The following is a 113965-nucleotide window of genomic DNA, read 5'->3' on the forward strand; positions in this document are numbered from 1 at the left end:
TGTGACGACCATCGCGCAGGTCCACGACCGGCTGTGGCGTGCCGACGAGGTGCACCGCGTCCAACTGGCCGCGTTCATGAGCGAGCTGTGCGATAAGATCAGCATGTCCGCCCCATCCAGTCAAACGCTTACCTGTGCGTTTGCGTCTGTATCGATCGCTACTGATCAGGCCGTGCCGCTGGCCCTGCTGGTGAACGAGCTGGTGACAAACGCCTTTAAATACGCCTACCCGGCAGGTGTCGGTGATGTGCAGGTCACCTTAGAGTTGGCGGGCCCCGGGCAGATGCGGCTGACGGTCTCCGACCAGGGGCAGGGCCTACCGGCGGACTTCGACGCTGAAGCGTCCGACAGCCTGGGAATGACACTGATCACCGGCCTGAGTTCTCAACTTAACGGGCAGTTACAATGGCATAACAACCACCCGGGCACGGGTTTCGTCCTAGACTTCGCGATGCCGGAACAAACCGAAGAGAAAATTTGAAGTGTGGCCCCGGGATGGCATAAAAGCTATGGAATCTCTGGTGCCATACTCTCGGGATTGTGCGGACGCGGAAAAGCGGAGATTTCGCGATGCAAACTGTGTGTAAAGCCGCCTTGATGTTTACAGAACGGCCCGTGCGATGCGGATCATCTGGAGAAGCTCGTAGTTCGGGTCATTCAGTCGAACGAGTTGGCCGTTTACGACAGCATAGTTTTCATTGTCGCCGAGCTCCGGCAGACGGTACAGATTGATCAACTCATCCTGCGTCAGGGCGGCAGTCGGGGCGATCGGCGCCCCAGCCACGAACTCTGGCACGTCTGCTATTTGATTAACCAGAAGCAAGGACGTGTAATCCTTCTGGTCAAGCAGGACAGGCAGCCCGTCGATCAGAGCATACCGCTGGCCCTCGGGTGCAGGGTCGAGATCAAAGAGTGTGGTAATCTGGTCCGACTGCAACAGCAACAGCTCAGGGTCCGGATCAACCTCGGCCTGGGAGCTGAGCCACTCGTCGCGACGCTCAATCCAAATCGCGTCGTACCTATCCTGATCGTAGGATGCCCATTCGCTGTAGGTTACGCCTTGCTGCGCCAGACCTGGCGGCACGCAGGGGGGATCCTTCTTGGCAAGGCCGGGCGGGCAATTGCGAAAGGTGATGATCTCATCGTCGGGAATATCGGCGACGAGCAGTTGGGGGGTCAGCAAGGCAAGGGCCGTCGCGCCCAACACGCGCTTCATGTCGCGACCTGTTGGGGCCGCCGTGGAAACGAAGCGAGTTAATACCTCCTCGCGCTCTAACGAAGTAAATCGTGGGCGCCCTGCAGCGCCATTGCCTTTCTGTCCACCTGCACGCCCGGCGTTCCTATTCTCTTTGGCAACGTGATTATTTCCGTTGCCCCTGTGGGCGTTTTCGTTGCCGGAGTTATCATTGCCAGCATTGCCCCGACCCCTTTTCGGCGCTTTGTCCTTGCCGTGCCCCTTGCCGCTGTTGCCTTGGGCCAGCCAAATCTGTTCGCCATGCACGCTTTCAAAGACTGCAATATCGCCCTCTGTATGGAATGGGCTCGCAGACAAAGAAGTCGATGTCAGAGCGAGCGCAACGGCGCCACTCATAAGGAACTTTGGCATGTCAGACACCTCATGTGTGAAAGCGATCGAACCATCCAGCCACGCAATCCCTCAGCTCTGGTTTGCAGCTGAGATGGATTACGCGGGCACACGGTGCTGCATGACGTTAGCTCGAACAACTTCAAGTTGCAATTATAGTAAAGCGGAAGTGCACCGGGCAGCGAATTCTCGATTGATCTTGTGCTGTCATGAGGTCATCTCGACAAAATGCGTGGCCAGAGACAGATCGATGTGGTGTCGATGACGCCGAGGAAACTTTCAGAGGTCCTTTTGTAAGGGTGACGGCGCCCCTTGGGTGGCTAGAATGTAACACATGTGAGAACCCAACTTCTCGTCCGATATCAGATCTGCGCCAAGGTGTCTCCATCGCAGCCATTGGTTGGAAATACGATTACCTTCGTATCCATCCGGTGAAGGCCGCTGTGACGTCAGATCTGATGGTCGCGTTCCATGGCGATCATCTCGAGCAGGTTTTCGACACCGAACGGAGTGAAGGCGAGCACCTCGACCTCGGTAGTGCCGTAGACCCAGATTATGCCATCTTCGGGCTCCATGCCGATGGCGAGATCATGAAGCCTTTCTACGGCTTCGCCCAGCTCGGCGGCGACCCGGTCGATGGTCTTGATGGAATGCACCTTGTTCAACTGCATTACTATGCCGCTGCGGCCATGTGCCGGATCTTCCAGTTCCAAGGGAGCAGTTCCGGCAGGCGCGAGAGAGGCATGTCAGGCAACCGACCGAGGACGTCGGCAAGCCATGCCTGAGGGTCGACGTCATTCATCTTGGCGGTGACGATCAGAGAATACATGAAAGCGGCGCGGTCGCCACCGCGGGGCGATCCGGCGAAGAGCCAGGCCTTGCGGCCGAGGGCAATGCCGCGCAGCGCGCGTTCGGCCGCATTGTTTGAGAGGCAGATGCGGCCGTCGTCAAGGAAGCGGGTGAAGGTTTCCCAACGACCGTCTTCCTCGAACATGTAGTTGATCGCCTTGGCGACGGGGTTGTGCTTCGACATCCGGGCGCGCTCGGATCGCAGCCAGTCGTGCAGATCCTCGATCATCGGGCGCACCAGCTTTTGGCGGGCGTCATGGCGGACCTCGGCGGTCAGGCCGTTGATCTCGCGCTCGATATCGAAGATGGCATCGAAGCGTTTGACGGCTTCCAGCGCAATGGGCGAGATCTCCTCGGCAACCTTTTTGCCCTTGCGGGCCGTTGCTTTGATATCCGCCAGTTCGAAGAACTTGCGCCGGGCATGCGACCAGCACAGCGCGCTCAGCACCGGGGCGGGCTTGTGATCATGGCGATAGAGATCGTTGTAACCGCCATAGGCGTCAGCTTGCAGGATGCCGGTCCAGCCCGTCAAATGCCGGGTAGGATGTTCCTTCCTGCGGTCTGTCGAGAAGTGATAGAGCGCTGCCGGGGGTGCGCCGCCCGCGAAAGGCCGGTCATCACGCAGATAGGTCCAGAGCCGGGCGGTTTGCGTGCCGCCTTTGGCCAGGAGTGGCACAGTCGTGTCGTCGGCATGCAATCGTTCGGCGCCGAGGACATGGGTGCGGATCAGATCGTGGATGGGCTGCAGCGCCACGGCACAGGCCCCGACCTGATCGGCCAGGGTCGAAAGGCTGATCTCGACACCCTCTTTGGCATAACGCTCGGCCTGCCTGTTCAGCGGTTGGTGCTGGCCGAACTTCTCGAACAGCACCATCGCCAGAAAATTGGGACCAGCCCAGCCCCGAGGCGTGGGATGGAAGGGTGCTGGCGGCTGGCTGATCCGCTCGCAATTCCGGCAGGTGAACTTCTCGCGGACGGTCTGCACGACCTTCCACTGCCGGGGAATGACCTCCAGCGTCTCGGTGATGTCTTCGCCCATCTTCACGATGCGCGCCGAACCACAGCAGGTGCAAGATGTCGGCGCCTCAACCACGACGCGCTCGCGTGGCAGATGCTCGGGGAACGGCTTGCGGGCGGGGCGGCGACGTTCGAAGGCCGCGACCATCGCCCCCGGGGCCGTTGCCTCCGCTTTGGCCCGGTCATCGGCAATGTCGGTCTCGATGTCCTCGAGCTGCATCTCCAGTTGCTCGATCAGCCGGGCATGACGTTCGGCGCCATAGCCATATTGCTCGCGGCGGAGTTTGGCGATCTGCAGTCGAAGGTGCCGGATCATGTCTTCGGAGGCTGAGACGATCGCCTGAACTTGGGTCAGTTCGTCCTTAGCGGCTACCAATGCGCCCTCTGCGGCAAACGCGCGGGCTTCCGCCGCAGCAAGGGCAGCGCGCAAAACAGCAATCTCCGGGGCGGTCTCCGACATGCCGAAGATCTACCACATAACACCGGAATAGTCCAATAAAACAAGGGAATTGAGGCTATCAACCCGCTGATGCTGGCCTCTGTGTCCAGCGCGGATTGCGCCAGTCAATTCCTTCCAGAAGATAGCCGAGCTGCGCCGCCGAGACCGGAACGGCCGAGCCATTCTGGCTCACCGGCCAGATGAACTTCCCCGCCTCCAGCCGCTTCAGATACAGCGACATGCCGACGCCGTCGTGCCAGAGGATCTTGATCAGGTCGCCCTTGCGCCCCCGGAAGCAGAAAATCTCACCACCATGCGGATCGCGGCCGAGCCCCTGCTGGACCTTCAGTGCCAGGCTGTTCATCCCGCACCGCATGTCCGTCACCCCGCCCGCGATCCACACGCGCGCCCCCGCCGGAAAAGCGATCATCGCGGGTCCAGCACGGCCAGCAGCGCCGCCAGATGCGAAGCGGCCAGTGAAACAGGGATCGTCATGCGACGTCCGTTCGTCAGCGTGATGTCGATCCGGGCATCATCGACTTCCCGCGAAGGCCGCTCCGCTGGCGCAGGCGGGGCGCCCGCCATCACCAATGGCACGAAACCCCCGCCAGCCTCCGGCGCGCCAAGCGTCCCGCTGCGATACTCACGCCGCCAGATCGAAAGCAGCGACCGCGAAATCCCATACCGGCGTGCCGTCGCCGAACCTTGCCGGAAACCGCGCAGGCTCTCCTCGACGATCCGGATCTTATCCTCGTCAGTCCAGTGCCGACGACGGCCAACCTCATCGGCGGCGAAGATCTCGATTGGTGAAACAACTGAAGCGTATGACATAAGGCAATGCCTTAAGACTATTTGCTCAATCAGAGCAGACGGCCCTCACCGCAGGCTTACTTACCTTCGATCTGAAACTTTTTTGTCAGTAGGGTCGACATATTCTTCCGCTTTACAAAATTACCCGTATAAGTTGAATTCGGTAGAATTTTGCAGAGGCCGGCGTGCTTTGTTGTTTCAGACACGCAATAGGAGACGCACAATGTTAAAGAGTCCGTTCAAGGCCCTATTGGTGGGCGGCCAGATCGTCGCCTCCAGCCTGATGGCCACCACAGCCATTGCCCAAACTACGCAGATCAAGACCCTACAGGGTTCGACGGTGATTGTTCCCGACAGCGCGCTAGAGGAATCTCCTTCGGGGGGGTTCGTCGCCGAGGGTGATTACCCGCCCCTTGAAAGCATCGAGAACTATGAGGCGATCGCGGAAACCCTGTCCGATCAGGGATATTCTGATATTTTCATCCAACGCGAAGGACCAATTCTGACCGTCACCGCACAGCGTGCAGGTATACCAACCGAGCTGGTCTATAGTACAGCCAACGGCCGCCTTGTTTCGGTTGATGGGGTGGAGACCCGTGCGGAACCCGAAGGATCGTCGGCAGGTGACGATGGTAGCCAGGCAGCGGCCGGCACTTCGGATGAAGGTGACGATAACGATGCCTCCGATACCCCAGGAGGCGATGACGGCGCGGGTGATGATGGTAATGCCGGCGCCGATGGTGGTTCGGATGCGGGCGATGGTACCGATGGCGGGGCCAACGGTGGCTCGGATGGGTCCAGCGGGAGCGAGGCGGATGGTGGCTCGGATGGCAGCAATTCAGACGGCGGTTCCGGTAGCGGCTCGGACGGTGGTTCCGACAGTGGTGATTCGGATGGCGGATCGGACAGCAACGGCTGATATCCGTCAGGCAAAGGTTCAATCATAAGAAAACCCCCGCGTCCCGGCGCTGCGGGGGTTTTCACATGACGCAAGTCAGATATGGCTGGAACAGGAAGTGGTTCCCATGCACGTAAAAAGGGGCAGCGCAATTCATGCGCTGCCCCGTGGGTCTGGCTGTCTTTCACCGATAGATATACATAACAGTCCGGTTTTCGGGATTGATGAGCACCGTCTGACCGTTGATCTGGGCGTAGCGGTAGGCGGGCTGCTCGGGGACCTCGTACAGGGTCACCTCGTCCGGAACGCCCGCACCAATCACCACCTCCCCGTCGAGATAGACAGGCTCTACCGTGTTGGACGTGACATAGGTCGTCACTTCCGTGGTCGGCTCCGCGTTTGCTTCGGCACCGGCGACGGATCCGATCGCCGCGCCGGCCAAGGCGCCGACGGGTCCTGCGATCAATGCGCCCATGGCCGCACCACTCAATCCGCCAACAGCCGCATCCTGCCCGGTAGTTGGATCCTCCGCCGGCGCTTCGATGATCGTCACGCCGACAGTCTGGCGGTTAGGATACAGCGATACCACCTCATCGCCTGCGGTCACATTCAGGTAGTCCCCGTAAGCCCAACCTTCCACAGCGCCAGAGGCGACCTGGCACCAGTTAGCGCTATCGATGCAGCCAAGAACGCTCACGTCCTCGCCCACCATGATGGCGCCGATGACCGGATGCTGAACACCCGGACCCGACCGGACATTCAGATCGGTCGACACCGTCGCGGATGTCTGGGCCATAGCTGCAGGTACCAGGGACATGCTGATCAGCACCGTGGCGACAAAGCGTTTTTGCATCTCTTGATCCTCCAAAGCGCCCGACATTCCGGTCGCTTACTGCACAACCTTTGGTTGCTGCATCGGTTCCCTTGCTGGGTCATAGGTCCCAGCTAGTGGTCCGAGTCTGACACTTGCTACCGATTTCCCCTGATATCATCGAGGGCATCGAGCGCGCGGCGTTCGCGGGTGATGATGTCTTCGGCGGTCTTGCTCCAGACGAAGGGCTTCGGCTTGGCGTTGTGCTGCAGCAGGTAGTCGTAGATCGTGTCCTCGAGATCGACGACGCTGGAGTAGCTGCCCCGCCGGATGCGCTTTGCGGTGATCTCGGCGAAGAAGCGCTGGACCAGGTTCAGCCACGACGCGCTGGTGGGCGTGAAATGCAGCTTGAAGCGCGGGTGCTTCTCCAGCCAGGCCAGCACCTCGGGCGTCTTGTGGGTGGCGTAGTTGTCGAGCACGAGATGGATGTCGCGGGGTTTCTTCACCGCCCGGTCGATCCTGCGCAGGAAGGTCAGGAATTCCTTTGCGCGGTGGCGCGGCATGCAGTCGCCGATGACCACGCCCGACTTGACGTCCAGCGCGGCGAAGAGCGTGGTGGTGCCATGGCGCTTGTAGTCGTGGGTCATGGTCGCTGCGCGTCACTTCTTCAGCGGCAGGCCGGGCTGGGTCCGGTCCAGCGCCTGGATCTGGGATTTTTCATCGACGCACAGCACGACGGCCCTTTCCGGCGGGTCGAGATAGAGCCCGACGATCTCGGTCACCTTCGCCTCGAACATCGGGTCGTTCGAGACCTTGAACCCCTTGACGATATGCGGCTTCAGCCCCGCATCCGCCCATATGCGCCCCACGCTCGAGGGCGATATGCCCACCGCCTCGGCCATCGTAGCTCGGCTCCAGTGCGTGGCATTGGGCGGCGTTTCCTGCACCGTCTTGGCGATCACCTTCAGCCGAACCTCCCTGGGCAGGGGCGGCACCCGCGACGGCCGCGTCTTGTCCCGCTTGAGCCCCGGCACGCCTTCATCAAGATACCGCGCCTGCCAGCGCCAGACCGTCGGCTTCGACATGGCCGTCCGCCGCATGATCTCGACGGTTCCCTGACCATCCGCTGTCGCCAGCACGATCTCGGCCCGCCAGGCAAGCTTGCGCGGCGTGGTGCGGTTGCTCACTAAAGCTCGAAGCTCAGCGCGGTCGGTGGGGCCAAGGTAAAGGCAGATGTCGGAGCTTCTCATCCACCGACCATGCCACAGCGGACCGCGGCCGGGAATCCTATGTCAGGTGCAGAACACTAGGGCCCACCCTTATAAGTTTCATATCCCGGAAATGATGATGGTGGCGAGGATGATTGCGTTGAGGAAGAAGTCACCGCATCGCTCATGCGTGTCGCGATCTATAGGGCAAAGAATTATGACTCGATCTCGTGCTATTCGCAAATCTTGCAAGAGTAGCTGTCACATCCCGCGTGATTGTAGGGCCGCTTCCTGAACAGGTCCGGCCGTTGTTTCTGCCAGTCCTTGAGCGCATCGATGGGCGTTCGGCCCTTCAGCACCGATTGCGGAAGCTGACCGTTGTAGAGCCGGACGTAGCGCAGGATGGTCTGTTCGAGATCCTCGCCGCTGCGGAAGCGGTGGCTCTGCAGGACGTCCTCGATCCGGCCGTTGAAGCGTTCGACCATGCCGTTGGTCTGCGGGTGCAGGGGCGGGGCCAGGCGGTGCTCGATGCCGAGGTCGGCGCAGAGGCGGTCGAAATCGTGGTTGCCGGTAGGGCCCCGGCGGCGAAGTCCGAACAGGCGATCGGTGAACTCCTTGCCGTTGTCGGTCAGCACGCGGGTGATCGTCATCGGCGCAGCGCGTTCCAGATCGCGCGAGACAACCGGCGGGCGTTGGCAGCGGTTTTCGCCGGGTAGATGCGCACAAAGACCCACCGCGTGGCGCGGTCGATGGCGACGAACAGATACCGGCGGCGGCTCTCGTCGGCCATCTGCGGCAGATATTTCACGTCGACATGCACGTAGCCCGGCTCGTAAGCCTTGAAGGCCCCGTACGCAGGTCGTGGCAAGGCAGGCTTCAAAGCGCGCAGATTGCCCACGCCATGCCAGCGCAGGCAGCGGTCCAGCCCAGAGCGCGAGACGTGCGGGTTCAGGAACTCCCGCACCACCGACAGCAGGTCATCCAGCGGCAGCAGCAGCGACTTGCGCAGTGCCACAGCTTCCTGTGCCGGCGTGAGCCTCGACTATAGCCTGTGGGGGGTGTGGGATCGGTCATGGACATTGTCCCGGCTCCGCCACTTCCAGACGGTCTGCAGGGAGATGCCGTAGCGCTCCGCCACCCTCCAGGCCGGCTCAGTGCTCGCTTGGATCGCGGCTCGCATCTTCGGTGTCGTCGCTGCCTGCTTGTGAAGAGAGATCAGCATCCTCGCCTCCCGTCCCGAAACTCGCCCAGGATCGATCTTGCCACGAAGAACGCGGTCCGGCGAGGGTCTATGTGATCATCCGGGATAGAACAAGTAGCTCTCGTTGTGATCCAAAGGTAACCACACGAGCTACCGCCGGTACTGTCGACCTAAACGCCTCCCGTTTTGCATCCCGCCATTAAAATGCCTGCTACCGTCTTCCAAGTGATACCGACGCGCCCTCTGTTTAAGCTGGTCCGATCGGATCGTTGTCATTTGCCGCACCGGCAATCGAAATCGGCAGGATAGGCCTGTCGGATCCGTCCCTTTCCGCGAACCCGAAGGCTGACCAATTCGTGACGCTGCTTTAGCGAATAATTCGCGCCTTTGCGGCGTTACAACGTAAGAGTGTTTTCAGGAACTGGCGTGACGGATCAGAGAGATGGGGCGGTTTCGCCCCACATGCGTAAACGGAGAACCGACGAATGAAACGACTTTGTTTGCCGTTGATGATCGCGAGTGCGATCGTATTTACCAGCCATATGGCTCGGGCCGACCCTGACCTTGGAGAAATGGTCGGTACCATCGCGAGAACCCTCCTTGAGCAACAACAGGTCGCGCAGGAGGGCGCGCTGTGGAAAGGGGTGGTGGAAAACGGATCCGCGGCAGCCTACCGGCAGTACCTGAACACCTATCCCGATGGGGCGCACGCGAGAGACGCACGACAACGGCTGTCCAATCTGGAAGCCGGCACGTCGACAGGTAGCAACGCGGCGCGAGCCGAAGCCCAGTTGGGTCTGACGCAGGCGAACCGGATGATCATCCAGCGACGACTGGCAGCACTCGGTCATTACAGATCGGGCATCGATGGCGATTTCGGCGCAGGCACACGCCAAGCGATAGCGGGATGGCAGAAATCCCGCCGGCTTTCGGTCACCGGCTATCTGAATGCCAATCAATCTCGCGTCCTGCTTGAGGGTGGTAGAACCCCCGAGGCACCGACGGCTGGCCTCAACAACTCGGCCTCGTCGGCCGCACAGGTGGAACTGGAGCTTGGGCTGACGCGGAACCAACGTGTGCAGATCCAACGCGATTTGATGACCCTGGGCTATGATCCGAAGGGCGTGGACGGCTTGTTCGGCGCCGGGACGCGGGAAGCAATTCAGTTATGGCAGCGCAGTGGAGGCGAGAGTGTAACAGGCTACGTCACTGCCTCTCAAATCAGATCGCTGCAGACCGCTGCCGCGGCACGTGACACAGGCGCGACGTCAAGCCGAGCCGCGGCGATCGATGAGCAACTGCTTGGGCTAACCCCGACCGAGCGCGTGGAAATTCAGCAACAACTTGTGAGGCTGGGCTATCTAACGGGGCGCTTAGACGGTGTCTTCGGGTCGGCGAGCCGGAAGGCCATTGGCCGGTGGCAGGGTGACAACGGCATGGCGGAAAGCGGCTATCTGACGGCTGAACAGGTGAGAACGCTGCAACGGCAAGGACGCGTCTAGCAGGGCGATATGCAAGCTGTACGGGCATCCACCGGGTAGCATCTGCGCATTCCGGCGTGATCCGGTCGGGGATTCCGATTTAATTCGGTCACGCACTCCAATCAGACCCGGTCAGCCATTCCGGGGCATCCGGTCACCCTGTCGGGGGAGGTTCTGACGCTGCTGGGCAGTCCTGCGGCGGGCTACGCTTGCTCTGTTAAAGAGAGCGGGCAGCCCCATGACGAGACTGACGATGAGGAAAATCAGACTAGCACTGCGGCTGCATGCCAGCGGATTGTCGACGCGGAAGATTGCTGAAAGCCTCGGCGTCGAGCAGAGCACGACGTGCGATTATCTCAAGCAGATCGAGCGCGCCGGTCTGATGTGGCCCCTTGCGGCGGAGATGACGGACGCGGCGTTGGAGGCGCTGCTGTTTCATCCGACCGGCCAAGATGGTTGTCGCTGAACACGGCGGCCCCAACCGTCTCGTCGCGGCTCGGCCGGACTGGCCGGAGATCCACCGCAATCCTCGGCCAGCTGCTTGACCATACCCACGTCCTTAACATACAGGGCCGCAGCTACCAGCTCCGCGATCTCGAAGACGCCCTGAAGGGCTGATCCACGCCATCAACACGCAATGACCGCCGGCCCGCGGCGCGCGCTCTGACCCGTGGCGATCAGCGCGCCCCCGAGCCCGCTGCGTCGCACAACAGCTCGTAACCCTGCATGTCGCCTTAGCTCGTAACACTGGGTGTCGCTGGACAACTGTCCGGGAAGGCAACTGCCGCAGCAATCCGACCGTCGCCCACCATAGCACAGGCCGGGGATTGGACTGGGCCTTCACGCCGCCTGGTCCTCCCAGGCCACGATCCGAACACCGAGGGAGATAAGATAGCGCGCTACAGGGCTATGGAAATCCCCGGAAGTGACAGAGGCATCCATTACGGCATAGATTGACTTCGCCGTCTCATACTCGGCCGCCGAGGTGATGTCCGCGGCTCCGCCGTCGGCATGGAAATGATCGAGGACCGCGTCGACCTGATCCTCCGGCATGCCCGCTGCCAAAAACATCTTCCGATAGTCACGATGCTTCATGTTAGCTCCGCATGCCTGAGTAAAGTGATGGCTATTTCCATGCCTGGTTAGGCCTGGGCGCAGATGGACGATCTACCGTGGCAAGCCTATTGCAACCCAAAGATGAACTTGGTGGTTATGACAGCTGCTTCGACGAGGTCTCGAGCAGTAACGCAAACCGCGAGTCGGTGTAGGCGTCCGGACTTATCTGGAACCTTTTCGTGGCCATCTTGTTCTGTTCTCGCACTACCTTAAGTTGTAACGAAGGAACAGATATGCGCAGGATCTTCCAGAACACGACTGCCATCGCAGCCTGCCTCTCCTTGCTGGCCCCACACATGGCAGCAGCTCAGACGGCAGCTGATGGCGATGCACAGGTGGTGCAGCCCTCCGCAGCAGACGCACCGCAAACCACTGCGACTGAGGCAACCAAATCGGATGCCGCGCCTGTTGACGGCGAGACCGCTGCCGAGACAAGCTCTGATGACGCTGTCGATGCAGGGCCTGCAGCCGCGACGACAGCCGCCGAGGCCCAAACGACTGCAGCAGATGTGGAGGCCACTTCCGAGACAGCTGCTGAAGCGACTTCCGAAGCCGACCCCGCAGGAAATGAAGCGGCGCTGGACGAGGCCATGGCTGCGGAGCAAGACGGTACCGAGGGTGCTACAACTGAAACGACCGGAGCTTTGTCGGAAGCGGAAATGACCGCCACGGATACCGATAGCGCGATCGACGCCACCACGTCGACCACCGCTGAAGCGACTTCGGCTGAGACGACTGCAACAGGCGCGCAAGCCACTTCCGATGCGGCGGGGGCGGAAGCTACCGCCGACGCCGACGCCGCCGGCAACGAGGCGGCGCTGGACGAGGCAATGGCTGCGGAGCAAGTCGGCGTCGAGGGGACCACTCCCGAGGCGAGCGGGGCGGCGTCAGAAGCGGAAATGTCCGCTCCGGAGCCTGATAGCTCAGTCGAAGCCACGACATCGACCAGCGCTGAGGCTGCTTTAACGGAAACGACAACGACCTCTCCTGTCGGAGCTGAAGCCGAAGCCGACATGTCCGGTGCTGATACGGCGACGACAACTGCTACCGGGGCCGACGCGACTGAAACTGCGACCCAAGGCGAAGCCGCGGTCGGGTCGGATGCAACCGATACAGATGTGGCACCGGAGGCCACTACCGAGGTCAGCGACGCACCCACCGCGGCCGCGTTGGACGATTCGGCCAGCGCCGAGATTGTCGAGGAAGAGGTAACCGAAGAAAACAGTCGCTCGTCCAACGAGGATTTCGCCACCACTCTGCAACAGGCCACCTCGATCGACGGCAGTCAGGAGCGTTCCAGCGACAATGACGACAGCAATGATTTGACCAAGGCTATTCTGCTGGGCCTGGGCGGTGTGGCTGTGGGTGCAATGCTGAGCAACAACCGCCAGGTCGCGCTGTCGACCTCTGACCGTATCGTCGTGACACGTCCCGATGGCACCCAGCAACTGATCAAGGATGACGTCGCTTTGCTGCGCCAGCCGGGCTCAACCGTTGCAACCGAGAACTTCGATGACGGATCTTCGCGCACCGTCGTTATGCGCTCGGATGGCAGCCGCGTCGTAACGATCCGAGATGCCGATCTGCGCGTCCTGCGCCGCACGCGGATCTCGGCTGACGGCACGCAAACTATCCTCTTGGACGAGACCTCGGTTGTGGAGCCTGTTGATGTCGCAAGCCTGCCAAGCCCAGCCCAAAGCTTTGGTGGCGCCACTACCGATCTGGACGAAGCACAACTGCGCGATGCCCTTATGGGAGAATTGGCCGTCGACCGACGTTTCAGCCTAACGCAAATCCGCGACATCGCGGAGGTTCGTTCGTTGGTCGCTTCCGTAGACGTTAATGCCGTCACGTTCGAGACAGACTCAGCAGCCATTGACGCTGACCAAGCCAAGATGCTGACAGCCCTGGGGAACGTCATCCGCGACGCGATCGATAGTAATCCGAACGAGATTTTTTTGGTCGAGGGGCATACGGACACCGTAGGTGACCCCGCGGCCAACCTCGCCTTGTCAGACCGTCGCGCCGAGTCCGTTGCGCTGGCCTTGAGTGAGTACTTCCAGGTTCCGCCGGAGAACATGGTCGTTCAGGGTTATGGCGAGCAGTTCCCGAGGATCCTGCAGGAAGGCGACGTTCGCGAAAACCGACGAGCATCGGTCCGTCGCATTACCGATCTCTTGCAGACTGCTTCCAACTAATCGGTCTGATAACCAAGGCTTGCTGGCGGTCCCTTGACGGGACCGCCATTTTCAACACCGCAGTCCAAGACGATCGGGCTATCCGGGTGGTAGGCCAACCGAGCCCTGCCAAGGATGATCCTCGGCCGAAAAAGCTGAGCTCCCAACTTAGTCCTGCAGATCCATGTTTAGACAGCTTATGCGATATCATTCCAATATCAATTCATCTAATGATTGCAGAAGTGGAGCCGCACCCTCTATCTGAACATCGACGCTTGGGAGAAGGCAGATATGGTTAAGTATATGTTAGCAGTGTCTGTCACCATGATTATTGCGGCCTCTGCGCAAGCTGGCTGCGTCGGAACTGTTGTGGCGGGGCAATGTGCCGAGGCACTCGCAGATAGCCCCTATCTGGCAATGTCCCGCCATGAAATTTCCGGCTACCAAGGTAGTTCAGGCTTTGTCTATCGAGATGACCTGAATAGTCCGAGTGAACTGAACGGTAACCGTATAGACCTGGCAGCCAAAAGGCGCGACGCTCAAGGCTTGGACATTGGTGGTACGCAAGACCAGGATCTGGATCAGTACAGTGACACCATTTTTGGCAACCAAGGAACGCCTCTCAGCACGGCGTCCTGCTCTAGCTCCACGGAAATGGAAAGGAGAAGGGAGACCCAAGCGAGCTTCTGGGCCTTGGCATCTTTCCATAAGTGTTGGCCCCGGCCCGAACAGTGAGCAACCATAAGGCCAGTGGCGTGGCGTAAGTCCGACGAACGAAACGCCCCGAAGCTGGTCGGCACAAAACGTCGCGCTTGCGGCGCAAATCGACCACGGTGTCGACGAACAGTTGATGAAAGACCAGCCACTGCGATCGCCGCAGGCGTCGGCGCCGAGCCAAACCGAGCATGGCAAGGAGGGCGATTGCCTACTTTCCACATGACAGCACTCCACGCACCCTGCGAAGCGAATAACTTGCATGCTCTGCGCACAAACTTACAAAAATCAGCTGCAGGTTATTCTTGGCAACCCTAGGGAGATCCGCGCGTTCTCTTGGATATGTGAGTGCGGCATATGGCGCCGCCCAAGGCCAAATTTCCCAGTCAGGGCATAACACGCAGCCAGCCAGCAGCCGCGACCGTCAATAGCTTGCAGCAAGGAAGTTCAATATGCTTACCTCCCCCAATACCCCGACAGTCTCGGGCCCATACCGTGCCATCCTGAAGACCGGGGCGATCATCTCTGCCCTCTTCCTTGCTGCTTGCGATACGACTGCGGCCACCGACCGCGCCTCCGGCCCCGAGATTGGCCAGCTGATCAACCCTGCCGAGCCGCTGCGGGTCGCGCTGCTGGTGCCGGGGGGGAACGGCTCCCCAGATTTAGAGTGGCTGGCTCGAAGCTTGAAGAATGCCGCCCGCATGGCGGCGGGCGATGCTGAGGACGTCAGTGTCGACCTTCGGATCTACGACACGGCGGCATCGGCTGAAACCGCCGTGGCTCAGGCAAATGCAGCTGTCGACGCCGGCGCACAGATCATCCTTGGCCCGTTGTTCGCCGAAAGCGCGAATGCCGTCGGCAACGCGATGATGCCGCGCAACATCAATGTATTGACCTTTTCCAACAACACACAAATTTCTGGCGGCAATGTTTTTATCTTGGGCAACAGCTTTGACAATATTGCGGATCGGCTGGTGGGCTATGGCACGCGGCAGGACAAGCGCAACATCCTGATTGTCGCCGAGGATGACGTGGCAGGCCAGCTTGGCGGTCGGGCAATCGAGAACGCCATCAAGCGCAAAGGGGCTCACTTGGCCGGCCGCGTGAACCACCCTGTTTCCATCCGCGGGATCAATGCCGTGGCACCCCGGATCGCGCAAGCCGCTGGTTTGGACCAGGTTGACGCCGTCTTCATGACTGCGAACACCCATGCCGTACTGCCTTATCTAACTGAGACCCTTGCAGCGGCGGGCGTCCGCTCGCCGGGCATGCAGATGATGGGCCTGACCCGGTGGGACCAGCCGAACGACCGGTTGAGCATGCCGCAGTTGGCCGAGGGCTGGTTCGCCATTCCCGACCAGAGCCTGCAGCGCCAGTTCGAGGCGCGCTATATCCAAGCTCATGGCGAGGCGCCCCATCAGCTTGCATCGCTGGCCCATGACGGGGTGGCGGCCATCGCCTCTCTGGCCCGCGATGGTCGGCGTAACGCATTGACGACTAGTGGGCTGACACAGCGGGCGGGCTTTTCCGGCATTGGCGGGGTTTTTCGGCTGCAGCGGGACGGCACCATTCAGCGCAGCTTGGCCGTGGCAACTATTCGCAACGGCCAGCTGGTGATCCTCGATGCTGCTCCCCGCAACACGCGGGGCTTCGGATCGTGACGGCGGAAAGGTGCAGCAGAATGCCCACCCACGTCTCGGATCATCTTGCACCTTCTGACCAGCCGTCAGACGAGTGATATGAATTCGCCGTCGCTCGTGAACGAGGTTGGCGCTACTGCCGGTCAGGAGCTGCGCCTGGTGAGGCTTGGTGCGGACAAAGCAAGTCTTCACGCAGATGACGAGCGCCCCCGTTTGACGGATTTGGTTGATCCATGCCGCATAGGTCTCGTTAACAACAAGCTCCTTGGGGGCATCGTTCATTCGGATGTGAGCAAGTTCAGTATTGCCCCGAGCCGGTCGGACTGTGATCGATCTTATGAGGGAGGCGTTGAGCGTGATCTTCCTATCATAGCCGTACTCGGCGATCTCGATGAACATGCGCTTTTTTCAAGGCAGGTCAGCGTTCAGGGTAGGCATACAGCCTGAACTTGCTGAAGGCCAATCCATCAAAGGCAGTCTTCAGCCGCGCCAACCTCAGAGGTTATCGCATAGGTTGGGCTCCTTCTCCCCGCGCGGGGGAGACGTCCGTAGCATCGGCGCCGTCGGCGCCCAACTCCTGGGCATCAGTCCTACCGTCATCCCCCAAGGTCGGGGGAGCATCCCCCGCGAGGAAATTGGCGAACTTCTCCCCTCCCGGGACATGATCTGCCAGGACGCGCATCACGACCAGTACAGGTACCGCGATGACCATACCAATCACCGACCATAGCCATGCCCAGAGCGCGACTGCCAGAAACACCACCACCGTGTTCATCTTCAGTCTACGAGAGACGAAGTATGGAGTGATGAGTTGCCCTTCCAAGGCTGTAAGTCCCAGATAGGTCAGAGCCACCATGGCCGGCCAGAACAACCCCGGCATGACGACGATCGCGACAAGTCCAGCAGTGGCAACGCCGGTGATGGCGCCCAGGTAGGGGATGTAGTTCAACAGGAAGGCCCCAAGGCCGAAGAGAAGCGCGCCGGGCATCCCCCACGCCCACATGGCCAGTCCAACGGCAATACCCAGGCCAATATTGATGATGGTGATCGCACCCAAGTAGTTGCCAAGCGAGTCCTCAATCTCCCGCAGAGCCAAATAGGCCCCGCGCTTGTCGCGGAGCCGGTCGAAGCTCTGCAGGATCTTGAGATAAAGAAGATCGCCCGACGCGATCATGAAGAACAGCAGGATCATGGTAAACACCACCTGCCCCAGCAGCAAAGGCGCGGTCTTCATGACCATCCCGAGGGTCGTCTCCCGCTCTTGTTCCACCAGAATGGCTGCAGGCTGATCGGGACCCGCTTCAGGAGCCTGAGCGGTATCGATGGTGCGGGCAGCCTCCCGTAGCCCGGACAGACTTTCACCGATGCTGTCGAATTTCTGATCAAGCTGATAGGAGATGATCGGCAGTCGGCTCATCGCCTGGCCAAGCGGTCCGCTGGCTGCATAGCCAATTACTGCCATGCTCGCCAGTATCGAGAGCGTGATGCCGGTAGCGGTGAGCACATCAGGCACTCCACGTCGCTGCGCTAAGCGGCGCAAAGGCGTGAAGACAAAAAACAACAAAGCTGCCAATGTCACAGGCATCAAGAAATCCCGACCTTCAGCAATTGCTGCAAACGCTAATATGACAAAAATGCCGATGACAGCCCAATTAGCCAATCGAGGGACAGAGCTTTCCTCAGCAACTCTCTGACCTGAATATGCCACTTTTCCTCGATCTGACATTAATTACCCACCAAACGTCTATTTATTTACTTCTGAATTGCGTCAGCTTCAGTAGGCAAGAGGTCAGTTTGAGATCATCTGTGATCGCAAAACAGCTGTTGGATAATGTAGAGTACAATAGGAAATTACTATTGTTGAACCATTCAATCTAGACAATTTTATGCAATGATAATCGGGCAAATAAGATTCGTGCTTACTATTTTTTGCCTTGAGTGATGTATTATTATGAATTTAGGACGGTCGGCAAGCAGTGACGGCCAAACGCAAAACTGCAGTTTAAATTTTTTTACGGTACTTGGTAATATGCGGGGTATTAGTGCTCTAAGTTATCAAACAGTTTTCAACCATCACGCCGAAAGCAGCGCAATCCTTGCGCTGCTCTCAGTTTAAATGTGCGAAATCAGCGGTAAATATAGATAATGTTGCGATCCGTAGGGTTTACGAGAACGGTCTGACCGTTGATTTGAGCATACCTGTAATCAGGCTGTTCGGGCACGTCGTAGAGGGTCACTGTCTCAGGAACGCCAGCCCCTAAGACGACCTCACCATCAAGGTAAACCGGCTCAACCGTATTTGACGTGACATAGGTCGTGACCTCTGAAGTCGGCTCCACGTTAGCCTCCGCACCAGCGACGCTTCCGATCGCCGCACCCGCCAGAGCACCGACAGGTCCGCCGATAAGTGCGCCCATGGCCGCTCCGCCCAAACCGCCGACGGCCGAGTCTTGTTCGGTCGTCGGATCCTCGGCAGGTGCTTCAATGATCGCGACGCCGACCGTCTCCCGGTTCGGATAAAGCGATACGACTTCCTCGCCCGCAGTCACGTTCAGGTAGTCGCCATAGGACCAGCCCTCGACGCTGCCCGACGCAACTTCGCACCAATTCGCGCTGTCGATGCACCCGCGAACAGTCACGTCCTCCCCTACCATGATCGCGCCGATGACCGGATGCTAAACACCCGGGCCGGAGCGGACGTTCAAATCCGTCGACACAGTCGCAGAGGTTTGGGCCATGGCTGCAGTCGACAAGGTCAAACCGGCCACGACAGTGGCAATAAAACGTACACGCATTCCATTCTCCTCGTAGCGACAGATTGTCGCGCTACGAGTATACAACCACAGATTGCTTTGCTAGTTCCACAGATTCCTTGGCTCTCTTGTACTATTGCGCCCCCTGTGGCGGATATCGTCACGCTCGTGTGGAGAAGCTGGCTTTACGCAACAGACTTGGAAACGGATCAAAATATCCATGCCGGCAGAAACAGTGATCAAAAGTCCAAACATGGGTGGGGCAGACTGGACACTCATTTTTGCCTGATAGGCACATTATGAGGTTGGTTGGGGGAGTGCAGAAGGTGATCCACCTTTCAGCGTTTGTGCAAATCTGCAGCAATCCATTACCTGAAGCCAAATGACTTAAGGCTGAATCGCCACCACCAGTTTTGGCGCGACGTCAAGGTCGATGCTTTTGGAGTTTGATCCCCCAATGTCTTTTGGTCTTCAAGATCTCGAAGGGCGTCAGAGCCTGCAATGAGGTGCTCGCGCCACTTCTCCACCTGCCTGACCGAGATTGTCATTCTTTGTTCTCCATCCATCGCGACCCTTCTATTCTTGTCCAGATCAGATAGGATTTTCGCAACGGCAAGGGACTGTAGTCTATGGTTCATTTCTCTCTCCAAATATAGCGTGTCCCCGTTCCTTCTGGCAGCGCATGGCCTTGGCCTTGGGAAAATACACCGTTAGCTTCCAGATAGCCGCCGAAGCAAAATACTACGAATCCCTGCGGACATTCAGCGTCAAGCGGTTGACCTTGCAGTTTGCCCAATATGTCATTGCAATTTCCATCTTGGGCCGAAGCTCGGGAAGACGCGCTCCGCGCCGTAGATAAAACTCCAGCAAGTTCTTTCCGATATGAAAATGAATAGCCAGTCGCTCGATGGTGGAAATAGGGCCGTGGGACCCGCACAAGCTATCGAAAAGCGTCCGGTCAATTCCACTTTTGCGATCTGGCGCCGGTGTCATGTCACTTTGCAGCCATACCAGCATGCGCGCGAGGTCGTGAGCTACCGGTATGGGGTCTGCGATCTCCATATCAATCCCGGTCAGGATCAGCCTTTCGCCTTCTTCTGCGATGAAGATATTCTCGGAATGAAAATCGCCATGAGATATGCCGAACTCGACCTGTTGATGATGCAGTTGTCGTGTCGTCCGCTCCATCAGGGTAAGGTGATTGCGCAGCAGCTGGGTATTAATCGACGGGTCCGATGCATACCTTGAGGCGAATTTGGACAGACTGAAATACCATTTCCATGCCTGAACGGCCCTCTTCTCGCGGCCGGTGATCAAACACCCAAGCCACTCACCAGCACGCTGCACGATGGCTCGGCGCTGTTCCGCATCGGCTGTCAGGAAGATATCCCGCATCGGCCTGCCCGGGGCTTGGCTCATGATCAGAACATTGCACTCCGCAAGCTCGACCAGTGCGCGGACAACCTGGTTCTCTCCGTCCATGACTTTGCCGGCTTGCCGAAGCCGCATGCTGGCTGCTTCTCGTCTTTGGGCGGCATTGGTGCCTAGGAAGCACTTCAGGAAGGCAGTGTCATTTTTATGTTGCACTTGCAGCACCTGCTGCCGAGTACCGTTGCGAAGTACACTTTCTACGACCATGCCTTGCAAGGAGGGATGAAGATGCAACGTGGCGGGGACGACGGATGAAATATTGATGGCTAAACTCCCTCTCGGGCAAAAGCACATTGTCATCTAATTATTACGTCAATGACACATTCCGGCAAACCTAGCTTTTTCACCATGGTAGGTGTCGGCCAGTGCGTCGTCGCGGACGGCTAGCTACTTGCCGGTGGATCGTGCTTCAGTAGTCTATGAAGAGGCGGTGAAGGATTATACGGGGCCAGAACGGTGTTCCATCCCTATGCAATTCAAACAGAGATGGTCCGGGGTTTTCGACCAGTTTTCCCCTCGGCCCCCTGGAGGCGAGCGACGTCGCCCGAAAAATTACGAACAGCGAGACCGTCACCGTGAGGGGGTACTGCATCGGTGGAACCCTCATGGCGATGACGCTAGCGGTCCTCGCGGCGAAGGGGGACAAGCGGTTCCTCTCCGCCAGCTTCATGGTGTCGCTGCAGGACTTTGAGCGGGTTGGGATAGGGAACTACAGCCCAGCCATTGTACGCGGCATATATTGCGCGTTACCAAACTCATCCTTGACGAATAACGAGAACAGCATAGCCGCTGTCCTCGTTCGTGCCTTGCTTGGGGCGCGCTAGATCAGGCCAGAGACAGGTTCACCGCGCTCTCGCGATTATCTCGCCCGGACTCGATGTCAAAGCTGACTTTCTGTCCATCAGCCAGCGTACGAAGGCCCGCACGCTCAACGGCGGAGATGTGGACAAAGATGTCCTTGTTGCCGTTGTCGCTTGCGATAAAGCCGAAGCCTTTCGTTTCGTTGAACCATGTAACTGTACCGGTTGCCATCATGCCATCCTTGATAAGGTTGCGCAGCAAATCTGCTCCCTTCAAGAAAGACCCTGTGTTGCCTGTTGTCGAGGCTTTACGACGGTCCAAAGAAAGTTAGCGGCCAAGTCGCAGTTTGCGGCCGTCAATAAACAATGGGCGGCCAGGCCGCCCCTTCTTGGTCGTGGTTCCAGGGATCACTCCGACTTGTCGCTCGTTGCCTTTCCGGCCATGTTCTGAGCATCAGAGCCAATGTCCTTGCCGGCGGTCAAGAGCAAGTCGACCGTGTCCATCTGGACCTTCTTGGCCACTTCCGCATACGCAGCCATTTGTTCGGCAGCGGTTTCCGCGGTGGCAGACGCGAAGTCGCTCATGGCCTTGGCATATGCGGAAGGCTCGTTCTTCACCGCGGCCAGCTCGCCAATGCGGGTGATCGCGTCCTTGGACCACCGGGCCGAAATCTCAGTCGAGCGCTCGGCCGCGGTCAGCGCCATGCGTGCCAACTTTTCACCAAGCAAGCTCTGCGACTTCATGGCGTCCTGCATCGACGAGGTGCTGATAGGAAAGTTAGCCATCATGTCCTGCATCATTTTCATATGGTCGGGGGTCTTTGCCATATCGCTCACTCCTGGTGCTGCAGCGATCGAGAGACCGAGGAACGTATCGCTGCTTCCATCCCGTGCAACCGAGTAGATGCTGCAGTGCAGCATTGCAAGCATCTGGTGTTGCGTGGCAGCATTATCCCCCTGCCCCCGTCCCGCCTTCGGCTGTGCTACCGCAGCCGTTCAGCGTTGGCTGTGGCCTGCTGATGCACAGGGGCCAGCACCAGGCCACCGGCATCCATGCTGCGGGTGATTATCCGGGTTCCATGCGCCATCCAGCGGTCGGCAAGACCTGCCAGGTCACCCGTGCTCAAGGGTCGTCCGCCAACCATCACGCGGCTAAGATGCTGCGCCTGCTCGGAGGCATCCACCAGCAACGCCGACCAATGGGCCACAATGACCTGGTTGACCTTCGAGATGGCCACCACCTTTTCAACCACCATATCGGTGATCTCTGCATAGTCGCCTTCGGCAGGGCGACAGGCGGCATTGCCCATGATGCTCACGCGCGCGCTTATCACACTGCCCGAGGCCGCCATCGTCTCGCTTGCCCGCAAGCCTGTCGTCATCATGCCAAGGCCGGCGCATGCCAGCTCTGTCCATGCATTCATGCCAGTCATCATCTGCCTGTCCTTGTTCGGGTCGGACGAGGCAAGGGCACAGCGACAGGCACTGCTACCCTTGTCTCGATGCCGTGGAGATGCGGCGGTGCTGCTTGCAACGATGTTCCCTCCCACGGAGAATGGATTGGCTTCTACGCGGTGTCGCTGCGATGAGCCTGGAGCGGGCTGGGCCCCTGCTCCGAGCCGCGCTGCGCAATCCGGAGCACCGCAGCCCGGCGATCCATCCAGTTCTGCATGGTGCTGGTGGCAAATTCCTTTTGAACCTCTGCGATATCCTTTAGCGACCGGGACCGCATCAGCTGCCGAGAAGCTTGGGCATTGGCGCGAGCGGCCCTGCCAAACCAGTCCATCCAGGCAAAGGAAATCTCCGACACGACCTGCGTCGAGACGGCCGGCGAACTCTTGGCGGCCTGCAGGTCGCCGAATATTTCCCGTGCTGTGTCGCCATAGACCGACATTGCCTCGCGGGTGTCTGACGCGATCTTTTGCGTCCGCCCGGCAAGGGTCCCGGCGATGTCATGGGTGCGGGCCTCGGCGGTGGTCGAGCCCTCATCCATCACATGGGCAACCGTCTCAGTGACTTCGCGGGCGGCGCGTTCCGCCGCCTTTCGGGTACGGACGGCAGCACGCTTGGCTGCGGCGGCTTGCTTTTCCTGTTCAGCCTCTCGCTTGGCCAGTGCCAGTTCTTCAAGCTTCTCGTCACGCTTCTCCTTGCGGATCTTTGCGGCCCGTGCGCGTGCCTTTGCTGCGGCCTGCTCTTTTTCCTCGGCCTCGCGCTTGGCCTGGGCGGCCTCCTCGCGCTTTTCGTCACGATCGGCTTTCCTGGCCTCTTCCACAGAATCCTCAATACCAGTGGCCATGTCGGCTGCCTCCTCGTCGGTCAGCACCTTAAGAACAGCCGGGAGAAGCTCTTTGCGTTCATTGCGAACGTACTGCTGGAAACCCTTCTTCAGATCGGCGAGGGCCTTGAGGAAGGCATCATCGTCCTTCGGCTGACCAGACAGCTTTTCCAGCGCGGCGCGCAGGTCCTTGTTGCCCTTCAAGGCATCGGCCGCCAGGTCCTTGGTCTCGGCATGCTTGCGAAGCAATGGCAGAAGATGCTGTTCCTCGATCTCGACATAGTGAGAGAGTTCGTTGCTCAGGTCGGTAAACAGGTTCTCGCGCGTCTTGATCGCCTGGTTCGAGGTCGCGGAGAGCTTGGTGATCAGGTCGGCAGCTTTTTCGGAAGCGGCTTGGATTGTCTGGCGGAGGGTCATGGGAATATCTTTCTCGGATGCTGCCTTGAACTGGAAGCACCAATCAATGCCTCCGCCGAATTGCAGGGGCATCATGTGCTATTACGTCAGGACAGCTCGGGTAGACTCATCCAACGGGGAGGCGCTGAATGTCATGCTGCAGTGCGGCATAACACCTCTTGGTGACCTTAGGTTGCAATAAGCGGCCGTTTTGTGGAATAGGCGCTTCCGCATGCGCTTGTCACGAAACCCTGATGGGTTTTTGACGGTCGGCGGCGCAGACCTCCTGCAGTATGGTGAGAACGATCCCGAGGCATTAAAGAGGGCCAAGCCTGAAGCTTTTCAATTCTGCCCCAACCAACCTAATCACTGGAAAGAGATCTTCATGCACGAAGGCGAACACCTCCTCCTCAACGGCGAACAGCCTCCTTTTGCGGACCTGATTGGCTTTCGCACAGTTTCGGCTTCGCGTGATGAGGTGGTGGCTGAGCTGCTCGCAACCGAGGCGCTGACAAACCGCAACGGCGTCCTGCATGGCGGAGCCATCATGGCCTTCGCTGATCACCTTGGAGGATTGGGCGCTATTGCAAATCTCCATACGGGCCAGGCAACCACAACCATCGAAAGCAAGACAAATTTCCTGCGCCCTGTCTCCGTGGGAGATGTGCTGCGCGGAGTTTGCGTTCCCCTTCACAAGGGTCGGACGACGCAGGTTTGGCAGACGACGGTCACGCGCCGTGACGGGAAAGTTGTCGCCATCGTCACACAGACGCAAATGGTGCTGGATCAGTTTCAAAGAGCCTGATCGCAGGCAGGGGCCATCGGAAGGGTCCATTCACCCGTCGGCCAGACTGCCCGAGATGTGGGACTGCTTTCTGCGGTGCCATGGAATTGGTGCCCATCTGCCGGGAAGGCAATTGACGTGAAGTTTCGCGTGCTCCCTTCGTCAGATTTTTGCAGGCGGCGGGACCGTCAAGTTGATCTGTCAGTTCCGCCGAGTGCGAGTTCCGGAGGATTAGGTGGAGCAAATTGTCATCGCGATCGGATGACCGACGGGTGCGATCAGTGCTTTGAAGAAAGTCTTCGTCCGGCTTTCGCTCCACCAGGGCCCCATAAGCCGACCATCCCGGGCGAACTGCACAGGACACTATCCCTATAGCTGCCGCCGCGGGACGGTCCGCATCCGGCACCAGCGGCGACATTTGCGTGTGCTCTATGCCATGACACTGGCCGCGGCGCAGGATCTCGGTGGACAACGAGAAGTCCGACACGATATTTTCTGGCCAGAGATAAGGCCCCGCGCCGGACATGAACCGGTCTCACCCCGCGTCAGCCCTGCGCCCTCATAGATCTCCACGAAATAGGCGCGGTTAACGTCAAGCCACTCGCCCAGCAGAGTAAGCGGTCGCTGGCCCCCACTGTCGACTTAGCTTGACGGCTTGAAGTTCCACGGTAGCAGGTCATCGAGGCGGCTTTGTGGATGGCCGGTGGCGATCGCCGTGAGGGTGGCCTTCAGATAGGCAAAGGGCTCAATGCCGTTGATCTTGCAGGTCTCGATCAACGAGGCGATGCGGCCCCAAGCAACGCCGCCTTCGTCGTGACCTGCGAAGAGCGCATTCTTGCGATTGAGGGTGATGGGGCGGATCAGATTTTCGACCCTGTTGGAGTCGATCTCGATGCGCCCGTCGGTCAGGAAAGCTTGCAGCCCTTCCCAGTGGTTATGGATATAGGTGAGTTTTTCGCCCAACCGGGATTTGGTGGAGATCTTTCGGCGTTGCGCCTGCAGCCAGCCGCCGAAGGCGGCCACCAGCGGTGCGGTGCGGGCTTGGCGGGCCGAGAGGCGCTGGCCGGGCGAGACACCGCGGATGTCGGCCTCGACGGCGTAGAGCTCGGCGATGCGGCGCAGCCCCTCAGCAGCGATCTCGGAGCCATCGCGGTCGAAGACTTCCTTCAGTTTGCGCCTTGCATGCGCCCAGCAATGCGCGATCCGAATGGGGGCACCGCCCTTGCGGATCGGTTTGGTCAGCCGGTTATAGCCTGTGTAACCATCGATTTGCAGAATGCCATCGAAGCCGGTCAGGAAGGTCTCGGCATTCTCGCCTGCGCGGCCGGGGGCATAAAAGTAGACCACGCCGGGCGGGTCCTCGCCGCCCCACGGCCGGTCATCGCGCGCCAGTGCCCAGAGATATCCGGTCTTTGTGGTCCCACGCCCCGGGTCCAGCACCGGGGCCGTTGTTTCGTCCATGAACAGCTTGCCCGACCGTTTGAGATGCTCGGCCAGCCGGTCCACCACCGGCGTCAGATGGAACGCGGCCTTGCCCACCCAATCGGCCAGAACGGCGCGGTGCAGATCAAGGCCCGCCCGCGCCAGGATCTGGCTCTGTCTATACAACGGCAGATGGTCCGCATACTTGCTGACCAGCACATGGGCGAGCGTCGCCTCGGTTGGCAGCCCGCCCGTGATCAGGCGGGAAGGTGCTGGTGCCTGAGTGACGCCGTCGGTGCAGGACCGGCAGGCATATTTCGGGCGGACGGTGACGATGACGCGCAGCTGGGCAGGCACGATGTCCAGCCGCTCGCTGCGGTCTTCACCGATCTTGTGCATGATGCCGCAGCCGCAGGGGCAGATCAGGCTGGCGGGCTCGATGACCTCTTCGATACGCGGCAGTGCAGCCGGTAGGTTGCCGATATTGCGCTTCGGCGCGGGCCTGGTCGCCCCCTTGTCCGTCCTGGTGGCCTGCGTTTCCCTCGAAGCCTCGACCTCGGCCAACGCAATGGACAGGTCCTCGAAAGCCAGCTGCCGCTCATCCTCGGTCAGCTTTTCCGACCGCTTGCCATGCAGGGCATGGTTCAGCTCGGCGATCAGATGCTCCTGGCGTCTGGTGATGTCCTTGAGAGCCGCCACCTCTTCCAGCAACGCCTGAACCGCCGCGCGCTGCGCGTTGGGAATGGCGGAAAGATCGAGAACAGAGGCTGCGAACATGCTCTGATTTTATCAAGGATCTCCGGCAAAAACATGGAAAATCAGGCAACTGATTCATTCTGCCGCAGCAGGGGGGCGGGTTTCCAGAGCTTTGACCTTGCGCCAGTCGAGCCCGGCAAACAGCGCCTCAAACTGGGCATGGTTTAGCGCCATGATCCCGTCCTTGATGGCCGGCCAGGTAAAGGTTGTATCCTCCAGCCGCTTGTAAGCCATTACCAGACCGGTGCCGTCCCAATACAAAAGCTTCAGCCTGTCCGCCCGGCGCGAGCGGAACACGAACACCGTGCCGGTGAACGGATCCTTGCGCAGCACCGACGACACCAGTGCAGCCAGGCCATCATGCCCCTTGCGGAAATCGACGGGTTTGGTCGCAACCATGATCCTCACGCGGTTGGAGGGGAAGATCATGGGGTAGCCGCCAGGGCGCGCACGACCATGGCAATCCGCTCCGCCGAGGCCCCGACTTCCAGACGGATCACCACCGCGCCCGCGACGATCTCCGGCCGGGCCACGGCACCGACATCGGCCCGCGGCGCATCTTCAGCGGGGCCGAGCAACAGCGCCGCAAACTCCACCGGATCTTCAGGAGCAGGCAGCACCAGTCGCCCTTTCCGCGCCAGCGTCCGCCAAGAAGAGACATGGTTCGCCGGCACCCCGTGCCGCCGCGCAACGGTATTCACGGTCACGCCCGGCATCAGCGTCTCCGCCACAATCCGCGCCTTTACCTCATCCGGCCACTTCCGGTTCCGACGGCCTCGGCCGCCAGCCGGGAGAAGCTCCAATGCAGACTCCATGGAGAAACTCCGTCCCAACAATCATCACGATCCAATGAACCGATCAGAATGCCGCGCGGAAGGTGGGGGGCAGAGAACGCTTACCCAGCAGATGGCACGCATTGTTCTCGATTTCGGTGGTTCGGGAGAACGGGCGTAATGCTGCCGAAAGCAGCAGCAGATTCACAAGCGCGAGGGGAGTGTGTGAACCCGGAGTTGTAAAAAGCGGAAACCTGACCTTCCGGCCCGAGATCGTTCGCTGTTCTGCCTGCACAGGTGGTAGATTGGCTTATGGAGACTCATGCGTTCCGAGACATGTTTCTGGAGGCGGGCCTTCCAGAGGATCAGATCGGCGAGGTGCTCGGTCATTTCTACACCTTCAACGCTGCACCCGAAATCCTCACACTGACCGATTACGCGACCGCCAAAGCAATCTATGTTGTGATGGATGGCCGAATAGCTTCCCAGGACACTCTCAGCCCTGTTGCACGCTATGTCATCTCCCTCGGCAACCGATTGACCGAATGGGAGACCAAAGGGGGCCAGCTCAACTCCTAACTGTCGCTTCTCGACATCAGATTTACCTGCGCGGCTAAACTAGGAGTAATGATAAGCCGCTGGCTGTGAGGGTGGGGTTGTCTTAGAATGGCGAGGCGCCCAACATCATACGAACCAGCTTATCTTAAAATTCGTCGTCGTCAGCGCCACCTTCTTGAGCGCCCGGTGGACATCTTAAACAGGAACGTTATTGAACGGATCTTCTTCATCTAAATCTAAAAGACTGTCTTCACCTGAAAAATTATCCTCCCGCAGGGTTGGTAACTTAATTGCCGTGACAGCAGTTCGCAACTGCTCTGCTACGAGATATCTGTCCCTTGGGCTGGACGCATAAATTCTATTGAGCAGCGCGGCGATCTCATCTTCAAAGTTCGTCTTGGACATGACAACCTCGATCAATATTGGAGTTGATGTAGACGTCCCTTTAGCAAGTGGATGCTTCAAGCCAAAAGGACGACGCTGAATCTACGTCGCGTTCTTTCAAGATTAGAAATCTTGATGCGGCCGATCACCTGCCGATATACTGATCTTCAGCAATCGTTAAAAAAATCAACTCGTTTTGGAATATGTCTTCTTACAGAATTTTGCGCTCTGATACATATCCCCTTGATTTAAAAGATCACGTCCTGTTCTGGATGTTTTCCGGGGAAAACGCATACTGATCTATCAGCTTGAGATGGAGGGCCCGATACTGGGCATTATGCTGATAGGCCGCAACGGCAGCGATAACCAAATCCCACTCTTTCCGCGTCAGATATTTTGGCGACAATCTGGAAGACGAGCTTGTTTTCCAAGGTTCTGGCATCTCTCGAAAGAGCCCTTCTTTGGCCGCCTTACTTTGCATCAAAAGTACACGGACTGTGATTCTATACAACAAAAGTATTGGGTGAATAAGATATAATTATTCTCTTTATGGTTGTTACCCAAGCTTTAGAATTGAGCCACGGGGCTTTTCTCTGCAATTTTTCCTGCTTCATTTGATGGCGAGGCCCCTCCGCTGCACCTATTCCACGTAACAGCATTGGGCTTGACCTGGACGTTGAATAAATTTCAGTTCGGTTGTTTAGAAATGAAAAAACCTCCGGGCGACTTCTCGCGCAGAGGCAAAGCTCGCGCGAGCCAACCCGCGTCTTTCGCCTCTGGTGGTAGAGGCTGCCATGACATCGATCTTGAACCCGATCACCAACAATCTGGCACATGGCAAGAGGGTCGAGTCCAGGGGGTTCGGTAGCTTTACCAGCAAGATTCGAAATCCAAGAATTGGCCGGGACCCGAGAAGTGGCGGCGCTGTGCAGGTCGAGACCAAGCAGGTCCCGACCTTCAGGGCCTGGAAACAGCTTCTGATGCGGCTGAACCCCGAAAGCTGGCCACCCCTACTTTATCATATCCTTTCCATGCTTGTTCTCCTCCAGTCTGTTCGGGCTGGAGTGACAGGCCGTTGCTTTGTGCGCATGCGCATGCTTCCTACGCCCCCCAGGCTGACCGGAGGTCTGATCTCAAATCGGCGTTGGCAAATATCGGGTAGCCCCGACCGCCGCGGGTCAGATGCGTCTCGCCAGTCTTCAGGCGGGCAGGGTGTAGGGAGAAATAGACGTAATGAATTTCGGTGATGTGCTACTACTGTCCAGCTCTGGTCTCGTGGCGGGGGCGATCAACGCACTGGCCGGTGGCGGAACGATTTTCACTTTCTCAGCGCTGGTTGCCGTCGGTCTTCCCGCGGTGACCGCCAACGCAACGAGTGCAGTCTCTGTTCTGCCAGGCCAGATTGCATCGACCTTTGCGTATCGCTGCAAGATTGCGCGCGCGTTCCGTCGGCTTCTGCCATTTTCCATTGTTTCGGCGATCGGCGGTATTCTGGGTGGCTTGCTGCTGCTCAACACCGAGGAGGGGGCGTTCCGCGCACTCGTCCCTTTTCTGATCCTGTTTGCCGCCGTCCTGTTCATGATCGCACCCCATATCGCGACCTTGGGAGAGCGCCTGGCGTCTCGCCGAAAAAAGGATCCGCCGGGACCGCTCGCGACGGGTCTGCAGGGGTTGGTGGCGATCTATGGGGGCTATTTCGGTGCGGGGATGAGGATCATGATGCTTGCCTCTCTTTTCCCTTACCGAAGGACGTGACTTCCACGCCCTTAACGCTGCCAAGAATTGGCTCGCCTGTATTATGCAAGGCTTGGCCGTGGTTGTGTTCATTGTTTCCGGGGCCATCGACTACGGAGCGGTTGCGATCGTCGCTGTTGCAAGCATTCTTGGAGGATGGGGCAGTGTGACGGTCGGCCGGCTTGTGCCGCAACACATTATCCGACGGTTCGTCATCGTGACCGGACTGGCACTCAGCACATGGTATTTTTTTGCTTAGGCCAGAAGTAGAGCCTCATGCAGAAAGGCGCTTGACCGGTGCCTATGTTCTTTGCGTCGATGTGGTTTTACAGCGGTAAGGCTGCTTCTCTCAAAGTTGCCGTGATCCTAGAATCCGCAACGGCCGAACACAAAGACAGCCGACAAATGTTAAAATAAAGCATCATCGGCGTTGTTGCAAAACTCGACGTGCGGCGGGATTCACGCGGCCGGGCTGGTAGAGTAAGCGTCTCGGAATGAGCAAGCCCGAAGCTGTCCGCTACCGCACGGCGAACTGGAACTCCTACAACAAGGCCCTGAAGCAGCGCGGATCACTGCTGATCTGGCTGGACAAGGACATGGTCTGGCTAGCTTCCAAGGCGGGACGTCCTGGCCGCCCGCCGATGTTCTCTGATGCAGCGATCCAGTTCTGCCTGATGGTGAAGGTGCTGTTCAGCCTGCCGCTTCGGCAAACAACCGGGATGGTGGCCAGCATTCTGAAGATGGCAGGGCTCGATTGGCCGGTGCCGGACTTCTCCACGCTGAGCCGCAGACAGAAGACCCTGGCCGTTCAGATCCCCCACCGCCGTGCGCCGGGACCGGTGAACCTGCTGGTCGACAGCACCGGGATCAAGTTCCTGGGGTGATGAGGGACCGTGGCCCAGTGGGGCCGCGTAAGCCCGATGAACGTGAATGGCTGGCGCGCAAGCACGGCACACACTGCAGGCGACAATACCGCAAGGTCCATCTGGCCATGGACACGGCCACCGGCGACATCCGGGCGGTGGAATTCACCTCAAGCCGCGAAGGCGACAGCCCGGTTCTTCCTGACCTTCTGGATCAGATCCCGGCCGATGAACAGGTCGGCACCGTGACTGGCGACGGCGCCTTTGACACCCGCCGGTGCCACACCGCAATCGTCGATCGCGGCGGCACGGCCATCATCCCTATCCGCAAGAACGGACGCCTCTGGAAGGAGAACTGTCCTGCCGCCCGTGCCCGCAACGACATCCTTCGGGCGAGCAAGCGCTTTGGGCGAGCCAACTGGAAGCACTGGTCCGGCTATCACGCCCGAAGTCGGATCGAAGCGAAAATGCACTGCCTGAAGTCCTTCGGCGAACGGATCGCCTCGCGAGACCCGGACAGGCAAACGGCCAAAATCCACATCCGTGTGGCGCTCATTAACCGCTTCAACGCGCTCGGCACAGCCGAGACCGAACGCGTGGCCTGAGGCTGGCGGGGTAAGGGGAAATCCCGCTTCAATGCCGAGTTCTGCAACAATGCCCGTCTAGGACAGTACCTTGGTTGCGCGTAGGCGTGTCGGGCTCTGCCATGGTGCTGACCTTCCTTGTTTGGGGAGGATAACCGCCAACTCGTATAGAGCTAGAGGGTAGCTTCGGCCCGTCCCTGGCGACGAGGTCGTTTAACAGAGATCAAAATCGGCCGCTGATTGCGGTCTGCATACAGCCATCGCTTTGGTAAGCGACGAGCAGACCAGCCTGTCCGAGATTGACATGCATTCAACCCGCAGGATTGGAGCATAACACCCATATCGGCCGACCATGAAACCCCTGCGCGGCTCTCGCGCGGGGGCTGTTAGTACGATGATACTATCTAATGAAGAAAAACACTTTAAGTTGTGTTGTAGTCAAAAAGTTCCCTCATGGTTTTCATCAGCGTGGATGACACTGGCGCCCGCCATGTCCGTCGCGACGGGATCACCCCCCAGATTGGTGGTGCCCGCTTTACCGTGTTTCGGACAAGCCGCTCGAACTCACGATTGAACTTTCTTTCTTTCCTACAGGCCGGTGGCGAGGATTGCAGACGCCGTGATCCACTCCCCCGTGGAGATCATCGCGGCATGGCCCACGAGGGTGACCAGATCCCGATGCCCCCGCGCCTTAACCCGCAGGACGCAAAAGCCAGTCTCGGCGTTTTGGATGTTTGTTCAGGCTCTCAAGCAAAAGCACGGGCGCAAATATGGGTTCTGGGGCATCAGCAGCCGGAGTGCCCTGGGGTGTTAGTGCAGTGGGCCGGCAGGTCTCCACAAGCGCGCGGGGACGGTCACCTTACGCTAATGCGGCGAAGGAAGCCTTCGAGTTGATCGAAGATTTTCCTAGATAAAAATTTTTCATCAATCGACTGCCCGACAGCCGCAGCTTCCTCTGCCCAACCATCTTGCCTTGGATCACCCGCGGCCGGTCCGGCTTTCCATGCATCTCCAGAATGTTTAACTTGTATTTATTTCAACTTTAGGTTGTATAAGCGAATTTGCCTCGCTGCCGAACCGAGCGGTTCCCTGATAGCGCTCGGCCTGCAGGCACATCATCGTGACAGGGAGACCGCCATGGCCGACACGACCGAGCTGAACATCATCAATCTGCAGGTCGAGGCGCGCGATCAGATCGCCGCCGACAAGGCGAACGGCAGCTATGGGGCGAACCTCCGGGCCGACAGCAAATACTACCTCTGGCAGAGTGAGTTCCAGACGGTCCCGGTCGGCATGCATGAGAGCCCCGAACTGTATGCGGCCGGATTGCGGGACTCGCTGCCTCTCGTCACGACCCTGCGCATTCCCTTCAACCTTCACAGCTTCGACACCCGGGGCAATCTGGACCCTGATTTCGAGCGCTTCCTGAGCGCGGCGGCTAAGGAAGGCTTCACCTTCATCTTCGGTCAGTTCGAGGGCGACGCCCAAAGCCTCGACGTCGAGGGCCCCAACCAGATCGCACAGGCCCGCGACGCGCTGACGGGTCCGGTGTATGACAAGATGGAGGCCGCTTGGACCGACATGTTGAACTGGCTGGACCAGAACCCCGATGTCGACCGGGCGGTTTATGGGCTGGAGGTCATCAACGAGCCCGCCGCCTACAATCAGGCCACCTTCCTGGCAGAGGCCCGCTGGCCCGCCTTGCAGGAGTTTGTGAAGCTTTACGCCGAGCACATGGTCGATCTGGGCCAGATGATCGCCGGACGGTCGGATGCAAAGGTCTTGGTGGGCGGCTGGAACTATTCCGGCCAGTTCGAGGAACTTGAGCGGGTCCAGATGGGCGATGTGACGGCACTCGATTACATCCGCAACGGGCTGGGGGACGATCTGGTCTGGTCGGCGCATTGGTATCCGGGCTGGAACGAGACCCGCGGCATGTCGGACCCCGATCAGCTCCGCGCGGTGCTGGAGAAGGTCTTCAAGCCGATCCTGGGCGATGCGATCATCCTGACCGAGACGAACGCCCCGGGCGACTCCGCCTACAACCTGCGCCACGAGAATGCCGAGGTGCGCGGCCTGACCGCCACCTACGAATGGTTCGCCGACAATGGCATCTCGACGGCCTGGTTCACCGGCAGCCAGTATGGCGCCTCGGTCCTGTCGCGCATGGATGCCGACGGGACCCTGCGCTTCGTGCAGCAAGCCAGCTACGCCGCCGCCCATGACGCGATGACCTTGGGTCATCAGGACCCCGCCCATGCGGCAGGCGAGCAGGTCCACCCCACCCTGATCGAGGGCTGGCTGCGCAACCAGACCAGCGACCCGGACTATGACGCCCGCAATCCCTTCGACGCGGCGCGCTATCTGGGCCTGGCCGCCGGGCATGGGGGCAATGACACGATGATGGGCCATGCCCAGGCCAACAACTTCCTTTATGGCGGCACCGGCAACGACATGGTGATCGGCAATGCGCTGGACGATTTCCTCTATGGCCAGGACGGCAATGACGTGGTCCATGGTGGCGGCAGCGGCCATGACCACCTGTTCGGCGGGCGCGGCAACGACACGCTGATCGCGGGCAACGGCGTCACCCAGATGCATGGCGGAGCGGGGGCCGACACCTTCGTGCTGAATCCGCGCGGCAAGACGATCATCGTCGACTTCAACCCCTCTGCCGGCGACAGCTTCAGCATCGACGGGCTGTCCCTGACCCGGAGCCAGTTCATCGGCAATGCCCGCAGCGTGAACTGGGACAATCACGGGGCGCGCGACATGATCGTGACCCTGCCCGACGGCGGCTCGATCACCTTCGTGGGGATGGGAGAGCGCATCCAGGAGGTGGCAGGCGCCCTGCGCGTGCCCCAGGCAATGCCCGACCTGCCCCAGCCTCAGCCCGCCCCGGAACCTCAACCCGAGCCTCAGCCGGTGCCACAGCAACCTGCGCCGCTGCCCCAGACCCCCACCCTGCCCGAACAGAACGGCGGCGACGGCGACAACCGTGCCAACCTGATCCGGGGCGACTGGCGGGACGACGTGCTGCGCGGCAATGGCGGCAATGACGTGATCTACGGGAATGGTGGCAACGACCGGCTGTCGGGGGATAGCGGAAACGACACGCTGTACGGCGGTCAGGGCAACGATCTGCTGTCCGGAGGCTTGGGCGACGACCTTCTGAACGGCGACGGCGGCAACGACACGCTGGACGGCAACGACGGGACCGACAGGCTGCACGGTGGCCAGGGCAACGATCTGCTGCGCGGCGGAACCGGCAACGACCTGCTGTTCGGCGAGGCAGGGAACGACACGCTGTCCGGCGGCAACGGCAGCGATACCCTGTCGGGCGGAGGCGAGAACGACCTGCTGCGCGGCGATGCCGGCAACGATGTCCTGCGCGGCGAGACCGGAAACGACACGCTGGAGGGCGGCGCCGTGGCCGACACGCTTTATGGCGGCCAAGGCAACGACTTGCTCCTCGGCGGCAGCGGCAACGATCTTCTGCACGGCGATGGCGACGACGATCGCCTGCATGGCGGCACGGGCTGGGATCTGGCCTATGGCGGCGCCGGAGCCGACACCTTTGTCTTAACCAGCAGCGGTTCCGGGAACATGCTGACCGTGGCGGATTTCCGGACCGGCCAGGGCGACATGCTGGAGATTGAGGGCAGCCTTCTGGGCACCACCATCTCGATCGCCGCCCTCGCGCAGCGGACCACTATCAACCGCGACGGCACGCTGATTGAGTTCGACCAGGGCAGCAGCATCCTGCTCCAGGATCACTACCAGCAGCTGACCGCCGACAACGTGGACTTCATCTAAAAGTCGTGGCACGGCGCAGGCTGCGGATCATCGGATGCGCGCATTCGATCATCCTCACCTCACGTCCCGCTGCAAGATGCGAGATTTTCTTGTTCATAGATCAGGCCATCGCCTTCCCGGGCTTGGCGCCGAAGGGCTCAACCTCGTCTTCGTCGATCACCCGGGGTTTACAGCCACGCATGAAAAACCCTCGAAGACCCACACAGCGTGATGCAAACACCCGTATTCGTTCAGGCCCTGCGCTATCGACCGTGCACGATCTAACTTTCATACGGTTTCTTAAGACCCTGCCTGCGTCGATCTGACTGCCGCCGCTGCCTACCATAGGTGCTTTGAGGGGCAGTGGCTTCCGATTATGGGACGGCAGAGGCCTGAGGACAGGCGGCCAACCCAACACGTCTTAAGAATGATTTATAAAGTTTAAAACAACCTTGAGTTGTTAACGCTATTAGGACATGGTCCGCATATGTCCGGGTAAGGTTCTCACCAGTTGCTTCGTGTCATTCGTTCCGCTTCCCGTTCGTGGACTGTCGATGGCGACAACGGTTTTGGATTCCTGCGGTCGCGACATGCGATCCGAGGAGCAGACGGAGAACAAAGTGACCCTTTCGGCCTCATCAAACATCTTCACCATCGGCCACAGCCTCGTGGGCCTGGAAATGCCCCACATGATGAACAGCATGGGGCGCGGGGGGGTCACCGATTATCAGGTGATCATCGGTGCCCCGCTGCGGGTCAGCTGGGAGAGTTCCGGCGCCAGCTTTGCGCAGGGCAAGGACTCGCGCAAGGCGCTGGCGACCGGGGACTATGATGCCGTGATCATGACGGAAGCGATTCCGCTGGACAGTCATCTGAAATGGTCCGGGACGGTCCAGAATGCCCTGCGGTTCGCCAATCTGGCCTATTCGGCCAATCCCGACGTGCAGACCTATATCTACGAGACCTGGCACGGCTTCGACTTTCACAAGGGCAACCTGAGGGACTGGCGCGCGGGGTTGGACAGCTTCGGGCCGAAATGGGAAAGCATCCTCGACGGCGTGAACGAGGCCCTGCCGGCAGATGCCAAGCCGATGCTGATGATCCCCGCCGGCCAGGCCATGGCCAACCTCTATGACGCGATCGCGGCGGGCCAGGTTCCCGGCGTGACGTCGATCCGGCAGTTCTTCGTCGATGACATCCACCTGAACATCAACGGCAATTACTTCGTCACGATGGTTCATCAGGCCACCTTGTATGGCGAGAACCCCGATGGCCTGCCGGAACGGACCTTCAGCCCCTGGGGATCCTACCCGGCGGTGAACCCCGCGCTGGCGGATGCCCTTCAGAAGGTCGCATGGGAGACGGTGAACGAATACGACCGCGATGGCGTCAACGACAATGGTGCGGGACCCGCGCCCGTCGACCCTGAACCCGTCGATCCCTCCCCGGCAGAGCCCGAACCTGTGGATCCGAAGCCTGTAGACCCGGCCCCCGTCCAGCCGACGCCCACGGGCGCCATTCGGGGAAATGATCAGAACAACATTCTTGAAGGGGGCGGTGGGAACGACCGGATCTTCGGCTTCGGCGGCAATGACACGATCTATGGCAAGGGCGGCGCCGACGAGATGCATGGCGGCCTGGGCAACGACCTCTACTTCGTGAACGAGCGCGGCGACCGGACGATCGAAAGGACAAACGAGGGGTACGACGAGGTCAGGTCGGCCATCGACTGGACCTTGGCCGCGAATACGGAGGCGCTATTCCTGCGAGGAACGGCGGATCTCGACGGGATCGGGAACGCCTTGGGCAATCGCCTTGTCGGGAACAACGGAGCGAACACCCTGTCCGGGATGGCCGGAAGCGACGTCCTGAGAGGAGGGGGCGGCAACGATCGTCTGATTGGTGGGTACGGAAACGATACGCTTTCGGGCGACAGCGGCCAGGACACCCTGGATGGCGGCGCCGGGAACGATGTCTATACCGGCGGGGCGGGACGTGACGTGTTCATCTTCCTGTCGGGCAGAGATATCGTGAAGGACTTCCAGGTCGGCTTCGACACCGCCGAGCTGATCGGCGACGGAAGGATGACCTGGCAGAACAGCAACCAGGGCCTTGTCATGAGGCACGACCAGGGCACGGTCACCTTCGAGGGCCTGGGCATGGAGGACGTCAGCTTCATCCTCTGACCTCCGGTCTTTGGGTCGTTTCAGAGATTGCCGCGGTCAATAAAAAAGGGGCGGCCAAGCCGCCCCTTCTCGGTCGTGGTTCCAGGGATCACTCCGACTTGTCGCTCGTTGCCTTTCCGGCCGGGTTCTGAGTATCAGAGCCAATGTCCTTGCCGGCGGTCAAGAGGAAGTCGACCGTGTCCATCTGGACCTTCTTGGCCACTTCCGCATACGCAGCCATTTGTTCGGCAGCGGTTTCCGCGGTGGCAGACGCGAAGTCGCTCATGGCCTTGGCATATGCGGAAGGCTCGTTCTTCACCGCGGCCAGCTCGCCAATGCGGGTGATCGCGTCCTTGGACCAGCGGGCCGAAATCTCAGTCGAGCGCTCGGCCGCGGTCAGCGCCATGCGTGCCAACTTTTCACCAAGCAAGCTCTGCGACTTCATGGCGTCCTGCATCGACGAGGTGCTGAAAGGAAAGTTAGCCATCATGTCCTGCATCATTTTCATATGATCGGGGGTTTTTGCCATATCGCCCACTCCTGGTGCTGCACCGATTGAGAGACCGGGGAACGTATCGCTGCTTCCATCCCGTGCTACCGAGTAGATGCTGCAGTGCAGCATTGCAAGCTTCTGGTGTTGCGTGGCAGCATTATCCACCCTGCCCCAGTCCCGCCTTCGGCTGCGCTACCGCAGTCGTCGAGCGTTGTCTGTGGCCTGCTGATGAACAGGGGCCAGCACCAGGCCACCGGCATCCATGCTGCGGGTGATTATCCGGGTTCCATGCGCCATCCAGCGGTCGGCAAGACCTGCCATGTCGCCCGTGTTCAAAGGGCGCCCGCCAACCATCACGCGGCTAAGATGCTGCGCCTGCTTGGAGGCATCCACCAGCAACGCCGACCAATGGGCCACAATGACCTGGTTGACCTTCGAGATGGCCACCACCTTTTCAACCACCATATCGGTGATCTCTGCATAGTCGCCTTCGGCAGGGCGACAGGCGGCATTGCCCATGATACTCACGCGCGCACTTATCACACTGCCCGAGGCCGCCATCGTCTCGCTTGCCCGCAAGCCTGTCGTCATCATGCCAAGGCCGGCGCATGCCAGCTCTGTCCATGCATTCATGCCAGTCATCATCTGCCTGTCCTTGTTCGGGTCGGACGAGGCAAGGGCACAGCGACAGGCACTGCTACCCTTGTCTCGATGCCGTGGAGATGCAGCGGTGCTGCTTGCAACGATGTTCCCCTCCACGGAGAATGGATTGGCTTCTACGCGGTGTCGCTGCGATGAGCCTGGAGCGGACTGAGCCCCTGCTCCGAGCCGCGCTGCGCAAGCCGGAGCACCGCAGCCCGGCGATCCATCCAGTTCTGCATGGTGCTGGTGGCAAATTCCTTTTGAACCTCTGCGATATCCTTTAGCGACCGGGACCGCATCAGCTGCCGAGAGGCTTGGGCATTGGCGCGAGCGGCCCTGCCAAACCAGTCCATCCAGGCAAAGGAAATCTCCGACACGACCTGCGTCGAGACAGCCGGCGAACTCTTGGCGGCCTGCAGGTCGCCGAATATTTTCCGTGCTGTGTCGCCATAGACCGACATTGCCTCGCGGGTGTCTGCCGCGATCTTTTGCGTCCGCCCGGCAAGGGTCCCGGCGATGTCATGGGTGCGGGCCTCGGCGGCGGTCGAGCCCTCATCCATCACCTGGGCAACCGTCTCAGTGACTTCACGGGCGGCGCGTTCCGCCGCCTTTCGGGTACGGACGGCAGCACGCTTGGCTGCGGCGGCTTGCTTTTCCTCTTCAGCCTCTCGCTTGGCCAGTGCCAGTTCTTCAAGCTTCTCGTCACGCTTCTCCTTGCGGATCTTTGCGGCCCGTGCGCGTGCCTTTGCTGCGGCCCGCTCTTTTTCCTCAGCCTCGCGCTTGGCCTGGGCCGCCTCCTCGCGCTTTTCGTCACGATCGGCTTTCCTGGCCTCTTCCACAGCATCTTCGATACCAGTGGCCATGTCGGCTGCCTCCTCGTCGGTCAGCACCTTAAGAATAGCGGGGAGAAGCTCTTTGCGTTCATTGCGAACGTACTGCTGGAAACCTTTCTTCAGATCGGCGAGGGCCTCGAGGAAAGCATCATCGTCCTTCGATTGACCAGACAGCTTTTCCAGCGCGGCGCGCAGGTCCTTGTTGCCCTTCAAGGCATCGGCCGCCAGGTCCTTGGTCTCGGCGTGCTTGCGCAGTAAGGGCAGAAGATGCTGTTCCTCGATCTCGACATAGTGAGAGAGTTCGTTGCTCAGGTCGGCAAACAGGTTCTCGCGCGTCTTGATTGCCTGGTTCGAGGTCGCGGAGAGCTTGGTGATCAGGTCGGCAGCTTTTTCGGAAGCGGCTTGGATTGTCTGGCGAAGGGTCATGGAAATATCTTTCTCGGATGCTGCCTTGAACTGGAAGCACCAATCAATGCCTCCGCCGAATTGCAGGGGCATCATGTGCTATTACGTCAGGACAGCTCGGGTAGACTCATCAAACGGGGAGGCGCTGAATGTTATGCTGCAGTGCAGCATAACACCTCTTGGTGACCTTCGGTTGCATAAAGCGGCCCTCTCTCGGAATAAGCCCATGTGGCCGTCAACCAGGACATGGTGAGCATTCGTCGCTGCGCCGTAGCTTGAGCCGGCGGGATGCCGCAGAACACTTTGGTTGGCTCATCTGCCGTCATCGCAACCTCCATCAGCAGAGTGTTGCGACGACAGGTTGAGACCACCGTTGCCTTTTTCTGAAAACCCCGGCGCGATCCCTCGCCCCAGGGTTTTCAGATTCATCACACCAATATGGAGAGGAAGGCAGGGTCAAGGTTGAACTAGGGGCCACTTTCCGGGGTATGTTGGGGTCTCTAGACTCGACCACAGCAACTCCTCCCTGGCATGATGGCTCCGGATGCGGTCGTGCAGCCAGACTCCAAATTCGGCCATCGTGAAGGTTTTGGAGACCAGGGCTTCCGTTCCAGAAAGGAAAATGAGTTGCTCTACATCGTCCAACTCCCTGACTGCCGCCATGACTAGATCTGCCGCCGTTGACATGCTCATGCCGCACCTCCAATCAGCCTACGGGCATCGGCCCAGAAATCCGGGTTCTTATATGCGTCAGGAAGGGCATGGATTCCGTAGCCGGTCCACACGATGATCTTCGCCACAAAGTCGAGCGGGATCTGGCAAGGCGCCGCCATTATGGTGCTCTCACGCTCATGTAGGCTGGTGTTTAAAGCCTTAGTCTCCTCATCCTCTCCGGTAGGACTAATATTGTAGACGGGACCCTCTTCTTTCCGCAAATTCTCCCACTCGCGGAACAAGTTCATGATGGGTGTTTGGGTCGCAACCGCAGACAAGCCGCTATCAGTCGCGTAAATCGCGTTCATGGGGGTTCCCTTTGGGCATGTTGCGCATCACAATTTGCGCTGATATCCTGATATCTTTAGAGAGGTGAACGCGTCAACAGAAATTCAATCAAAAGTTGAAGATCTAACAGGTTATGTGGATGTCAAATGCCTAAATTGAACGAAGCTGTTCTGGTGCGGATGAATGCTGATCTGGTCGAGATGCTGGACGAGTTCAGACGCAACCAACCAGACCTGCCAAGCCGTCCAGAGGCGGTTCGGCGTATCGTTTCAAAAGTACTTGCAAAAAAGGCCACCAGCGACGGCTTCTGACTGAGGAGCGGCAACTGGTGCAGCGAGGGAGCTGCAATTTGCGCTTCAGTGTTTTTGCGTACAGGTGACAGATGTCGTGTCAGGGTCCGTATCACCGTTCCCTTTTCCAACGACGGCGGTTGATCCCCTTAGACAGCCCCATTTCGTCTTGGCGCATGACGGTGGCGGGGACCAGGCCGGGTCCTGATAAAGAGGACGAAGAGGATGGGCGTCCGAAGGCTTTCAGGTTTTTTCTGCAAGTCACACTCGCCGATGGTGTGAAATCGCTCGCGGATGACCTGCCTTTCGCTCAGAGGGGGTCCCTAACAGGACTGGAAGACGCGTGTTCGCTTCCAGTCTTCATCGGCCCCGCCTTCAGGGCTTCCTTCCTGCTGCCACAGAACATAGGCCCGTTCGCGCAGATGCTGGTCGAAAGCTCGGTGCCAATACTCTTCCGCACGCCCGTCAGGTTGCCCCTCCTGGTCCCACAGGGCATACGCCTGCTCGCGGACGGCCTGTTCCAGACCCGATTTTGTCTCGGATGTAGTGCCGATCTCATCGCCATAGGGCTGCATTCTGCCCCCGCGGCTTTGATGCAGTCGAGCCGTCAAGCTTGACAGTTGTGCAGCGGGGACCAGCTGTCCATAGGCAGCGGCTTCCAATGCCTTGGCCTGATAATCAGCATCGGTGACGGCTCCACTGGCATCATCGAGTGTGACCGGATACGTGTGGAGTACACGTTTGTTGCTGTCGCAGACATCAATAAGACGCTCTGCCATGACCATATTCCTTTGACGGGTACCAAATTCTTTCTTGGCACCTGTCACAGCCTTACGCCTGATGGGCATGCATAGATACGTTAATCTCATAGGTTGTGCAAATTTATATTTTATCATGTTAAGATTGAAATATGGTCAGCCGCACTGTGATCCATGCTGCACTGAGGGACGAGCATCCCGTGGACTGTCGCCGAGTGTTGATTTGCCGGTTGAGGCTCCATCGGGCGGGGTGGCCAATATCCGTGGGGAAGACTTTTGCCGCTTTGGGATGCGCTTGAGGGCCGTGTCCCAGCAGTTGGTATAGGAAACCGCGCGCGGAGCCCCGGCGTAGCGTAGCGCGCGGCCGGTGGTGACGCTGGTGGTCATCGCCGGTCTTCGGAATGGTTTGGGTTGCGCGGCCTTGAACCAGATGGAGATGACGATGACCGACGAGAGAATGGCACTGATTGATCGATCAAGACGCAGGCCAACACGGATCTGATGCGCGAGATGCTGGCCTTTGCGGCCGACTGGATCATGGAGTTGGAGGTGGAGCTGCGCACCGGTGCGGTGAAGGGCAAGCGGTCTTGCCCGGCGCACGCTGATCGAGGGCGCCTGGAGCTGCCGGATGCAGGCCCGTGTCAGCCCGAAGCTCCTTACCCGGCTGGAGGCGTTGCCTTAGATAGCTCGCAACATTGTATGCAAGGGGCAGCTCAGGATGTGCCAGCGCTACGAGGGAATGGCACTCTTGCAGGATGGCGAAACCTTCTACCCCCTGCTTGAAAAGCCTGTGTGACCCTGCGGCAGCGGCACGGAAACGAGTTTCTAGATATTCGAAGGACCGAGACGGCCACGGGCACCTTGGTCTGCGTTCCAGACCTACTGCTTGCCTGTCCAAACAACGCTGTCGCCGGGACTTTTCCCGCGACCATGACGAGACCTCCCTGCCGTCAGACTCGATTTGAAGACATGCCGCCAATCGGAAACATGTCCTCGCCATAGTGGGGCAGCTTGACGTGATGGGAACGGCACAGCCAGCGGACATCGAGAGGCTGATCATAGCGGTCGTGATGGGCGTCGACGACGCTCACCCCGCAGACCTCACAGGGCTGCTTCTGGAGCTGGCCAGACATGAGCGCGCGTTGCACGGCGAGATGTGCACGGTACTTGGAAAGATTGGCTCGGCGCCAGTTGGTCTGACGACTGTCACTTTTCAGAACAGGTGGTTTCTGATCCGGGGGCGTCTTCGCGTCCGGCTTGCGTGTCATCTGGCCCTCCGGTGTTTCGCCATCCCGTGGCGGGATCGGCACCCAGGCTGCAGTGAACGTGCTGCAGCGCAAAGGCATGATACGATCATCTTTCGGTGGTCCACAGCCGGAACCTGCGATTGCCGGTCACTTCGCGGGTCAGACCGAGATCGTTCAGGCGCTTCAGCATGCGCTCGGCCGTAGGGCGGCTGATGCCAGCGCGCGTCTCCATCTCCATGGCCGAGACGAAGGGCCGGGCCGCCAGCACCGCGATGACCCGGGCGGCGTTGTCGCCCTTGATGCCGGCGGTGGCGGCCCGGGCCTGCTCGGACCAGGCACCGATGCGCAGGATCAGGGCCCGCGCCTCCTGCGCGCCGGCGCGCAGCGCGGCAAGATGTGTGGCCAATCGATCGGCGGGCGGACCATAGCCGGTCCAGACCCGCCGCCCATGCCGGCCGAAGGGGACGAAGCGCAGCCCCTCGGCCCCTGCCGCCATGTGGCGCGCCGACCAGACGGCAGGCTCGGCCACCTGCCCCGGCGGCGACAGCTCGGCCATGCGCCACAGGGCGAGAGCCGCAGGGCCGCGTGCCAGCGGGTGCAACGCCGTAAAGGCATCGACGGCCGCTAGGAACTCAACAGCCGCGCCATCGAATTCCCTGCCCTGGAGGCGCAGGTCCATGCTGGTCGCCGATGGCTCGTCGGATGCGGCGCGGCGGTGCAGACCCAGAAAGGCCGGCAGGTCCGCCAAGGCCCCCTGCCCTTCCAGCCGCCGGACCGCCCACCGCGCCAGACGCAACGCCTCCGGGTCGGATGCTGCGCGGGCCTCCATCAACTCGCGGCCGATCTCGTCACAACCCAGCATCAGCCCCTGCGCCAGCAGCATCGCCTCGACCTCGATGTAGACCAGGCGTTCGCGGGCCCCTGCGGCCTCCGCCGCGGGCAGCGCCAGCAAAGTGGCCTCTAGCACTACTTTGGCAGAATTTTGCTGATCCGATAATCTGCGGATTCACGGGAGGCGTTTTGGGTGATTCATAGGGAGCCAGCTTTGAGGGAGGCTGGCGGTTTATGGGGAACTGGCGGAGCGATCTGGAAACCTGGCTGGCGCCGTTTGTTGCGGCGCTTGGGCACAAGACGCGGGGGCGGATGTGTCCGGCCTATGTTGCCGGGCTCATTGGCCCGGGTGATCGCAAGAGCGTGCAGCCGATGGCGGCACGGGACGGGGCGGTCGGCTATGACCAACTGCATCATTTCATCGCCGACGGGGTCTGGGACAGCGCGCCGCTGGAGGCGGTCTTGCTGGCCGAGGCCGACAGGCTGGTTGGTGGCGATGACGCCTTTCTGGTCATCGATGATACCTGTCTGCCGAAGAAGGGTGAACGCTCGGTCGGGGTTTCGCCGCAATATGCCTCATCGCTTGGCAAGACCGCGAATTGCCAGTCGCTGGTCTCGGTAACGCTGGCCTCGCGCGAGGTGCCGGTGGCGGTGGGGTTGCGGCTGTTTCTACCAGAGGTCTGGACCAACGATCCCGACCGCATGGCCCGGGCCCGGGTGCCGGACGATCGTCAAACGGCCCTGAGCAAACCTGAAATTGCCATCGAGGAGATCGACCGGGTGAGGGCTGCGGGTGTCCGCTTCGGCTGCGTGCTGGCCGATGCGGGTTACGGATCGAGCGGGCCTTTTCGCCAGGCCCTGAGCGCGCGCTCTCTCGCTTGGGCGGTCGGCCTGTCACGGCGCCAGAACGTCTATCCGGCAGATGTCGGGCTGGTCTTTCCCGAGGCCGGGCGCGGCCGACGCCGCAAATATCACCTCCCAGACCGCTTTGCCGTTTCCGCCGAACAGATGCTGGAGGACGAGAAATGGCGGAAGGTCAGCTGGAGGCGAGGGACCAAAGGCAGGCTGAATTGCCAGTTCGCCGCAACCCGTGTCCACATCGCCGATGGCCACCGACATCGCATGGCAGATGGCCGTGTGCAAGCCATGCCCGGTGACGAGGAGGTTTGGCTGATTGGCGAACGCCGTGCGACCGGCGAGCGGAAATACTACGCCTCGAACCTGCCAGCCGACACCAACCTCAAGGCGCTTGCCGCCGCCGTCAAGGCCCGATGGATCTGCGAACAGGCGCATCAACAACTCAAGGAGGAGCTTGGTCTCGATCATTTCGAGGGACGGTCCTGGACGGGTATTCACCGACACGCGCTGATGACGATGATCGCCTACGCCTTCCTGCAATCCCGCCGCCTCAAGGCCGCGGGACGGAAAAAAAAGAGTCCCCGGACCGCCCCCGCAACCAACCATGCCAGCCGTCAGGCAAGCCATCCTCGACGCCTTCGCGAGACCACCACCAGGACGCTGCCCTCATTGTGAAAGGCTCATCGCAGAACGCCCAGAAAAAATTCTGCCAAAGTAGTGCTAGGGTCTAGACTCATTGAGTTTCAGAGCCAGAACAGGACGGTTGCAGCCAAAGCGATAGCCGAAAGGTATGTCTCCGGGCACCTGTCGTAACGCGTGGCCACCCGCCTCCAGTCTTTCAGCCGACCGAACATGATCTCGATGCGATTGCGCCTTTTGTAGCGGCGCTTATCGTATTTCACGGTCTTTTTGCGGGACTTCCGGCCGGGGATGCAGGCTTTTATGCCCTTGTCTTCCAACATTTCTCTCAGCCAGTCCGCGTCGTAGCCCCTGTCTGCCAAGAGCCAGTCGGCCTTCGGTAGGCTGCCCAGCAGCGCCGCCGCCCCCGTGTAGTCGCTGACCTGCCCTGCCGTCATGAAGAACCGGATCGGTCGGCCTTTCGCATCAGTGACGGCGTGCAGCTTTGTGTTCATGCCGCCCTTCGTTCGACCGATCTGGCGACCGCGCCCCCCTTTATGGATGGCCCGCCCCTCCCGCCGATCTCCGTGTAGGATGTCGGTGTTCAATGGAGGAAGGAGCGGACCATGAGCATTGTGATCGTTGGCATCGACCTAGGCAAGAACAGCTGCAGCATCGTCGGTCTCGACAGCCTGGGGACAGTGGTGGTGCGACGGCGATTGCGTCGTGACGGCGTCATCGCCTTCGCGTCGAAGCTGCCGGCCTGCATCATGGCCATGGAGGCGTGTTGCGGCGCTCATCACATGGGACGGTCGCTGGCAGCACTGGGGCATGAGGTCCGGCTGATGTCGCCGGAATATGTCCGGCCTTACGTCAAGGCGCAGAAGAATGATGATCGCGACGCTGAGGCCATTGCCGAAGCGGCAACCCGACCCACCATGCGCTTTGTCGAACTCAAGAGCGAGGAGCAACTCGACGTCCAGACGTTGCATCGGGTGCGGGATCGACTGGTCGGAGAACGCACGTCGCTGACCAACCAGATCAGGAGCCTTCTGCTGGAACGGGGACATGTCGTAGCACAGGGCCATGCCCGGTTGCGCCACCTGCTCGCTGACATGCTCGACCCCGGCACGGGCAGCCTCAGTCCCCGCATGGCTTTCCTGCTCGGCGACATGCGCACGCGGTGGGACGAGCTTGACCGCCGCATTGCCGCTTTTGACGCCGAGTTCGCGGCCATGGCTCGGACCGATGAGCGAGCACGGCGGCTGACAAGCATTCCGGGCATCGGTGCGCTGAATGCCACCGCATTGGTCGCCGCTGTCGGCAACGCCGCGACATTCACGAAAGGACGCAATCTGGCCGCCTGGCTGGGTCTGGTGCCCAGGCAGGCGACAACAGGAGGCAAACCGAAACTGCTCGGGATCACGAAGCGCGGCAGTCGATACCTGCGCAAGATGCTGATCCAAGGCGCGCGATCTGCCATGCCAACACTGGCAAAAGCGAATTCTGCCGTAGGCGCCTGGCTGCGTGCACTGCTTGTGCGCACCCATCCCAACGTCGCTGTTGTCGCCCTTGCTGCGAAGATGGCCCGCACTGTCTGGGCGCTTCTGCGGCACGGGCGAAACTATGAAGCCGTGCCGCAGGCGGCCGGTTGAGGAACACGCGCCCGTCTTGAACACAGCCGGGCGCAACGAGCTGCGAGTGGTGAAAGGAAGATGGCCTGACAGTTGATCGGCGTTGCAAAAACCTCCGGCGCAAAATGGCCCACTGAGGCCGGCCCCTTTATGAGGATTGTGACGCGCGGATCTCCATCTTGGCGGCGGCCTTTGTGCCGACATGCCGGATACGTTTGTGCAGACTGATCATGTCATCAAAAATTTCCGCTTGCAGACGGGGCGGGCCATACGTTTTGGCCCGCAGGCTGCAAGCCGTGCGATGCGCTTTCAGATAAGTCGCGTCGATCATGATCGTCTTCGGATCCGTGCCTTCAGCGGCCAGGCCCACCATGATCCGGGCGAAGACCCCGTTGTCGCTCCAACGCTTCCAGCGATTGTAGAGGGTCTTGGCCGGTCCGTATTCCCTCGGTGCATCGCACCATCTCAAGCCATTGCGATTGATGAAAATAATGCCGCTCAGGACACGCAGATCATCGACACGTGGCCGGCCATGGCTCTTGGGAAAGAAAGGGCGAAGCCGCGCCATCTGTGCTTCGGTCAGCCAGAACAAGTTGCTCATTCATCAGGTCTCCTTGCAGAGCCTGAATCATGTCAAACGTCTGAAATCAATGGGTCTAAAACCTACAACCGCGCACGCCGTCAGAGCTGCAATACAACGATCGCTAGCTTCGTTTGCAACGCGGAGCCGGGAGCTTGGGATCACCCCAAGACGGTCGCAAAGTGGCGCAAGCAGGTCATCGACAGCCCTTGTGCGACCCCTCCGGTCACCATGAGCCATCGGGCCGGCGATACATCTTGCTATCTGGACCTGATCCAGCGCCTGATCCGCAAGATGTATGCCGAAAAGCCCGCCTGGTCGAAGACCAACAACCTGGCCGCCTCGACCCAAGACCCCTGACGTCAGACCCGTTCCAGGGCGATCGCGATGCCTTGGCCTGCGCCGATGCACATCATCGACAAAGATCGCCGTCCGCCGATGCGCAGCAGTTCCAGCGCCGCCGCGCCGGTGATGCGCGCACCCGACATGCCCAAGGGGTGGCCAAGCGCGATGGCGCCGCCATTGGGGTTCACGCGCGGGTCGTCGTCGGCGATCCCCAGATCCCGCAACGTCGCCAGACCCTGGCTGGCAAAGGCCTCGTTCAGCTCGATCACGTCGAAATCGGCCTGGCCCATGCCCAGCCTGGCCATCAGCTTTCGCGAGGCGGGCGCCGGGCCAAAGCCCATGATGCGCGGCGCGACACCCGCTACGGCCCCGCCCAGCACCCGGGCGATGGGCGTCAGGCCGTGACGGCGCGCGCCTGCCTCGGAGGCGATGATCAGCGCCGCCGCCCCGTCATTCACACCCGAGGCATTGCCCGCCGTGACCGTCCCGCCCTTGCGGAACGGGGCCTTCAGCGCCGCCAGCGCCTCGAGGGTCGTGGCACGGGGATGTTCGTCCCGATCCACGATGCGCGGATCGCCCTTGCGCTGCGCAACGCTGACCGGGGTGATCTCCTGCGCCAGCCGGCCATCGGCCTGCGCCCGGGCGGCCTTGTCCTGCGAGCGCAGGGCAAAGGCATCCTGATCGCCGCGGCTGATGCTGAAATCCTCGGCGACGTTTTCGGCTGTCTCAGGCATGGACTCGACGCCGTACTGCGCCTCCATTAGCGGATTGACGAACCGCCAGCCGATGGTCGTGTCGTGAATGGCGGTGCTGCGCGAGAACGCGGCCTCGGCCTTGGGCATCACGAAGGGGGCGCGGGACATCGACTCGACCCCGCCGGCGATCATCAGATCGGCCTCGCCAGCGCGGATGGCGCGGGCGGCGGCGATGATCGCATCCATGCCCGATCCGCAAAGCCGGTTGATGGTCGTCCCGCCGATCTCGACCGGCAGGCCGGCCAGCAGCAGCGACATGCGCGCCACGTTGCGGTTGTCCTCGCCCGCCTGATTGGCGCAGCCGAAGATCACGTCATCGACCGCCTGCCAGTCGACGCCCGCATTGCGCGCCATCAGCGCGCGCAGCGGGATGGCCCCCAGATCGTCCGCCCGGACGGAGGACAGCGCGCCTCCGAACCGGCCGATGGGCGTGCGGATGTAGTCACAGATAAAGGCCTCGGTCATTTCACAGCTCCGGAACGGTCAGGTCAGTCACGGCGCCGTCGACATGCAGCGGCGCGCCGGTCAGGGATTGCAGGTCGTCGAACGATAGCGCGGCCAGCTTTTCGCGCAGCACGAAGCGTCCGCCCTCGATGTCCACCACCGCCAGCGAGGTATAGACCCGCGTCACGCAGGCCACCCCGGTCAGGGGCAGCGTGCAGGCCTGGACCAGCTTGGGCCTGCCGTCCTTGGTGACATGGTCGGTGATGACCGCGACGCGCTTGGCGCCATGGACCAGGTCCATCGCCCCGCCCACGGCAGGCACGCCCTTGGGCCCGGTGGACCAGTTCGCCAGATCGCCGCTCTGCGCGACCTGATAGGCGCCCAGGATCGCCACATCCAGATGCCCGCCCCGCACCATCGCGAAGCTGTCGGCGTGATGGAAGAAGGCGGTGCCGGGCCGGATCGTCACTGCCTTCTTGCCCGCGTTGATCAGATCCCAGTCCTCCTCGCCCGCAGCTGGAGCCTCGCCGAAGCCGAGGATGCCATTCTCGGTGTGAAAGATTGCCTGGCGCCCCGCGGGCTGGAAGCGCGCCACCATTTCCGGGAAGCCGATGCCCAGATTGACATAGGCCCCGTCTTGGATGTCCTGCGCGGCCCGCCACGCGATCTGCGCGTTCGTCAGCTTGCCGGTCATGCCGTCACCTCCGGGTATCGCGCCCCTGCGCGGTTCAGATCCTCCTCCTGCGCCGGGTCCGGCACGTGGACGAGGGCATCGACGAAGATCCCCGGCGTGATCACCGCCTCGGGATCGATGCCGCCCGGCGCGACCACATGGCTGACCTGCACGATGGTCCGGGTCGCGGCCATGGCCATCAGCGGCGCGAAATTGCGCGCCGCCATCCGATAGGTCAGGTTGCCCAGATGGTCCCCGGTTTCCGCCTTGATGAGCGCGACATCGGCCTTCAGCCAGCGTTCCTGCACATAGGGGCGGCCGTCGAATTCGGCCACGGGCTTGCCCTCGGCCAGGTCGGTGCCGAAGCCCGTCGGCGTGTAGAAGGCCGGGATGCCCGCCCCGCCCGCACGAATGCGCTCGGCCAGCGTCCCCTGCGGGACCAGCTCCAGCGCGATCCGGCCGGCTTGGTAGCGGTCGGTGAACACTACCGGATCGGCAGAGCGCGGGAACGAGCAGATCATCCGGGCCACCATGCCCTGCTCGATCATCGCCGCGATGCCGACATGACCGTTGCCGGCATTGTTGTTGATGACGGTCAGCCCCGTCGGGCTGCCGGTGGCCAGGAAGCGGTCGATCAGCGCGTGGATCAGCTCGATCGGCGCGCCCGATCCGCCGAAACCGCCGATCATCACCGTGGCGCCGTCGCCGACCTCGGCGGTCGCGTCGGCCAGACTTGCGATGCGTTTGTCCATTAAGGCTCCTCCGTATGGGGACGGATTAGACCGGGCAGACCCCCTGCGCCAAGGGCTATGTTCGCATCTTGAGTTTTGTTCACATGCCAGGTATTCGTGGTCGCATGGCGAACAGGACGGACATCATCGGATCGCTCGGCAAGGGATTGCAGGTGATCGAGGCGTTCGGGGCGGACCAGCCCCGCATGTCGATCTCGGACGTGGCGGCGGCGACCGGCCTGGATCGCGCCACGGCGCGCCGGTGCCTGCTGACGCTGCACGATCTGGGCTATGCCAGCTATGACGGCAAGTTCTTCGCCCTGACCGCGCGGGTTCTGCGCCTCGGCATGGGCGCCCTTGCGGCAATGCCCCTGGCGCATCTCGTGCAGCCCTGGCTGGAGCAGCTGTCCGACCGGATAGGGCAATCGACCTCGGTGTCGATCCTCGACGGGACCGAGATCGTCTATCTCGCCAGGGCGGCGCAGCGGCGGGTGATGTCGATCGGCCTGATGCCTGGATCGCGCTTGCCCGTGCATTGCACGTCGATGGGGCGCGTCCTGCTGGCCGCCCTTCCCCGCGATCAGGCCCTGGCGCTGATCACGTCGTCCGATCTGACGCCGCGCACGCCCCACAGCCTGACCGATCCGACCGAGATCATGACCCGGATCGACGCCGCACGCCGGGACGGATACGCCGTCATCGACCAGGAGGTCGAGCCGGGCCTGCGCTCCATCGCCGTGCCCCTCCATTCGGTGCAAGGCCGCGTCATCGCGGCGATCAACACGGGCGTCGCCGCCGTGCAGGCGGATGCGACGGATCTGGTCGCGCTGTATCTTGAGCCGCTTCTGAAGGTTCAGGAGGGCCTACGGCGAGTGCTGCGATAGCATGGGTTAATCGCAAGCTTTTATGTGTCTTGCCGCAACCGTATCACGCTCGCTAAACTCAACGACCCGGGACCTAGAGTATATCTTAGGCATCAGGATTCAGGCTCCCCAGCCAATATGGGATATGCTTCCCTTGTGCTGAGGCAGAGATAGGGGATCTGATGGGCAAGCCACATCCAATGGAGCTTCGGACCCGGGTCGTGACCTATGTGGACGAGGGGCATGGGCATCGCGAGGCGGCGCGGCACTTTCGGGTCTCGCCGAAATCTGTCAACGATCCGGTGAAGCTGAGACGCGAGACCGGGTTGTTGACGCCGAGACAGCAAGGCAATGGCGGCGGACATGGGAAGCTGGTGGGCGTGGCCGGATGGCTCAAGGCGCGTGTCATGGCCAAAGGCGAGATCACGCTCAATGAATTGGTGGCTGAACTGGCCCAAACCCACAGCATCGCCGTCCACCGTGCCACTGTCTGGCGGATGTTGCGCGGGCTTGGATTGACACACAAAAAAAGCCCTGCAGGCGCTTGAACAGAAGCGCCAGGATGTTGCGGGGCTGCGTCATATCTGGATGGCAAGGCGCCAACCCTTCATGGTCAACCATCTGGAGCGGCTGGCCTTCCTTGATGAGACCGGGCTCAAGACCAACATGACCAAGGCCACCGGCTGGTCGCCTTGCGGGCAACGTTTCGTGGATCATGCGCCGTTTGGATATTGGCGGAGCCAGACCTTCACTGCAGCGCTACGCCATGACCGGCTGGACGCGCCTTGGGTGATCAACGAGGCGATGAACGCCGAGATGTTCGAACTTTATATCAAAACCCAGCTCGTCCCGACGCTCCGGGCCGGCGACGTCGTCATTCTGGACAACCTCTCCAGCCACAAGAGCCCTGCCGCTGCGGCTGCACTGCATGATATCGGCGCGTGGTTCTTGTTCCTGCCGCCATACAGCCCCGATCTCAATCCGATTGAAATGGCATTTGCCAAGCTCAAGGCTCTTGTCAGAAAAGCTGCCGCAAGGACCTACGATCAGCTATGGGCCGCGGTCGGCCAAGTCTGCGACCTGTTCTCCGACGAGGAATGCTACAACTACTTTAAAGCCGCAGGCTATGAGGTCGATTGAGTGCAACCGGCTCTAGCTTCAGCGTGAAGGCGTAGTACCGAGATTGCCCAGTATCTGCCTGATGGCCTTTACCGACGTTGGATAGCCCATTGGACCCAGTCCCGCGATGACCGCCGTCACCGCCCGCGACATCAAGGAATGCTGATAGATCTCTTCCCGCCGGTGGATGTTCGAGATGTGCAGCTCGATAATCGGTCCATCGAACATTTTCAGCGCATCGAGGATCGGGATCGAACGAAAGCTGAGACCGGCGGGATTGATGATGATTGCAGCCCCTTCGTCGATGGCCTCGTGGATCCAGTCGACAAGCTCGGCCTCGGCATTCGATTGGCGAAAGACCACCGGGGCATCACCGGCAGCGGCCCGGCACATCGCCTCTATTTCCACTAAGGTCGTGTGACCATAGATTTCTGGTTCGCGCCGACCAAGGCGGTTCAGGTTGGGTCCATTCAGGATATAAATTGGCTTCATGAGGGTATCCTTGTTCGTCAGCCCGTATAGCCAAAGCGTCGCGGCAGCCACAGGACCAGGTCGGGGAACAGCGTCAGGATCGCCAGCGCGACTAGCAGAGAGACGATGAACGGGATCAGGTCGCGGATCAGCGCACCCAAGGGTGCCTTGGTAATGCTCTGCATGATAAAGATCAGCAGCCCGTAGGGAGGGGTAATCAGGCCGATCATGACGTTGACGACCACGACGACCCCGAAATGCACCAGATCGACGCCAAGCGCGTTGGCCGTGGGGATGAACACCGGCACGATCACCAGGATGATCGCCGTCCCCTCCAGCAGGCATCCCAGCAGCAGAAGAACCGCATTGACCAGCAGCAGGAACTGCAGCGGCGTCAGATCATACCCCGCCAGCGCGATCCGCAGCGTTTCGGGGATGTTCTCGGCGGTGACGACATAGTTGAAGACCAGCGCCCCGGCGATCAGCATGCCGATGGCCACGGACGACCGCGCGCCGCCGACTAGCGAATGATACAGCTGGCGCAGGCTGACGCTGCGATAGAGCAGGGCGGACACCAGCAGCGCATAGGCGGCGGCGACGGCGGCAGCCTCGGTCGGGGTCATCGCGCCGCTGTAGATCCCGCCCAGCAGGACGACGGGCATCATCAGCGCCGGCAGGGCCCGCGCCGTCACGCCCGGCAGCTCACGCAGGGGCACCGGCTCCTCGACCGGGAAGTTGTGCCGCCGGGCGGTGAAGAAGACGACGATCATCAGCATCAGCCCCATCAGCAGCCCCGGCAGGATGCCCGCCAGAAACAGATAGCCGATCGAGGCATTCGAGATCAGCGCATAGAGCACCATCGGGATCGATGGCGGCACGATGGGCCCGATGACGGCAGAACTGGCGGTCAGGGCCCCGGCAAAGCTGCGGGAATACCGGCCATTGCGGGTCATCATGTTCGAGATGACCCGCCCGGACCCTGCCGCATCCGCGAAGGCCGATCCGGACATGCCGGAAAAGATGATCGACTGGACCACATTGACATAGGCCAGCCCACCCTTGAACCGCCCCACCAAGGCATTGCAGAAGCGAAGCAGGCGGTCGGTCATGGACCCGACATTCATCAGCTCTGCTGCCAGGATGAACAGCGGCACGGCCAGAATGACATAACCCGTGAACATGCTGTTGAGCAGCCGTTCGGCCACCAGCCCCATATCCTGACCCCGCATCGCCATATAGACGACGGAACCGGAAATCATCGAAAGGCCGATCGGCAAGCCCAGCAGCGCCAGGCCGCAGATGACCACCAGCGTTATGATGAAGGGATCCATCAGCGGGCCTTTCCTGCCTGTGTGTCGGGAAGCGGGGCGGGGGGATCGACAGGGTCGTAATTGCTCTCGGATTCGCCACCCGGCCTGCCGCCAAGCGGGTCGTGACCCCGCAGGGCCCGTGCCGCCAGCGACAGATAGCGCAGGATGACCGCCACGGCGAAGATCACATAGATCGAATACAGCCAATCATAGCGGATGCGCAGATAGGCCGTCCGCTGCACCTTCATGAAGGTCACGTAATCCCAGACCGCCGGCAGCGAGACCGCGAACAGCCCCACGATGCCGATGGCGGAAAGGACCGTCATCGCCCGGCGCAGACCGGGCCGGACGCTGCCATAAACGATGTCGAACCGGATTTCATCCTCTTCGCGCAGAAGAAAGGCCGCACCGAACAGGACCAGCCAGATCCACAGGACCGTTCCCAGTTCGGCCGCCCAGCCCGAGGGCCAGTTCAGTACATAGCGGTACAGGATGGTCACGATGAAGGACAAGAACATGACGGCCATCAAGGCGGCCGCCACCGCCTCGACGCCATGTCTCAGCCATCCCGCCATCCGGGTCAGTGCCTGTCGCATCCTGTCCGTCCCCTCGCTGCCGCCGCCTGCCGGTCACATGCCGTTGACGCGATCCAGCATCCCGTCCGGCCAGGACGCCGAGAGGGGAGAGTCGAGATAGGCCTGCTGGGCATGGCTGCGAAACGCGTCGATGTCCGGGGTATGGACGTCCAGCCCTTCGTTGCGGAAGAAATCCGCCAGTTCGGCCTCCTGGGTCTGATGCTCGGCCGCGCTCCAGGCCAGCGCCTCATCGGCGGCGGTCTGGAATGCCTCCTGCTGTTCGGGCGTCATGTCCTCCCAGACTGCTGCCGATACGGTCAGCAGATCGAAGGCGACAAGATGCGAGGTGAGGGCGATCTGCTCCATGACCTCGTAGAACCGCATGTTCTGCACGTTGGGCAACGGATTGTCCTGCCCGTCGATCGCGCCGGTTTGCAGGCCGGTATAGGTCTCGGCATAGGCCATCGCGGTCGGATTGGCGCCGATGGCCTGTCCCAGGAACTGCCAGGCCTCGCCGGGCGGCATGCGAAGCCGGACGCCTGCCATGTCTTCGGGGGTCTTGACCTGCTCGCCATCGACCAGCCCCACGTGACGTGTCCCGAAATAGGTCGGACCCAGAATGTGAATGCCCAGCTGCTCTTCGGCCAGGGTCTTCATGTCCTGACCCGCGTCGCTCTCGAAGAAGGCCAGCAGGTGATCCACGTCGCGGAACAGATAGGCCGAGGTTAGGATCGACCATTCGGGGATCTGGTTGGCGATGTCCTGGGGCGCGATGTTGCCCATCTCCAGATTGCCGCGCTGCAGGGCGACAAGCTCGGTCCCCTGACTGAACAGCGTGCCGCCATAATGCATCTCGAAGGTGAAATCCTCGGCGACGGCCTCCTGCAGGCGGGCCATCATCTCGGTCCGGATATCCTGTTCCGAAAACACGGCCGAGAACCGCAGTGTCTGCGCGTCCTGCGCCAGCGACATCGTCGCGGCACAGGTTGAGATCAGCAGCGCCCCCGCTGCCAGCACCTTGCGGCGCACCATGGACTTGGTCATCGGACTCCTCCCAGAGCGTGATTGCCAGCGACGCCCTCCGCGCCGCCTTCGTCTCACCCTACATCAAACATTTCATGTTCCAACCAAAAATATCTTGTTCTTCTGATGAAACTGATTTCATCCGATGTTATGGTGTGGGGTCGTGACAAAAATCGTGGCGGGGGCCATGACGGAGCAAGGAACGGGGCCGTGACGGGGGACGTGCATGAAACACGGGTCGACAATGGGTCAGATGCCCGCACTTGAGACCAGCGGCGATGGCGCCTATCGCGCCCTGCGGTCCGATGTCCTATTCGGTCGGCTGGCACCCGGTGCCCGGCTGCGGCTCGACACGCTCAGCGCCACTTATGGCGCTAGCGTCAGCACCCTGCGCGAGATCCTACACCGGCTGGCCTGCGAGGATCTGGTGACCACCGACCAGCGCGGCTTCGACGTGGCCCCGGTCACGTCCCGCGAATTCCGCGATCTGGGCGAGCTGAGGAACTTGCTGGAATCATATGCTCTGCACGCCTCGATGTCGCGCGGCGATCTTGACTGGGAGGGTCGTGTAGTCGGCGCCCATCACAAGCTGGCCCGGCTGGAGGCCTTAATGCTGGCGGGTGACAACCGCCGCAGCGAGGAATGGAAGCTTTACGACCGAGAGTTCCATCATGTGCTGGTCTCGGCCTGCGGATCGGCCGAACTGCGCGCGGCCTATCATTCGGTATTCGACCGGTATCTGCGCTATCTGAATGTCGCCGTCGTCTTTCGCGGAGAAATCGCAGCGCAGGAGCACCGCGGCCTGCGCGATGCCGCCCTAAACCGCGACGCGCCCTGCGCGACCGCCCTTCTGCACCGCCATATCGACGGCTGCGTGACGCATAGCGTGACCCACGAGCTGCTGTCCGAACGGGGGGCCTTGGCAGACAGGACCGATCCCGGCCGGGTCGGTTCACGGCCGAGGACGCCTGTCACGGTCGGCGAGGCGGGCTGGTTGCGCCTGCGCCGGGATATCCTTGAAGGTCACTTGGCGCCTGGCCAGAAGCTGCGGCTGGACAGAATGCGTGCCGATTACGGTCTCAGCATCAGCACACTGCGCGAAATTCTCAATCGTCTGGCCTCGGAGGGGATCGTGCTGGCCGAAGGGCAGCGGGGTTTCGAGGTGGCCCCCGTGTCCCTCGAAAACCTGACCGAGCTTGTCGATCTCTACCGACTTCTGGCGGATCACGCGATCGGGTGCACGCTGGAGCAGGGCGATCTGGACTGGGAGTCGCGCTTTGTCGCAGCCTGCCATCCGCTGGATGCACATGAAGCCGCACTGATCGCTGGCGACGACGATGCCATGAACCAGTGGCGGCAGGGGCAGAGCTTTCTGTTTCAGGTTCTGATCGATGCCTGCGGGTCGGTCGCGTTGCGGCAGCTGCACGGAACGATCCTCGACAAGCTTCTGCGCTATTGCTGTCTGGCGCGGGCGCGCAGCGCCGCCGCAATCACGGCGATCGACCATCATTCGCTGCGCGATGCTGCTCTGCGCCGGGATGCAGGGCAAGCAAAGCAGCTTCTGGCCGACCATCTGACCCGACTTTTGGCGCAGATCCGGGCCAGCGGCCTACTGGCGACCTAGGTCACGACACGTGACAACCGGTCGGACGTCGCAAGCCTCTGCTTGTCGACAAACGCACGTGCCTCTTGGGGGGCAAGGCCCAAACCCCGGATGCGTATCAGTTCGGCCCAGTCCCGCCCGGGCCATTCCTGTCCGGCCAGATCCAGCAGGTCATGGCCATCCGTCAGCGCCTTCGCACAAAGCTGGCTGACGGTGCTGGCAACCTTGGCCCGGTCCAAGCCCAACTCCTCGATGATGGCGAAAGTCAGCGTTTCCGCGTGGATCGTTCCCGCCCCTGCCCCAAGATCGCGGGCCATGGCCTCTGCGTCCGGGGACAACCGGCCCAGCACATCCTGCGCCAGACGCAGCATGGCCCCAAGGCTGATGCACAACTGTGGCAAGGTCAGCCATTCAGTGAACCAGGCCGCCCCGTCGCGGTTCTGGCGATGCACGCCGGCCGCACCGAAGACCGCGGACAGCCCCGTCACATGTCGCCCCAAGGCGACGAGGGCCGAAGGGCCGACCGGATTCTGCTTCTGCGGCATCGTCGAGGACGCACCACCGCCCTCGATCCGGACCAGTGCCAGACCCGATTGGGTCATCAGCAGTAGGTCCTCGCCCAGCTTGGCAAGCGCGACGGCCACGGCTGCAACCCAGTCCGTCAACCGACCCAGACCCGAGCGGTCCGAATGCCAGCCATGGCCGGGATCGGACAGCCCCAGCTCCGCGGCAAGGCCCGCCCTGACTACCGCAGCCTGCGGCCCCATGGCCGACAATGTTCCCGCAGCACCCGACAGGGAAACACGAAACACCGCGCGGCCCACCTGTTCTGCATCCCGTGCGTGATCCAGCAGCGGCCATCCCCAGCTTGCCACAGTCGCGCCAAAGCTGGTGGGCGTCGCGGTCTGCCCATAAGTCCGCGCCGCCATCGGCAGGGTCGCATGCCTGTCGGCCAGGTCGCCAAGCTGCGTCAGGATCCCATCCAGCCGCGCCTCCCACAGGTCCAGAGCCGCGCGCAGGCGCAGAGCCAGTGCGCTATCCATGATATCCTGGCTGGTGGCGCCCCAATGCAGATATCGGGCCTGGGGATCCTCGCCCATCTGCCGCCGCATCTCCTGCACCAGGACCGGGACCGGGACGCCGTTGCGGGCCGTGGCCTCTGCCAGCGACGCCGGGTCGATACGGAGGCCCGGATGGGCGGCCGCGATGGCCGGACCCGCCTCGGGGGGAATGACCCCAATGCGGGACTGGACCTGGGCGAGCGCGACCTCGACCCGGATCATCGCGTCCAGTTCGGCGGGGGCCGAAAACAGGGCCTCGGTTTCGGGGTCGCCGAAGAGACCGGCATAGATGGCATTGTGAACCGGGCCTGTCATGACGCGACGACAGCCCCGGTCGCGGGTTCACCAAGCCTCTTCATGATCCGGCCTCCGGCAGTCCCAGGATGGTGCGGGCCTGCTGCCATGTCGCCACGGGACGGCGATAGCGGTCGCACAGGTCCACCACTCGCTGCACCAGGGCCGCGTTTGAGGGCGCCAGACGCGTCCGGTCGAGGCGGACATTGTCCTCCAGCCCTGTCCGCGCGTGACCGCCCGCGGCGACCGCCCATTCGTTCAGCACGATCTGGTTCGGTCCGATCCCCGCCGCGCACCAAGGCGCGCCCGAGCCGAACAGCCGCCGGACAGTGGCGATGTAGTAATCGAACACGTTGCGGTCGACCGGCATGGCGTTCCGGACCCCCATCACGAACTGCACATAGGGCCGCGTCGTCAGCCGCCCGTCCTGCCACATCGCATGGGCCTGCAGGATCTGAGACAGATCAAAGGCCTCGATTTCCGGCATCACCCCATGGGCCGCCATTTCCGAGGCCAGCCAGTCGACCAGCTCGGGGCTGTTCTCGTACACCCGGGTCGGGAAGTTGTTCGAGCCGACGGACAGGCTGGCCATGTCGGGCCTGTGGGGCAGCATGCCGCCCCGATCACGGCCCGCCCCCGACCGGCCGCCGGTGGAAAGCTGCACGATCATGCCGGGGCAATGCTGGCGGATGCCGTCGAGCAGGCGGGCAAAGCGGTCGGGGTCGCTGGAGGGGCGCCCCTCGTCATCGCGGACATGGGCATGCACGATGGCGGCACCCGCCTCGAAGGCCTCGTGGGTCGATTCGACCTGTTCAGAAATTGTGATGGGAACGGCGGGGTTGTCGGCCTTGGTGGGCAGGCTGCCGGTGATGGCTACGCAGATGATGCAGGGGTCAGACATCGAGGAACACCGTCTCCTTGTCACCTTGCAGATGAATGTCGAAATGATAGTGCCCATCCGCACCATCCGCGATCAGGGTCAGGCGACGGTGGGGCTGTTCGATCAGGTTCAGGACCGGATCGTCGCCATTGTCCTGGTCAGTGAAATACATGCGCGTCTGCAGGCCCGTGTTGATGCCCCGCGCGACCAGCCACAGCGACAGATGCGGGGCCTGCGGGCGGCCCCCCGGCCCCGGCACCACGCCGGGCCGGATCGTGTCCAGCGTGAACATGCCGGTGTCGAAATCGGGCACCACGCGCGCCCAGCCCCGGAACCCCGGCGCCACGCCCGGCTGGCCGGGATAGAGGCCCGCAGCATCGGCCTGCCAGACCTCGATCAGCACGTCCCTGACGGGCGATCCCATGCCGTCAAAGACGCAGCCGGTGATGCGGATGCGGTCACCCGGCGTATCGTCGGGCACGGGATCAAAGCCCAGCTCGTGATCATAGATGTCAAAGCCCGCCGCCCCCGGGGCCAGCCCGATATGAACATAGGGCCCGGCGGTTTGCGACGGCGTCTCCTTGAGGTAGCTCAGCGGTTGCGCCATGTCAGTTCCCCTCCGGCCGGTTCTCGAAAAAGGTCGAGCGGCGTCCCCGCAGCACGATGTCGAAGCGATAGGCCAGACAATCCAGCGGCACCGCCTGGTTCAGATCCAAGGGCGCGACCAGCGCCTCGATGGCGCGGGGATCGGGGATGGATTTCACGATCGGGCAATGGGCGATCAGGGGGTCGCCCTCGAAATACATCTGGGTGATCAGGCGCTGCGCGAAGGCGGTGCCAAAGACCGACAGATGGATATGCGCGGGCCGCCAGTTGTTCACCCAGTTGCGCCAAGGATAGGCGCCCGGCTTGATGGTGCGGAAGGCGTAATGCCCCTGATCATCGGTCAGCACCCGCCCGCAGCCGCCGAAATTGGGATCGACGGGGGCCAGATAGCTGTCCTTCTTGTGGCGATAGCGTCCCCCGGCATTGGCCTGCCAGATCTCGACCAGGGTCTGGGGCACGGGGCGGCCGTTTTCGTCCAGCACGCGGCCATGGACGATGATGCGTTCGCCCACCGGATCGCCGGTCTTGGCGTAGTTGGCGATCAGATCGCCGTCCAGCGGGGCGATGTCGCCATGCCCGAAGCGGGGTCCGGTCAGCTCCGATACCGTCGCATCCAGCGACAGCATCGCCAGACGCGGAGAGCGCGCGACCGAGGTCTTGTAATCGGGCGCCAGCGCCGGGGGATGCCAGGTGCGGTCGCGTTGAAACAGGCTCATGCTGGGGTTCCTTGGGCGTCGGCCTCGGCAAAAATCTGGCGGGCCAGGGCGATGGCGTGGTTGGCGCGGGGCACGCCCGCATAGATGGCGACATGCAGCAGCGCCTCCAGTACGTCGTCGCGGCTGGCGCCGGTGTTCGGGATGGCGCGCAGGTGCAGGGCCAGTTCGCCGTCATTGCCCAAGCCCGCCAGCAGGGCGATGGTCATCATGGACCGCTCGCGCAGCGGGATCGTGCCGCGCGACCAGACATGGCCCCAGGCCGCATCGGTGATCAGCGCCTGAAACGGCGCGTCGAAGGGCGTCTGCGCGGCCTGCGCGCGGGCGACATGGGCCGCCCCCAGCACCTGGCGGCGGGTGGTCGTGCCGGTCTCGGACAAATCGCTCATCTCGCATGCCTCTCCAGAAAGGGGGTCATCAGTGCCGCATGGGCGGCCGGGGTCTCGACGCAGGGCAGATGGCCCGCGCCGGGGATCAGGTGGAAGGTCGCGCCCGGGATCAGATCGGCGGTCGCGCGGACCAGATCGGGGGGCGAGGCGCCGTCGGCCTCGCCCGCGATCACCATCGCGGGCAGGCGCAGGGCGGCGGTGGCCTGCCGGTGATCGGCCCCGGCCAGCGCGCGGCAGGCGGCGACATAGCCCGCAGCCGTTGTCCGGGCCAGCATGTTGCGCCACAAGGCCAGCGCGGGCGTGGCACGGAAGGGGGCGGCGAACCAGCGCTCCATCACCGCGTCTGCGATGCTGGCCATGCCGTGCTGTTCGACGGCATCAATGCGCGCATGCCAACTGTCGGGCGTGCCAAGCCGGGCGGCGGTATTGGACAGGACCAGCGCGCGCACCAGATCGGGGCGGCCGGCGGCCAGATGCTGCGCGATCAGCCCGCCGATCGACAGGCCGACCATCACCACCGGGCCGGGGGCCACGGCCTCGATCAGGGCCGCGGCATCATCGGCGTGATCGGCGATGCGGTCGGCGCGGCCCAGATCGGACAGACCATGGCCCTGCTTGTCATAGCGCAGATAGCCCAACCCCTGCGGCAGCAGCGGCAGAACCGCATCCCACAGCCGCAGATCGGTCCCAAGAGAATTGGCCATCAGCACCACCGGCGCGCCATCAGGCCCGTCCAGCCGATAGTGCAGCGCCCCAAAAGGGCGTGACAAGATTTGCATGGATACTCCTCCTGTCCATAACGTAACATGGCGCCGAGGCTGCCGATAATGCAAAATCGAGAGGGAAGGATGCCCATATGATTATGCATCCCGCGATCAAGTTGCGGCATCTGCGGGCCTTTCTGGACATCGCGGCGCGTGGCAGCCTGACGGCGGCGGCGCGGGCGCAGGGCATCACCCAGCCCGCGCTGAGCCGCACCCTGGCCGAGCTGGAGGCCCTGCTGCAGGTGGCCCTTTTCCGCCGCGAACGGCGCCGGCTGGTGCTGACGGATGCGGGGGCTCTGCTGCGCACCCATGCGGCGACCGCGCTGCAGATGCTGGAAAGCGGCGTGGCCGCCCTGCACCCGGACGAGGGGACCGGCCGCTTGCGGGTGGGCATCCTGCCCACGGCGGCCACGCGGCTGTTCCCGCGCGTGGCCCTGCGCTTCCGCGAGATCCATCCGCAGGTCACGCTGGCAGTCGAGACGGGGCCGCATTCTCATCTGATCCGCCTGCTGCGCGAGGGCAGGATCGACCTGATGATCGGGCGCATGCCGGCTGCCGCCGACATGGCCGGGCTGCGCTTTGATCACCTCTACGAGGATCAAATCACGCTGGTGTCCCGCGCCGGGCATCCGATGCGGGGCCAGCCCGTCTGCGACGTGCTGGCCACCTGTCCGGTGATCCTGCCCCCGCAGGATGCGCTGATCCGCCGGGCGGTCGAGGATTACCTGCAGGCGCGCAATCTGGCCGGGCTGAGACCCGCCTTCGAGACGGCGGCGCTGGCAGTCGGGCGGGGCATTCTGGCCGCTTCGGACGCGCTGTGGTTCATCTCTCGGGGCGTCGTGGGCGACGAGCTGGACCGCGGCGCACTGATCCAATGGCCGACGGATGCCGGGTTTCTCACCGGCGCGGTGGGCTTGACGCGGCGGCAAGCGGGGCCGGGCCATCCGATGCTGGACCTGCTGACGCGGCTGGCTACCGAGGGCGCAAGGCCTTAGTATCGCGGGGCCTTAACGATGCGGCGCCCTAATGCCGCGGCATCCCCGCCGGACGGGCCGCCCGCTTTTGCGCGGCGATGCGGAAGGGGGCGTTGGGCGCGCCATAGCCTGCATAATTGCCCTGCCGCTGGACGATCTCGAAGAAGAACCCGTCGGCGCGCGGCTCGCTGTACAGCTGGAAGAACTGCCCCCCCGCATCCTCGTCATACATGATCGAGGCCGCCTGCATCCGCGCCACCATCCCAGGGTCCAGCCCGAACCGGGCCTGCACGTCGTCATAGTAATTCGCGCCGATCCTGAGCGTCGCAAAGCCGCGCTCTGCCAAGGCCGTGGCAGTGGCGAAGATGTCGTCGCTGGAGAAAGCCACATGCTGGACCGAGGCGCCGAAACTGTCCTCGATGAACCGCCCGGCCAGGGTATGCCGCGCATCGGCCCCGTTCAGCGTCACTCGCAAGCCACCGGACCGCACCGCCCGGCTGCGCACCAGCCCGTCCGGGTCCACGACATCGACCATCGGCGCCTTTTCGGCATCAAAGATCGAGGTGTAGAAAAGCGACCAGCTGAGCATCTCATCATAGGCCATGGTCTGCCCGATATGGTCGATCCCGGTGATGCCCGCGCCATGCCGGGCGGGATTGGCGCGGAAATCGACCTGCCAGATGCCCGCCAGATCCGAGGTGCCGTCCAGCAGGCGGATGACATTGCCGCTGACGCCCCGGATGGCGGGGATCGCCAGCTGCCCCGGCTGCGTGTCCTGCACAAGGGGCCGCGCCAGCAATGCCGTCGCGCGCTGAAAGGCGGCGCGGGCGTCGGGGACCATCAGCGCGATCTCGGACACCGTCGTCCCGTGGGTCACGTAGGAGCTGTGGGCGAAACCCGACAGGTCGGAATTGACCAGCACGTTCACGCCGCCCTGCCGCCACAGCGTCACCGGCTTGGAGACATGCCGACCTCCCGCCGCAAAGCCAAGGCTTGCCAGCAGTGTCTCCAGCGCCGGCGCCTCGGCCGCGCTGGTGGCGAATTCGATGTATTCGATGCGCTCGACCGGGGCGGGCGGAGGAAACCGCGGCAGGTCGGGGGCGGCCGAGGGTTGGGCCCGGCGCACCTGATCCATCAGGGCGATCAGGCTGCGATGCCCGTCTTGGGCCACCATGCGCGGCAGGCCCGAGCGGAACTGGTCGTTGAAGATCTCGAGGCTCAGCGGTCCCGCATAGCCCGTCGCCGCGACCGCCTGCATGAAGCTTGCGACATCCAGGTCGCCCTCGCCCGGCATGTTGCGGTAATGGCGCGACCAGTACAGCAGGTCCATGTCGATGGCCGGGGCATCGGCCAACTGCACGAAAAAGATCCGGTCGCCCGGGATCGCGCGGATCGAGGACGGGTCGATCCGGCGGGCCAGCGTGTGGAAGCTGTCCAGGATCAGCCCGACATTGGGATGATCGGCGCGGCGCACCACCTCCCATGCGTCGCGGTGATCGTTCACGAAGCGGCCCCAGCACAGCGCCTCGAAGCCCACGCGGATGTTGTGGCGGGCGGCCAGATCGCCCAGATCGCGGAAATCCTGCGCCATGCGGTCGATGCCGCCGATGGCCGCCGGATGGGTCGTGGAACAGACCAGCATCAGATCGGTGCCCAGCTGGGTCATCAGCTCGAACTTGCGCTCGACCCGGGCCAGCGCACGGCTGCGATGGGGTTCGGGCAACCCTTCGAAATCGCGGAAGGGCTGGAACAGTGTGATCTCCAGCCCGTGGTCGCGGACCATGCGGCCGACCTCGGCGGGCGTAAAGTCGGATGCAAGGAAATCCTGCTCGAAGATCTCGATGCCGTCGAACCTGGCCTCGGCGATGGCGGCCAGCTTGGTGGTCAGGCTGCCCGACAGCGAGACGGTGGCGATCGAGGTCTTCATGTCGCGTCCCGCCCTGCGGCCAGATCGTCTCGCAGCCGTGCTTCATCCAGCGGCAGGCCGGTGAACAGGTGCCAGGCATCGACCCCCTGCCCCACGAACAGCTCGTAGCCCGAGATGATGTCCAGACCCGCCGCCGCCGCGTCCTGCAGGAACTGCGTCTGGACCGGGGTATACACGGCGTCGAAGACCCATTCCGCCCCCGCCATCAGGGTGGCGGCAAGCGGCGTGCCCGCATAGCCCACCATGCCGACCGGCGTGCAGTTGATCAGCCCCTGCGCGCCATCGGCCAGCGCCGCCGCATCAGTGCCGGTCCGCACCACGAGGCCCGGAAGGGCCTGCCGCAGCGCTTCGGCCAGTGCTTCGGCCTTGGCCGCGTCCCTATCGGCCAGACGGATCTCGGTGGCGCCAAGCGCGATCAGCCCGAAGGCCACCGCACGCCCCACGCCGCCCGCCCCGATCATCAGCACGGTCCCCGGCGCCCTGTCGCCCCGCACCCGGCGAGAGGCGGCGACAAAGCCGGAATAATCCGTGTTGAACCCGCGCGGCCCGCCCTCGTCGAACAGCACCGTGTTGCAGGCGCCGATGGCCTTGACCAGGGGATCGTTGATGCGCAACCGATCCGCCACGACCTCCTTGTAGGGATAGGTGACGTTGATCCCGCGATAGCCGCCCGAGGCGCAGCGGGCGAAGAGGGCGTCGAACTCCAGCCCCTCAATGGCGGGGATCAGGCTGTCATAGCGGACGCGGCGCCCGTTCTGCACACCCGCCAGCCGGTGCAGGCGCGGCGATTGCGAGGCGGCGATATTGTCGCCGATCAGGCCCAGCAGGATCGTGTCGCTCATGGTCAGGTCCTTCATTCTGCGGCCTTGCGCGCCCGCCACCGGGTCCACCACGGGGAATTGGTGATCAGGATCATCACCACGGCCAGAAACAGGCACAGCGACAGCGGGCTGGTGAAGATGCCCATCATCATCGCGCCGAAATCCTCGCGCTCGCTGATGATCGCCCGGCGCCAGTTGTCGTCCAGAAGCCGCGACAGGATCACCCCCAGGATGATCGGCGCCAGCGGATAGCCGTAGAGCCGCATAAAATAGCCCAGCACGCCAAATCCCAGCATCCAGTAGACATCTGTCAGGCTGTTGTTGACCGCATGGGCGCCCACGATCGACAGCACCATGATGACGGGCAGCAGGACCGTGCGCGGCAGTTCCACGATGCGGACGAAGAGGCGGATGCCGGTCAGGCCAAAGATTAGCATGAAGATGTTCGCCAAGGCCAGTGAGCTGACGATGAACCAGAACATGTCGGGCTGTTCGATCATCAGCATCGGGCCGGGATTCAGGCCATGGATGAACAGCGCGCCAATCATGATGGCCGTGACCGCGTCGCCTGGAATGCCAAGCGTCAGCATCGGGATGAACGCCCCGCCGACAGCGGCATTGTTAGCGGTTTCGGGGGCGACCAGCCCCTCGATGGCGCCCTTGCCGAAGGGCACCTCGGGCTTGCGGGTCACGCGCTTGGCATGGTCATAGGCCATCAGCGCCGCGATATCGCCCCCCGTGCCGGGCAAGGCGCCCACGATCGTGCCGATGGTCGAGGTCTGCAGGCCAAGCGGCAGGTGCTTGCGCACCTTGGACCAGCTGGGAATGATGCCGGTGATCTTCTGACGCACGGCGGGGGTGTGGATGCTGTGCAGCTGGATCAGCGCCTCGGACACGCCGAAAAGGCCGATCATCACCGCCACGAACGAGATGCCGCCGCGCAGCTCGTCGATGCCGAAGACGAAGCGATCCTGGATGGTCAGCGGGTCCATGCCCACCGCCCCTACGCCGATGCCCAGGGCGCCTGCGAAGATGCCCTTGACCAGGCTGTCGCCCGACAGCGATCCGACCAGCAGGATGCCCATCACGGCCAGCAGCATGAAGTCGCGCGGCTGAAAGCCGATGGCGAAATCCGACAGCAGCGGGGCGAAAGCGCCAAGCGCGAAGATGCCGATGAAGCCTCCGATGAAGGACACGACGGTGACGATGCCGATCGCCTCTCCGGCGCGGCCCTGCTGGGCCATGGGAAAGCCGTCCAGCGCGGTGGCGATGGCCGAGGGTGCGCCCGGTATGTTCAGCAGGATCGCCGTGCGCGAGCCGCCATAGACCCCGCCCATGTAGATACCGATCATCAGCGCCAGGGCGGGATAGACCTCCCAGGAAAAGGTGAACGAGATCAGGATCGACACGGCCATCGTCACCGACAGTCCGGGGATCGCGCCGACATAGATGCCCGCGAAGGTCCCCACGGCGATCAGCATCAGCAGGTCCAGATTGACGATCGGAATTAGCAGGTTCGACAGGATGTCCATGATGCGCCCTCAGAACAGCGATGTGATGGCAGAGACGATGCGTCCCTCGGGGATGATGCCCTGGGGCATCAGGACGGCAAAGATCAGACGGAAGATGATCCAGATCAGAAGGACAGTGCCGACCGAGACGGCCAGACAGAAGGCCAGTGACCGCTTGGACAGGAAGCGGACCATGACCAGAAGGAACAGCACCGAGGTCGGCAGGAACCCAAGCGGGCGCAACAGCAGCGCATAGGCCGCGATCATCGCGATGGTGACAATCACGATCAGCGGCAGGATATGGGTGGCCAGGGTCTGGGTGGTATCGCCATCCTTGCGCAGCGTGTCGCGCAGGATCAGCACGGCACAGACCGCCATGATCGCGGTCGTGGCCATCGGCACCGCGCCGGGAGCGGACAGGGCTTCGAACCCCGAAATGCCATAGGCCGAATAGAGCAGGCCGAAGCTGGCCAGCATGATGACGATATTGAAGACCAGCTCGCCAGGGCGACGTTTGGGGGTCGGTTCCATAAGTGGGTCCCTCCGTCGGACCTGGGACATGCGCGGATCGTCAGGACACTGCCCCGGCCGGACCGGGGCAGTGCGCGATCAGGTCAGGGACGGCTGATGCCGAAATCCTCGGGAGAGTTCCGGGCGATCTCGGCGTCGTAGAGGATCCACGCCGTCCGGCTTTGCCAGCCGTCCAGGAACTCCTGCGCCTCGGCACCGGCCAGCGACAGCATGGCGAATCCGCGCCCGTCCATCATCGACAGGAAGTCCGCGTTCTGGGTCGCCTGACCATAGGCGTCGCTCAGCTTGGCCACCACGTCGTCGGGTGTGCCCGACTTGACGAAGATGCCGAAGAACGGACCCCAGGGCAGCAGGTCGGCGAATTCCGGATTGGTGTCCGTGATCGCGGGCACGTCGGGCAGCTGTTCCACCGGCTCGGCGTCGAAGATCGCGATAGCCTTGAGGTTGCCGGCCCGCACGGGCTCTAGTGCCGCTCCCAGCACGGCGGGCATCACGTCGATGGCCCCGCCTTGCAGCGCCGTCAGCGCCGGACCGTCGCCGTCATAGGGCACGGCCGTCACGTCGATGGGCGTCTTGTCATTGATCATCGCCGTGACCACCGAGGGCAAACCGCCCGGTCCGGTCGAGCCGAAGCGAACTTCGCCCGGGTTCTCGTTGATATAGGCGATCATCTCGGGGAAGGTATCGAAGGGCGCGTCGGGCTGCGCGACCAGAATGGGAATGCCGCGCGCGATGATGCTGATCGGGATGAAGTCCGAATAGTCCTTCTCGCCCAGGCCCATGACCTTGTAGAGCAGCGGGTTCTCGGCCCCGAACAGCAGGGTGTATCCATCGGCATCCGCGCGGTCCGCCTGATTGAGCCCGATGGCGCCCACGCCGCCGGTGACGTTCTGCAAGATCACCTTCGCGCCCAGCACCTCCTCGGCATGGGGCGTCACCGACCGGCTGACCGTATCGGTGGAGCCGCCGGCCCCCCACTGAATGATGCCCTGAATGTCGCGCTCGGGGTATTCGGCCATCGCCGGCACCGCCAGACCCAGCACGTAAGCCGCTCCGTAAACAAAATGTCGCATCGTTCCTCCCTCACATCTCCGCCCATCCTCCGGGCTGTCATCCCTCCTTCTCAGATCGAAAGGCTAACCGCAAATACCGATTGAACGCGGAACGTAACCTGACGTTAATCGGTCGGGTGGTCCCACCGCTCCCGTGCACGCGCACGGCCGAGTTCCCGGCGGAACAGGGTGACGGTCTGCTCGGCGAAGCTGGACAGTTGGCGACCGCGCTTCTGAACGGACCATGCCGTGATCGTCGCGGGCTCGATCAGTGGCCGACGGACAAGCCCGGCCATATAGACTTCGGCGACGGAGAACTCGTCGATGACGGCCACGCCCAACCCATGGCGCACCAGGCTGACGATGGTCTGCGCGAACCGGCCCCGCATGGCATGGCGTGGTGTCAGACCGGCATCGTCGAAGGGCCGCGCCAGGGTCTGCCCGTAAGGATCAGAGGGATCGACCCCGATGAACGGATAGCGGACCAGGTCATGGATCGAGACGGCCAGCTTTTCCGCAAGCTCATGTCCCTCGGGCATGATCGCCACGATCCGGCCCTCCCCGATTGGGGTGCACTGAATGCCGGGGTTCTCGAGGTGCGACGACATGATCACCACCTCGCCCTTTTCCAGCAACAGATAGTCCAGCGTCTCCTCGATCTTGAGAATATCCAGGTCGATGTCGAGATCGGGAAACCGGTGCCGTAGCCCACGAATAACCCGCGCGGCGATGAACTGCGCGATCGACGGCGCCGAGGCAAATGACAGCGTGAACTCGTGCCCCTTCTGAAGTGCGCTGACCGCGACGTTCAGGTTGTCCATCTGACGATGGACCTGTTCCAGCATGGCGAAGATCGCATGCGCCTCGGTGGCGGGCACGAAGATCCCGGCCTTGCGTTCGAACAGCCGGATCCCCAGCCCGCCTTCCGTATGCTTGATCAGCCGGCTGATCCCGGGGGCCGAGACGTTCAGCAGATCCGCGGCACCTTGGATCGTGCCGGCGATCATGACGGCGCGAACGACTTCGACCTGGCGCAGGGTAAGCTCTTTCATAGGCACTTTTCAGGCGCCCCGACATGCAATGCAAGGCATATGACGGGACGAACCGCTTTCCCGGAACAGGGCAGTCCAAACGGTGAAAGTCAAAAAGGCGACCTGACAGCGGGACTTGCGCTGTCCCGTGGGACGAAGACCAGCCTCAAGGACCGTTCTTCGTCCCGCCTACATCAGGCCCGGCAGCCACAGCGACAATTGCGGCACCGCGACCAAAAGAAGCAAGGTCAGCAGCATCGCGAACCAAAAGGGCAGCACTCCGCGAAAGATGTCGATCAGGGCCACATGCCGCGCCACGGATTTCACCACGAAGACATTGATGCCCACCGGCGGAGAGATCAGTCCCATCTCGAGCGTCAGAACGACCAGCACGCCGAACCAGATCGGATCGATGCCCAGTTGCAGGATCACCGGCAGAAAGATCGGCAGCGTCAGGACCAGCATGGCCAGGCCCTCGAGGAAGCAGCCCAGCACCAGATAGACGGCAAGGATCACCAGCAGCGTCCCGTACATTCCAAGATCCGCACTGACCAGAAGCCGGCTGACCTCGGACGGCAGATGGCTGAGCGCGATGAACGGGTTGATCAGATGCGCCGCGATCAGGATCAGCATGACCGAGGCTGTCGTCACGGTGCTGCTGCGCGCCGCGCGCCAGAAGCCGCGCCAGTCCAGCGCGCCAGTCAGCAGGCCATAGACGATGACCATGGCCGCCCCGATGCCCGCCGCCTCGGTGGGCGAGAAGAGCCCGGAATAGATGCCGCCGATGGTGGTCAGGATCACCAAGAGGATCGGCACGGCACCCAGGAATGCGCGGATCTTCTGCGCGCGGTCGGTGGCCGGGCCGGGCGGTCCCATCTCGGGGAAGATCGCGCAGAGGATCAGCACCGTGACCAGAAACGCCGTCAGCAGCAGCAGGCCGGGGATGACGCCTGCCATGAACAGCCGCCCGATGCTTTGCTGCGTCAGGATCGCGTAGATCACGAAGCCGGTCGAGGGCGGGATCAGGATGCCGAGCGTGCCCCCCGCCGCCACGACGCCCGTGGACAGGCGCGGGCTATAGCCGAAGCGGTCCATCTCGGACAATGCCGTGCGGCCCATGGTCAGGGCCGAGGCAACGGATGATCCCGACAAGGCCGCGAAGCCGCCGCAGCCGATGACCGTCGCGGCCGCCAGCCCGCCGCGCACCCGGCCGATGGTGGCGTAGGCGGCCTCGTACAGCTTGCGGCTCATGCCGGTGACGCTGGCGACATTGCCCATCAGGATGAACAGCGGCACCACGATCAGTTCGGCGTTCGAGGCCAGCGCAAAGGTCTCGGATGACAGCAGGCCGATGGCGGCCTGCAATCCGTTCAGATGCCAGATGCCCGCAAAGCCTACCGCGAACATCGCGAAGGCCACCGGAATGCGCACCATCAACAGGATCAGCAAAACGCCGATGCCGGACAGGCCGATCAGGACCGGGCTCATTCCTCTGGCCCCGGCCAGGGCGCGGGTGGGGCACCGTGCAGCAGGGTGATGACGCCGCGCAGCGTCAAGGCCAGCGCGCTGACCAGCGACAGGCCCACCAGCGCGTATTGGAACCACGCAATGGGCAGGCGCAGAAGATTGGTGGACAGGTTCAGCATCTGGCTGAGCGCGGCACTGCGCCAGACGGCCAGCGCGATCATCGCAAAGATCGCCGCCCCCAGCAGGGCCGCCACGACATCGATGGCGCGGTTCAGCCCGTCCGAGAACCATGGCTGCAGGATGTCCACGGCGATATGCCCCCCCGTGCGGTCGCAGAGTGCCATGCCGCCGAAGACGATCAGGACCATGGTCATCGTGACCAGATCCTGCGCCCCGTAAAGCGGCAGACCCATGTTTCGCCCCACCACATCCGCCACGATCACCCCGGTGACGAAGATCAACCCCGCCGTCCCGATGAAGGCCGAGAGGGCGATCAGCCCGTCCGTCAGACGCGCGAGCCTGTCCAGGACCATCATTCGCCCCGCATCGCGGCCAGAACCTCGGCCCCGCCGACACGCTCGACATAGGCATTCGTCACTTCGGCCATGGCATCGTCGAAGACGGCGCTGGCATCTGCATCTAGGTCGTTGACCACCACGGCATCCGACGCCCGCGCAGCCTCCAGTCCCCGATCGGCGGTCGCGATCCACGCCTCTTCGGCGCGCTGCGACCACTCGGCGCGGCCCTCGGCCAAGGTGGCTTGGGCATCTTCGGGCAGGCGGTCATGGGCGGCCTGGTTCAGCACCGTGAAGAAGGTCAGCCGGCCAAAGTTCGGGCCGGTGGTGATGCTGCCCACAACCTCCTCCAGCTTGAAATCCGACAGGACCGAGCCGCCGCTGACCAATCCGTCGATCAGTCCGGTCTGCAGCCCGTTATAGACCTGCGTCATGGGGATCTGCACGGGCGTCGCGCCCAAGGCGGTCACGGCCTCGGCCGCGATGGCGCCGGCCACGCGGATCTTGAGGCCCGCCAGATCGCCGGGTTCACGGATCTCGCTGTCGCGCATCATCAGGATGTTGGGCTCCGACCCCCAGAAGGCGACGACCTCGGTCATCGGGAACTCGGCCTCCAGCGCATCGGCGGCCCGCCAGAAGGCGGCGTGGACGGGCTGGTCCAGCGGCAGGGCGCCCGGCGCCTCGAGCATCATGGTCAGCGGGAATTGCGACGAGGTATAGCCGGGCAGTCCCCAGCCCAGATCCGCCGTGCCCTGCACGATGCGCACGAACTGATCCTGCGGACCGGCGCCCAGCTCGCCGCCGTGAAAGGCGCGCAGCGTGACGGCGCCATCGGTTCCGCTGGCCAGAGCCTCGGTCAGAGGGTCGATCTGGGCTGCGGTGATCGTGTGCATGGGCGCGGCCCAGTTGGCGTATTTCAGTTCCTGCGCGATGGCGGCGCTGGCAACCAGCGTCAGGGCGGCAGCAAGGGTTATGGTCGTGGTGGTCATGGTTTCTCCTCCCAAAGAAAGCCTGATGATCGGGTGATGTCAGGCAGCAATCAGACTATTCAGAAACAGGTCCACGTCCGGATCGGGCGCGGACAGGTGGCGACGCGCGGCCATATGAGCGCGCGGGTTGTTCAGCGTCTCGATGGCCGCCAAACCGTGATCGTCGAACCGCGCGACGGTGTCGGCCGAGAGCGCCTCGTCCCGCGCACCAAGACCTGCATGGCCCGCGATCTGCAGCTTGCAGGCGCCCTGATCCGACCAGAACCACGGCAGCGCGGTGTAATCGGCGGGCGCTGCGCCCGCGATACGGGCGGCGATCAGGCGGGCCTGATCGGTCGCTGCCTGCACGCTTTCCAGCCGCAGATGCCGCCCCGTCCGCGCGCAGGGCGCCGAGGCACAATCGCCAAGCGCCGAGATGGCAGGGTCCGAGCTGCGCAGCTGCCCGTCCAGCCGGACGCCGTCCGCGACCTCCAGCCCTGCCGCTTCGGCCAGTGCGGTATCGGGGCGCACGCCGGCGGCCATCAGGACCAGATCGGCGAGGATATGGCTGCCGTCCGACAACGTCACGCCCGCATCGTCGACGGCCACGGCCCCCTGCCCCAGATGCAGCGCCACACCCTGCGCCTGATGCCAGGCGGCGAGCGTCGCGGCCATTGGCCCCGAGACGGCGCGTGACAGCAGACGCGGTGCGGCCTCGATCACCGCGACCTCGAGGCCCAGCTTGCGGGCGACGGCAGCAAATTCCAGCCCGATGAAGCCGCCGCCGATCACCGCCACCCGCCGCGCCTGCGGCAGCCGGTCGCGCAGGATCTGCGCGTCGGACAGGCTGCGCAGCCCCAAGGCGCGCTCAGCCCCCGCAATGGGTGGGGTCAGGTTCCGCGCGCCGGTGGCCAGCACCAGATGGTCATAGGGCAATATCCGCAGGCCGCCGTCGTGGCGCAAGGTGACGGTGCGGGCGTCGCGGTCGATCGCCTCGGCCAGATGACCCGGCAGACAGGTCACATCCTTGCCGGTGAAAAAGCTGGCCGGGCGCAGGGTCAGCGCCTCGGCCCGGCCGTCCAGCAGATAAGCCTTGGACAAAGGCGGGCGCTGATAGGGCAGGCCATGCTCGGCCCCGACCAGCGTGACGGGCCCCGCATAGCCCGCCTGCCGCAGGCTGACCGCCAGTTGCAGACCGCCCTGTCCTGCGCCGATGATGAGGGTACCGCCGAGGCTCACATCTGCTCCTCGGGCAGATGCACGACCAGCCCGTCCAGCGCGGGCGTCAGCCGGATCTGACAGGACAGGCGCGAGCGGTCATCGACCTCGGCCGCCGCGCCCTCCAGCATCTCGACCTCGTCGGGGGATGGGCCGCCGGTGCGGTCCTGCCAAGCGGCATCGACATGGCAATGGCAGGTCGCGCACATCATCGCGCCTCCGCATTCGCCGACAATGCCGTCGACATCATGGGCGACGGCGGCCTGCATCAGGGTGCTGTCCTCTTCCGCCTCGATGGTGGTCTGCTGCCCGTCGGGGGCGATGAAGGTCACATGGATCATGGGATGTCCTTTCAGGTCCACGGTTCTGGGCCTAGTTCAGCCGCACGGGCAGGTTGATGGGTCCGCGAAAGCCGAAGCCTCGCCATTGCACGGCATCTGGGTCGGGCAGGCTCATGTCGGGGAAGCGGTCGAACAGCATGGGCAGTATGATCTTGCCCACCGTGCGCCGCGCGACATGCGCGCCCGCGCAGTGATGCGGGCCGTTGCCGAAAGACTGATGCGGGTTCTTGCCGCGAAAGACGTAGAATTCTTCGCCGTTCTCGAAGATCTCCTCGTCGCGATTGGCGCTGGCCTGGATGGTCATGACCGTATCGCCCGCCGGAATGTCATGGCCGCCCAGCTGCGTGTCCCGCGTCACCAGCCGAGAGCTGGCCTGGATCGGCGCCACCCACCGCACACCCTCCTCGAAGGCCTCGGACCAGGCGGATTGCGCGCGCGCACCTCGGCCAATTGGTCGGGATTGGTCAGCAGGCCGAAGATGATCGTGGCCATCGCGTCGCGCGGCTCGTTGATGCCGCCGCCGATGGCGATCTTGATATTGGCGTGGATCTGGGCCTCCGGGATCGGATCCTCCGCCGTCAGCATCAGCGACAGGGCCGAGCCGTCCGGTTCCGCAATCCGGCGGGCCGACACCTGCGCGAACAGCGCGTCCATCTCGTCATTGGCGCGGTCGGAGGCGGCGAAGGGTTCTGGCTGCCAGCCGAAATTGCCCGCCCCGTCGATCAGGTGCTGCGACCAGCGCATCATCTGGTCATCCGTCGCCTCGGGGGATGCCCAGGATATGCGCCAGAATGCGCGCCGACAGCGGGCCGCAGAGGTCGGTGAACAGGTCCCACCACCTCGCCGCGCGGCAGGCGGGCGATATAGTCCTCGGCCAGCCGTTCATACAGCGGCCCCCATTCGGCGATGATCCGCTTGGGCGTCAGCGCCCTAGAAATGGCGCGGCGTTCGGCCAGATGCTCGGCCCCGTCCTTGCGCATCAGGGTATGGGCGCGGAAGGCGGGGCGCATCGGCGTCCTGGGGTCGTCGCTGCTGAACAGCTCGGGGTCGTCTTTGACCAGCTTGGTCAGCGCGGCCTTGGTCAGCAGCGTCCGCCCGACCGATGCGACGTGCAGCACGGGGCTTTCGGCGCGCAGACGGCGATAGATCGGATAGGGATCGGTTGCCAGCTGTGCCAGCGTGATCGTCTGATCCAGCGGTGCGACTGGCACGTCCCGGTCCTCCTCTTGTCTCCTCGTCATGTGTGATAGCGCAGCCTAGGACTTTCGATCAATGCGATGGTTCTGTTATGTTCAATGCAATAATTTGATGGATCTGTGATGCGTACCCCCTCCCTGCCCCCCGAGGCCGCCGCCCTCGACTTCGCCGCATTGGAGCTTTTGCGGGTCGTCCACGACAGTGGCTCGTTCTCGGCTGCGGCGGAGCGGTTGGGCGTGAACCAGTCGGCGGTGAGCTACACGATGGCCAAGCTGCGCGGCTGCTTCGGCGATCCGCTGTTTGTGCGGCAGGGGGGACGGCAGGTCGCGACCGAGCGGTGCCAGGATCTGCTGGAACGCAGCGGCCTGATGCTGGCCATGCTGGAAGACATGGCCCGCCCCGAGGCGTTCGATCCGCAGGGCTCGACCCGCAACGTCGCCATCGCCTGCAACTATTACGAACGCGTGCTGCTGATCCCCCGCATCGTCGCGGCGATCCGGCAGGCCGCGCCGTGCATGACGGTCACCGTCATCAATGCGCTTGGCGACGGCCATCAGCGCCTGCTGTCGCGCGAGGCCGATGTGCTGGTCGGTCCCTTCGCGCCCAGTGGTGCCGGCTTTCATTCGCGCCGCCTCTATGTCGAGGAATATGCCTGCCTGATGGACCCGGCCCATCCCGCAGCCCATGGCACCGATCTGGATGCGGACGGGTATCTGGCGCTGAACCATGTGCTGATCCAGTACGGTCCCGCATGGCGATCCGCATATCTGCAGGAGATCGATGCCGCAGGCCATGTGTTGACGCCTGCGATCACCGTGCCCAGCCCTGCCGGGCTGGACACGCTGATCGCAGGGTCGGATCTAGTGGCCACGGTGCCGCGCAGGCTGGGGGCGCGCAACGCCGCGCGGCTGGTGCTGCGCGACTGTCCGTTCCGCGGGCAGTTCGACCTCCGCCTTGGCTGGGCTTCGCATACCAATGCCTCGGCCATGCACCGCTGGCTGCGCGACCTGATCTGGCAGGTCGGCCGTGGCTGATCGGTCAGAACGGAAAATGCTGATGAGGGTCCTCGATCGTGACCCATCGCAGCCATGTGAAGGCATCGATCGCCGCCCTGCCGCCGAACCGGCCATAGCCTGACTCCTTGATGCCGCCGAAAGGCATCTGCGCCTCGTCCGAGACGGTGGGGCCGTTGATGTGGCAGATGCCGCTGTCGATGCGGTCGGCCACCCGCATGGCGCGTACCAGATCACCACCATAGACCGCCGCCGACAGGCCGAAAGGGGTATCGTTGGCCACGCGCACGGCCTCGTCGTCATCGGCCACGCGGATGATCGGCTTGACCGGACCAAAGCTTTCCTCGGCATAGATGGTCATGTCGGGCGTCACATGGTCGATCAGCGTGGCCGTCACGACCGCACCGTCCCGCGTACCCCCCGCGATGACCGTGCCGCCCTTGGCCACGGCATCCGCGATGATCGCGTCCATCTTTTCGGTGGCCTGCGGCGTGACCAGCGCCCCCAGCACGACCTTGCCGCGCGGATCGCCCGCAGGCAAGGCGCGCGTCTTGGCGGCCAGGGCCTCGATAAAGCGGTCCGCGATGGCATCCTGCACGATGATCCGTTCGGTGGACATGCAGATCTGGCCTTGATTCATGAAGGCGCCGAAGGCCGCGCCGTTCACGGCCGCCTCGAGATCCGCATCGTCCAGCACGATCATCGGCGCCTTGCCGCCCAGTTCCAGCACGACCGGCTTCAACTGTGCGGCGGCCAGCCCCGCGATGATCCGCCCCACCTTGGTCGAGCCGGTGAAGTTCACGTGCCGCACCTCGGGCGCCGCGATCAACGCGGCCACGACGTCGGCGGCATCCTCGGGGGCGTTGGTCACGACGTTCAGCACGCCCGGCGGAAAGCCCGCGCGGCGGAAGGCCTCGCCGATGGCCAGATGCGTGGCCGGGCACATCTCGGAAGCTTTCAGCACCACCGTATTGCCGCAGGCGATCGCCATGGCGACGGCGCGCGTGCCCAGGATGACCGGCGCATTCCATGGCGCGATGGCAAGGCAGACGCCATGCGGCTTGCGCTGCGCCATGGCCAGCGTGCCGGGCTTGTTGGCGGGGATGATCTCTCCGGTGATCTGGGTGGTCATGGAGGCGGCTTCGCGCAGGATATTGGCTGCCAGCGCGCAGTTGAAGCCGATCCAGGGACCGGTCGCGCCGGTCTCGGTCATCGCGGTGTCGATGATCTGCGGCGTCATCGCCTCCAGCTCGTCGGCGGCCCTGGACAACAGGCGGCGGCGTTCGGCGGGACCCGTCCGCGACCAGGCGGGAAAGGCCGCGCCCGCCGCTTGGGCCGCGCGACGCATGTCGTCGACCCCGCCCGCAGGCGCGCTGGTGGCGACTTTGCCCGTCACCGGGTCGGTCCGATCATAGCGGCGACCCGAGACCGCGTCGCAATCCTGACCGTCGATCAGCATGGAAATCGTCATTCTGTTCTCCCTTCTGCCCCTGGCCGGATATTGGTCAGTAAGGCAGTCCCACGTAATTTTCGGCCAGATCCCTGCGCGCAGTCTCGGATTGCGCCAGATGATCCAGCGTCGCCCGGCGCATCCGCGCGGCAAAGGCATCCTCGCCCTCGAAACGGTGCAGCATGGTCGTCATCTGCCAGCTGAACCGCATCGCCTTCCAGATCCGCGCAAGGGCCCGTTCCGAATAGCCTTCGATCCCCGCCATCCCCCGGCCCTGCAGTGCCGCGATCAGCGCCTGATGCAGGTAGAAGACATCCGAGGCCGCCAGGTTCAACCCCTTGGCCCCGGTCGGCGGCACGATATGTGCGCTGTCGCCCACCAGAAACAGATTGCCCCATCGCAACGGTTCGGACACGAAACTGCGCAGCGGCGCGATGCTTTTCTCGACCGACGGATGCGGGGCCAGGGTCCGGGCCAACTGCGAGGGGATGCGGCGCGAGAATTCGGCCCAGAAGCGTTCGTCGGACCAGTCCTCGACCCGGTCGGCCTGCGGCACCTGCACATAGCATCGCACGAGATTGTCGTTGCGCATCGAGGCCAGCGCAAAGCCGTGCTGCGAATTGGCATAGACCAGCTCGTCCGCGATCGGCGGCATCTGGGCTAGAATACCCAGCCAGCCGAAGGGATAAACCCGTTCAAAGGCGTGGCGCCTGTCCTCGGGGATGGTTCGCCGCGAGACGCCGTGAAACCCGTCGCAGCCCGCGACATAGGCGCAATCCAGCCGCTTGCGCAGGCCCTGATGGGTGAAGTCGACCACCGACCGGTCCTGGTCCAGATCGCCGATCACCACATCCGAGACCTCGTGCAGGATCGTCGTGCCCTGCGCCTCCTGCGCCTCGTAAAGGTCGCGCGTCACCTCGGTCTGGCCATAGACGGTGACCTGCCGACCCGTCAGCGCATGGATGTCGATGCGGATCAGATGGTCGTCGTCGGACAGCAGGAACCCGTCATGCGCAATCCCCTCGACATCAAGCCGGGCGGCGACGCCTGCCTCGCGCAGCAGCTCCACCGTGCCGCTTTCCAGAACGCCCGCCCGGATCCGCTGCAGCACGTGATCGCGCGTGGCCCGTTCCAGCACGACCGTGTCGATCCCGGCGCGGTTCAGCAATTGCGACAGCAGCAGCCCGGAGGGCCCGCCGCCGATGATGGCGACCTGAGTGCGGATCGTGGTCATACGGCGCCTCTTGCATGATCTTGGCGTCAGGTTATCGGCAATCCGGGCCTGAACGAATGGACGCAGACGGCATTGGCTGGTACTTTTCCGGCATGACGCCCCGCCCCTCCATTCCGGTCTTCACCCTGTTCGGAGAGACCAGCGCCTTCCCCGACGTGATCCATTGCGAACGGGTTCTGGACCGGGCGCGCCTGCATGACTGGGTGATCTCGGCGCATCGGCATCGCCAGATGTCGCAGATCCTGCAGATCGAGGCCGGCCGGGCCGAGGCGCGTGTGGACGGACGAGTGATGGTTCTGGGGCCGGGCGACTGGCTGTACATCCCGGCGCAGGCGGTTCACGGCTTTGTCTTTTCGCAAGGTGCCGAGGGCACGGTCCTGTCCTTTCCCGCCCCCATTACGGCCGGGATGACGCCTCAGATGTCGCCCTGGCTTGCCCGGCCGCAGACGGGCCGCCTGTCTGACCGGGCTGCAGGGTTGATCGAGGACATGCGCGCAACTCATGCGTCGCGTGGCACATTTCGCACGCAGCGCCTTGTCGGGCTCTCCCATGTCCTGCTCGCGACCATTGCCGAGGATACGTTGGACGGGGCGGGGCCCGCCCATCCGGCAGAGCGCCACATGGACGCCCTTGACGCATTGATCGCGCGGCATCTGGCTGCAGGCTGGACGGCGCGCGATTATGCCGCCGCGCTGCATGTCACGACCGGCCATCTGAACCGCGTTGTCCAAGCTGCGAAAGGCTGCAGCCTGACCGCCCATCTGGAGGCCGCCCTGATGGCAGAAGCCTGTCGCCTGATCGCCTTTACCCGCATGCCCCTGGCTGAGATCGGGTTTCGCCTCGGGTTCAAGGACCCTTCCTATTTTTCCCGCAGGTTCCGCCGATCCTTTGGCGAGGCGCCGGCAACCTATCGACAGCGCATTCAGGACTCATGATCGTGACATGCCCCGCGCAGCATTGCGGCTTGTCACACCTGCGGAGGCGGTCCGCGCCTGATGCTACCTTGCATTAGTGTGATCGATCAGGAGGCACGCCGCCCAAATGCCCGCGGGCAGGACGGTCCGATGCGGGGCCGCCAAATCCCGGGCGGGCCATAGCCCGACCAAACCCGGCGCCCAACTTGGTCATGGGCACCGGACGCGGCCCTCTCATGCTGCCACCGTGCGATACAGATCCAGAACCAAAGGGCTGCGCCAGACTACGGGCGTGCCGCGAGTGCATCGGATGCTGTCAGGGACTCGGCGGCCACATCATCTATCTCCCCGCCCTATGGACATAGGTCCATGCTCGTAGACGAGGCGTCGTCGGATGCGGCGCGGCAATGCAGCTCTGGAAAGGACGGCAAATCCGCCGGAGCCCCCTGCCCCTCACGCCGCCGGACAGCCAAAGGCAATCCCTCCGGGTCGTATCCCGCGCGGGCCTTTACCGGCTCGCGTGCGATCCGGTTTCAGCCCGGCACCGGCCCCCGCGTCTGAAGCATGGCGTCGACTTGGATAGGGGCCGGGCGTTCGCAGGCCCCTAGGGCCGCCGCCGCAGGCAGGACCAGTAACCCAGCCTCTAAGCCTCCTTGCAGGCGGGCCGCTGCTCAACATGAACTGGTTGCGCCACGAGATTTGGCAGGGCCTGTCGGGCGGATAGCGTTAGCGCCTGCAGATTGCCCCTGCCCTGGCCCTGCAGCCGCAGGAGTGGTTTCTGGTGTGCCCAGGACCATCTGAACATCCCGCACCTGATCGCGCGGCTGCGGCTGACCAGCATTAAGGCCCTGCACGACGTCAACCACCCCGCCAGGTTTTATGACCGCTTGCTGGTCCCGGAAAGGTGCCACGTCGTAGCCAAGAACCAACCGACAGAGACTCTGGCGAAAGAGCTGTTGGACGTTTGACATTCATGTCGCGCCAGCGGGAAACATCGCCTTGCTGCCAGCCTGCTTCCAAGGCCGTGCGACGCGGCCCCGGGGTTTGATCAGAACCGCAGCACGGCGGTGGCTGCGATGCTGCGGCCCGGTTCGCGCTGGCCCACCACCTCGGCATAGTCGCTGCCATAGCTGGCGCGGTCCACATAGGTGCGGTCAAACAGATTGGTGACCTCGGCGCGGAAGGTGACGTTGTCAAAGGCTTCCGGCTCGTATTCGGCGAAGATGTCGACGACCGTGTAACCCGGCCAGTCGCTGTCGGTATCTGCCGCGCGGGTCTCCTCCTCGATGGCATGCTGGACGATGCCGCCCAGGGTCAGCCCGGCCCTCACCTCGTGTCGCGCCTCCAGCGTCAGCATGGCGCCCGGGATGGTGCCCAGTTCACGAACATCGAAACTGGAGGCCCCGCGCCCGTCCAGCGTCACCTCGGTATCGCTGTAGCGCAGCGCCGCGAAGCCCCCCCGCCAGTCCTGGCGGGCCGACAAGCGGAAACCTTCGCTTTCCAGGTCCCGGGCGGTCAGGCCCTTGCGGACATCGCCAAGACGGGTTCGGAAGATCTCGGCCCCCAGGGTGGTGCCGCCCTGCGTCCATTCGGCCCCCAGAACCCGGTTCTGCCCGCGCGTCGCCCCGAGCGCGTCATAGGCGTCGGGTGCCGAAAAATCGTCCAGCTCGTAGACCGAGGCCAGCTGCGTGCCCCCGAACACGCTGGAGGCGCCGGCATTCAGCGACAGAGTATCTGTCACGTGCCAAGTGATCGCGGCATTGACGCTGGCCCCGTCGGTATCGACCGCCTGCCCGCCCACGCCGGTGAAGCGGCTCTGGTCATAGCGCAGGCCGGCGCTGTAATCGATCGGGCCGTGGCGGCCCCGCGTCTGCACGAAGAGGCCGGTATTGGTGCGATCCTCGCGGAAGGCCAAGACGCTGCCATCGTATTGACCCTCGTACCGGCCGCGGCTGCGAGCGGTGTCCAGACCCGCGGTGACCTCGGCCCCGCCCAATTGGAACCGGTTCTGCACGACCAGGCTGACCGTGTCGGCAACACCAGTGTTGAAATCTGGGGCGGGGGTTTCGGCGGTCGCCAGGTCGAACGTATCGAGCGCGCTTTCGCTGCGGGACAGGCGGATTTCGGGGTTCAGCAGGCCATCGGTGCCCGTGCGGCGCAGGGTCAGGGTCTGGCTGTTCTGGTCCAGGGCATAGCGCCGCGTCTCGGGCGTGGGGCGCCCGCCGAACACGCCGCCCAAATTGGCGCGATAGGGCCGCAGGGCATCGTCCTTGAACCCGATCGCACCCAGCTCGGCCCGCCAGTCGCCCATCTGCGTGCCCAGCTTCAGCGCAAAGCTGGTCATGTCGGCACCTGTGCGCGGCACGACCGCGCCATCGCCGTCCGTGTAGGCCTCGCCCGTCGCGCGCTTGCCATAGACCAGGACATCGACGGGCCCCTGCTGCCCATAGAGCGCAAGCGCACCCGTGGCGGTATCGCCATTGCCCGCAAGGCCGGTGGTGGCCTGCCCCCCGAAGCGGCGTCCGGGCTCCAGCAGGTCCGGCGCCGATTTCGTCTCATAGGCCAGGCTTCCGGCCAAGGCCGCAAAGCCCGCATCGGCAGGCGCCACACCCGGATCGACGCGGGCGGCCTTCAGCAGGTTCGGGTCAATGATGTTCGTGCCGGTGTGATGAAACATGCGGTTGTTCTGTGCTGCCCCGTCGACGCTGACCGCCAGCTGCTGCTCATCGATGCCGTTGACGAACACCCGTTCGGCAATGGCGATGCCGCCGCCCACGGTCACGCTCGGCTCGGCGCGGAACAGGTCTTCCAGCGTGCCGGTGCGCGCATCCCGGATCTGGGCCTCGCTCACGGCAATCTGGCCCGAGGGGTCATCGACCACGGACAGGACGATGGGATCCAGCAGAATGGCCTGCGCCAAGGCATGGCCGGGCAACAGGGAAGAACCGAGCAGCACAGCTGCAAGCGGGGATTTCGACATCTCTCACTCCTTCGTGTCAACGAATGAGCTTGCAAGAGCGTCGGACCGCGTCGGCTGGCTTCTGAAATCCTCTAAGCACAGGATATTGCAAAGGTCACCAGGCTTTTTATCCGATTCGGTGTCCCGCCTTGAGGTGTGGCACATTGGGACCATTCACGGAGGATATCGATCCTGGCGTCGCCTGCGACCGATCCAACTGGCTGCCGCCGACACGATCGTCACCGGAATGGCCAGTGCGGCCAGAAGCGCCAGCCCGAAAGCGGACATCTGACCATTGCCTGCAAGAGCCAGCATGACAGGAAACTGGCTCAGGGTCAGGACGATCCCCACCAGCCAGCCTCGACGATCAGATCGAAACCCGATGATCCCGGCCAGAAGACCCGAGGCCGGGTAGGCGACTGTCCAATAGCTCTCCGCATCCCATGGCTCGGGCGTGCCCGCAACGATCGAGACGACCAGCCAGAAACACATTCCCACCGTCGCAAGGCCAGCGAATTTCATGACAGATTTCATATGCGCCCTTATGCATCGCCCAAGTTCTCAAAGCTGCCAGAGGATATTTTATCTCAGTAGGCCTGCAGTCTCCCGAGAGTATCATCGCAGATCGATTTTACTCAGTGCCAAGAGTTGCAGAACGCCTGAGGACTGCCTCTCCGATTACGCCGTAGCCATAGATCCGAAAAAATGCGAGCTGGCCAAGTACCTTTAACTTGGCCAGCTCGCATTTCATGCTTCGGCTTTCTGAAACGCCTCCTTCCGCTTCTTGCGAAAGGTGGGCAGGATCATTGGGGCCAGCAGCACGGTGGCTACCAGCATGGTCAGGCTGATCGGCCGCTCGACAAAGATGCTGGCGTCGCCTTTAGTAATCAGCATCGTCCGGCGCAAGTTCGCCTCCAGCAACGACGGCCTGTCAACCGCCCCAAGACGAAGCCCGGCAGCAAGGGCCCGGGCTCGCAACGCGCCGGTTTTTACGCCGCCGTTGACACCGCAGAAGCGATGGGAGGTTAATCTCGGCGATCACCTCGCCATTTGATCGACGATGCAGGTTTCATAGAGCATTCTCGCGCAGCCGTTTGCTGAAAATCGTGCCGCCTTGGCCAGAACATGACGTGAAGGAATGACCATCACACTCGAAAGGTGATCGACAATGCCCTTACGTCACGCTGAACACGATCATCAGAACGGCGCTTGCTCCGCGGGCAAGGTCGGCCCGGGCGCCAGGATGCTGATCATGATCAGCCGACCGCCACACCCCAACAACTGCGATGACGTTATAGGGCACTGAGAGGCCATAGCCAAATAGCAGTGCCATCCATGGTCGGTCGAGGGACAGCAGCGTCAGAAGCATAATGGTCGTGGTTACTTTGACAAACAGACCGATCAAGACCATCCATGTCCAGAAGGCATCTGCCAGGGGCAGATCGCCCCGCCACAGGGCAAGTAGCCTCTTCATGTGTTAACAGCGATCAAAGCCTGCGATTCTTTGATGACGCTTAAGTTCGCGTCAAAAGGCCGCATTGTTCTGGACTGTGATATTAAAGGCGTCACTGATTGGTCCTCAGTGACATGGCTCTCGAAGGCGTGTCAATCGGCGCCCAATATTGACCCCCTTTCGGCGTGCAATTTTGACCCCTTAGCTGTGTGGTGATCAGGGTCTGTCCCGACGCAGCTGATCATGTTGCGGAGGCGGGACAGACCCTGATCAGGCGCGGTTCTTGAAGCGCCAGGACTCGTTGCCGGTTTCGAGGATCTCGCAGTGATGCGTGAGGCGGTCGAGCAGGGCCGTTGTCATCTTGGCATCGCCGAAGACGGCCGGCCATTCGCCGAAGGCAAGGTTCGTCGTGACGATGATGGACGTGCGCTCGTAGAGCTTGCTGATCAGGTGGAACAGCAACTGGCCGCCTGCCTGAGCGAATGGAAGATATCCCAGTTCGTCGAGTACGATGAAGTCGAGACGGGTCAGGTATTCGGCCGTGCGCCCCTGTTTACCGCTGCGGCTCTCGGTATCGAGCCTGTTCACCAGATCGACCACGTTGAAGAAGCGGCCTCGGGTGCCGTTCCGTATCAAGGCGCGAGCGATCGCGATGGCGAGATGTGACTTTCCCGTGCCAGTGCCACCGATCAGCACGACATTGCGCTGGTCGGCCACGAATGTGCCAGTCGCAAGATCGCGCACCAGGCCCTCGTTGACCGGTGTGTCGGCAAAGTCGAAGTCTTCGATATCCTTCGCGAGCGGCAGCTTTGCCACGGTGAGCTGATACTTGATCGATCGGGCCTGCTTCTCGGCGATCTCTGACTGCAACAGATCACCGACAATACGGGGCGGTTCGAACTGGCGCTTGATACTGGTGGCCATGATCTCGTCATAGGCGCTGCGCATCCCGTAGAGCTTGAGAGTGGCCATCAATTCCAGAACCTGGGTGCGTTCCATCGTAGTTTGTCCTCCTGAGGCTGTCGTAGCGTGCGCAATCAGCCACGGGCTCGTGGGTCAGCCGCAACGCGGTGGGGGTGAGAAGCAATGGAGGTGGTGCCGGGTCCCGGCTGCGCGCGAGGATGTTGATGATGACCGGCGCCGAAAAGACGCCCTGTGCGAGGGCCTCCTGGCACGCGGCTTCCACAGCAAGGAGGCCATCGGTCGCGACGCAGCCGAGGATTGCCACCATCTGTCGGTCGCCGTCATTCATGCTCTTGAGCTTGCGGCGCACCGTCGCTATCGCGGTCGGCAGCACCCAGTTCTGGAACGGGGCACCATTCCGTAAGGCGCCGGGTTTGCGTGCCAGAACAGGCACATAGTGCCAGGGATCGTAGACCGTCTCGTTCCTGCCAAAGCAGCGGGAATGTTCTGCCACGATGACCCCGTCCTGCCGGATGACGATCTTCTCGGCATAAGCGTGGACTTCGACGGGCCGTCCGACAGCCGTCGAGATCACGGAATACCTGTTGTTGTCGAACCGGACGAGGCAGGTCTTGGAGACGGAGGCCGGAACGGAATGGAAGCCGTCAAACGAGCCGACATAGGGGACGAGGGTCGCGCGCTCTGTCTCGAACATCTGCCAGATCATCTGATCGCTGCGCTCAGGGTGCTTGTGCGCCTTCGCATAGGCGATGCATTTGTCGAGCAGCCAGACGTTCAGCTCGTCCAGGCTCCTGACCCGAAGCCTTGGGGTGAAGAACCGTTCGCGCACAAGGCCAACCTGGTTCTCGACCTGGCCTTTCTCCCAGCCCGACGCAGGCGTGCAGGCAACCGGCTGAACCAGATAGTGGCTGCACATCTGCAAAAAGCGCCGATTGTAGAGCCGCTCCTTGCCGATAAAGACCGCCTCGACCGCCGTCTTCATGTTGTCGTAGATCCCGCGCGTGCAAGTGCCCTTGAAGAAGGCGAAGGCCCGGTCATGCGCGTCGAACATCGAAGCCACCGCGGCGCCATCGGTTTGAGCCCGATGGCTGAGGCTCCTGGCTCTCGCGCATATACGCCCGGGCGAACATCATGCGGCTGTGGCAGAGCCTGACATGCGCGACCTTGACCGTCGTCGTCACGCCGTTGATCAGCACGACCTCATGGCTCCAGTCGAATTGGTAGGCCTCGCCGGGCGCATAGTAGAGCGGCACGTAGGCTTCGGCAGCCGCTGATCCGCGCGCCTTCGACCAAGTCTTGGCGTAACGCCGGATTGCATCGTAACTGCCCTCGTAGCCGAGTGACCGGACCTCCTCGTAGATCCGGATCAGGGTCAGCCGTTCTCGCGACGCCTTGCCTTCATTGGCAACTAGGAACCGATCCACCTCCGACTGCCAGGGCCCAACCCGCGGCATCGGCTGATGGTCACGCTCGTAGGTGAAGTCCGTCTCGTCTGACCGCAGGATCTTGCGCACCGTGTTGCGCGACACATGCAGGTCCCGGACGATGCGCTTCATCGACCAGCCCTGCACATGAAACGCCCGACGCACCCGCGCTATCGTATCCACTCGCTTCAACTCCCCCTCCATCCGCTGCCTCGCAACGGATGGTCAGATGAAACCCGAGGGGGGTCAAAATTGGACGCCGATTACCCCGCCAAGGGGGTCAGTTTTGCACGCCGAAACACAAGCAGATCGCAATCAAGCGGGTTCTCGTCACTGCGCGTGAAGCCAAAGGCCTTGGGGTCGAACTCCAGGAGCCGGTGAATGGTCCTGGCCTCCATGCCCGTGGCCTCGGACATGCGTTTGGCGGCGCGTCCGGTCGGCGCGCACAGCAAAAGCTTCACGGCCTTGGCGGCCAGGATGCGGAGGATCGAGTTCACGATCGTGGTCTTGCCCACGCCGGGTCCCCCGGTGATCACCAGGACCTTGGACCTCAGCGCCAGGCGAATGGCCTCTGCCTGGCTGGCCGCAAGGGTCAGACCCGTCTTCTGCTCGATCCATGGCAGGGCCTTGTCGGCGTCGATTGCCGACCAGGGCAGAGGCGCCCTCCGGATCCGCTAGAAGTGCTCCGCGATTGCGCGCTCTGCCTGGTAAAGCCCTGTCAGGAAGATGCAAGCCGCATCCCCGACCCGGTCTGCGATGACCGTGCCTTCGTCAAGCTCCTCGTGCAGGGCGCTCTCGATCAGCGTCGCGGGCACGTCGAGAAGCTTTTCCGCAAGCGCAATCAACTCCAGGCGTGGCAGGCCGCAGTGGCCGTTGCCCATTGCCTCTGCCAGCGCAAACGACACCCCCGCGCGCGGACGTATCACCGCGGTTTTCTCGATCCCGAGCTTTTCTGCGATTGTGTCTGCCGTGCGAAAGCCGATGCCGCGGATGTCCCTAGCCAAGCGATACGGGTTCTCGCTCATCACCTGCACGGCGTCGGTGCCGTAGGTCTTGAAGATCCGCACCGCGCGCGCTGTCCCCACAGCGTGCTGATGCAGGAAGACCATGATCTCGCGAATGACCTTCTGGTTCGCCCAACCCGTGGTGATCTTCGCCGCCCGGAGAGGACCAATGCCTTCGACCTCGCTCAGACGTTCGGGTGTCGCTTCGATGATATCAAAGACATCGGTGCCGAACTGCTTGACCAGCCGCCGGGCATAGACAGGCCCGATCCCGCGGATCATGCCGGAGCCCAGGTACTTTTCGATCCCCTCACGGGTGGAGGGTGCATGGGTCTTCAGAAAGTGCGCCTTGAACTGCAGACCATGGGTGCGGTCGTTGAGCCAGATGCCGGACGCCGTGATCCACTCCCCTGCGGAGATCATCGCGGCATGTCCCACGACGGTGACAAGATCCCGATGCCCTCGCGCCTTGACCCGCAGGACGCAAAAGCCAGTCTCAGCGTTGTGGAACGTGACCCGCTCGACCAGGCCCGCCACCACTTCCGTTCCGCTGTCGGCCTGCGGCGTCATGCGCGGCACATCCCACGGCTCCCCTACTCGGCCGCGTCAGATCCTTCGGCGACCACCTTCGGCTTACGGCCCCGCTTTGCCTTGGGAACATCGCCCTCCTCAGCCACAGCTTTCGGTTTGCGACCCCTGGTCGCTTTCGGGGCATCTGCCGAAGGCTCGGTGGCTGCCTCAGCTGCCGCCTTGGGCGGCCGGCCTCGCCTCGCTTTCGGTGCGTCCGCGACCTCGCTCCTGGGTGTCGTCGCCTTGCGCCCTCGGCCTCCGACCTTCGCGGCCGGGGCGGACGCCCCTGCCCCTTCCTCTGCCGCAATCTCGCGCTCGGCCTGCGACCAGTGTTCGGCATCCTGCCCCTGTGGACGGCCGGCTTGCTCCCAGAGAGCGTGTGCCCGATCCCGGACCTTTTGTGTGCGTTTGTCATCCATGATGAAACTCCATCCTTGCCACCACAACCATCCCGTTTTTCTGCCCAGACCGCAGGATAGTAACGCCTCCTGTTGAAGATCTGCAGTTCAGCGTGCCACGGCGACACGGCGTTTCCAAGAGATCCCTCAGCGCAAGGCTGATCATGGATCTACGGTGCACCGTGCCGCTCCATCGCCCTCTGCGCCACCGGCGAACCGCCACCCGCCTCCTAGGGCAAGATTGCCTTGAGGCACCGGCGCTGTAGAGTGTTTATGACCCACGAGAGCACTGGTATCGCCAACCCATGTCCAAGAAGACCCTGAACAAAGAAAATCTACAGAAGCTGGGTTCGGAGACGCTAGCCGGATTGGTGATGGATCTGGTGCAGGGTAGCGCGACACTTCAGCGACGCGCACGGATGGAACTCAGCGCTGCGCAGGGGCCAAAAGACGTCGCCGCTGATATCCGGAAACGCTTCGCTTCGCTCCGGCGCTCGACCAGCTATATCGACTGGCGCCAGCAACGAGCGCTGGTCAAGGATCTCGATGGCCTTCTGGGCGCAATCGAAAGCAACATAGCTGCAGTGGACGCCAGCGAGGCCTTTGAACTGCTCTGGTCGTTTCTGCAACTCGCTCCTTCGATTTACGAACGCACAGACGACAGCAACGGCGCAGTCGGGGGCGTGATGGCTGAGGCTGTTGATCTGATTGCCGCGATCGCACCTCGGTTGTCGCCTGACCCTGAAACATTGGCCGAGCGGATACTCGAAGCCGTTGCAGAGGCAGGCTATGGCGAGTTCGATGGGATCATTCCAGCGACGGCAGAAGCCTTGGGAACCGATGGCCTTGATCACTTGAAGCAGATCACCGAGGCGTGGGCAGCACAGCCGCCCATCACCCAGGATCTGGACCGATACGCAGGCTACGGCTTTTCAAGCTCGCCCGAAGAGATTGCTTATCGGCAGAAACAGGGCACCAGGTCGATCATCCTGGCCGATATTGCGGACGCCCAAGGTGATGTCGACGCCTACATGGCCCGTTACTCGGAAGAGCAACTGACCTACGCAACCATTGCGCCCGGCGTCGCTCGCAGGTTGCTGGATGCGGGCCGCATCGAAGACGCCCTTGCCATCATCGAACGCGCAAAGACGGCCGAAAGCGCGAAATCATTCAGGATGTCCGGCGACGACCTCAATAAGGTCTACGAGGAATGCCTCGAAAAACTGGGTAAGGTGGTCGCGCTAAAAGACCACCTATGGAACGCTTTTCGGCAGAACCTGAGCAAGCGCAGCCTCCGGAAATACTTGAAGCTGCTTCCTGACTTCGAGGACATCGATGCAGAGCGAACAGCTTTGGACTTCGCCGAAACTTTCCCCTTCATCGAATTGGCCATCAGCTTCCTCATTGAGTGGCCAGCTCATGAGCGTGCGGCGAAGGTAGTGCTGACGCGGGCGAACGATCTGGATGGAAATTCTTACCATATATTGACGACAGGGGCCGCCGCCCTTGAACCTCAATATCCGTTGGCTGCGACAATGATGCGTCGCATCATGGTTCAGGACACGCTGGATGGGGGGAAGTCCAAGCGATACCGATACGCGGCGCGTCACCTGGCCGAATGCCAGTCGTGCGATGCGTCCATCGATGACTACGGCGATTTTCCCACGCACGAGACGTTTGTTCAGGCTCTCAAGCAAAAGCACGGGCGCAAATATGGGTTTTGGGAACTGGTGGACGAGTAGTGGCCCCTTCTGTGCCGCGTTGCTTCATCACCATTGGCGTGACGTTACTGGGGTGGAGACTTAGCCGTTGTTTTGAGCTCTGGCCGGTTCCATATGCGCCCACCCTTGAAGACGAATGCCTTTTGGGTGGGCGGCAAACGATGCGTGAATTAACTTTTCGGGGTAGTAAATGGAGATATTTCTGGATAATCCGAAGCCGTCGAACACAACTCGAAGCAAAGGTTTTCCAGTTCTTCTGCTGATAATTCATCGGGACTGAAAGAGCCATTAACCCAGTAGCGCGTCATAATATCGGCATCAATTTGGGCAAGTTCGACACTATGCATGGTCCAATTAGCACAAATGCGATTTTTAATTGGTCCGGCTAAAAGTACCCTGATGTGCCTATGGCGATCGTCTTGCACAATTCTTATGAAGCTTTGGGCGATGGCGGTTCGGCTCCCTTCCAAAAACTCCATGAAGTCTTCTTCGCTTGCTACGAGAAAACCCGTTATTCCATCTCGGCTATTGTTCACAGTTGAAATCTCGGAAATTTCACGTAGAGTGTCTATATCTATTCCACCATGATTTGATGCATACACAAGCCGGGTAAGCTGCATGGCCTATCCTTTCGCTAGGTTTGAAATTTCCTTTTAAGCACAATCAGGGCACAAACAAATGCTGATTTTGAATACCGGATCGACCTCGCTTTTGACGTTGCGTCAGTGACACTCTGCAGGCAGTTATGGGCGTTTCTCCTTCGGTTCATTCAGCGTGCGCAGAGCCGCTTTGCCTGTCCACACTCGGTAACGGGCGTACAATCTGAGCGCTACTCCGCGTAAACTTACTGGTTGTGTGAAGGGACCGAACTATTGCCAACCGGTAAGTCACCGGTTCGGATGCAGTTGGGGTAACTACCAGAGCCAGTTGCTCAATGGAGAGATCGAAGCCTTGTCTTATTTCCGTTAAACCCTTACGGGCGAGCCGGTCATCTCGAACCATCTGGAGGGCGAGACGCGGTTCCGGACCCCGACCCTGCTGCGGGACCACGGCATCCGGCGCGCGATCAACGTGCCCGTGCAGGGCGAGGCCAGCCGCTATGGCATCCTCGAGGTGGACAGCCCGACCGAGGGGCGCTTCACCACGGCCGACCTGGCCTTCCTGCAGGGCTTCGCCAACCTGCTGGGCGTGGCGATCGAGCGCCATCACGTCGAGGAGGCGCTGCGGGCCAGCGAGGCGCGCCTGCGCGCGGCGGTCGCCCATCAGGAGGTGCTGACGCGCGAGATCAGCCACCGGGTCAAGAACAGCCTGGCGATGGTGGCGGGGCTTCTGAGCATGCAGCGGCGCGAGTCGTCGGACCCCGCCCTGGCCAAGGCGCTGGACGATGCCGAGGCCCGCGTGACGACCATCGCGCAGGTCCACGACCGGCTGTGGCGCGCCGACGAGGTGCACAGCGTCCAGCTGGCCGCGTTCCTGGGCGAGCTGTGCGACCAGCTCCGCACCACCGCCCGTCCCGGCCAGACGCTGAGCTGCACCTTCGCCCCGGTGTCGATCGCGACCGATCAGGCCGTGCCGCTGGCGCTCCTGGTGAACGAGCTGGTGACCAACGCCTTCAAATACGCCTATCCGGCGGGTGCGGGCGATGTGCAGATGACGGTTGAGGAAGCCGGTCCGGGGCGGTTGCGGCTGACCGTCTCGGACCAGGGACGGGGCCTGCCCCCCGATTTTGACGCCGAAGCGTCCGGCAGCCTGGGGATGACGCTGATCGCGGGGCTCAGTTCCCAGCTGCGCGGGCAGATGGAATGGCAGGACGGCGGACCGGGAACGCGCTTCGTGCTGGACTTCGCGAGGCAGGAGGCGACCCGCGAACCGGTTTAGCCACAGCGCGTTGGCGAGGTGTTTCGGATCAACGCCGGGACGACGCGTGGATGCAGCCCCTGTTTCCTCAGCGGAAGGATCGCCGTAACCCATGCAGCTGCCGGGTCACCCAGGCAGTTGGTCAGTCGTCAGAGCGCCTCTTCTTGTGCGTACGGATCGCATTCGCAGGACAATATCTTCATGTCGCAGGCCTTTAGCCATCGGATGCGCATGAATGAGACCCGCGAGAACCGTCATCTTCATCGAGAGGATGCCAGCTTCAAGAACGTCGTCGATCGTATTTGAGGTGATCAACGTGCCATCAACTTTGCGGATAGCCCTATACCTGTAGATTGTCATCGGCGACTCATGGTTGCATGCGAGACACAGGACTATCATGCCATAATCTAGCACGCTACGGTTGTCCCTCAATATTCGGATGCACCTGCTGTAAAAAAGCCCCCGCTACCGTCAAAGGTGCGGGGGCTTCTCCATAAGGATGTGCGGTGCTCCTTACGCCAGCCAACGGTTCGGCGCCGTAGGTGTTCCGTCAAGTCTTGCCCACGGGCTCTGTAGGCACCGCCCCTATGGGTCTCGTCAGCTCGATAGGGAGACGAATGTGTCAGCGGCATCTTCAGCTACCCGATCTTCCCAACCCGATATCTGGGCGCCGAGAGAAATGAGATAGCGCGCCACGGGGCTGTGGAAGTCCCCTGATGGAACAGAGGCATCCATCACAACGTATATCGATTTGGCCACGTCATACTCGGCTACCGTGGTGATGTCAGCAGCCTCGCCGGTGGCGTGGAAGTGATCGAGGACGCTCTCAATCTGATTTTTGGGCATGCCCGCTGCCATAAACATCTTTTGATAGTCACGATTTGGCATTGAACAGTCTCCCCAAGATCTCTGTCCGCTCTCAAAACGTCCATGATTGCCGGGAGCAAGCCTGATCGGCTGCGCCGGGTTCCACTTGATCAACCTTTGGTCGATCGAACTTATTGTCAGGCGCACATATCAGGAAGCTGATGCAAATCGTGCAGCCTATTGTATGTGCAAAATGTATGCATGTTGGCACTTTTCTAAGCGACGCCGAAAGCTGATGCCGCAACGCGGCGTCAGTCCGTGACACGCTGCATCGGACCACGCAATCTGAACGCATGAGGCAACACCGCTTCAACTTTTCTCTGGGCCTGCCCTCCTCCTCCCTGCGGGTCCGGCGAACCACCTTGAAGGCCATCGGACCTGCCGCCCTCCTCCCTCCAGCGGTCACGTCCGATGGTTTTCGATTTTCGCACCCTTTGGTGAGCTGTGAGTTGGTCGAGATCTGCAGCTGTCCGGTACGGGACACAGGGCACGGTGCAAGGCTGGGCCATTCCAATGCCCGGCAGAGCCCTTTGGGGCCAAACCGTCTCCGGCGTGGCCATTGGTTCCTGCCATATCCTCATCACTCCGGTGTCGATTTTCTTCAGCAGGCCTATCAACACAATTTGGGTCATCGCCGGTGACAAGCCTACTTCGGAGATGTCATGTTAAAGATGATCTACCCTTAAGGTTAACAAGTGATCTCTTCTTCTCCCACAGGTTGTCTGATAAAGGAGAGGAAACCGCCGGAGATCCATGTTGACGAGCCTGAACAAACGACACTCCCTTTCAGTGCAGATCGTTGGCTCGGTGCTGATCATTCTGACTTTGGGTTCTTTGAGCCTACTTCTTGTTGGTCACAACGCAATCAACATGACGGACACGACTTCGGCAGATAGGCAGGAACGGTTCGCAGCACGCAATCTTGCTGCGGAAATCACTCGCCTTCCCGAACAGCAGCAAAGCGCGACGATTTGGGACGATGCGGTCCTAAGAACCAGGAACGGCGATGACGAGTGGATAGACGCAAACCTCGGCTTCTGGATGCAGGATTACTTCGGGCACAGTGAAAGCTATGTTCTGGACCGGGCAGGCGAACCTGTTTTTGCCTCTGTCGCCGGGGAACGACGTTCACCTGATATCTATGATGTCCGGGCTCAAGCTATCGCCCCGCTTGTGACCAAGCTCCGCTCAGATATGGCTCGGGCCAGCGAAGGACTGGACAATCCCTACGAAGAGCTTTCCGAGATCTCCGTTGTGGCTCCTCTTCGGTTTGATGCAGGAAATGCCATCGTCAGCGTTGTCCCGATCATTTCTGATACCGGAAACGTCCCACAGAGACCTGGCACCGAGGCACTCCATGTTGCCGTACGCAATCTTGATGCTACCTTCGCACAGCAAATCGGGGGGCCTGTCGAACTCCAGAACCTGGCATTCACAACTGGATCTCCAGCAGCGGGGCTGGCGGGCATCCCCGTAACCGATTTATCTGGAGAGACAATCGCCTGGCTGGTCTGGAAGCCTGAACGGCCTGGAATGATCCTTCTGAACAAGATGTTGCCGGTGCTGCTGGCGAGCGGCTTGGCGGTTGCGCTCTTGCTCTGGTGGATCACCCGCCGACTTTTGCGGGTATCTGGTCAGTTGCAGGTAAGCGAGGCGCAGGCTCGATTTCTGGCCAATCACGATGCCCTGACTGGACTGCCCAACCGGACACTTTTCCAGGACAGGCTTGCGCAAGCGCTGCACGGCGCCGCGAGAAGCGGCCAGACGGTCGCGCTTCTAGCCATCGATCTCGACAGGTTCAAAAGTATCAATGACTCACTCGGCCACCCGGCCGGAGACGAGTTGATCCGCCAAGTGGGCAGCCGACTAACCGACTTGCTTCGTACAGGAGACACTGTCGCTCGGTTTGGCGGGGATGAGTTCATGATCCTTTTGCCAAACATGACCGACGATCATGCGCTTCGCCACATCTGCACAAAGATAGTGGAAGAACTGTCCCGTCCGTATGAACTCTTGGGACGTTCCGGCTGCATCGGCGCCAGCGTCGGCGCGGTGAGGGCTAGGCCTGAGGACAACGATCGCGACGCGTTGATGCAGCGCGCCGATATAGCCCTCTACCGGGCAAAAGCTGCGGGTAAAGGCTGCTTTAATTTGTTCGAGAACGATCTGATCAACCCTGCTCAGCAGCAAAAATGCATTGAAAGCGACCTGCGCACGGCCCTCCGGCTCAATACCGGACTGAAGCTGGTTTATCAGCCCTTCTATGATGAAAAAGGTGACGTGATGGGCGCTGAGGCATTGTGCCGTTGGGATCATCCCATTCATGGAGCACTTTCCCCTGAAATTTTTATCAAGATCGCCGAGGATCACGGACTTATCGACAAACTCGGCCAATGGGTGCTCGACGAAGCCTGTCACTTTGCCGCTCGAACCAACCTTGTGAAGGTTGCGGTCAACGTATCCCCACTGCAGCTAAAAGACCCGGACTTCTTCGCAACAGTTCGTCGTGCACTCGAGTCCTCTGGATTGGCCCCCACATCTTTAGAACTTGAACTTACGGAAAAAATTGTCTTGGAGCAAAGCAGCGCAATCAAGAATACGCTTATCCGGCTTCGTTCAATTGGCATCAGAATTGCCTTGGACGATTTTGCCACCGGCAACTCGTCTCTCCAATATCTGCGTGACCACCGGGTAGACTGCGTGAAAATCGACCGAACTTTTGTGGCGCGACTTGGTAAAGACCAAGAAAACGACCACTTGGTCCGGGCAATTTTTGGAATGGCGCGTGCCATGGGAATATCTGTTACGGTCGAAGGCGTGGAGACGGAAATGCAGCGGAACTTGCTTGCCTCAATGGGATGCAAGACGTTCCAAGGGTTCCTGCTAAGTGGCCCGATGGAAGCCACAGGATTTGCCGCAGTTCTGGAGAAACAAGCAGCGCCCCCGTTTGAATCTCGGGCTTTGATTACCGTCGATTTGGGCGGTACCGTGTGAATCGGCGTGTGGAACGAGCTGATTTAGAAGCCAGGGCGCGCCAAAGCTCTTTCGCGCTAACGAATGGCATCGTTCGTGCCAATGCACCAAGACCGAGATCGTTATAAAGCAAAAGCGCCCTTATGTCAGCGTTGGATCGAAGAGGTCTCGCAGCCAGTCACCGATCAGAGAGATGCAGAGCGTCGTCACCACGATCACTGCAGCAGGGGCCAGCATGATCCAAGGTGCGGATTGAATATAATCACGCCCATATCCTACCATCGCACCAAGGCTCGTCTCGGGCGGCTGCACACCCAGCCCCAAAAACGACAGACCGGATTCGAGCAAGATTACTTCGGGGAAGTTCAAAGTCATTGAAACAAGTAATGTTGAAGCGATGTTAGGCAGAATATGCATCCCGTAAACTCGTACAGGGGAGGCTCCGAGATCGCGCACGGCGGCGGCGTAGTTCTGTTCCTGCGCGGCAATAGCGAGGCCGCGGGCGATACGCGCGATTCTTTCCCATCCATAGAAGCCTAGCAGGACAGTGAATAGCGTCAGCGAATTTCCCAGAAAAGCAAGCACGGCCAGCGCGATGATCATAAAAGGCATTGCAGCTTGTGCATCGATTGCAATTAGAATCACTTGCTCGACTTTGCCGCGCGCGAAAGCGGCAAGAAATCCCAGTGCAACTCCCAGTGTCGCGGCGACAAGCGTGGCCAGAAATGCAATCGTCAGACTGATCTGGATGGATGCAACCAACCTTGATAGCACGTCTCGGCCAAGCTCGTCAGTACCGAGCGGGTGACTCCATGATCCCTCCATGAAGACCGGCTCCACCAGCCTGTCGCGCAGGTCCATGGCCTGATATTCCGGCAGTGGTAGTAAATGCCCCAGAAATGTAGTCCCCACCATTAGCCCGATTACTGCGAGAGCGAGCAGTATTGCCGGCGGCCATTTCTGGAAAAAGGAGCGCAGGCGCGATTTCGCGGTAAATACCGATGCCGAGCGGGGGGCCGAGCTAGGTTCAGTCGTGCTCATCTCATCGTCCTTTGAAACTTATTTTATAGGCAGGCTGCGCTCAGCACGCAGGCGCGGATCAACCCAGCCATAGGCCAGATCAACTATCAAGTTTGCACCGACCATCGTGAAACCGATCAACAGTAAGATCGCCTGCACGACGGCGAGATCGCGGCTCGCCACAGCCTGAACAAGCAAACGTCCGACACCTGGCCAGGAAAAGATGCTCTCAACTACGACCGCTCCGGCAACCAATGAGCCAACCATGAAGCCGATGATCGTCAGCGTCGGGATGGCAGCGTTGGGCAGCGCATGGCGCAGCACCACAGCAGGCCAACTCAACCCTTTGCCGGAGGCAGTCCGGATATACGGCTGGCCCAGCACTTCCAGCATGGCCGATCGTGTGAACCGCGCGATGACTGCAGCGCCGATCATTCCCATGGTCACGACCGGCAGCACCGCATGGAGCCATGTCTCGGAGCCGCCCGAGGGCAGAACCTTCAGCTTCACAGCGAAGACCAAAGCCAGCACCAAGCCCATCACGAAGCTTGGGACGGTGAAACCGATGACTGAAATTGTCATGATCGCCCGGTCGATCCAACTGTTGCGGTTGAGCGCCGCGAAGATCCCGGCGCTTAGTCCAAGGATGAGGTTCATTGCCAGGGCTGGAAGCGTCAACGCGAGGGTAAGGGGAACGCGGTCCATCACCACCCCCAGAGCGTCTTGACCATCGCGCATGGAACGGCCCAGATCACCCTGTAGGATCGCCCAGAAGTATTTAAAGTACTGGATGATCAGCGGCTGATCGAGGCCCCAGTTGCGACGGAAGGCTTCATAGGCAAGTGGCGGGGCTTCCGGGCCGAGTATGATGATCGAGGGGTCACCTGTCATGCGCAGGATCACGAAGGCCAAGGTAACGATCAGCACGACTGTGATGAGGGCTCGCAGGATGCGGCTCAGGGCGAAGAAAACCATTACGCTGTCTCCTTGAGCGCTTTTGGCATAGGCGCGGGGCGTAAAATGCCGTCATCCTTGCCGGCAAGGTGGCAAGCAACGGCACGGCCCGCGTCAAGGCGCAAGGGCGGAACATCTATGGAACATCGCGCGGCCGCGATCGGACAGCGCGGATGGAACGGGCATCCAGTAGGCACATTCACCGGGTTGGGGGGGTCGCCGCGCAGCACAATGCGGGGACGGTTGCGATGGCGAGGGCTGGGTGAAGCAGACACAAGCGCTTGCGTGTAAGGATGGAGCGGCGCGTGAAACACCTCTTCCGGCGCGCCTTCCTCAACGATCCGGCCAAGATACATGACCGCAACGCGGTCTGCCATCTGGCGTACGACCTTCAGATCGTGGCTGATGAAGAGCGCGGCGAAGCCCGTACGTTCGCGTAGATCGGTCAACAGGTTAAGCACTTGCGCCTGTATCGACACATCCAGCGCAGATACCGGCTCGTCGCATACGAGAAGCTCCGGCTCGAGGGCCAATGCGCGGGCGATGACGACGCGCTGCCTCTGCCCTCCCGAAAGTTCATGCGGATAACTGTCGGATTGATCGGGGCGCAGACCTACCGCTGCCATTAGCGCCGCAGCTTTCTCTGCCCGTTCGGATCGGGACATCAACGGAAAATGGATTGCGAAAGGCTCGGCTATCTGGTTCAGGATCGGCAGACGGCGATCGAGGGCACCCAAAGGGTCTTGATAGATCATCTGCATCCGGCGGCGCAGGCGCCGCCAGTCTTCGCGCCGGTCTACAGGCACTTCGGCACCACTGAAGATGACGCTGCCGCCGGTCGGGGCAAGATGGCCGAGCACCAGTTTGGCGGTTGTGGATTTGCCGCACCCGGATTCACCCACCAGCCCCAGCACGCCGCCGCGGGGAATATCGAAACTGACGCCATCGACGGCCTTGAGAACGGCATGCCCCCCCCAGAACCCTGAAGAAGTGCGAATTGCGTAATGTCGCGTCAGGTTGCGAACGGAAAGTAGCGGCGCGGTCATGCCAACACCCGCTGCACAGCAGGAGCAGCAGGAACGGCGGCTGTTCTTTTCGGGTTCAGCACTTCCAGCCGTTCACAGGCAGCGCGCCGCGACAGGTTAGCCCAAGGTACTTCGCGCAGACGCGGCGGACTCTCCTCACACATGTCACGCCGTGCCGCGCATCGTGCAGCAAATGCACAACCCGGGGGCAGGTCGTGCGGCGCGGGCACGGCACCGGGGATCGCTTCAAGTCTACGACGCGGGCCTTCCATATCGGGCAAGGCTGCAAGAAGACCGGAACTATAGGGATGAGCTGGCGCATCAAAGAGTGCTACAGCAGGCGCTTCCTCGATCACGCGGCCCGCATACATCACCGCGACACGGTCAGCCACATCGGAGATCACCCCGAGATCATGCGAGATCAGCACCATCCCCATCCCCGTCTCGGCCTGGAGAGTGCGCAACAGATCAAGGATCTGCGCCTGGATCGTCACATCGAGTGCGGTTGTGGGCTCGTCGGCGATCAGCAAGTCGGGATCTCCCGCCAGCGCCATGGCGATCATCACGCGCTGGTTCATACCTCCCGAAAGTTCGTGCGGATATTCATTCAGGCGCTGATCGGGATTGGAGATACCCACACGGTCGATCAGGTCACGCGCCGCTTTGCGCGCCTCGGCACCACGCAGGCCACGATGCAGACGCAACGCTTCGCCAATCTGGGTTCCGATGCGATGTACCGGGTTCAGCGCGCTGGCAGGGTCTTGAAAGATGAGCGCAACGCGCCCGCCCCGGATACGGCAGAGGTCACGCGCCGCCATGCCGACAAGCTCCTGTCCGTCAAACCGCACTGAGCCGGAGATTTTCGTACTTTTGCCAAGCAGTGCAAGCGCGGCCAGCCAAGTGATGGACTTGCCGCAGCCGCTCTCCCCGACGACCCCGAGCGTCTCACCTCGCCGAACTGTCAGATCGACCCCATGCAGCGCCCGCACATAACGCCTGCCGATATCGAAATCGACGGTAAGCCCCTCGAGCCTCATCAGGGGTTCATCGCTGTGGGTCATGTCCGGCTCCGGAATAATAGCTGCAAACTCGGCCGGGGCAAAAACGGTTTGCCCCGGCCTGATTTGTGTCGGGTCTCTATTTGCTGCCACCCACCGAGAAATTCTCGGCGCGGAAATCCATGGATTGCAGGCCTGACCACTCCCAGGTGATGTCTTCACGCTTGCCGTAGAAGATCGCGTTCTGATGCAGCACTGTATAGCCAGGGTCTTCGCGCTCGATGATTTCGAGCATCCGGGCGAATGCAGCTTTGCGCGTGTCTTGGTCCATCGAGGTTTCGAGAATGATGCAGTTCTCGTTGAATTCCTCGTTGGTCCATTCGCCGTTCTGCTGCTGGCCACCGTTCTGGCAATGCTGGTTCACGATAGACGCCACCGGGTCAGGGTAAGGGGCCGAGTTCGACCAGTCACGGATCCCGCGGCTACCATCAGAGTTGTCAGAAATCTGCTCCCAGTTTTCCTTCATCTGAAAATCGATGTTCAGCCCGATCTGTCGGAAGCTTTCAGCGTTGATCTGGGCGGTCGATACCTGATTTGTGTAGTAGTTGTTCAGCACTCGCATCTGGATTGGCTCGCCGTCGTAACCTGCTTCGTCGAGCAACTGACGAGCGAGTTCGGGATTGTATTCCGGCACTGTCCAGCCCTCGATGAACATGTCGCCAAAAAATTCCCACTGCAGCCCGGCTGGCACCTGTGTGCGGCCACCCCAGAGCGTGTCGACGATCAACTCGCGGTCGATCGCGTGGGTCAGCGCGCGCCGTACAAGCGGGTTCTGCATCACGCCGTTATTCTTGTCGAATACCATCAGGCGGTGGTTTGTGATCGGGCCGCCAACGACATGGAAGCCATCCTGGCTATCAACGGTGTTGATCTGGTCAGGCGGAATATCGGTGATGATGTCATACTCGCCCGACAACAGACCATTCACCCGGCTGGCAACTTCGGGCACGACGATGAAGCGCAATGTTTGGATCGGCGGCGTTCCGCCCCAGTATGCGTCATGGGACTCGAGCTCTAGGATGTTGTCGTCTTCGAACCGAACAACCTTGTAGGGACCGGTCCCGATCGGAGCCTGTGAATGGGCAATCCAGGATTCGGCGGCGCGATAGCCTTCCTCGGAATAGATTTCTGAGCCACGCGACAGTCGGCCAATCAGGGTCGGGTCCGGGGTGGTGGTGACGAAGCGGACAGTCATTTCGTCGACTTTTTCGACTCGGTCCAGCAGCGGCCATGATCGCTCATAGACGGCACCCACTTCAGGCGGCGGCACAAAGCCCTCCACGCCCGTCTCGCTATGGGTGAAGAATTCCTCACCGGCTTCGAGGGCGGCTTGCTGTTCCGGAAGAAGGCCGAAGCGTTCGTCTGAGAACGTAAAGACCACGTCATCGGCATCCATCGTCTCGCCGTTGTGAAAAACCACGCCTTCACGCAGTTTCAGCTCGACAGTCAGCGGGTCGATCTGCGTCCACTCAGTGGCCAGCATCGGTATCTGAGGCAGATCGGGGTTCTGACGCTCAAAATCGATTAGGGATTCGAAGATCGAGTAGAAGACACGTGCGCCGACATTGGATTGTTCGCGCATCACATCGAGTGCGCCGGACGTGACGATATCCTGAACGGCGACCGTCACGGTAGGCCGGTCCTGCGCCAAGACTGGTGCGGCGAGCAGGCTGCCGGCAGTTGTCGCCATGGCGACAAGGCGCACGGCCTGCTTGATGGGACGAATACTTGTCATTTTGTTCCTCAGATCTGGCACCGCGAAGCAATGCTGAAGTCGGGATAGGAGCCGATGGGGCAAAGACGGCAACTGGACCACGCCCGACGGGGCGATGGGGACAACCTCTGCTGAGACCGCGACGGTTACTCGAACTCTGGATGAAAATCTGATGACCCCGGCATGACGCTGCGATGACTTTCGACAGATGCTTTTTCAGTCCGAGTGATACTGAAAGGTCATCAAGCCCGCTTACGCCTCTCCCTGTTGATACAAGACAAGGAGCCTACACATGGCCAACCCCCTCCCCGTAATTGGCGCCTGCCTGCCCGTTCCCGATCTAGAGTTGCACCGCCAGTGGCTGTTCGAGATGGACCGAGATATTGAACTCCAGAGCTTCCACATGGCCGATGTGCTCGACGGCGACTGGCAGGAGCTGGCAGATCACGCAAATCGTGTGCTTGACGGCCACAATGGTCGCATCGGTATTCACGGGCCTTTCTGGGGCTTCACCGTCCATTCGATGGACCCTGCGATCCGCCGCGTGGTCGAAAACCGCATGATGCAGGGACTGGACGTCTGCGACGCCGTCAATGCGACGCTGATGGTGATCCATTCGCCGTACACGACATGGGACCACAACAATCTCGACAATGTCCCCGGAAGCCGGGACCGCGTAATAGAATACACACATGACACGCTGGCCAAGGTCGTAAAACGTGCGGAGGACCAAGGCGTCGTTCTAGCCTTGGAAAACATCATGGATGTCGAGCCTGCGCTACGCCGCGCATTGGTTGATACTTTCGATTCCAACGCTTTGCAGCTTTCAGTGGATACCGGTCACGCACAGCTGGCGCATGGTTCGTCCGGGGCACATCCCGTCGATTACTTCATCCAAGACGCGGGCAAGCAACTTGCGCACGTCCATCTACAGGATGCTGACGGATATGCTGATAGGCATTGGGCCATTGGCGAAGGCAATATCCTGTGGCCTTCGGTATTCCGTGCCATCGCGGCGCTGGACCATGCACCACGCCTGTTGCTCGAACTACGCGACAACACCCGGATCGGGCAGTCGATGGATTATCTACAGCGTCTCGAGCTCGCGCGCTAGAGATCCAACACAGCAAGCGTCGGCACCATCGTGGTTTACGCGATGGTGCACTTGACATGATTCGTTGCACAAATCGTTTGATAGCCGGTCTTCCACCGAAAGCCGATGCTTCCAGCATTGCAGTACAAATTTTCTAATAAATTTGGTTACATATGGTTACCTAGTGCGTCGCCACGTAAGTATTAAATCAGCTTCTGACTTTGGGACGATGGTATTTTTCTATAAACGCCTCCGCAGGCATGGCACGGAAATCCGGCAAAGCCTCCTGCAGTTTGCTATGACTCCAGTCCCACCAGCAAAGCGCTAGTAGCCCGTCAATAATTTCGGGTTCGAAACGATATCTGATCAAGGATGCGCTGACGCCACCCACAACCGCGAATGGGGCAACATCTTTGGTTACAACTGCGCCCGCGCCCACGATCGCACCTGCCCCGATTGTCACCTCGGGTTTGATGATCGCGCCATGCCCGATCCAGCAGTCCGGCCCTAGCACGGTGCGGCGGGCGACGCGGGCCGCGAAGAAATCTTGATCGTTCTCGACGTCTTCCCAATAGCTCGCGGAGCGGTAGAGAAAATGGTGTTGAGCTGCACGAGTAAATGGATGATCAGTCGGGCCGATCCGGGTCATCGCAGCGATGTTAGAAAACTTGCCAACGCTGGTATTGGCGATATCGGCGAGCTGGTCACAATAGGCATAATCACCAAAACTCGAATTGAGAATGCGCGAACCTTGCCCGATCTCACAATAGGCGCCATACGTCGAATTAAGTGATGTTACACCAAGATGAAACGTCGGCTCAACGGCTGAAAGGAGAGACATTCTTGAAACTCATATTCATATTAGAGGACTGTTTGTGCGTTTGTTGAGCCCACTGGGGACGTAGAAGGGGTTAGTTGTTCAGTCCCGGTATCTGGTGGATCAGGTTTAGAATGAATCTGTCCGGATCGGATGTCCAGATCTTGCAAAGGTAATCAGTATGCGCCGTTCCCGCCCCATCGTGATTTCGCTTGCGGTTCAGGTTCTTGGTGCGCCCGGCTGGCGCTTTGGCCTTCGTGAGTGCTCAGAATGAGCTCACTGGGGACTCCCGGATGAGCTCATTGTGAGGGGCTGGGGGTGGCGGCATAGGCCCACGGCATCAACGCATCGATGTCCTTGTCTAGATGGCCGTTGGCGAGCCTGGTGAAGAGATCACGCAGGTAGGCATAGGGTTCGACGCCGTTCATCTTGCAGGATCCGATCAGGCTGGCGAAGCGCGCCCACGACCGGCCGCCCTCATCGTGGCCGGCAAAAAGCGCGTTGCGGCGGTTCATGGCCGGGCTGCGGATGGCATTCTCGACCAGGTTGGAGTCCATGTCGACATGGCCATCCTCGAGGAAAAGCCGGAAGCCGTCCTGGCGCCTCAGCATGTATGCGAGCGCGACGCCGAGGTCGGATTTGCGCGAGATGCGTGCGGCCTGGGCGGCCAGCCAGGCGAAGAACTGATCCACCAGAGGGCAGGACAATTCCAGGCGAACCGCCCGGCGATGAACGGGGTCCGCCCCGCGGATGACATCCTCGACCTTGTAGAGCGCTGCGATGCGCACCAGCGCCTCGTCGACGATGGGCGAGCCCTTTTTCGGCTTGGCCTTGATCAGCTTGCGCCGTCCATGGGCCCAGCAGAAAGCCAACCGCAAGGGATCGCCGCCCGTGCGCTTTGGTGTGGCCAGGTGGGTATAGGCGCCATAAGCGTCAACCTGGATCGTGCCATTGAAGCCGGTCAGTATCTCATTGGCATAGTCGCCCTTCCGGCCGGGGCGATAGTGGAACACCACCCCCGGCGGTGCGGGGCCGTTCCAGCCCCGGTCATCGCGCAGCACCGCCCAGAGATAACCGGCCTTCGTCTTGCCTCGCCCGGGGTCCAGCACGGGGGCGGTGGTTTCGTCGACATAGAGCCGGGTGCTGCCCTGTTTCAGCAGCACCGCCATGCGGTCCACGACCGGGGCGATCAACGCACCGGTCCGACCCATCCAGTCGGCGAGGACCGATCGGTCGATCGGCACACCGTGCCGCGCCATGACCACGGCCTGGCGGTTGAGGGGCATGTGTTCGGAATGCTTGGACACCGCGATCTGCGCCAGGAGCGCCTCGGTGGGCCAGCTGCCCTCCAGAAGATGCGCTGCAGCTCTCGCCTGAACCACGCCCGTACGCCCTTTGGGACAGGCGTATTTCGGGCGGACGGAGACGATCACCTGATAGCGTGCCGGGATGTAATCCAGGCGCTCGGTTCGGTCCTCCCCGATCCGGACCATGTCGCCACAGCCGCAAGGGCAGACAATGCTGTCTGGCTCGATGACACGCTCGACGCGTGGTAGATGCTGCGGCAAGGAGCGCGCCTTGCGCTTCTTGCCCGGCACCTTCTTCTCGGGATCGGTCTCGCTGGCCGAGATCTTCGCCTCGACCGCGGCAATCTGTTCCTGGGTTTCGGCGATGGCGGCTTCCAGATCCTCCAGCGCCAGCTCGAGCTGTGCAGGGTCCAGCTTTTCCGATTTCGGCCCGAACTTCGCATGCCGGTATTGTCCGACCTGGCCTTCCAGCTTTTCGATCAGGGCCTTCAGTTCGGTGATGAAGGCGTCCTTCTCGGCCCCCACCGCCTGTTCATGCTGACGCGCCGCACGCTCCACCGACAGCTCGAACTGCGCGGCCTCGAACGCCTTCACAACCTCGGGCGGAAGGTCTGGAAACAGGCTGAGATCGAAGGGCTGCGACATGCGGATTCATAGCCTTTCCGGACAGGAAAGACCAATAAAACAACGCTACAACAGCCGAGTAAATCACCCCGCTGCAATGGGTGGAGCAACCCGCTGCGCAACGATCCGGCGCCAGTCCAGACCTTCGAACAATGCCTCGTGCTGGGCTCGCGACAGCCGCATTGTCCCGTCCTGAACCTTCGGCCAGGAAAAGCTGCCCTGCTCCAAAACCTTGTAAACCATCACCAGACCTGTTCCGTCCCAAACCAGAATCTTCAGCCTGTCGCCGCGTTTCGAACGGAACACGATTGTCACCCCGGAATGCGGATCGAGCTTCAGCTCGGTCTGCACGATCAGCGCCAGGGCGCGATGGCCGCAGCGGAAGTCCACCGGCCGCGTCGCGATCAGGATTGGCTGGCGTTGTCCCGCGACAATCATGCCGATCCTCGCAAAGCGCGCGCCACTGCTGCTGCCCGCTCTACCGGAACATCGCCTGGAACCCGCAGCACCAGATCGTTGCCGATCTCGATCGTGATGACCCCGACGGTCCGTTCGGGATCCGCAGACAGACCGACATCCTCAGGCTCCACCGAAACCGGCACAAAGGCTGGCAAAGCGTCAGACGCCACACCGGCCATGGCGTCAGCGGGCAGGACAAGACGGCCCTTGCGCGCCTGACGCCGCCAATCTGAAAGCTGATGCGCTGCCAGATCATGCCTACGCGCCACATCCGCCACCCGCGCCCTCGGCTGAAAGCTCTCGGCCACAATCCGCGCTTTCACATTATCCGGCCAGCGCCGATATCCACGTGTCCGCCGCACAACCTCGATGCAGCCGTCAAACCCGTCGCCGCCATCCGCCATCTTCATCTCCATCTGAATGCTCAGAACGAGACTCGCCGCTCGGCCAGCGTCGGGAAACCGCAGAAATCAATGGGGCGGGGACGGCGCATACGGTAATCATAGGGTGTGAGCCCCCTGAGGGTCTTGAGCCGCTGCGCGGAGTTGTAGGCTGTTAGGAAGTCGGCGATATGGGTGCGGAGCGGGTCTTGGTCGTCGTAATGGAAGCGTTTGACCGTAGCGTCCCTGATCGTGCGGTTCATCCGCTCGACTTGCCCATTCGTCCAAGGGTGGTTTGGCTTTGTGATGCGGTGCTCAATCCCGCTCGTCCATGTCCTCGGACCGATTGCGGACACGGTCTCGCCCTCGCCGATCATGTCGAACCGCATGGGCCTGGAATAGATGGTGTTGCGGTTTCTGGGCTGCTCGGCGAACTGGATGCCCCTTGCCATCGGGCTCGGACCGATGGCGCCCGCTGGCTCGATCGGTGAGAATGATGTGGACGTGATAAGATGAGCCGCAACGCGGCGAATGCCTCAAGCATGTTTTGCAGGAACTCTCAGGCTATCTTCCTGTGCGCCTTATCGACGAGCTGGGTCACGGCAAATTTGTTCGTGCGGTCAATGCCGACAAACGGAAATAGCTTGCCCTCAGCGATCTACACCTCTGCGATGTCGATATGGAAAAAGCTCATGGGGTAGCGCTTGAACTTCTGGCGCTTCTAATTGTCGCCTTCCACCTCGGGCAACCGGGAAATGCAGTTCGCTGCAGGCACCGATGCACCGCTGAACGCCTCAGATGCGGGATGGATGGCTGCAGGGCATAAGGGCAGTCGTCCAGCGGCAACAACCTCTGCCGCCGGAAAGCGACGACGGTCGGCCTTGCACGAACAAGTCGTCACGCCGATTATCGCGGCGCAGGGCCCAGCACATGAAGATACCGGTCTTGCTTTGGGGACCCAGCTTCTGACCGGTGCCGATCCGCCGGACGGTGTGTTCTGCATCATTGACCTGCTAGCATTTGGCGTCATGGATGCCGCCCACCACCGCTTTGGGCAACGGGTTCCCCAAAATCTGTCAGTGATCGGCTTCGACGACATCCCGAAGTTCGGATGGGAGGCTTAGACCTGGCCACCTTTGCCCAGCCCGTCAGCGGCATCTTCGATGTCTGCGTGGCCACGCTGTCGCGCCCGTCCGAGGGGGACGCAGCAGAGACGGTGCGTCTGTCGGCGCAGGTGATCTGGCACAAGTCATTACGCTCGCTGACCCGCAGCGATTAGACCTGACGTTTGGCCTGAAAGATGGCCCACGGGCTCATGTCACGTCTCGCCGGACCACGCGACGTCATGAAAGGCAATTTCCAGTCGCTGCACGTGGCCGAACAGGGCAACTAGCGCCGTCTGACGGTCCACCGGCAGGTCTGTGCCTAAGCGATCCACCCTGTCACGCAGCCAGAGTGCCTGCGCATGAAACTCGGGCGCGGTGTGTAGGGCGATCCAGTCCTGCCGAACCGGGTCGCGCAGGCGGGTGTCGCGATGAGCATCACACCATGTCCAATACATCCATTCCGCCGCGAACATTGCGGTAAGAATATCCGCAAGATCCCCATCCCGGGCGATGGCCAACATGCCATCCCGGAAGGCCGCCACACGCGGGTCGAGCTGCATATTGGGATCCGGGTCCAACCCGCGCTGCGCATGGGCGTTGCGGAAATAATCCATCTGCGCATGCGCAAGCCCGTCCAGCGAGGCGATCAGCTTGCGCCGGTCGTCCAGATCAGACGCCTTTGCAACGGCGTAGCCAAAGATGGCGATGGCGGTGTCGACGAAGGCCCCCTCAATCAGCAGGTAGCGGTTGAAGGCTGCCATAGGTAGCCTGTCCGCCACCAGATCCCGGACGAAGGGATGTGCGACCATCGCATCGAAGGCCGCTGCCTGATCGGACAGCATCCGTTCGCTAAGGCTGCCTGCCGTCATAATCCCGCCTGCGCGGCATCCACGAACCGGTGGACCCGTTCGGGCTCCACCGGATTCCACCAGACCCCGTCCTCTTTCAGCGACGAGGCTACGATTACGCCGTTGGTACGCCCCAGGATCGCCACGATGTTGGCCTCGGTCACACCGGAGCCCACGAGCAGAGGCAGGTGGGTCGCGCCGCCGATCTCATCGATCTCGCCCATGCTGGCGCTGTCGCCAGTGCGCTGGCCGGTGGCAATGATACAGTCGCTGTCGAAGAAGCCCAGATCGCGGGTTAGTTCCGGGATGGATCGGTCGGCCACGATGGCGTGGCTGCCGTGCTTGACATGCGCATCGGTGAACACCCGCACATGTTCGGCCCGCAGCAGAGAGCGGTATCTCAGGGCTTGAGCAGCGCGGCCCTCCATGAAGCCTTCATTGGCGACATAGGCATTGGCCCATTGGTTCACGCGGATGAAGGCGGCGCCCCCTGCCACGGCGGTGGCCAGCGCGGGCAAGGGCGCATTGGCCAGCACGTTGATGCCAATGGGCAGACCGAAGGCGCGCTTGATCCGGTCGGTGACGACGGACAGGAAGGCGGGGGTCTCGGGGCCGATCTCGTCGGGTTTGGAAAAGGGGATGTCGCCGTGGTTCTCCACGATCAACCCGTGCATGCCCCCTTGCACCAGACGTTCCGCATCGCGCATGCAGGTGTCGTAGATGTCGTCCATCGACGCCCCGCGATAGCGCGGCGCACCGGGAAAGGCGGGGCAGTGGATCATCCCGATCAGCGCCTTGTCACGTCCGAAGATGTCGCGGATGGCGCCTGCGGGTCGGTCGGAAATCAATGTCATGGGCTGCCCTTTCGAAGAAGCGGAGATTGGCGATGAAGGCTTTTGTGATCGGAAATGCAGCCATTGACGAGACCGTGTCGGTCGAGGATTTCCCCCGGCCCGGCGCCTCGATCTTTGGCCGCGCACTGTCGCAGGATCTTGGCGGCAAGGGCGTCAATCAGGCGGTGGCCATTGCCCGCACTGGGCTGGCCTGCCATCTGGTCGCGGCTGTGGGTCAGGATCCGCGCGGGCGCGAGATCGCCGCCAGGCTGGCGGCCGAGCCGGTGATGGCCCAGTTGATCGCGCTGCCCGGCGTGGCGACCGACAATTCGATCATCCTGATGGCGGGACATGGCGAGAATGCCGTCATCACCACCCGCGCCGCCGCAGGCGCGATGACCCCCGACCATGCCACCGTCGCGTTGGACAAGGCCGCCTCTGGCGATCTGCTGGTGCTGCAGGGCAATCTGGGCGCGGCGACGACCGCGGCGGCCCTGCAAGCGGCCCGGGCAAGGGGGATGCGGACCGTGCTGAACCCCTCGCCCCTGCAAGCTTATGTGGCCGATCTGTGGCCATTGATTGACTGCGCTTTTCTGAACGAGGACGAGGCCGCGATCCTCGGCGGCGACGCGCGCCTGCTGTCCCATGGCGTGGCCGAGGTCGTGCTGACCATTGGCGCGCGCGGCGCGGCGCTGGTGCGGCCCGACGCGCGGATCGAGGTTCCCGCAACCCCCTGCACGGTGGTGGACACGACCGGGGCGGGCGATTGCTTCATGGCGGTCGCGCTGGCCTCGGCGGCCCTGCGCGGGGTGGCCCTGGATGCCCGCGCCCTGCGCCATGCGGCGGTGGCGGCCGCATGGACGGTAGGCCAGGCGGGCACGGTCAGCGCCTTTCCCGACGCGGACCGGATGCGCGCGATCCTGGCAAAGGGATAGTCCGGGGATCACCGGGCGACCAGCCAGTCGAACAGGTTCTTCCACAGCGTCGGATACCCCTCCCACGCGCAGAATTCCGGCGACAGCCAATGCGGCCCCACATCCGACGTCCATGCCGCCGTTCGCCCCTGCCCATAGGTTCCCAGCACCAAGAGCGGATGGCCGCCCTGATCCTCGGGCAGGCGAGCCACCACGGTCGCGCCGTCGCGGACCATCACCTCGTTCACACCCAGAATGGGCGGCCATGCGGCGGGCATGCCCGTCATGGTCGGGTGGTCGGTCAGCACTATCTCGGCCTGCGCGCCCTCGGGGATCTCGACCCGGTCGTCCCACGGATGGCAGGTGACGGGCAGCGTGTCCTCGACCGCGGTGTTGCGCCACCGCGCCTTCCCGTCGATGCCTTGGAACGAGAAGTAGCCCCCGATCATCAGCAGGTTGCCCCCCTGCCCCACCCAGTCCCGCAGCACGCGTAGCCGGTTCGGTACCGTCTTCGACCGAAGCCAGACATCGGGCGGCAGCAAGAAGGTGTTCGCGCCAATATCAGACAGGATCACAATGTCATAATCAGCCAGCCCGTCGACATCGAACGGGAACCCCTCTGCAGCGTCGTGGGCGGTCATGTAGTCGATCTGGAACGCGCTGTCCTTCATCGCCTCCAGCAGGGGCGTCGCGCCGGTATGGAAGCGGACAGAGCCGAACTGGTCGAAGCCCTTGTAATGCGTTTCCGAGGTGGTCCAGCTTTCGCCCACCAGAAGCACGCGGGTTGTCATGGGAAGATCCTTTCGACTGTCTCAGAAGGTCGCGTCGAAGACGCGGCGCGGGTTGGTGACCATCAGCCGGTCGCAATCGGCGGCAGACAGGCCGTGCCGCATTAGGCGCGGCAGGAAATGGCGGGTGACGAAGGCGTATCCGTTGCCGCCGTAGCGGGTCAGCATCATCTTGATGAACACGTCTTGCGACAGCAAGATGCGGTCCAGAAAGCCCTGTTCCGCCAGCCCCATAACCGCGCGGGCCACGTCATCATCGGGCGGGCACTGCACGCCTTGGTCGGCGTAGAAAAAATCCATGCCGATCATGTCGAATTCGACGAAGGCGCCCCGCTGCGCCAGCGTCGCCTGATAGACCGGATCACCGTGCGAGGGGTTCATGTGGCACAGCACCGTGTGGCGCAGATCGGCGCCTTCGGATTCCACGATATCCAGCACCAGGTGGCCAAGCCGGAACCAGCCCGGCAGATGCACCATCAGCGGCAGGCCCGTGCGGGCCTGCGCCCGGGCAGCGCCGCGCAGGGATTTTTCCTCCTCGGGCGTGAAATCCGACGACACGCCGATCTCGCCGATCAGGCCGATGCGCGCGTCGGTGCCGTCGGTGCCGGTCAGCGCCTCGACCACGATCTCATCGGCGATGTTGTCTATGGACAGATGCGCCACCTGATCGGGCATCGAGCTGGCCAGATAGTAACCCGCGCCCATGACGATGTTCAGCCCTGTGTCCCTCGCGATGCGGCGCAGGGTTGTGGGATTGCGCCCGATGCCGCGACAAGTCGGGTCCACCACGCTGCGCCCGCCTGCGGCGGTGAAGGCGTGCAGCTCCTCGATGGCCAGATCCGGGTCGTCCAGCGCGATGTTGTGGCGATTTACGAAGGGATCCTGGCGCAGCTCTGACAGGATCTCGATGCTGATGGGACGGTCGGCCAGATGCTGACGCGCGGGGTCGGTCGGCGCGTTCCACCAGCAGCGGCAGTCGTTCTGCAGATGCTCGTGCATCAGGGTATGGCCCAGATCGGCGGATGGAATGGGACCGGTGACGGTCATCACCTGACCCGAGCGGACGTGGCAGGGGGACAGGTCGCTCATGTCCGGGCCCTTCCGAAGCGAAAGCCCCGGTCGAACAGCTTGGTGTTCAGCCAGATGGCGATCAGGATGATCGCGCCCGTGACGATCTGCGTGAAAAAGGGCGAGATATGCAGCAGGATCAGTCCGTTGCCGATCACAGCGATGGTCATGGTGCCCAAGACCGTGCCTAGCATCGATGCCTTGCCGCCCATCAGCGACGTACCGCCCAGCACCACGGCTGCGATGACCTGCAATTCGAACCCCTGCGCGGCATTCGACGACCCAGACCCAAGCCGCGCCGCGATCAGCATCCCTGCCACGGCCGAGGCCAGCCCGGCCACCACATAGACCGAGGCCAGCACGCGCTTGGCGGGCATGCCTACGCGGCGCGCGGCCTCCATGTTGGACCCGACGGCGATGACCTGCCGGCCATATTGCGTGCGCAGCATGACGACGAAACCAAGCGCCGCGATCAGCAGCGCGATCAGCGCCGGGACCGGAAAGCCCGCCAGCGTGCCGCGCCCCAGCCAGAAGAAGCCCGGAACCCCGGTGATGGGGATCGAATAGCCCTCGGTCAGGTACAGCGCAAAGCCGCGTAGGATCGACAGGCCAGCCAGCGTGACGATGAACGCGGGGATGCCCTGATAGGAAATGAACCACCCCTGAGCCGCTCCCACGGCCGCGCCAAGTGCCAGCATCAGCACCACGACCACCGGCCACGGCAGACCCGCAGCGATGGCGATGGCGCAGACGGCATTGACCAGCGCCACCTGCGATCCGACTGACAGGTCGATGCCTGCGGTGGTGATCACCAGTGTCATCGCCACCGCCACAATAAGTATCGGCGCCGCCTGCCGCAGCACATTGAGCAGGTTGCCCGTGGTGAAGAATGTCGAACTGCTCAGCCCGAAGATGGTCATGCACAGCAGAAAGAACATCGCGATCGACAGGACCTGCGCGTGCTCGCCGATGAAATCAGCTAGTGCGGACCCCGCCTTGCGTTCGGTATAAACAGCCATTAGTGGCCTCCCTTGCCGACGATCAGGTCGACCAGTTCCTGCAGATTGGTGTCAGGCGTCAGTCGCTCGGCGACCTTGGTGCCCTCGTACATGACGGCGATGCGGTCGCAGACGCGGAACAGATCCTGCATCCGGTGCGTGACCAGCACCACCGCCACGCCGCGCGCCTTGACGCGGTTGATCAGGGCTAGCACCGCCTCGACCTCGGCCACGGCCAGTGCCGAAGTGGGTTCGTCCATGATCAGCACTTTTGGATCGAAGCTGGCGGCGCGGGCGATGGCGATGGCCTGGCGCTGGCCGCCCGACAGCTTTTCGACCTTGGCGGTCAGACGGGGAATCCGGATTTCAAGCGCGGCCAGCATCTTTTCGGCTTCGGCCAGCATGCGGGGCTGGTC

General features: G+C 62.1%; 106 protein-coding genes and 11 pseudogenes (2 of these 117 only partly in view). 34 read left to right on the top strand and 83 right to left on the bottom strand.

The features are described from left to right. On the top strand, window positions 1-481 hold the 3' portion of the coding sequence (locus E4191_RS18880) for a sensor histidine kinase (protein WP_139615971.1). The gene continues 749 nt to the left of window position 1, outside the view; the window shows 481 of its 1230 coding nt (coding positions 750-1230); its start codon lies beyond the left edge, outside the window; it ends in the stop codon at window positions 479-481. 120 nt (window positions 482-601) lie between these two features. Here the strand turns inward: E4191_RS18880 and E4191_RS18885 are convergent, their stop codons facing one another. The 5 genes from E4191_RS18885 to tnpA (E4191_RS18905) all read right to left on the bottom strand — a co-directional run bounded on the left by E4191_RS18885 (window position 602) and on the right by tnpA (E4191_RS18905) (window position 4721). Further along, on the bottom strand, window positions 602-1606 hold the full coding sequence (locus tag E4191_RS18885) for a hypothetical protein (RefSeq protein ID WP_139615972.1): 1005 nt from the start codon (window positions 1604-1606) through the stop codon (window positions 602-604). A 428-nt stretch (window positions 1607-2034) separates the two neighbouring features. Further along, window positions 2035-2298: a hypothetical protein gene (locus E4191_RS18890; protein WP_246055085.1), complete on the bottom strand. Its 264-nt coding sequence runs from the start codon at window positions 2296-2298 to the stop codon at window positions 2035-2037. Next, window positions 2259-3911, bottom strand: a complete 1653-nt coding sequence (tnpC, locus tag E4191_RS18895; protein ID WP_139615973.1) for an IS66 family transposase — start codon at window positions 3909-3911, stop codon at window positions 2259-2261. Before tnpC (E4191_RS18895) ends, E4191_RS18890 begins: the two co-directional genes overlap by 40 nt. 58 nt (window positions 3912-3969) lie before the next feature. After that, window positions 3970-4320: an IS66 family insertion sequence element accessory protein TnpB gene (gene tnpB, locus E4191_RS18900; RefSeq protein WP_136887810.1), complete on the bottom strand. Its 351-nt coding sequence runs from the start codon at window positions 4318-4320 to the stop codon at window positions 3970-3972. Next, window positions 4317-4721, bottom strand: coding sequence for an IS66-like element accessory protein TnpA (tnpA, locus tag E4191_RS18905; RefSeq protein ID WP_139615974.1), 405 nt, complete (start codon window positions 4719-4721; stop codon window positions 4317-4319). Before tnpA (E4191_RS18905) ends, tnpB (E4191_RS18900) begins: the two co-directional genes overlap by 4 nt. A gap of 232 nt (window positions 4722-4953) precedes the next feature. Between tnpA (E4191_RS18905) and E4191_RS18910 the strand changes: the two genes are divergently transcribed. Beyond that, window positions 4954-5619 (top strand): hypothetical protein, encoded by a 666-nt coding sequence (locus tag E4191_RS18910; RefSeq protein WP_139615975.1) that lies wholly within the window; start codon window positions 4954-4956, stop codon window positions 5617-5619. Window positions 5620-5782: 163 nt separating this feature from the next. Here the strand turns inward: E4191_RS18910 and E4191_RS18915 are convergent, their stop codons facing one another. From E4191_RS18915 to E4191_RS18925, 3 genes and pseudogenes are all read right to left on the bottom strand, one after another. Further along, complete coding sequence (locus E4191_RS18915) at window positions 5783-6451, bottom strand: DUF1236 domain-containing protein (RefSeq protein WP_139615976.1); 669 nt, start codon at window positions 6449-6451, stop codon at window positions 5783-5785. 116 nt (window positions 6452-6567) lie between these two features. After that, window positions 6568-7659, bottom strand: a pseudogene (locus E4191_RS18920) (IS630 family transposase). 191 nt (window positions 7660-7850) lie between these two features. Next, window positions 7851-8839: pseudogene (locus tag E4191_RS18925) on the bottom strand (IS481 family transposase). A 464-nt stretch (window positions 8840-9303) separates the two neighbouring features. On the opposite strand from E4191_RS18925, the gene E4191_RS18930 reads away from it, so the two are divergent. Both E4191_RS18930 and E4191_RS18935 read left to right on the top strand, forming a co-directional pair. Next, on the top strand, window positions 9304-10320 hold the full coding sequence (locus E4191_RS18930) for a peptidoglycan-binding domain-containing protein (protein ID WP_139615977.1): 1017 nt from the start codon (window positions 9304-9306) through the stop codon (window positions 10318-10320). 217 nt (window positions 10321-10537) lie between these two features. Beyond that, window positions 10538-10765, top strand: coding sequence for a helix-turn-helix domain-containing protein (locus E4191_RS18935; protein WP_139615978.1), 228 nt, complete (start codon window positions 10538-10540; stop codon window positions 10763-10765). 374 nt (window positions 10766-11139) lie between these two features. Here E4191_RS18935 and E4191_RS18940 read toward each other — a convergent pair whose 3' ends face one another. After that, window positions 11140-11394, bottom strand: a complete 255-nt coding sequence (locus tag E4191_RS18940) for a hypothetical protein (RefSeq protein ID WP_139615979.1) — start codon at window positions 11392-11394, stop codon at window positions 11140-11142. Between the two features lie 254 nt (window positions 11395-11648). Here E4191_RS18940 and E4191_RS18945 point away from each other — a divergent pair, with 254 nt between their 5' ends. From E4191_RS18945 to E4191_RS18955, 3 genes are all read left to right on the top strand, one after another. Beyond that, complete coding sequence (locus E4191_RS18945; RefSeq protein ID WP_139615980.1) at window positions 11649-13613, top strand: OmpA family protein; 1965 nt, start codon at window positions 11649-11651, stop codon at window positions 13611-13613. 213 nt (window positions 13614-13826) lie between these two features. Then, window positions 13827-14327, top strand: coding sequence for a hypothetical protein (locus E4191_RS18950; RefSeq protein ID WP_139615981.1), 501 nt, complete (start codon window positions 13827-13829; stop codon window positions 14325-14327). Window positions 14328-14758: 431 nt separating this feature from the next. Further along, complete coding sequence (locus E4191_RS18955) at window positions 14759-15967, top strand: penicillin-binding protein activator (protein ID WP_139615982.1); 1209 nt, start codon at window positions 14759-14761, stop codon at window positions 15965-15967. A 481-nt stretch (window positions 15968-16448) separates the two neighbouring features. Here E4191_RS18955 and E4191_RS18960 read toward each other — a convergent pair whose 3' ends face one another. The 7 genes from E4191_RS18960 to E4191_RS18995 all read right to left on the bottom strand — a co-directional run bounded on the left by E4191_RS18960 (window position 16449) and on the right by E4191_RS18995 (window position 23622). Further along, on the bottom strand, window positions 16449-17672 hold the full coding sequence (locus tag E4191_RS18960) for an AI-2E family transporter (protein ID WP_139615983.1): 1224 nt from the start codon (window positions 17670-17672) through the stop codon (window positions 16449-16451). A gap of 400 nt (window positions 17673-18072) precedes the next feature. Further along, entirely contained in the window at window positions 18073-18585 is a 513-nt protein-coding gene (locus E4191_RS18965; RefSeq protein WP_228461859.1) for a DUF1236 domain-containing protein, read from the bottom strand. Window positions 18586-19440: 855 nt separating this feature from the next. Continuing rightward, window positions 19441-20430 (bottom strand): phosphotransferase, encoded by a 990-nt coding sequence (locus E4191_RS18970; RefSeq protein ID WP_139615984.1) that lies wholly within the window; start codon window positions 20428-20430, stop codon window positions 19441-19443. 525 nt (window positions 20431-20955) lie between these two features. Then, the gene (locus tag E4191_RS18980) at window positions 20956-21162 is read right to left on the bottom strand and encodes a cold-shock protein (RefSeq protein ID WP_135819143.1); all 207 of its coding nucleotides are present in this window, start codon (window positions 21160-21162) and stop codon (window positions 20956-20958) included. Window positions 21163-21338: 176 nt separating this feature from the next. Beyond that, window positions 21339-21758: a Phasin gene (locus tag E4191_RS18985; protein ID WP_139615985.1), complete on the bottom strand. Its 420-nt coding sequence runs from the start codon at window positions 21756-21758 to the stop codon at window positions 21339-21341. A gap of 155 nt (window positions 21759-21913) precedes the next feature. Beyond that, window positions 21914-22366 carry a hypothetical protein gene (locus tag E4191_RS18990; RefSeq protein WP_139615986.1) on the bottom strand — a complete coding sequence of 151 codons (453 nt, stop codon included), beginning with the start codon at window positions 22364-22366 and terminating at the stop codon, window positions 21914-21916. Window positions 22367-22497: 131 nt separating this feature from the next. Then, complete coding sequence (locus tag E4191_RS18995; protein WP_176562809.1) at window positions 22498-23622, bottom strand: hemerythrin domain-containing protein; 1125 nt, start codon at window positions 23620-23622, stop codon at window positions 22498-22500. Between the two features lie 211 nt (window positions 23623-23833). Here E4191_RS18995 and E4191_RS19000 point away from each other — a divergent pair, with 211 nt between their 5' ends. Further along, a complete protein-coding gene (locus tag E4191_RS19000; RefSeq protein WP_228461860.1) occupies window positions 23834-24406 on the top strand; it encodes a PaaI family thioesterase in 573 nt (190 codons plus the stop codon). A gap of 621 nt (window positions 24407-25027) precedes the next feature. Here E4191_RS19000 and tnpC (E4191_RS19005) read toward each other — a convergent pair. From tnpC (E4191_RS19005) to E4191_RS19015, 3 genes are read right to left on the bottom strand one after another with little or no spacing between them, the layout of a single operon-like run. Next, window positions 25028-26584, bottom strand: coding sequence for an IS66 family transposase (tnpC, locus tag E4191_RS19005; RefSeq protein ID WP_139615601.1), 1557 nt, complete (start codon window positions 26582-26584; stop codon window positions 25028-25030). 54 nt (window positions 26585-26638) lie between these two features. Beyond that, the gene (tnpB, locus tag E4191_RS19010) at window positions 26639-26992 is read right to left on the bottom strand and encodes an IS66 family insertion sequence element accessory protein TnpB (protein ID WP_136886773.1); all 354 of its coding nucleotides are present in this window, start codon (window positions 26990-26992) and stop codon (window positions 26639-26641) included. Continuing rightward, window positions 26989-27294 carry a transposase gene (locus E4191_RS19015; protein ID WP_231714332.1) on the bottom strand — a complete coding sequence of 102 codons (306 nt, stop codon included), beginning with the start codon at window positions 27292-27294 and terminating at the stop codon, window positions 26989-26991. The genes tnpB (E4191_RS19010) and E4191_RS19015 overlap by 4 nt, the downstream gene beginning before the upstream one ends. A gap of 378 nt (window positions 27295-27672) precedes the next feature. Here E4191_RS19015 and E4191_RS19020 point away from each other — a divergent pair, with 378 nt between their 5' ends. Beyond that, on the top strand, window positions 27673-27915 hold the full coding sequence (locus tag E4191_RS19020; RefSeq protein ID WP_139615988.1) for a hypothetical protein: 243 nt from the start codon (window positions 27673-27675) through the stop codon (window positions 27913-27915). A 174-nt stretch (window positions 27916-28089) separates the two neighbouring features. On the opposite strand, the gene E4191_RS19025 is transcribed toward E4191_RS19020, so the two are convergent. Continuing rightward, window positions 28090-28299, bottom strand: coding sequence for a hypothetical protein (locus E4191_RS19025; RefSeq protein WP_139615989.1), 210 nt, complete (start codon window positions 28297-28299; stop codon window positions 28090-28092). Window positions 28300-29036: 737 nt separating this feature from the next. On the opposite strand from E4191_RS19025, the pseudogene E4191_RS19030 reads away from it, so the two are divergent. From E4191_RS19030 to E4191_RS19045, 4 genes and pseudogenes are all read left to right on the top strand, one after another. Then, window positions 29037-29525 (top strand): annotated as a pseudogene (locus tag E4191_RS19030) (HU family DNA-binding protein); the annotation flags it as partial. Next, window positions 29512-30033, top strand: a complete 522-nt coding sequence (locus E4191_RS19035) for a sulfite exporter TauE/SafE family protein (protein WP_139615991.1) — start codon at window positions 29512-29514, stop codon at window positions 30031-30033. The pseudogene E4191_RS19030 and the gene E4191_RS19035, both read left to right, overlap by 14 nt. Beyond that, a complete protein-coding gene (locus E4191_RS24910) occupies window positions 30002-30271 on the top strand; it encodes a TSUP family transporter (protein WP_139615992.1) in 270 nt (89 codons plus the stop codon). The genes E4191_RS19035 and E4191_RS24910 overlap by 32 nt, the downstream gene beginning before the upstream one ends. A gap of 235 nt (window positions 30272-30506) precedes the next feature. Further along, window positions 30507-31480, top strand: a pseudogene (locus E4191_RS19045) (IS5 family transposase). Between the two features lie 591 nt (window positions 31481-32071). On the opposite strand, the pseudogene E4191_RS25000 reads toward E4191_RS19045, so the two are convergent. Then, window positions 32072-32185 (bottom strand): annotated as a pseudogene (locus E4191_RS25000) (YrrC family ATP-dependent DNA helicase); the annotation flags it as partial. A gap of 411 nt (window positions 32186-32596) precedes the next feature. Here E4191_RS25000 and E4191_RS19055 point away from each other — a divergent pair. Then, the gene (locus tag E4191_RS19055) at window positions 32597-35275 is read left to right on the top strand and encodes a calcium-binding protein (protein ID WP_139615993.1); all 2679 of its coding nucleotides are present in this window, start codon (window positions 32597-32599) and stop codon (window positions 35273-35275) included. Window positions 35276-35874: 599 nt separating this feature from the next. Further along, window positions 35875-37440, top strand: a complete 1566-nt coding sequence (locus E4191_RS24320; protein WP_139615994.1) for a hypothetical protein — start codon at window positions 35875-35877, stop codon at window positions 37438-37440. 88 nt (window positions 37441-37528) lie between these two features. Here E4191_RS24320 and E4191_RS19065 read toward each other — a convergent pair whose 3' ends face one another. From E4191_RS19065 to E4191_RS19080, 4 genes are all read right to left on the bottom strand, one after another. Then, on the bottom strand, window positions 37529-37948 hold the full coding sequence (locus E4191_RS19065) for a Phasin (RefSeq protein WP_139615995.1): 420 nt from the start codon (window positions 37946-37948) through the stop codon (window positions 37529-37531). A 156-nt stretch (window positions 37949-38104) separates the two neighbouring features. Further along, window positions 38105-38557, bottom strand: coding sequence for a hypothetical protein (locus E4191_RS19070; RefSeq protein WP_139615996.1), 453 nt, complete (start codon window positions 38555-38557; stop codon window positions 38105-38107). A gap of 131 nt (window positions 38558-38688) precedes the next feature. Next, a complete protein-coding gene (locus E4191_RS19075; RefSeq protein WP_176562810.1) occupies window positions 38689-39813 on the bottom strand; it encodes a hemerythrin domain-containing protein in 1125 nt (374 codons plus the stop codon). 668 nt (window positions 39814-40481) lie between these two features. Beyond that, window positions 40482-40814 carry a hypothetical protein gene (locus tag E4191_RS19080; RefSeq protein WP_139615998.1) on the bottom strand — a complete coding sequence of 111 codons (333 nt, stop codon included), beginning with the start codon at window positions 40812-40814 and terminating at the stop codon, window positions 40482-40484. A gap of 126 nt (window positions 40815-40940) precedes the next feature. Here E4191_RS19080 and E4191_RS23895 point away from each other — a divergent pair, with 126 nt between their 5' ends. Next, window positions 40941-41105: a hypothetical protein gene (locus tag E4191_RS23895; protein WP_176562806.1), complete on the top strand. Its 165-nt coding sequence runs from the start codon at window positions 40941-40943 to the stop codon at window positions 41103-41105. Between the two features lie 302 nt (window positions 41106-41407). Here the strand turns inward: E4191_RS23895 and E4191_RS19085 are convergent, their stop codons facing one another. From E4191_RS19085 to E4191_RS19100, 3 genes are all read right to left on the bottom strand, one after another. Next, window positions 41408-41863: a DUF2934 domain-containing protein gene (locus E4191_RS19085; protein WP_139615999.1), complete on the bottom strand. Its 456-nt coding sequence runs from the start codon at window positions 41861-41863 to the stop codon at window positions 41408-41410. Between the two features lie 929 nt (window positions 41864-42792). Continuing rightward, complete coding sequence (locus tag E4191_RS19095) at window positions 42793-43110, bottom strand: replication endonuclease (RefSeq protein ID WP_139616000.1); 318 nt, start codon at window positions 43108-43110, stop codon at window positions 42793-42795. 85 nt (window positions 43111-43195) lie between these two features. Beyond that, window positions 43196-44041: a Fic family protein gene (locus E4191_RS19100; RefSeq protein ID WP_139616001.1), complete on the bottom strand. Its 846-nt coding sequence runs from the start codon at window positions 44039-44041 to the stop codon at window positions 43196-43198. Window positions 44042-44154: 113 nt separating this feature from the next. Here E4191_RS19100 and E4191_RS19105 point away from each other — a divergent pair, with 113 nt between their 5' ends. Further along, window positions 44155-45453 (top strand): IS701 family transposase, encoded by a 1299-nt coding sequence (locus E4191_RS19105; RefSeq protein WP_139616002.1) that lies wholly within the window; start codon window positions 44155-44157, stop codon window positions 45451-45453. Window positions 45454-45521: 68 nt separating this feature from the next. Here the strand turns inward: E4191_RS19105 and E4191_RS19110 are convergent, their stop codons facing one another. After that, entirely contained in the window at window positions 45522-46004 is a 483-nt protein-coding gene (locus E4191_RS19110; protein WP_331459665.1) for an IS5 family transposase, read from the bottom strand. 18 nt (window positions 46005-46022) lie between these two features. Here E4191_RS19110 and E4191_RS19115 point away from each other — a divergent pair, with 18 nt between their 5' ends. Further along, window positions 46023-47051, top strand: a complete 1029-nt coding sequence (locus E4191_RS19115) for an IS110 family RNA-guided transposase (RefSeq protein ID WP_135312247.1) — start codon at window positions 46023-46025, stop codon at window positions 47049-47051. Window positions 47052-47286: 235 nt separating this feature from the next. On the opposite strand, the pseudogene E4191_RS19120 reads toward E4191_RS19115, so the two are convergent. After that, window positions 47287-47631 (bottom strand): annotated as a pseudogene (locus E4191_RS19120) (transposase); the annotation flags it as partial. A gap of 210 nt (window positions 47632-47841) precedes the next feature. Here E4191_RS19120 and E4191_RS24620 point away from each other — a divergent pair. Then, entirely contained in the window at window positions 47842-47970 is a 129-nt protein-coding gene (locus E4191_RS24620; RefSeq protein WP_269436683.1) for a hypothetical protein, read from the top strand. A gap of 2 nt (window positions 47971-47972) precedes the next feature. Here E4191_RS24620 and pcaF read toward each other — a convergent pair whose 3' ends face one another. From pcaF to E4191_RS19135, 3 genes are read right to left on the bottom strand one after another with little or no spacing between them, the layout of a single operon-like run. Further along, complete coding sequence (gene pcaF / locus E4191_RS19125) at window positions 47973-49175, bottom strand: 3-oxoadipyl-CoA thiolase (RefSeq protein WP_139616003.1); 1203 nt, start codon at window positions 49173-49175, stop codon at window positions 47973-47975. 1 nt (window position 49176) lies between these two features. Continuing rightward, a complete protein-coding gene (locus tag E4191_RS19130; RefSeq protein ID WP_139616004.1) occupies window positions 49177-49848 on the bottom strand; it encodes a 3-oxoacid CoA-transferase subunit B in 672 nt (223 codons plus the stop codon). After that, window positions 49845-50579 (bottom strand): 3-oxoacid CoA-transferase subunit A, encoded by a 735-nt coding sequence (locus E4191_RS19135; RefSeq protein WP_139616005.1) that lies wholly within the window; start codon window positions 50577-50579, stop codon window positions 49845-49847. The genes E4191_RS19130 and E4191_RS19135 overlap by 4 nt, the downstream gene beginning before the upstream one ends. A 104-nt stretch (window positions 50580-50683) precedes the next feature. Between E4191_RS19135 and E4191_RS19140 the strand changes: the two genes are divergently transcribed. The 3 genes from E4191_RS19140 to E4191_RS24335 all read left to right on the top strand — a co-directional run bounded on the left by E4191_RS19140 (window position 50684) and on the right by E4191_RS24335 (window position 52561). Beyond that, complete coding sequence (locus E4191_RS19140; RefSeq protein ID WP_139616006.1) at window positions 50684-51442, top strand: IclR family transcriptional regulator domain-containing protein; 759 nt, start codon at window positions 50684-50686, stop codon at window positions 51440-51442. A 200-nt stretch (window positions 51443-51642) separates the two neighbouring features. Next, window positions 51643-51969, top strand: a complete 327-nt coding sequence (locus tag E4191_RS24330) for a hypothetical protein (RefSeq protein WP_228461861.1) — start codon at window positions 51643-51645, stop codon at window positions 51967-51969. 61 nt (window positions 51970-52030) lie between these two features. Next, window positions 52031-52561 (top strand): IS630 family transposase, encoded by a 531-nt coding sequence (locus E4191_RS24335; RefSeq protein ID WP_228461862.1) that lies wholly within the window; start codon window positions 52031-52033, stop codon window positions 52559-52561. 18 nt (window positions 52562-52579) lie between these two features. Here E4191_RS24335 and E4191_RS19150 read toward each other — a convergent pair whose 3' ends face one another. From E4191_RS19150 to dctP, 4 genes are read right to left on the bottom strand one after another with little or no spacing between them, the layout of a single operon-like run. After that, window positions 52580-53032, bottom strand: coding sequence for a type II 3-dehydroquinate dehydratase (locus E4191_RS19150; protein ID WP_139616007.1), 453 nt, complete (start codon window positions 53030-53032; stop codon window positions 52580-52582). A 17-nt stretch (window positions 53033-53049) separates the two neighbouring features. Further along, the gene (locus E4191_RS19155; RefSeq protein WP_139616008.1) at window positions 53050-54342 is read right to left on the bottom strand and encodes a TRAP transporter large permease; all 1293 of its coding nucleotides are present in this window, start codon (window positions 54340-54342) and stop codon (window positions 53050-53052) included. Next, complete coding sequence (locus E4191_RS19160) at window positions 54342-54917, bottom strand: TRAP transporter small permease (RefSeq protein ID WP_139616009.1); 576 nt, start codon at window positions 54915-54917, stop codon at window positions 54342-54344. The genes E4191_RS19155 and E4191_RS19160 overlap by 1 nt, the downstream gene beginning before the upstream one ends. Window positions 54918-54950: 33 nt before the next feature. Further along, window positions 54951-55940, bottom strand: a complete 990-nt coding sequence (dctP, locus tag E4191_RS19165; RefSeq protein WP_139616010.1) for a TRAP transporter substrate-binding protein DctP — start codon at window positions 55938-55940, stop codon at window positions 54951-54953. Window positions 55941-56172: 232 nt separating this feature from the next. Between dctP and E4191_RS24765 the strand changes: the two genes are divergently transcribed. Next, window positions 56173-57543 carry a GntR family transcriptional regulator gene (locus E4191_RS24765; protein ID WP_331459667.1) on the top strand — a complete coding sequence of 457 codons (1371 nt, stop codon included), beginning with the start codon at window positions 56173-56175 and terminating at the stop codon, window positions 57541-57543. Here the strand turns inward: E4191_RS24765 and E4191_RS19175 are convergent. Genes E4191_RS19175 through pcaD form a run of 6 tightly spaced genes read right to left on the bottom strand, consistent with a single transcriptional unit; the run spans window position 57540 to window position 62244 of the window. After that, window positions 57540-58898, bottom strand: a complete 1359-nt coding sequence (locus tag E4191_RS19175; protein WP_139616012.1) for a lyase family protein — start codon at window positions 58896-58898, stop codon at window positions 57540-57542. The genes E4191_RS24765 and E4191_RS19175 overlap by 4 nt on opposite strands. Before the next feature lie 40 nt (window positions 58899-58938). After that, window positions 58939-59778 carry a BKACE family enzyme gene (locus tag E4191_RS19180; protein ID WP_139616013.1) on the bottom strand — a complete coding sequence of 280 codons (840 nt, stop codon included), beginning with the start codon at window positions 59776-59778 and terminating at the stop codon, window positions 58939-58941. Then, a complete protein-coding gene (gene pcaG / locus E4191_RS19185) occupies window positions 59771-60364 on the bottom strand; it encodes a protocatechuate 3,4-dioxygenase subunit alpha (RefSeq protein WP_139616014.1) in 594 nt (197 codons plus the stop codon). The genes E4191_RS19180 and pcaG overlap by 8 nt, the downstream gene beginning before the upstream one ends. A 1-nt stretch (window position 60365) precedes the next feature. Beyond that, entirely contained in the window at window positions 60366-61079 is a 714-nt protein-coding gene (gene pcaH, locus E4191_RS19190; protein ID WP_139616015.1) for a protocatechuate 3,4-dioxygenase subunit beta, read from the bottom strand. Then, window positions 61076-61465 (bottom strand): 4-carboxymuconolactone decarboxylase, encoded by a 390-nt coding sequence (gene pcaC, locus E4191_RS19195; protein WP_139616016.1) that lies wholly within the window; start codon window positions 61463-61465, stop codon window positions 61076-61078. The genes pcaH and pcaC overlap by 4 nt, the downstream gene beginning before the upstream one ends. After that, window positions 61462-62244, bottom strand: coding sequence for a 3-oxoadipate enol-lactonase (gene pcaD / locus E4191_RS19200; protein WP_139616017.1), 783 nt, complete (start codon window positions 62242-62244; stop codon window positions 61462-61464). Before pcaD ends, pcaC begins: the two co-directional genes overlap by 4 nt. Before the next feature lie 77 nt (window positions 62245-62321). On the opposite strand from pcaD, the gene E4191_RS19205 reads away from it, so the two are divergent. Beyond that, window positions 62322-63224 (top strand): LysR substrate-binding domain-containing protein, encoded by a 903-nt coding sequence (locus E4191_RS19205; protein ID WP_139616018.1) that lies wholly within the window; start codon window positions 62322-62324, stop codon window positions 63222-63224. A gap of 28 nt (window positions 63225-63252) precedes the next feature. On the opposite strand, the gene E4191_RS19210 is transcribed toward E4191_RS19205, so the two are convergent. From E4191_RS19210 to E4191_RS19265, 12 genes and pseudogenes are all read right to left on the bottom strand, one after another. Beyond that, window positions 63253-65130, bottom strand: coding sequence for a bifunctional sugar phosphate isomerase/epimerase/4-hydroxyphenylpyruvate dioxygenase family protein (locus E4191_RS19210; RefSeq protein ID WP_139616019.1), 1878 nt, complete (start codon window positions 65128-65130; stop codon window positions 63253-63255). Continuing rightward, window positions 65127-65972, bottom strand: coding sequence for a shikimate dehydrogenase family protein (locus tag E4191_RS19215; RefSeq protein WP_228461849.1), 846 nt, complete (start codon window positions 65970-65972; stop codon window positions 65127-65129). Before E4191_RS19215 ends, E4191_RS19210 begins: the two co-directional genes overlap by 4 nt. Before the next feature lie 11 nt (window positions 65973-65983). Further along, on the bottom strand, window positions 65984-67483 hold the full coding sequence (locus E4191_RS19220; protein WP_139616021.1) for a tripartite tricarboxylate transporter permease: 1500 nt from the start codon (window positions 67481-67483) through the stop codon (window positions 65984-65986). Between the two features lie 9 nt (window positions 67484-67492). Beyond that, window positions 67493-67993 (bottom strand): tripartite tricarboxylate transporter TctB family protein, encoded by a 501-nt coding sequence (locus tag E4191_RS19225; RefSeq protein WP_139616022.1) that lies wholly within the window; start codon window positions 67991-67993, stop codon window positions 67493-67495. 83 nt (window positions 67994-68076) lie between these two features. Next, a complete protein-coding gene (locus tag E4191_RS19230; RefSeq protein ID WP_139616023.1) occupies window positions 68077-69066 on the bottom strand; it encodes a tripartite tricarboxylate transporter substrate binding protein in 990 nt (329 codons plus the stop codon). A 104-nt stretch (window positions 69067-69170) separates the two neighbouring features. Further along, on the bottom strand, window positions 69171-70097 hold the full coding sequence (locus E4191_RS19235; protein WP_135815851.1) for a LysR family transcriptional regulator: 927 nt from the start codon (window positions 70095-70097) through the stop codon (window positions 69171-69173). 168 nt (window positions 70098-70265) lie between these two features. Further along, the gene (locus E4191_RS19240) at window positions 70266-71564 is read right to left on the bottom strand and encodes a TRAP transporter large permease (protein ID WP_135815850.1); all 1299 of its coding nucleotides are present in this window, start codon (window positions 71562-71564) and stop codon (window positions 70266-70268) included. Further along, window positions 71561-72079 (bottom strand): TRAP transporter small permease, encoded by a 519-nt coding sequence (locus E4191_RS19245; protein ID WP_228461850.1) that lies wholly within the window; start codon window positions 72077-72079, stop codon window positions 71561-71563. Before E4191_RS19245 ends, E4191_RS19240 begins: the two co-directional genes overlap by 4 nt. Continuing rightward, entirely contained in the window at window positions 72076-73047 is a 972-nt protein-coding gene (locus E4191_RS19250) for a TRAP transporter substrate-binding protein (RefSeq protein WP_139616024.1), read from the bottom strand. The genes E4191_RS19245 and E4191_RS19250 overlap by 4 nt, the downstream gene beginning before the upstream one ends. A gap of 39 nt (window positions 73048-73086) precedes the next feature. Beyond that, window positions 73087-74265, bottom strand: coding sequence for an NAD(P)/FAD-dependent oxidoreductase (locus tag E4191_RS19255; protein ID WP_139616025.1), 1179 nt, complete (start codon window positions 74263-74265; stop codon window positions 73087-73089). Next, on the bottom strand, window positions 74262-74585 hold the full coding sequence (locus tag E4191_RS19260; protein WP_139616026.1) for a 2Fe-2S iron-sulfur cluster-binding protein: 324 nt from the start codon (window positions 74583-74585) through the stop codon (window positions 74262-74264). Before E4191_RS19260 ends, E4191_RS19255 begins: the two co-directional genes overlap by 4 nt. Window positions 74586-74616: 31 nt before the next feature. Further along, a pseudogene (locus E4191_RS19265) lies at window positions 74617-75796 on the bottom strand (cytochrome P450). A gap of 108 nt (window positions 75797-75904) precedes the next feature. On the opposite strand from E4191_RS19265, the gene E4191_RS19270 reads away from it, so the two are divergent. Next, window positions 75905-76816 (top strand): LysR family transcriptional regulator, encoded by a 912-nt coding sequence (locus tag E4191_RS19270; protein WP_139616027.1) that lies wholly within the window; start codon window positions 75905-75907, stop codon window positions 76814-76816. A gap of 4 nt (window positions 76817-76820) precedes the next feature. On the opposite strand, the gene E4191_RS19275 is transcribed toward E4191_RS19270, so the two are convergent. Together E4191_RS19275 and pobA are read right to left on the bottom strand one after the other, a co-directional pair. After that, on the bottom strand, window positions 76821-78266 hold the full coding sequence (locus E4191_RS19275) for an aldehyde dehydrogenase (RefSeq protein WP_139616028.1): 1446 nt from the start codon (window positions 78264-78266) through the stop codon (window positions 76821-76823). A gap of 34 nt (window positions 78267-78300) precedes the next feature. Further along, entirely contained in the window at window positions 78301-79479 is a 1179-nt protein-coding gene (gene pobA / locus E4191_RS19280) for a 4-hydroxybenzoate 3-monooxygenase (protein ID WP_139616029.1), read from the bottom strand. A 56-nt stretch (window positions 79480-79535) separates the two neighbouring features. On the opposite strand from pobA, the gene E4191_RS19285 reads away from it, so the two are divergent. Beyond that, complete coding sequence (locus E4191_RS19285) at window positions 79536-80414, top strand: helix-turn-helix domain-containing protein (protein WP_139616030.1); 879 nt, start codon at window positions 79536-79538, stop codon at window positions 80412-80414. A 1027-nt stretch (window positions 80415-81441) separates the two neighbouring features. On the opposite strand, the gene E4191_RS19290 is transcribed toward E4191_RS19285, so the two are convergent. The 8 genes and pseudogenes from E4191_RS19290 to E4191_RS24045 form a co-directional block, all read right to left on the bottom strand. Continuing rightward, the gene (locus E4191_RS19290) at window positions 81442-83373 is read right to left on the bottom strand and encodes a TonB-dependent receptor plug domain-containing protein (RefSeq protein WP_139616031.1); all 1932 of its coding nucleotides are present in this window, start codon (window positions 83371-83373) and stop codon (window positions 81442-81444) included. Between the two features lie 153 nt (window positions 83374-83526). Then, on the bottom strand, window positions 83527-83886 hold the full coding sequence (locus tag E4191_RS19295) for a hypothetical protein (protein WP_139616032.1): 360 nt from the start codon (window positions 83884-83886) through the stop codon (window positions 83527-83529). Between the two features lie 213 nt (window positions 83887-84099). Beyond that, a complete protein-coding gene (locus tag E4191_RS23900) occupies window positions 84100-84273 on the bottom strand; it encodes a hypothetical protein (protein ID WP_176562811.1) in 174 nt (57 codons plus the stop codon). 253 nt (window positions 84274-84526) lie between these two features. Continuing rightward, complete coding sequence (locus E4191_RS19300; protein ID WP_228461851.1) at window positions 84527-84757, bottom strand: hypothetical protein; 231 nt, start codon at window positions 84755-84757, stop codon at window positions 84527-84529. Between the two features lie 318 nt (window positions 84758-85075). After that, complete coding sequence (gene istB / locus E4191_RS19305; RefSeq protein ID WP_135312210.1) at window positions 85076-85804, bottom strand: IS21-like element helper ATPase IstB; 729 nt, start codon at window positions 85802-85804, stop codon at window positions 85076-85078. Next, window positions 85737-87345: pseudogene (gene istA, locus E4191_RS19310) on the bottom strand (IS21 family transposase). The gene istB and the pseudogene istA overlap by 68 nt, the downstream one beginning before the upstream one ends. Before the next feature lie 107 nt (window positions 87346-87452). Further along, window positions 87453-88727: pseudogene (locus tag E4191_RS19315) on the bottom strand (helix-hairpin-helix domain-containing protein); the annotation flags it as partial. 23 nt (window positions 88728-88750) lie between these two features. Then, window positions 88751-89146, bottom strand: a complete 396-nt coding sequence (locus E4191_RS24045) for a DUF2934 domain-containing protein (RefSeq protein WP_139616034.1) — start codon at window positions 89144-89146, stop codon at window positions 88751-88753. 284 nt (window positions 89147-89430) lie between these two features. Between E4191_RS24045 and E4191_RS19325 the strand changes: the two genes are divergently transcribed. Then, a complete protein-coding gene (locus tag E4191_RS19325) occupies window positions 89431-90867 on the top strand; it encodes a DUF6880 family protein (RefSeq protein WP_139616035.1) in 1437 nt (478 codons plus the stop codon). Window positions 90868-91016: 149 nt separating this feature from the next. Here the strand turns inward: E4191_RS19325 and E4191_RS19330 are convergent, their stop codons facing one another. Next, window positions 91017-91466 carry a BLUF domain-containing protein gene (locus E4191_RS19330; RefSeq protein WP_139616036.1) on the bottom strand — a complete coding sequence of 150 codons (450 nt, stop codon included), beginning with the start codon at window positions 91464-91466 and terminating at the stop codon, window positions 91017-91019. 367 nt (window positions 91467-91833) lie between these two features. On the opposite strand from E4191_RS19330, the pseudogene E4191_RS24915 reads away from it, so the two are divergent. Together E4191_RS24915 and E4191_RS24920 are read left to right on the top strand one after the other, a co-directional pair. Next, window positions 91834-92034: pseudogene (locus E4191_RS24915) on the top strand (GAF domain-containing protein); the annotation flags it as partial. Between the two features lie 81 nt (window positions 92035-92115). Further along, window positions 92116-92724: a sensor histidine kinase gene (locus E4191_RS24920; RefSeq protein ID WP_407947091.1), complete on the top strand. Its 609-nt coding sequence runs from the start codon at window positions 92116-92118 to the stop codon at window positions 92722-92724. Between the two features lie 576 nt (window positions 92725-93300). Here the strand turns inward: E4191_RS24920 and E4191_RS19340 are convergent. Beyond that, on the bottom strand, window positions 93301-93684 hold the full coding sequence (locus E4191_RS19340; RefSeq protein WP_139616038.1) for a hypothetical protein: 384 nt from the start codon (window positions 93682-93684) through the stop codon (window positions 93301-93303). 639 nt (window positions 93685-94323) lie between these two features. Here E4191_RS19340 and E4191_RS19345 point away from each other — a divergent pair. After that, window positions 94324-96564: a putative bifunctional diguanylate cyclase/phosphodiesterase gene (locus tag E4191_RS19345; RefSeq protein WP_139616039.1), complete on the top strand. Its 2241-nt coding sequence runs from the start codon at window positions 94324-94326 to the stop codon at window positions 96562-96564. A 120-nt stretch (window positions 96565-96684) separates the two neighbouring features. On the opposite strand, the gene E4191_RS19350 is transcribed toward E4191_RS19345, so the two are convergent. The 5 genes from E4191_RS19350 to E4191_RS19370 form a co-directional block, all read right to left on the bottom strand. After that, window positions 96685-97584, bottom strand: a complete 900-nt coding sequence (locus E4191_RS19350) for an ABC transporter permease (RefSeq protein ID WP_139616040.1) — start codon at window positions 97582-97584, stop codon at window positions 96685-96687. Window positions 97585-97602: 18 nt separating this feature from the next. Beyond that, complete coding sequence (locus E4191_RS19355) at window positions 97603-98538, bottom strand: ABC transporter permease (protein ID WP_139616041.1); 936 nt, start codon at window positions 98536-98538, stop codon at window positions 97603-97605. Further along, window positions 98538-99563, bottom strand: a complete 1026-nt coding sequence (locus tag E4191_RS19360; RefSeq protein WP_139616042.1) for an ABC transporter ATP-binding protein — start codon at window positions 99561-99563, stop codon at window positions 98538-98540. The genes E4191_RS19355 and E4191_RS19360 overlap by 1 nt, the downstream gene beginning before the upstream one ends. Next, window positions 99560-100603 carry an ABC transporter ATP-binding protein gene (locus E4191_RS19365; RefSeq protein WP_139616043.1) on the bottom strand — a complete coding sequence of 348 codons (1044 nt, stop codon included), beginning with the start codon at window positions 100601-100603 and terminating at the stop codon, window positions 99560-99562. Before E4191_RS19365 ends, E4191_RS19360 begins: the two co-directional genes overlap by 4 nt. A 76-nt stretch (window positions 100604-100679) precedes the next feature. Then, a complete protein-coding gene (locus E4191_RS19370) occupies window positions 100680-102335 on the bottom strand; it encodes an ABC transporter substrate-binding protein (protein ID WP_139616044.1) in 1656 nt (551 codons plus the stop codon). 271 nt (window positions 102336-102606) lie between these two features. Between E4191_RS19370 and E4191_RS19375 the strand changes: the two genes are divergently transcribed. Next, window positions 102607-103428, top strand: a complete 822-nt coding sequence (locus tag E4191_RS19375; RefSeq protein ID WP_139616045.1) for a sugar phosphate isomerase/epimerase family protein — start codon at window positions 102607-102609, stop codon at window positions 103426-103428. Between the two features lie 187 nt (window positions 103429-103615). Here the strand turns inward: E4191_RS19375 and E4191_RS19380 are convergent, their stop codons facing one another. The 5 genes and pseudogenes from E4191_RS19380 to E4191_RS24350 form a co-directional block, all read right to left on the bottom strand. Beyond that, window positions 103616-104248 (bottom strand): LbetaH domain-containing protein, encoded by a 633-nt coding sequence (locus E4191_RS19380; RefSeq protein WP_139616046.1) that lies wholly within the window; start codon window positions 104246-104248, stop codon window positions 103616-103618. Between the two features lie 275 nt (window positions 104249-104523). Then, the gene (tnpC, locus tag E4191_RS19385) at window positions 104524-106176 is read right to left on the bottom strand and encodes an IS66 family transposase (RefSeq protein WP_139615504.1); all 1653 of its coding nucleotides are present in this window, start codon (window positions 106174-106176) and stop codon (window positions 104524-104526) included. A gap of 63 nt (window positions 106177-106239) precedes the next feature. Then, the gene (tnpB, locus tag E4191_RS19390) at window positions 106240-106593 is read right to left on the bottom strand and encodes an IS66 family insertion sequence element accessory protein TnpB (RefSeq protein ID WP_139615503.1); all 354 of its coding nucleotides are present in this window, start codon (window positions 106591-106593) and stop codon (window positions 106240-106242) included. Further along, entirely contained in the window at window positions 106590-107018 is a 429-nt protein-coding gene (gene tnpA, locus E4191_RS19395; protein ID WP_139615515.1) for an IS66-like element accessory protein TnpA, read from the bottom strand. Before tnpA (E4191_RS19395) ends, tnpB (E4191_RS19390) begins: the two co-directional genes overlap by 4 nt. Window positions 107019-107038: 20 nt before the next feature. Beyond that, window positions 107039-107867 (bottom strand): annotated as a pseudogene (locus E4191_RS24350) (integrase core domain-containing protein); the annotation flags it as partial. Between E4191_RS24350 and E4191_RS19405 the strand changes: the two are divergent. Then, entirely contained in the window at window positions 107804-108118 is a 315-nt protein-coding gene (locus E4191_RS19405) for a substrate-binding domain-containing protein (RefSeq protein ID WP_228461852.1), read from the top strand. The pseudogene E4191_RS24350 and the gene E4191_RS19405 sit on opposite strands and share 64 nt — an antisense overlap. After that, window positions 108106-108273: a hypothetical protein gene (locus E4191_RS23910; protein ID WP_176562812.1), complete on the top strand. Its 168-nt coding sequence runs from the start codon at window positions 108106-108108 to the stop codon at window positions 108271-108273. Before E4191_RS19405 ends, E4191_RS23910 begins: the two co-directional genes overlap by 13 nt. Window positions 108274-108312: 39 nt before the next feature. On the opposite strand, the gene E4191_RS19410 is transcribed toward E4191_RS23910, so the two are convergent. Both E4191_RS19410 and E4191_RS19415 read right to left on the bottom strand, forming a co-directional pair. Continuing rightward, the gene (locus E4191_RS19410; RefSeq protein ID WP_139616047.1) at window positions 108313-108969 is read right to left on the bottom strand and encodes a TenA family protein; all 657 of its coding nucleotides are present in this window, start codon (window positions 108967-108969) and stop codon (window positions 108313-108315) included. Continuing rightward, window positions 108966-109802, bottom strand: coding sequence for a BtpA/SgcQ family protein (locus E4191_RS19415; protein WP_139616048.1), 837 nt, complete (start codon window positions 109800-109802; stop codon window positions 108966-108968). The genes E4191_RS19410 and E4191_RS19415 overlap by 4 nt, the downstream gene beginning before the upstream one ends. Window positions 109803-109834: 32 nt before the next feature. On the opposite strand from E4191_RS19415, the gene E4191_RS19420 reads away from it, so the two are divergent. Then, window positions 109835-110716, top strand: coding sequence for a PfkB family carbohydrate kinase (locus tag E4191_RS19420; protein WP_139616049.1), 882 nt, complete (start codon window positions 109835-109837; stop codon window positions 110714-110716). Between the two features lie 8 nt (window positions 110717-110724). Here E4191_RS19420 and E4191_RS19425 read toward each other — a convergent pair whose 3' ends face one another. The 4 genes in view from E4191_RS19425 to E4191_RS19440 are tightly spaced (at most 21 nt apart) and all read right to left on the bottom strand, a layout consistent with a single transcriptional unit that may run on beyond the window. Then, a complete protein-coding gene (locus E4191_RS19425) occupies window positions 110725-111486 on the bottom strand; it encodes a glutamine amidotransferase (RefSeq protein WP_139616050.1) in 762 nt (253 codons plus the stop codon). A gap of 21 nt (window positions 111487-111507) precedes the next feature. After that, a complete protein-coding gene (locus E4191_RS19430) occupies window positions 111508-112572 on the bottom strand; it encodes a phosphotriesterase family protein (protein WP_136887137.1) in 1065 nt (354 codons plus the stop codon). Continuing rightward, window positions 112569-113570: an ABC transporter permease gene (locus E4191_RS19435; protein ID WP_136887138.1), complete on the bottom strand. Its 1002-nt coding sequence runs from the start codon at window positions 113568-113570 to the stop codon at window positions 112569-112571. Before E4191_RS19435 ends, E4191_RS19430 begins: the two co-directional genes overlap by 4 nt. After that, on the bottom strand, window positions 113570-113965 hold the 3' portion of the coding sequence (locus E4191_RS19440; RefSeq protein ID WP_228461853.1) for an ATP-binding cassette domain-containing protein. It continues 360 nt past the right edge of the window; the window shows 396 of its 756 coding nt (coding positions 361-756); its start codon lies off the right edge, out of view — the gene reads right to left on this strand; it ends in the stop codon at window positions 113570-113572. Before E4191_RS19440 ends, E4191_RS19435 begins: the two co-directional genes overlap by 1 nt.

Origin of the sequence: Paracoccus liaowanqingii, from assembly GCF_004683865.2 — a bacterium.
Lineage (GTDB): Bacteria > Pseudomonadota > Alphaproteobacteria > Rhodobacterales > Rhodobacteraceae > Paracoccus > Paracoccus liaowanqingii.

Bases quoted from the DNA above. Each gene is read 5' to 3' on its own strand.
- E4191_RS19345 (WP_139616039.1), top strand. From the start codon at position 94,324: ATGTTGACGAGCCTGAACAAACGACACTCCCTTTCAGTGCAGATCGTT.
- E4191_RS24620 (WP_269436683.1), top strand. From the start codon at position 47,842: ATGAGCCATCGGGCCGGCGATACATCTTGCTATCTGGACCTGATCCAG.
- pcaG (WP_139616014.1), bottom strand. From the start codon at position 60,364: ATGGCGCAACCGCTGAGCTACCTCAAGGAGACGCCGTCGCAAACCGCC.
- E4191_RS19205 (WP_139616018.1), top strand. From the start codon at position 62,322: ATGATTATGCATCCCGCGATCAAGTTGCGGCATCTGCGGGCCTTTCTG.
- E4191_RS18915 (WP_139615976.1), bottom strand. From the start codon at position 6,451: ATGCAAAAACGCTTTGTCGCCACGGTGCTGATCAGCATGTCCCTGGTA.
- E4191_RS19295 (WP_139616032.1), bottom strand. From the start codon at position 83,886: ATGAAATCTGTCATGAAATTCGCTGGCCTTGCGACGGTGGGAATGTGT.
- E4191_RS19360 (WP_139616042.1), bottom strand. From the start codon at position 99,563: ATGACCGCGCCGCTACTTTCCGTTCGCAACCTGACGCGACATTACGCA.
- E4191_RS19430 (WP_136887137.1), bottom strand. From the start codon at position 112,572: ATGAGCGACCTGTCCCCCTGCCACGTCCGCTCGGGTCAGGTGATGACC.
- tnpA (WP_139615515.1), bottom strand. From the start codon at position 107,018: ATGGCGGATGGCGGCGACGGGTTTGACGGCTGCATCGAGGTTGTGCGG.
- E4191_RS19235 (WP_135815851.1), bottom strand. From the start codon at position 70,097: ATGAAAGAGCTTACCCTGCGCCAGGTCGAAGTCGTTCGCGCCGTCATG.
- E4191_RS19325 (WP_139616035.1), top strand. From the start codon at position 89,431: ATGTCCAAGAAGACCCTGAACAAAGAAAATCTACAGAAGCTGGGTTCG.
- E4191_RS24045 (WP_139616034.1), bottom strand. From the start codon at position 89,146: ATGGATGACAAACGCACACAAAAGGTCCGGGATCGGGCACACGCTCTC.
- E4191_RS19070 (WP_139615996.1), bottom strand. From the start codon at position 38,557: ATGATGACTGGCATGAATGCATGGACAGAGCTGGCATGCGCCGGCCTT.
- E4191_RS19115 (WP_135312247.1), top strand. From the start codon at position 46,023: ATGAGCATTGTGATCGTTGGCATCGACCTAGGCAAGAACAGCTGCAGC.
- pcaD (WP_139616017.1), bottom strand. From the start codon at position 62,244: ATGCAAATCTTGTCACGCCCTTTTGGGGCGCTGCACTATCGGCTGGAC.
- E4191_RS19210 (WP_139616019.1), bottom strand. From the start codon at position 65,130: ATGAAGACCTCGATCGCCACCGTCTCGCTGTCGGGCAGCCTGACCACC.
- E4191_RS18945 (WP_139615980.1), top strand. From the start codon at position 11,649: ATGCGCAGGATCTTCCAGAACACGACTGCCATCGCAGCCTGCCTCTCC.
- E4191_RS18930 (WP_139615977.1), top strand. From the start codon at position 9,304: ATGAAACGACTTTGTTTGCCGTTGATGATCGCGAGTGCGATCGTATTT.
- E4191_RS19095 (WP_139616000.1), bottom strand. From the start codon at position 43,110: ATGACACGCAAGCCGGACGCGAAGACGCCCCCGGATCAGAAACCACCT.
- E4191_RS19080 (WP_139615998.1), bottom strand. From the start codon at position 40,814: ATGAACGCGATTTACGCGACTGATAGCGGCTTGTCTGCGGTTGCGACC.
- E4191_RS19380 (WP_139616046.1), bottom strand. From the start codon at position 104,248: ATGTCTCTCCTTTCAGCCGTTGAGCCGACGTTTCATCTTGGTGTAACA.
- E4191_RS18885 (WP_139615972.1), bottom strand. From the start codon at position 1,606: ATGCCAAAGTTCCTTATGAGTGGCGCCGTTGCGCTCGCTCTGACATCG.
- tnpC (WP_139615973.1), bottom strand. From the start codon at position 3,911: ATGTCGGAGACCGCCCCGGAGATTGCTGTTTTGCGCGCTGCCCTTGCT.
- E4191_RS19245 (WP_228461850.1), bottom strand. From the start codon at position 72,079: ATGATGGTCCTGGACAGGCTCGCGCGTCTGACGGACGGGCTGATCGCC.
- E4191_RS18995 (WP_176562809.1), bottom strand. From the start codon at position 23,622: ATGACCCTCCGCCAGACAATCCAAGCCGCTTCCGAAAAAGCTGCCGAC.
- E4191_RS19425 (WP_139616050.1), bottom strand. From the start codon at position 111,486: ATGACAACCCGCGTGCTTCTGGTGGGCGAAAGCTGGACCACCTCGGAA.
- E4191_RS18980 (WP_135819143.1), bottom strand. From the start codon at position 21,162: ATGGCAACCGGTACAGTTACATGGTTCAACGAAACGAAAGGCTTCGGC.
- E4191_RS19420 (WP_139616049.1), top strand. From the start codon at position 109,835: ATGAAGGCTTTTGTGATCGGAAATGCAGCCATTGACGAGACCGTGTCG.
- E4191_RS19180 (WP_139616013.1), bottom strand. From the start codon at position 59,778: ATGTCTGACCCCTGCATCATCTGCGTAGCCATCACCGGCAGCCTGCCC.
- E4191_RS19285 (WP_139616030.1), top strand. From the start codon at position 79,536: ATGGACGCAGACGGCATTGGCTGGTACTTTTCCGGCATGACGCCCCGC.
- E4191_RS19415 (WP_139616048.1), bottom strand. From the start codon at position 109,802: ATGACATTGATTTCCGACCGACCCGCAGGCGCCATCCGCGACATCTTC.
- tnpB (WP_136887810.1), bottom strand. From the start codon at position 4,320: ATGATCGCTTTTCCGGCGGGGGCGCGCGTGTGGATCGCGGGCGGGGTG.
- E4191_RS19365 (WP_139616043.1), bottom strand. From the start codon at position 100,603: ATGACCCACAGCGATGAACCCCTGATGAGGCTCGAGGGGCTTACCGTC.
- pobA (WP_139616029.1), bottom strand. From the start codon at position 79,479: ATGACCACGATCCGCACTCAGGTCGCCATCATCGGCGGCGGGCCCTCC.
- pcaH (WP_139616015.1), bottom strand. From the start codon at position 61,079: ATGAGCCTGTTTCAACGCGACCGCACCTGGCATCCCCCGGCGCTGGCG.
- tnpC (WP_139615601.1), bottom strand. From the start codon at position 26,584: ATGTTCGCAGCCTCTGTTCTCGATCTTTCCGCCATTCCCAACGCGCAG.
- E4191_RS19355 (WP_139616041.1), bottom strand. From the start codon at position 98,538: ATGGTTTTCTTCGCCCTGAGCCGCATCCTGCGAGCCCTCATCACAGTC.
- E4191_RS19140 (WP_139616006.1), top strand. From the start codon at position 50,684: ATGGCGAACAGGACGGACATCATCGGATCGCTCGGCAAGGGATTGCAG.
- E4191_RS19260 (WP_139616026.1), bottom strand. From the start codon at position 74,585: ATGATCCATGTGACCTTCATCGCCCCCGACGGGCAGCAGACCACCATC.
- E4191_RS19370 (WP_139616044.1), bottom strand. From the start codon at position 102,335: ATGACAAGTATTCGTCCCATCAAGCAGGCCGTGCGCCTTGTCGCCATG.
- E4191_RS19250 (WP_139616024.1), bottom strand. From the start codon at position 73,047: ATGACCACCACGACCATAACCCTTGCTGCCGCCCTGACGCTGGTTGCC.
- E4191_RS19175 (WP_139616012.1), bottom strand. From the start codon at position 58,898: ATGACAGGCCCGGTTCACAATGCCATCTATGCCGGTCTCTTCGGCGAC.
- E4191_RS19025 (WP_139615989.1), bottom strand. From the start codon at position 28,299: ATGTCCAAGACGAACTTTGAAGATGAGATCGCCGCGCTGCTCAATAGA.
- E4191_RS19000 (WP_228461860.1), top strand. From the start codon at position 23,834: ATGCGCTTGTCACGAAACCCTGATGGGTTTTTGACGGTCGGCGGCGCA.
- E4191_RS19155 (WP_139616008.1), bottom strand. From the start codon at position 54,342: ATGGATCCCTTCATCATAACGCTGGTGGTCATCTGCGGCCTGGCGCTG.
- tnpC (WP_139615504.1), bottom strand. From the start codon at position 106,176: ATGTCGCAGCCCTTCGATCTCAGCCTGTTTCCAGACCTTCCGCCCGAG.
- E4191_RS19020 (WP_139615988.1), top strand. From the start codon at position 27,673: ATGTTTCTGGAGGCGGGCCTTCCAGAGGATCAGATCGGCGAGGTGCTC.
- E4191_RS18935 (WP_139615978.1), top strand. From the start codon at position 10,538: ATGACGAGACTGACGATGAGGAAAATCAGACTAGCACTGCGGCTGCAT.
- E4191_RS24765 (WP_331459667.1), top strand. From the start codon at position 56,173: ATGCCCGCACTTGAGACCAGCGGCGATGGCGCCTATCGCGCCCTGCGG.
- E4191_RS19275 (WP_139616028.1), bottom strand. From the start codon at position 78,266: ATGACGATTTCCATGCTGATCGACGGTCAGGATTGCGACGCGGTCTCG.
- E4191_RS19105 (WP_139616002.1), top strand. From the start codon at position 44,155: ATGGGGAACTGGCGGAGCGATCTGGAAACCTGGCTGGCGCCGTTTGTT.
- E4191_RS18960 (WP_139615983.1), bottom strand. From the start codon at position 17,672: ATGTCAGATCGAGGAAAAGTGGCATATTCAGGTCAGAGAGTTGCTGAG.
- E4191_RS23910 (WP_176562812.1), top strand. From the start codon at position 108,106: ATGGGAGGCTTAGACCTGGCCACCTTTGCCCAGCCCGTCAGCGGCATC.
- E4191_RS23895 (WP_176562806.1), top strand. From the start codon at position 40,941: ATGCCTAAATTGAACGAAGCTGTTCTGGTGCGGATGAATGCTGATCTG.
- E4191_RS19240 (WP_135815850.1), bottom strand. From the start codon at position 71,564: ATGAGCCCGGTCCTGATCGGCCTGTCCGGCATCGGCGTTTTGCTGATC.
- E4191_RS19330 (WP_139616036.1), bottom strand. From the start codon at position 91,466: ATGCAGCTTACCCGGCTTGTGTATGCATCAAATCATGGTGGAATAGAT.
- E4191_RS24335 (WP_228461862.1), top strand. From the start codon at position 52,031: ATGGTCAACCATCTGGAGCGGCTGGCCTTCCTTGATGAGACCGGGCTC.
- E4191_RS19075 (WP_176562810.1), bottom strand. From the start codon at position 39,813: ATGACCCTTCGCCAGACAATCCAAGCCGCTTCCGAAAAAGCTGCCGAC.
- E4191_RS19130 (WP_139616004.1), bottom strand. From the start codon at position 49,848: ATGACCGGCAAGCTGACGAACGCGCAGATCGCGTGGCGGGCCGCGCAG.
- E4191_RS18940 (WP_139615979.1), bottom strand. From the start codon at position 11,394: ATGAAGCATCGTGACTATCGGAAGATGTTTTTGGCAGCGGGCATGCCG.
- pcaF (WP_139616003.1), bottom strand. From the start codon at position 49,175: ATGACCGAGGCCTTTATCTGTGACTACATCCGCACGCCCATCGGCCGG.
- pcaC (WP_139616016.1), bottom strand. From the start codon at position 61,465: ATGAGCGATTTGTCCGAGACCGGCACGACCACCCGCCGCCAGGTGCTG.
- E4191_RS19220 (WP_139616021.1), bottom strand. From the start codon at position 67,483: ATGGACATCCTGTCGAACCTGCTAATTCCGATCGTCAATCTGGACCTG.
- E4191_RS19435 (WP_136887138.1), bottom strand. From the start codon at position 113,570: ATGGCTGTTTATACCGAACGCAAGGCGGGGTCCGCACTAGCTGATTTC.
- E4191_RS19160 (WP_139616009.1), bottom strand. From the start codon at position 54,917: ATGCGACAGGCACTGACCCGGATGGCGGGATGGCTGAGACATGGCGTC.
- E4191_RS19055 (WP_139615993.1), top strand. From the start codon at position 32,597: ATGGCCGACACGACCGAGCTGAACATCATCAATCTGCAGGTCGAGGCG.
- E4191_RS19215 (WP_228461849.1), bottom strand. From the start codon at position 65,972: ATGAGCGACACGATCCTGCTGGGCCTGATCGGCGACAATATCGCCGCC.
- E4191_RS19375 (WP_139616045.1), top strand. From the start codon at position 102,607: ATGGCCAACCCCCTCCCCGTAATTGGCGCCTGCCTGCCCGTTCCCGAT.
- tnpB (WP_139615503.1), bottom strand. From the start codon at position 106,593: ATGATTGTCGCGGGACAACGCCAGCCAATCCTGATCGCGACGCGGCCG.
- dctP (WP_139616010.1), bottom strand. From the start codon at position 55,940: ATGACCAAGTCCATGGTGCGCCGCAAGGTGCTGGCAGCGGGGGCGCTG.
- E4191_RS19085 (WP_139615999.1), bottom strand. From the start codon at position 41,863: ATGGCAGAGCGTCTTATTGATGTCTGCGACAGCAACAAACGTGTACTC.
- E4191_RS19230 (WP_139616023.1), bottom strand. From the start codon at position 69,066: ATGCGACATTTTGTTTACGGAGCGGCTTACGTGCTGGGTCTGGCGGTG.
- istB (WP_135312210.1), bottom strand. From the start codon at position 85,804: ATGGAACGCACCCAGGTTCTGGAATTGATGGCCACTCTCAAGCTCTAC.
- tnpA (WP_139615974.1), bottom strand. From the start codon at position 4,721: ATGTCATACGCTTCAGTTGTTTCACCAATCGAGATCTTCGCCGCCGAT.
- E4191_RS19410 (WP_139616047.1), bottom strand. From the start codon at position 108,969: ATGACGGCAGGCAGCCTTAGCGAACGGATGCTGTCCGATCAGGCAGCG.
- E4191_RS19225 (WP_139616022.1), bottom strand. From the start codon at position 67,993: ATGGAACCGACCCCCAAACGTCGCCCTGGCGAGCTGGTCTTCAATATC.
- E4191_RS18955 (WP_139615982.1), top strand. From the start codon at position 14,759: ATGCTTACCTCCCCCAATACCCCGACAGTCTCGGGCCCATACCGTGCC.
- E4191_RS19270 (WP_139616027.1), top strand. From the start codon at position 75,905: ATGCGTACCCCCTCCCTGCCCCCCGAGGCCGCCGCCCTCGACTTCGCC.
- E4191_RS19065 (WP_139615995.1), bottom strand. From the start codon at position 37,948: ATGGCAAAAACCCCCGATCATATGAAAATGATGCAGGACATGATGGCT.
- E4191_RS18990 (WP_139615986.1), bottom strand. From the start codon at position 22,366: ATGATGACTGGCATGAATGCATGGACAGAGCTGGCATGCGCCGGCCTT.
- E4191_RS19135 (WP_139616005.1), bottom strand. From the start codon at position 50,579: ATGGACAAACGCATCGCAAGTCTGGCCGACGCGACCGCCGAGGTCGGC.
- E4191_RS19035 (WP_139615991.1), top strand. From the start codon at position 29,512: ATGAATTTCGGTGATGTGCTACTACTGTCCAGCTCTGGTCTCGTGGCG.
- E4191_RS19150 (WP_139616007.1), bottom strand. From the start codon at position 53,032: ATGAAGCCAATTTATATCCTGAATGGACCCAACCTGAACCGCCTTGGT.
- E4191_RS19405 (WP_228461852.1), top strand. From the start codon at position 107,804: ATGGCTGCAGGGCATAAGGGCAGTCGTCCAGCGGCAACAACCTCTGCC.
- E4191_RS18970 (WP_139615984.1), bottom strand. From the start codon at position 20,430: ATGACAATGTGCTTTTGCCCGAGAGGGAGTTTAGCCATCAATATTTCA.
- tnpB (WP_136886773.1), bottom strand. From the start codon at position 26,992: ATGATCTTCCCCTCCAACCGCGTGAGGATCATGGTTGCGACCAAACCC.
- E4191_RS19290 (WP_139616031.1), bottom strand. From the start codon at position 83,373: ATGTCGAAATCCCCGCTTGCAGCTGTGCTGCTCGGTTCTTCCCTGTTG.
- E4191_RS19350 (WP_139616040.1), bottom strand. From the start codon at position 97,584: ATGAGCACGACTGAACCTAGCTCGGCCCCCCGCTCGGCATCGGTATTT.
- E4191_RS18985 (WP_139615985.1), bottom strand. From the start codon at position 21,758: ATGGCAAAGACCCCCGACCATATGAAAATGATGCAGGACATGATGGCT.